Genomic DNA, 114,241 nt, shown 5'->3' on the forward strand with positions numbered 1-114,241 from the left:
TTTTGTTCAGCGGAACTATTCGGGACAATATTCGATTCGGTGTACCAGATGCTAGTCAGGAGATGGTAGAAGCAGCTGCTAAGGCTACACATATCCATGAATATATCGAAAGTCTACCAGATAAGTACGATACTCTGATTAATGATGACCAGAGCGTCTTCTCAACCGGTCAGAAGCAGTTGATTTCCATCGCTCGAACCTTAATGACGGATCCCCAGGTCTTAATCTTGGATGAGGCAACATCAAACGTGGATACTGTAACAGAGAGCAAGATTCAAAATGCTATGGAGGCAATTGTGGCAGGAAGAACGAGCTTTGTGATTGCCCATCGCTTGAAAACTATTCTCAATGCCGATCAGATTATTGTCCTTAAGGATGGTGAGGTTATCGAACAAGGAAATCATCACGAATTACTCAAGCTTGGAGGCTTTTACTCCGAACTGTACCATAATCAATTTGTCTTTGAATAAGCAAAAAAGTTGTCCTAATTTTGGGCAACTTTTTCTGATAAAAAAATTTTATCACGGACTTAAAAAATACATATTAGACAGGAGTGGGTAAGGGTGATAAGATAAGATTATCAATGGAGAACGAAAGGAAGTCAGTAATGGTAAGAACAGTTGTTGGAGTAGCGGCAAACCTATGTCCTGTAGACGCAGAAGGAAAAAACATCCACTCATCTGTATCCTGTAAATTTGCTGAAAGTATTCGTCAGGTTGGCGGACTTCCTTTGGTCATTCCGGTTGGTGATGAGACACTTGTCCATGACTATGTAGAAATGATTGATAAGCTCATCTTGACTGGAGGACAAAATGTTCATCCTCAGTTTTATGGTGAGGAAAAAACAATTGATAGCGATGACTATAATCTAGCTCGCGACGAGTTTGAGCTAGCTCTTCTACAAGAAGCCTTGCGTCAGAACAAGCCAATCTTAGCCATTTGCCGTGGCGTTCAGTTGGTAAACGTTGCCTTTGGTGGTACACTCAATCAGGAGATTGAAGGTCATTGGCAAGGTCTACCTTTTGGAACTTCACATTCTATTGAAACAGTGGAAGGAAGTGTTGTGTCCAAGTTGTTTAGTAAAGAAAGTCAAGTAAACTCAGTTCATCGTCAAAGTATTAAAGACTTGGCACCTAATTTCCGCGTAACTGCAGTAGATCCACGTGACCAAACGATTGAAGCAATCGAATCTATCGATGAACACCGTATTATTGGTTTGCAGTGGCATCCAGAATTTTTGGTCAATAAAGAGGATGGCAACTTAGAATTATTTGAGTATTTATTGAATGAATTGTAACGACTGGAAACCTAGTCGTTTTTTTGTCTTATTTCGTTCAAATTTTAATATTGTAACATTTTTTACGCAAATGTTTAAATTATGATAAAATTTGGAAAAATTCAGTATAAAAACTTGAAAAAATCTAAGGTAAGGGTTATGATAGAAGAGAAGAAATTTTGGAGGAATATTATGTCACATATTAAATTTGATTATTCAAAAGTATTAGATAAATTTGTTGCACCACATGAACTAGATTATATGCAGCCTCAAGTGACTGCAGCAGATTCTGCTCTGAGAAATGGTACAGGTCCTGGGGCAGAAATGACTGGCTGGTTGAACTTACCTGAAGAATATGACAAAGATGAATTTGCTCGTATTCAAAAGGCTGCTGCTAAAATCCAATCTGATAGTGAGGTATTGATCGTAATCGGTATTGGTGGTTCCTATTTAGGAGCTCGTGCAGCTATTGATTTCTTGAATAATTCATTTGTAAACTTGCAAAGAAAGGAAGAACGCAAGGCACCTCAGATCCTCTATGCTGGAAACTCTATCTCTTCAAGCTATTTGGCTGATTTGGTAGACTATGTATCAGACAAAGATTTCTCAGTAAACGTGATTTCTAAATCAGGTACAACAACTGAACCGGCTATTGCTTTCCGTGTCTTCAAAGAACTCTTGGTTAAGAAGTACGGTCAAGAAGAAGCTAACCAACGTATCTACGCAACTACAGACCGCGCTAAAGGTGCAGTTAAAGTTGAAGCAGATGCTAATGGCTGGGATACTTTTGTAGTGCCTGATAGTGTAGGTGGTCGTTTTACAGTATTGACAGCAGTGGGGCTCTTGCCAATCGCAGCTGCAGGAGCTGATATCAGCAAGTTAATGGAAGGAGCAAATGCTGCTCGCAAGGCTTATGCTTCTGATAAGTTGGCTGAAAATGAAGCATATCAATATGCAGTTGTACGCAATATCTTGTACCGTAAAGGTTATCTGACAGAAGTTCTAGCTAACTATGAACCATCTCTGCAATACTTCTCTGAGTGGTGGAAGCAACTGGCTGGTGAGTCAGAAGGGAAAGACCAAAAAGGGATTTATCCAACTTCAGCTAACTTCTCAACAGACTTGCACTCTCTGGGACAATTTATCCAGGAAGGTACCCGTATCCTCTTTGAAACAGTTATCCGTGTAGATAAACCTCGCAAAAATGTGCTGATTCCTGAATTGGCAGAAGACTTGGACGGTCTTGGCTACTTGCAAGGAAAAGATGTTGACTTTGTCAATAAAAAAGCTACAGATGGAGTGCTGTTAGCACACACTGATGGTGGAGTTCCAAATATGTTTGTGACACTGCCTGAGCAAGATGAGTTCACTTTGGGCTACACTATTTACTTCTTTGAGTTGGCTATTGCTCTTTCTGGCTACCTGAATGGTATCAATCCATTTGACCAGCCTGGAGTTGAAGCTTATAAGAAAAACATGTTTGCTCTTCTTGGGAAACCAGGCTTTGAAGAGCTGGGTGCTGAGTTGAATGCACGCCTTTGATTCTCATATGCTTTGAGTTCATTTAGAATATAAAAAGATCCACAAGTTCATTTCTTGTGGATTTTTAGTACAAGCCTCTTAATTAGTTTATTATTTTTTTTAAAAGTGTAAAAAAGAGTGTCTTAATTCTTTTATGAAAGCGCTGTATAATTGCCTTGTAAATAAAATTTGAGAGGTATCAAAATGAATGATTGGTTAAACATAAAAGGCAAAACAGTTCTTGTGACTGGCGCGTCATCTGGGATCGGTAAGGCAATCGTTGAAGAATTGCTGGAATTAGGTGTCAATGTAGCGAATTTCGATCTTAGCGACAACGATTTGCGTCATCCAAATCTATTATTTGTAAAAGTTGATGTAACTTCTCGCTCTGAAGTAGAAGAGGGTGTTGCCAAAATAGTTGAAAGATTTGGCAATATTGATGCAGTGGTCAATAATGCAGGGATTAATATCCCTAGATTATTAATCGATGCAGAAAATCCTAAAGGTCCTTACGAATTGGACGATGAGACGTTCGAAAAAGTAACGATGATTAATCAAAAAGGTTTGTATCTGGTTAGTCAGGCAGTGGGACGTATTTTAGTGAAAAATGGAAAAGGTGTAATTGTGAACATGGCTTCAGAAGCAGGCTTGGAAGGTTCTGAAGGACAAAGTGCCTATGCTGCCACAAAAGCAGCAGTCTATAGTTACACTCGTTCATGGGCAAAAGAGCTGGGTAAGCATGGTGTACGTGTGGTTGGAATTGCTCCAGGAATTATGGAAGCTACGGGACTTCGAACTCTTTCTTATGAGGAAGCTCTTGCTTATACCCGTGGAAAGACGGTAGAAGATATTCGAGCTGGTTATGCTTCAACTTCAACAACTCCTTTGGGACGAAGTGGTAAACTACGGGAAGTAGCTGACCTTGTAGCATTCTATATTTCAGACCGTTCTAGCTATATAACTGGAGTCACTACAAATATTGCCGGGGGGAAAACTCGCGGTTAAAAAAATGAAGGTGAGGAAGAGAGTTGACCATAGTAAATCGATGGTATAACATTTTAGAAAAAATGGTCTCACAGCCAACTTATTCCTTGGTAGATATGCGCTCAGAGCTGGATATTAGTATGCAAACCTTGCAAAAGAGTATCCAACAATTAAATGATGTTTTGGCTCCGAGTATCCAGATTATCTCACAAGATGATAAGTTAATGTTAGAGGTGTATGACTATACTGAGTTGGAAAGGATTTTATCTGGTAGTTTAAAACGGGAGAGTGACTTCAATTCTTCCAGTAAAAGAATTGCCTATTTACTAAAACGTTTAATTAAGTCAACCTCCCCTCTTCTTATTGACGACTTGGCTGAGGAGGCAGGTGTTAGTAGAAGTACCCTTAATAAGGATTTAAAACAAGTAAAATCTTTGGCAGAGAGTTACTCTATCACTATTTCAGGAAAGCCCAACCGTGGGCTGGAGGTCTTGGGGTCCGAGCTGAATTTGCGCTTGCTCTATATTCACCAAGTGGCCCCTTACTTTGAAGGAAAGACACTCACCGAGGCAACATCTTCTTTTCTGGAGACGCTACTCCAGGAGTATAAAATCCCGAAAGAAACAAAGGAACTCCTTCGAAAGACAATTTCAATTATGGTGGAGCGTATTTATGCATCTAGGGTGTTGAGTTGCCCTATTCCTTACTATAGGAATGATTTAACAGAGACACCTTTGGTTGAAAAATTAATCTATCATATTGAGATGACTTATAAGATTTCCCTCAGTCAGTTTGAAATAGACTTTTTGTGTTTTCCGTTTAATATCCGTTTTATTGACACTTTAAGCAAGCCGTCTTATCAATCTGAACAGCTTGCAAACATTTTTCAAGGGATTGTCAAGAAAGTCAAAGAAACAATGTTGGTTAACTTTGATGATGAAGAATTATTTGAAGAAATCAAGTCTCATCTAGGCCCCTTAATCAATCGACTGATTTTCCATGTGCAAGCTAATGATATATTCCATGGCGAGGTTCAAACTCAATATCCTTTTGCTTTTGAAATGGCGAAAATTGCTGGAGAAGAACTGTCTGCAATTTTTGGTTCTGAATTGGAATTATCTGAAATCGGATATCTGGCTTTGTATTTTGAAATGATTTTAAGAAAGCAAAACTCTGTTGTAAATGGTTCTCGCAAGCAGATAGCAGTAGTTTGCACAACAGGAAGAGGAACTGCTGCGATGATTATTCAGCAACTCAGACGAATCCTTGGAAATGATGTAGACATTACTCAGTATTCTGAAGAGGATTTTAATCTGGATTTGAATCAGGACTATTTCGCGATTTTTACGACAGTTCCTCTAAAATATAAAGATTCTAAATCTCCAGTCATTCAAGTTAATCATCTTTTTGATGATCAATGGCTGCGGGAAGAATGGCAGAGGGCCAATGCTTTTCATCAAAAAAATCTAGAAACAGTCAGCTTACGTTTTCTTCGGTTGAGTCCCCAAAAAACCTATCAGCAATACTTGCTAAATATGGTTGCAGAGTTAGAGAAACTTCAGATGATTGATGAAGGTTTTAGAAATCGGATAATTGATAGGGAGAAAAAACAATCAACCATTTTTGGTGGAGGAATTGCCTTCCCCCATACAATTAACCAGGGTTATGCAAAGACTATTTTAATGTTTGGAAAGCTAGAAGAGCCTTATCAAAAAGGAGATGATTGGATTGAATTTATCTTTCTAGTCGCCATTCCCTCAGAAATTGAAAGCAAAATGGAGAGTGAATTGCTGGAATTGTATGACGACATTTTTCGAATTGCAGGAGAGCCTTCTCTAAAAGAAGCTTTGAGGGCTGTAGAAACAGAGACAGAGTTTCTATCATTTTCTAAGAGCAAAGGAGTATTTTAATGAATTCGCTAATAATTTTCGCTGTATTTGTCATGGCAGCTTATATATTTCAAATGTTCCTCGGCTGGCAGCAACTCAAAGACTTCAATAAGACCTATACGATGCTCCGAAGACTGGGGCGCGTAGCGATTGGCAGGAAGTCCGGAAGAATCAAATCCGGTACGATTGTCATGTTCGCGGTTGATGAAAACGGTCGGGTTCTTAAAGCTAGCAAAATGCAAGGAGTCACAATCTTAGCACGTTTTCAAAATATGGACGATTATGTTGGAGAAGACATCCATTATTTTGACAAGTATAATCCTCTTGTGAGAAAAGAAAATAAGTTGATGCAATCAGCCATAGAAGATGCTAGAAAAGTCTATCTTTGGCATGAGGCAGGTATTGAGAAAGAGACAAGTTCATCTGATTCTTTTCTGGGATTCGGCTTTTATGCGAATTACTTACAATTATCTATTAAACAGTTATTTAAAAAAAATAAGAAAGGGAGTTCCTTATGAATCACATTACAAATTTTGCAGAGAGTTTTATGAAACTCTTCCAATTAGGTGGAGAAACCTTTATTAGCTGGATGACAAATATTGTACCGCTTGTCTTAATGCTATTGATTGCAATGAATACCCTTATCGCTTTCTTGGGAGAAGAGAAGGTCAATTCCCTGGCTAAGATTTCTGCCAAAAATCCTGTTAGCCGGTATATGATTTTACCTTTCATTTCAGCTTTTATGCTGGGAAATCCGATGGCAATCAGTATGGGACGTTTCTTACCAGAATATTATAAACCTAGTTTTGTAGCAGCTCAGATGCAGTTTTGCCATACTTCAAATGGTGTATTTCCACATATCAATCCTGGGGAATTATTTGTATGGATGGGAATTGCGACAGGAATTCAAACTTTAGGTTTAAGTCAAATGGACTTAGCCATTCGTTACATGCTTGTTGGGCTTGTCATGAACTTTGTAGGTGGTTGGGTAACCGATTTTACAACTGCTTATGTAGCAAAACAGCAAGGTGTTACCTTGAGTAAAACATTTGATTTATAGAAAGAGTGAAATTATGTCATATAAGAGTATAAAAGTTGTTAAAGGAAATGGCGGTTTCGGAGGACCTTTGGTCATTACACCTAGTGAAGCTAAGCATAAATTCATCTATATTACTGGTGGCGGAGAAAAGCCAGATATTGTAGATAAAATTGCTGATTTGACCGGTATGGAAGCTGTTAATGGGTTTAAAACTTCTATCCCAGATGAGGAAATTGCTTTAGCAATCGTGGATTGTGGCGGTACTCTTCGCTGTGGTATTTATCCTAAAAAGGGAATCCCTACAATAAATATTGTCGCTACAGGGAAAAGTGGGCCTCTAGCTCAATATATAACCGAGGAAATCTATGTGTCAGCAGTTGGCCTTAATCAAATTTCTGCTGCTAATGAAGACGAAAAAGCGACAACTGTGGTAACTGAAAAGCCAACTTACGATACTAGTAAAAAAATTACAGAGCAAAAAGCTGAAACAAGTATTGTAGCACGAATTGGGATGGGGGCTGGTAAGGTCGTTGCAACTTTCAACCAGGCTGCTCGTGAAGCCATCCAAACAATGCTCAATACAATAATTCCTTTCATGGCCTTTGTTTCCTTGCTGATTGGGGTTATTCAAGGATCTGGTGTTGGAAATTGGCTGGCAAAATTAATGGTTCCCCTAGCGGGGAACATCTGGGGACTCGTTTTAATTGGCTTTATCTGTTCCTTACCATTCCTATCTCCTTTGTTAGGTCCCGGAGCTGTTATTAGTCAGATTATTGGAACTTTAATTGGAGTCGAAATCGGAAAAGGGACTATTCCGCCCCAAATGGCTCTGCCAGCTTTATTTGCTATCAACACTCAAAACGGTTGTGATTTCATTCCTGTAGCACTCGGCCTATCTGAAGCCAAGGCTGAAACAGTTGAGGTTGGTGTCCCTTCGGTACTTTATTCACGCTTTCTCAATGGTGTTCCGCGGGTGCTAGTTGCTTGGATAGCTAGTATTGGTCTTTATCAGTAGACCTTTGATAGATGCCTGAAAACAGAGAACTATTATGTTAAACTTATCTATAAGCCTAAGTTTATGACAAATTAGAGAAAGTATGAATAGAAATCAGATGAAGAAAATTTTTGAAACTAAAGTAATTCAAGTAGGGTCTGAAGCTCAGAATATGATTCAAGATGCCAATATGCTCATTTTATTTGGAGAAGAAGCACCAGAAGATTTATCAGAGTATTGTTTTAAGATTGATAACAAAAATCTGCTAGGTTCAATACTAGAAGGTGGCAAGCTGGTGGTAGATAATCAGGAATATTCGATTAGTTCCGTAGGAAATGTAGTAGAAAAAAATTTAACTGGACTGGGACATATCACGATTTCTTTTGATGGTTCAAAAGAGGGGAGCCTTCCTGGTACACTCCATGTTGTAGCAGATCAAGCGGTAGTAATTGATAAAGATTCTACCATTCAGATTTTTGAAACTGCTTAACCATAATAAAATTTCAAATCAAGCAATTTAGAAAAATAAAAGTCTAAAAAATTGATTCAGAGCCTGGACCAAAAGTCCAGGCTTCTGGGTCTAAATTAGAAAAAATAGATGACGCAGTGGTTGATTGGCAAGTCAATCAAACTAGCCAGTCAGTGCAAGGGAATTTCCAGCAGATGCATCCACAAGGGGTGCCTGAACAGAAGGAAAAGACCAAAAAGGGATTTACCCAACTTCAGCTAATTTCTCAACAGACCTACACTCATTGGGTCAATTTATCCAAGAAGGAACTCGTATCATGTTTGAAACAGTTGTCCGTGTTGACAAACCACGTAAGAACGTGATTATCCCTACTTTGGAAGAAGATCTTGATGGACTTGGTTACCTTCAGGGAAAAGACGTTGACTTCGTTAACAAAAAAGCAACTGACGGTGTTCTTCTTGCCCACACAGATGGTGACGTACCAAACATGTACGTAACTCTTCCTGAGAAAGATGCCTTCACTCTTGGTTACACAATCTACTTCTTCGAATTGGCTATCGCCCTTTCAGGTTACTTGAATGCCATCAACCCATTTGACCAACCAGGTGTTGAAGCTTACAAACGTAACATGTTTGCCCTTCTTGGTAAACCAGGATTTGAAGAATTGAGCAAAGAACTCAACGCTCGTCTATAATAGGATATAAAAAGGGTGGTTTTACCACTCTTTTTGCTTTTTCTCGAAAAGAGAAATTGGACTCTGGCAAGACTTGTGATATAATATAGAGAGCAAAAAGGCAGACGCCTAGAGACTTTATAGGAGAAGATATGTCAAAAGATATCCGCGTACGTTACGCACCAAGTCCAACAGGACTACTACACATCGGAAATGCCCGTACAGCATTATTCAACTACCTTTACGCCCGTCATCATGGTGGGACTTTTATCATCCGTATCGAAGATACTGACCGTAAGCGCCACGTCGAAGATGGAGAACGTTCACAGCTTGAAAACCTTCGTTGGTTGGGCATGGACTGGGATGAAAGTCCAGAGACTCATGAAAACTACCGCCAATCAGAACGTTTGGAACTTTATCAAAGATACATCGACCAACTCTTGGCTGAAGGAAAAGCCTACAAATCTTATGTAACAGAAGAAGAGTTAGCAGTGGAACGTGAACGCCAAGAAGCAGCTGGGGAAACACCTCGCTATATCAACGAATACCTTGGTATGAGCCAAGAAGAAAAAGCAGCTTACGTTGCAGAACGTGAAGCAGCGGGGATTATCCCGACTGTTCGTTTGGCTGTCAATGAGTCAGGTATCTACAAGTGGCATGATATGGTCAAAGGTGATATCGAATTTGAAGGTGGCAATATTGGTGGTGACTGGGTTATCCAAAAGAAAGATGGCTACCCAACATACAACTTTGCCGTTGTCATTGATGACCACGATATGCAAATCTCTCACGTAATCCGTGGGGATGACCACATTGCTAATACACCAAAACAACTCATGGTTTATGAAGCACTTGGATGGGAAGCACCTGAATTTGGTCACATGACCTTGATTATCAACTCTGAAACTGGTAAGAAGTTATCTAAACGTGATACTAACACCCTTCAATTTATCGAAGATTACCGCAAGAAAGGCTACCTTCCAGAAGCAGTCTTTAACTTCATCGCCCTTCTTGGCTGGAACCCTGGCGGGGAAGACGAAATCTTCTCTCGTCAAGAACTCATCAACCTCTTTGATGAAAACCGTCTCAGCAAGTCTCCAGCAGCCTTCGATCAGAAGAAAATGGACTGGATGAGCAATGAGTACATTAAGAATGCGGATCTTGAGACTATCTTTGAAATGGCCAAACCATTCCTCGAAGCAGCGGGACGTTTGACAGACAAGGCTGAGAAATTGGTGGAGCTCTACAAACCACAAATGAAGTCAGTGGACGAAATTGTTCCATTGACAGACCTTTTCTTCTCAGACTTCCCAGAATTGACCGAAGCTGAGCGAGAAGTCATGGCTGGTGAAACCGTTCCGACTGTACTTGAGGCTTTCAAAGCGAAACTCGAAGCCATGTCAGACGATGAGTTTGTGGTAGAAAATATCTTCCCACAAATTAAAGCAGTTCAAAAGGAAACTGGTATCAAGGGGAAAAATCTCTTCATGCCAATCCGTATCGCCGTTTCAGGTGAAATGCATGGTCCTGAATTGCCAGATACCATCTACTTGCTTGGACGTGAAAAATCCATCCAACACATCGAAAAAATGTTGGAAGAAATTGCAAAATAGTACCTTAAAAAGAACTCATATATTGAGTTCTTTTTTTGTGTTTACTTATTTGAAAATGCAAAGATTTTATTGTATAATATGAGGTGACAGGGCAAGGGAAATAAAGTAATGCGATGGTATATTCTTTACAATGAGACTCGTATTAGCCCAGACATTACATTTAATGTTGGTGAGTCTACTTATTTTTTCTTTGCGTTTTGCTGGATGTAAGGAGAGATTCCTCATCTATGCAGTTACCATCCGCTACAAAGACCTTGTTTTCGATCACAAGAGTTTTTCTATAAGGATTTTGGTCGCTATTGGCCATTATTTAGAGAACCTATCAACTCTTTCTTCTCCAAAAATAGAAAGAAATCGACTTTGCTCTGTTACCTTGCGTTAAGCAAGGTTTTTTTGTGGAATAGTACTGAGAAATTTACGATTTCGTTTTGGAGTGGTATAATATTAACTATCCTGATGAATAGAGGAACTCGAATGAAAGAATTTAACAAATCAATAAAATTAGAGCATGTGGCTTATGATATCCGTGGTCCAGTTTTGGAAGAAGCTATGCGCATGCGCGCAAATGGAGAAAAAATTCTTCGTTTGAATACAGGGAACCCAGCTGAGTTTGGCTTTACAGCTCCAGATGAGGTTATCCACGACTTGATTATGAATGCCCGTGATAGTGAAGGCTATTCAGATTCAAAAGGTATCTTTTCAGCTCGTAAGGCCATCATGCAGTATTGCCAACTAAAGAAATTCCCCAATGTGGATATTGATGATATCTACCTTGGGAATGGGGTTAGTGAGCTAATCGTTATGTCTATGCAAGGTCTCTTGGACAATGGCGATGAGGTCTTGGTTCCTATGCCTGATTATCCACTTTGGACTGCTGCTGTCAGCTTGGCTGGGGGAAATGCCGTTCATTACATCTGTGATGAAGAAGCGGAATGGTATCCAGACCTAGATGACATTAAGTCTAAGATTAGTTCAAATACCAAGGCCATTGTTTTGATTAATCCGAATAATCCAACTGGGGCTCTTTACCCTAAAGAACTCTTACTAGATATCATCGAGATTGCTCGTCAAAATGACTTGATTATCTTTGCGGATGAAATTTACGACCGTATGGTTATGGATGGCAATGTCCACACACCAGTCGCAAGTTTGGCTCCAGACCTTTTCTGTGTCAGTATGAATGGTCTGTCTAAATCTCACCGTATTGCTGGTTTCCGTGTGGGTTGGATGGTCTTGTCTGGACCTAAACATCACGTAAAAGGCTACATTGAAGGTCTCAATATGCTTTCAAATATGCGCCTCTGTTCGAATGTACTTGCCCAGCAGGTAGTTCAAACCTCCCTTGGTGGTCATCAGTCGGTGGATGAATTGCTCTTACCAGGTGGTCGCATCTACGAGCAAAGAAACTTTATTTATAATGCGATTCAAGATATTCCTGGTTTGTCTGCTGTTAAACCAAAAGCAGGTCTTTATATCTTCCCTAAGATTGATCGTAATATGTACCGTATCGACGATGATGAACAATTTGTCCTTAATTTCTTGAAACAAGAAAAGGTGCTTTTAGTACATGGGCGTGGCTTTAACTGGAAAGATCCAGACCACTTCCGTATTGTTTATCTTCCACGTGTCGATGAGTTAGCCCAAATCCAAGAGAAGATGACTCGTTTCTTGAAGCAGTATCGTAGATAAGGCTTTCATAGTAAAAAAGCTGGAAACATTTGTCAGAGCTATTGACAAATAAGTAAGAATCAGATAGAATAGTAAAGTATGTTTAGTAACTGATCACTTTATAGCCGGCTAAACGAATACAAAATCTATGAGGAGGTATTCATCGTGAAACGTACTTATCAACCAAGTAAACTTCGTCGTGCGCGCAAACACGGATTCCGTAACCGTATGTCAACTAAAAACGGTCGTCGCGTATTGGCAGCTCGTCGTCGCAAAGGACGCAAAGTTTTGGCTGCATAACCCAAACGAATTAAACAAAGAAGTCAGTAGGAACTCGAGCCTACTGACTTTTCTGTTATCTAAAAGAGAATGTTCTAAGGTGATTGATTTAGTCTGAAAACTTTAGAAGACGTCTTGAAAAAATCACATTTAGAAAAAGCTCAAAATCAGAAGATTAATTCTCTGATTTTGAGCTTTCTTTATTCTTTCAAATGATAAGAGTAGCTAGCCACGACGACATCTTCGTGCCATCTGAGAGCATATTTTAATTTGAGGCTCATTTGATTGTGAAGGATATTTTGCCAAGGTTTGTTAGGGATAAATTGGGGTACTAGAACTGTAACCGTGTAGTTCTTTTTCTTGGCTTCTTGAGAGATTTTTCGAACATATCGAACTGTAGGTGTGATGATATCGCGATAGCTAGTAGTAATATTTTTGAGAGTGATATTTGGGAAGTAGTCAGCGAATTCTTGAAGGATTTCTTGGTCTTTTTCCTCCGTTTCCTTGGTGGAAATGTGCATAGCCAAAACCTCATCTCCAATGCTTTGAGCGTAGTTAATAGCACCAACGCTGACTCTGGTAACATTTCCTACTAAGACAAGGACGACATTGCCATCGTAGGCTTTCTTTTGAATTCCTTCATAAAGTCGAAGCTGTTTAGCCACCTTTTGGTAATGACTGTGGATGGACAAAAAGAGGAAGGTTAAGACTAGGATAATTGGGAAGAAGGGCCAGATATCTCCAAGTCTGAAGAAGAGTAGAATGAGAACGATAGCATAACAAATGATGGCTCCGAGGATATTTGCAAAGGCAGATTTTAAGAAATGAGAGCCTTTTTCTTTTTTCCAGTGGCGAATCATCCCTGTTTGAGAAAGTGCAAAAGGTACGAAAACTCCAATAGTATAAAGAGGAATCAAGCGTTCTGTATTTCCGTTAAAAATGAGCAGAAGAATCATAGCGCCAAAGGCCAAGGTTAGGATCCCGTTTGAGTATCCTAAGCGATCTCCCTTCTCCATAAAGAGATGGGGCATGTACTTGTTCTTGGCCATATTGTAAGCTAACATAGGAAAGGCCGAAAAACCAGTATTTGCAGCGACGGCTAGGATGAGAGCTGTTGAAAATTGGAAGAGATAATAAACAACTTGACCGAGAGCTGAATCCCCTAAAATTCCTTTAGCCATTTGTGAGAGGATTGTTTCTCCGTGTTGAGGAGTAATCCCCATCCAGTAGTTTAGGAAGGTAATTCCTGCAAAGAGAAATCCAAGAATCAGAGACATGATGGTCAGTGTTTGAGCTGCGTTCTTTTCTTTAGGGGTCTTGAAAAATGGAACAGCATTTGAGATGGCTTCAACCCCGGTTAATGAAGCTGAACCGCTGGTAAAGGCTCTTAAAATCAGGACAATTGAGAGACTTGGGACAGTTTGACCAATTGCAGAAGTTGCATGATAGCTGAGAGAACCTGTCAATAGTTGGAAAATACCAAACAATAAGAGGAAGACCGTACTAAAGATAAAGAGATAGACAGGGATCATCAGCGAACTAGCAGATTCCCTCAAGCCTCGCAGATTTAAAAGCATGAGCAAACATACTAGAAAAATGGAGATGTGGAGGTTGTAGGGATGGAGAGCAGGAAGTGCTGCTGTGATAGCATCAGCTCCTGCAGCCACGGATACGGCTACTGTTAGCATATAGTCAACAAGCAAGCTTCCCCCAGCAATCAAACCGAGCTCAGGAGAAAGATTTTCTCGTGTTACCATATAGGCACCCCCACCTTGAGGGTAGGCGTGAATGATTTGTCGGTAAGAAATGGTTAGACTAGCAAGTAGCAAGAGGACAAAAATGCCGATAGGGAGACTCCACCAAATAGCAAGGGGAGAAAGACTAGCCAAGACAAGGACGACCTGCTCAGGTCCATAGGCGATAGATGAAAGGGCATCGCTTGAGAGCATTGCAAGTGCCTGTGTTTTTCCAAGTAGCCCTCCTTCACCTTCAGTTAAGGACTTGAGAGGACGACCGATAAAGGTATATTTTAGTTTTGTAAACATTTTCTTTCCTTTTTTGAAAATTTTAACAAGAGCTATTATACTGCTATGAAAAAATACCGTCAAGGGAAAATGGTTGATTTCAAAATATTTTTTTCCTATAAGGATGCGACTAGTTTTTTTGGTATAATAGAAGGTAGAAAAAACGAGGAAATATAAATGATTTTTGATACTCATACACATTTAAATATAGAGGAATTTTTGGGACGTGAAGAAGAAGAGCTTGCCTTAGCAGCTGAAATGGGTGTGACTCGGATGAATATTGTTGGTTTTGACAAGCCGACGATTGAGCGTGCTTTAGAATTGGTGGACAAGTATGACCAACTCTATACGACAATTGGATGGCATCCAACAGAGGCAGGGACCTATACAGAGGATGTTGAGAATTACCTGTGGGAGAAACTAAAACATCCCAAAGTTGTTGCCTTGGGTGAGATTGGTTTGGACTATCACTGGATGACAGCCCCTAAAGAAGTGCAGGAGCAAGTTTTTCGTCGTCAGATTCAGCTATCTAAGGAACTGGATTTACCTTTTGTGGTTCACACCCGTGACGCACTAGAAGATACTTATGAGATTATCAAGAGCGAAGGAGTCGGTCCCCGTGGCGGAATCATGCATTCCTTCTCTGGTTCTCTGAAATGGGCTGAGAAGTTTGTGGAGTTAGGCATGACCATTTCATTTTCCGGGGTGGTGACCTTTAAAAAAGCGACAGACATTCAGGAAGCAGCCAAAGAGTTACCTTTGGATAAGATTTTGGTAGAGACAGATGCGCCTTATTTAGCCCCGGTACCCAAGCGTGGTCGCGAAAACAAGACAGCTTACACGCGCTATGTAGTGGATTTTATTGCAGACTTGCGTGGCATGACGACAGAAGAGTTAGCTGCTGCGACCAGTGCCAATGCCGAGCATATTTTTGGATTGGAAAAACAATCATGAAAGAGAAAATTTCCCAAGTCATCGTAGTCGAAGGACGGGATGATACAGCCAATCTTAAACGTTATTTTGATGTGGAGACCTATGAGACTCGTGGCTCGGCTATCAATGAACAGGACCTTGAACGAATCCAACGTCTACACCAACGTCATGGGGTGATTGTCTTTACAGATCCAGACTTTAATGGGGAAAGAATCCGTCGGTTGATTATGACAGCTATTCCAACAGTCCAACACGCCTTTCTCAAACGTGATGAGGCAGTGCCTAAGTCCAAGACCAAGGGGCGTTCTCTAGGAATCGAACACGCTAGCTACGAAGACTTGAAAATAGCACTGGAACAAGTGACAGAGCAATTTGAAGCAGAAAGTGACTTTGATATTAGCCGTAGTGACTTGATTCGATTGGGATTCTTGGCTGGGTCGGATAGCAGAAAACGCAGAGAATATCTAGGAGAAAGCCTTCGTATTGGTTATTCAAATGGGAAGCAACTTCTCAAGCGTTTAGAATTATTTGGCATCAGTTTAGCTGAAGTTGAAGATGCCATGAAATCTTATGAGGATTGAGAAACTCCCCAAAATGTAAGGGGAATATGATACAATAGAAGTAATCATAAACGGTTTAATCAGGCTTGGTAGCAAGCAATAGAAAAAATGACTCCACAAGATTTACCTTGAGTGGAGACAATGAGGAAAAGTTATGGGAATCTTTGATTTTTTAAAAAAGACAGAAACATCAGAAACTACTGAAGCAACAAACGAAACAGTAGAACCGAGTGGCAAAACTTGCTTGGGAGTTCTAGGGCTATTTCCGATAAAGGAGACGAATGAGTTATTGATTGTTGGGAGTCTAGAAGGTAGTATCAAGGTTGGAGATCAGTTGCAGTTTTGCAATCCCGATCAAGGTATGGACGCTCTTGGTTCTGTAGTCGTGAAAAAACTCAGTAGTCAAAATAAGGATGTGGATGTTCTCACGGATGAATCTCTAGCTCATTTGGTCATCGATATGGAACCTTCCTTGACTAATCTAAAAAAAGGAAGTGTTCTCTATAGCCAGGGTGTCGATGAGGAACAACGGCTATCAAGCTATACAGATGCTCTATATAATACGTTTGTAATTGTCCAAAAAGGTCAATTGTCCAATGAAGACTATCAAGCCGCTAGTCTTGATGATAGCATAGAAATATTACGCCTCTTTTTATGGGAGTGCCGTCAAAATCAGGAAACTGAGAGTGAAGAAAGTTATCAAGCTAACACTCGTAAGCTAGAACGCCTAGCAGAAATTGTCAAGGACAAGTTGTTAGCAGCAGATTCGATTTACGCAGTTTATTCGGAAAAAACAGGTGAACCCTATCTTTTCTCAACGACCTATGATAGAGGTGAAGAGGGCTATCTCTGTTCAGACCCGATGATTATGCTATATACACCACGTTGGTATCACCAGTTTAAGGAAACCATTGATAGCCGACCAAATTCAGTTGTGAAACTGATTGAAAATACAGCAGATAAAAAAGGAATTGAGAATTTTCTTGGGACAGCCTTTTACTTAAACGGTGCCTTGGGAGCGACCTTTAATACCAAGGAAGTCAGCATCAGTGCTTCTGTTTTGGTTCAGAAACCAGATTTTTCGAACCTGCCAGAGATACAAGTTCCTGTGATGAATCCGGATATTGTAAGATGGATGTTGCTGATGGGACAATTGGATAGCCCGACGACAGAAGATGAAGAAGTAATTTATAAGCTCTATTATAAGTTCTTTTCAGAAGCTATGCTGAAAGCAAAATTCCTAATTCCTTTAGATGCTGCTTCGGAATTTAAGGACGATAGTCAGAAAGGAAGCTCCTTTGTCTTGGAAAAAGATTCTAGTTTCAACATTCCAGTCAAAGAAGGAAAAGATGGCAGAAATTCTGTGCCGGTATTTACCGATTGGAAACGTCTGCGAATGGTCTTTGACGAAAAATGGAATGGCATGATTGAAGAAGCGGGAGGCATGATTGAAGTTTTTGACTATGCCATTAATCCAACGGAGTATTATGAAGCAGGTGCCTATGTTAGCCTAACAGCTTTTAAAGAAATGCAAAAGTTTAGTGAGGAACTAGAAGGCAAAGCTAAAGATTAGAGAGTTTCTTTACATTGGGAAACTATACAGTTTTATCTACATCCTACTTGAACCACTACCCTTTTTTCAAAGATTTTGAAAGGAAATGGAATGGCGAATAGAAGTTATATTTACTTAAAAAACGGAAATGAAGCTCGTATTCTAACAGAGGGAATTTACACGATACCCTATTTTTGGCAATTGTTTTGGGATGAAGAAGATTTAAGAACTCCTATTGCTCTCTGGAAAACAGCAGAAAAACTCGAAGAAGATGAAGAGCAAGCAGAAAAGTTTTACCAAGAGCAGAATGTAGATATCTTGCTTCCTATTGAAAAATTCCGGCAAAACGCCCTCCAAAACCGGTCTTTTTTAGAAGAAAATGTCCTACAATCCGTGCAACTATATGATGCCTTTGTTCGTTATATTCTTGCAAATGTCAAAGATGGTGATGTACTCGGATTTGATGTCTTAGATGTTGTTTTTATGGACCAAGTGTCTGTTGTTTCTGATAAACTGTTAAAAAATATAGGAGCTATTCGGGAAAATCAACCAAAAGATTTGGACTTTTCTCTAACGGATAAGAACCTAATTGGTCTTGCTATGGGCTTTCCTGACTATTATGCCTCAGAATTATTGCCAGAAGACAATATTCTAGCCTCAGTCGCCTATCAAGATGAATTGAATAAAATGAACCCTCAAGATGATAAGCAAGGGGGCGATATGACTGGAGCCGGTACAAAAGCAAACAAGTGGAGGAATGGTATAGTATATTTGCTTATACTTGCACTAGTAATTAGGTTGATTTTTTATATGATGGTTAAGAGATAGAAAAGAGAATAAATGAGAATTGCAGATTATAGCGTGACCAAGGCAGTGCTGGAGCGTCACGGTTTTACCTTTAAAAAATCTTTCGGGCAAAATTTCTTGACGGATACCAATATCCTTCAAAAAATCGTGGATACAGCTGAAATTGATGATCAGGTTAATGTTATCGAAATCGGGCCAGGGATTGGTGCCTTGACAGAATTTTTGGCTGAGCGTGCAGCTCAAGTCATGGCATTTGAGATCGACCACCGCTTGGTACCAATCCTAGCCGATACCTTGCGAGATTTTGACAATGTGACCGTAGTCAACGAGGACATTCTAAAAGTTGACTTGGCACAGCACATCCAGAATTTTAAAAATCCTGACTTACCAATCAAGGTAGTAGCCAACTTGCCTTACTATATCACGACGCCTATTCTCATGCACTTGATTGAAAGTGGCATTCCTTTTAGTGAGTTTGTGGTTATGATGCAAAAAGAAGTGGCAGATCGTATCTCTGCTAAGCCAAATACCAAGGCTTACGGCAGCTTGTCGATTGCAGTTCAGTATTACATGACCGCCAAGGTTGCTTTTATCGTACCTCGTACAGTCTTTGTGCCAGCACCAAATGTGGATTCAGCTATCCTGAAAATGGTACGTCGCCCAGAACCGGCTGTAGCAGTGGAAGACGAGAAATTCTTCTTTAAAGTTTCCAAGGCTAGTTTTACCCATCGTCGTAAGACCTTGTGGAATAATCTGACAGGTTACTTTGGCAAGACTGATGAAATCAAGGATAAATTGACTAAGGCATTGGATCAGGCAGGACTATCCCCAAGTGTACGCGGTGAAGCTCTTGGCTTAGAAGAATTCGCTAGTCTAGCAGATGCGCTTAAAGGACAAGGACTCTAGGATGCAGGGACAAATCATTAAATCTTTGGCCGGATTCTACTATGTGGAGAGTGATGGTCAGGTTTATCAAACACGCGCGCGTGGAAATTTTCGTAAAAAGGGTCATACGCCCTATGTTGGAGATTGGGTAGATTTTTCTGCGGAGGAAAATTCCGAAGGTTATATTCTCAAGATTCACGAACGAAAAAATAGTCTGGTTCGTCCACCGATTGTCAATATTGACCAAGCTGTGGTGATCATGTCGGTCAAAGAGCCTGACTTTAATAGCAACTTATTGGATCGGTTCTTGGTTCTTTTGGAGCACAAGGGCATTCATCCTATCGTCTATATTTCCAAAATGGACTTACTAGAGGATAGGAGAGAACTGGATTTCTACGAGAAAACCTATCGTGCTATTGGTTACGATTTTGTGACGAGTAAAGAAGAACTTTTACCCTTGTTGACAGGCAAGATTACGGTCTTCATGGGGCAGACGGGTGTTGGAAAGTCAACTTTGCTCAATAAAATCGCACCTGATCTCAATCTAGAAACGGGAGAAATCTCAGACAGTCTGGGTCGTGGTCGTCACACTACTCGAGCGGTTAGTTTTTACAATCTCAATGGTGGGAAAATCGCAGACACACCAGGTTTTTCATCGCTGGATTACGAAGTAACAACAGCAGAAGATCTGAATCAGGCTTTTCCAGAGATTGCTAGTGTCAGTCGTGATTGTAAATTCCGCACTTGTACCCATACCCATGAGCCATCTTGCGCTGTAAAACCAGCAGTAGAAGAGGGCATCATTGCTACCTTCCGTTTTGACAACTACCTGCAATTCCTCAGTGAGATTGAAAATCGTAGAGAAACCTATAAAAAAGTCAGCAAAAAAATTCCAAAATAAGGAGAAACCTATGTCTCAATACAAGATTGCTCCGTCAATTCTGGCAGCGGATTATGCCAACTTTGAACGTGAAATCAAACGCTTAGAAGCAACTGGGGCTGAATATGCCCACATCGATATCATGGATGGTCACTTTGTACCCCAAATCAGTTTTGGTGCAGGTGTGGTCGAGGCTCTTCGTCCCCACAGCAAGATGGTCTTTGATTGCCACTTGATGGTATCAAATCCCGAACATCATTTAGAAGACTTTGCGCGTGCAGGTGCAGACATCATCAGCATCCATGCAGAAGCAACACCTCATATCCATGGGGCCCTTCAAAAAATTCGTTCTCTTGGAGTCAAACCTTCAGTCGTCATTAATCCTGGTACACCTGTTGAGGTGATTAAGCATGTGCTACACTTAGTTGACCAAGTATTAGTCATGACAGTTAACCCTGGATTTGGTGGGCAAGCCTTTCTGCCAGAAACCATGGATAAGGTACGTGAATTGGCTGCCCTTCGTGAGGAAAAAGGATTGAATTTTGAAATTGAAGTGGATGGTGGGATTGATGATCAGACCATAGCTCAAGCCAAAGAAGCTGGTGCAACAGTCTTTGTAGCAGGGTCCTATGTCTTTAAGGGAGATGTCAATGAACGAGTGCAAGCTCTCAGAAAACAACTGGACTAAAGTTGCAGTTTTTGCAGGCGGAGACCGCGGTCACTATTGGACAGGTTTTGACTGCTTTGTCGGTGTGGATCGAGGCTCACTTTGGGTACTGGAGGAAAAACTTCCTCTTGCTTTAGCCGTTGGGGATTTTGATTCTGTGACTGTAGAAGAACGTCATTTGATTCAAAAACGTGCCCAGCATTTTGTTCAAGCTCAGCCAGAAAAAGATGATACCGATCTGGAACTAGCACTTTTAACGATTTTTGAAAAGAATTCTCAAGCTCAGGTGACCATTTTTGGTGCCCTAGGTGGTCGTATTGATCATATGTTGGCTAATGTGTTTCTGCCTAGCAATCCTAAATTGGCGCCCTATATGCGTCAGATAGAGATTGAGGATGGACAAAATTTGATTTGTTACTGTCCAGAAGGGATCAGTCAACTTGAACCACGGTCAGACTATGATTATCTTGCTTTTATGCCTGTGAGGGATAGTCAGCTGACCATTATCGGTGCCAAGTACGAATTGACAGAAGAGAACTTTTTCTTTAAGAAAGTCTATGCTTCTAACGAATATATAGATAGGGAAGTTTCGGTAACATGCCCGGATGGCTATGTGGTCGTACTGCATAGTAAGGATAGGAGATAGGATGGAGATTGTATTACTACTGTTATTAATTGCTAACCTAGTCGGCCTCTTTCTCATTTGGCAAAGGCAGGACAAGCAGGAGCAATATTTGACCAAGAGTTTAGAAGATCAGGCAGATAATCTCTCAGATCAACTGGATTATCGCTTCGAACAAGCTCGACAGGTCAGTCAGCTGGATCAAAAAAATCTTGAAGTAGCTGTCAGTGATCGCTTGCAGGAAGTGCGAATCGAGTTACACCAAGGCCTGACTCAAGTTCGGCAGGAGATGAATGAAAACCTCCTCCAAACAAGAGATAAGACAGACCAACGCCTCCAAGCCTTGCAGGAATCAAATGAACAACGCTTAGAACAAATGCGCCAAACGGTTGAGGAAAAATTAGAAAAGACCTTGCAGACACGCTTGCAGGCTTCCTTTGAGACAGTTTCCAAGCAATTGGAATCTGTCAATCGCGGCCTTGGAGAAATGCAGACGATTGCCCGTGATGTCGGCGCTCTTAATAAAGTCTTATCTGGTACAAAAACTCGAGGAATTCTAGGAGAATTACAACTGGGACAGATTATTGAAGATATCATGACACCTGCCCAGTATGAACGAGAATTTGCAACTGTTGAAAACTCTAGTGAACGAGTAGAATACGCCATCAAGTTGCCTGGCCAAGGCGACCAAGAATATGTCTATCTACCGATTGATTCTAAGTTTCCACTGGAGGATTATTACCGCCTTGAAGAAGCCTATGAAGCGGGTGATAAGGATGAGATTGAACGTTGTCGTAAATCTCTCCTAGCAAGTGTTAAACGTTTTGCCAAGGATATCAAAAGTAAATATTTGGCGCCTCCTCGAACAACCAATTTTGGTGTCTTGTTTGTTCCAACAGAAGGACTCTATTCAGAAATCGTTCGTAATCCGATTTTCTTTGATGATTTGAGACGGGAGGAGCAGATTATCGTTGCAGGGCCAAGTACCTTATCAGCCCTTCTTAACTCTCTATCAGTTGGCTTCAAAACTCTCAATATCCAAAAGAGTGCCGACCATATCAGCAAGACTCTTGCCAGTGTCAAGACCGAGTTTGGCAAGTTTGGGGGGATTTTGGTCAAGACACAAAAACATCTCCAACATGCCTCTGGCAATATTGATGATTTATTAAACCGTCGTACTACAGCTATCGAGCGAACGCTCCGTCACATTGAGTTATCAGAAGGTGAGCCTGCGCTTGATCTACTCCAGTTCCAAGAAGATGAGGAAGAATATGAAGATTAGTCACATGAAGAAAGATGAGCTGTTTGAAGGCTTTTACTTAATCAAATCAGCTGACCTAAGACAGACGCGTGCTGGGAAGAATTACCTGGCTTTCACTTTCCAAGATGACAGTGGGGAAATTGAAGGGAAACTCTGGGATGCCCAACCTCATAACGTCGAAGCTTTTACTGCAGGGAAAGTTGTTCACATGCAGGGACGTCGTGAGGTATACAATAACACCCCACAGGTTAATCAAATCACCCTTCGCTTACCACAACCTGGCGAACCAAATGACCCAGCAGATTTTAAGGTAAAATCACCAGTGGATGTTAAGGAAATCCGTGAGTATATGGCGCAGATGATTTTCAAAATTGAAAATCCTATCTGGCAACGAATCGTTCGAGCTCTCTATACCAAATATGATAAAGAATTTTATTCCTATCCAGCTGCCAAAACCAACCATCATGCCTTTGAAACAGGACTTGCTTATCATACGGCTACTATGGTTCGTTTAGCAGAGGCAATTGCTGATGTGTACCCACAGCTTAATAAGAGCTTGCTCTATGCGGGAATTATGCTCCATGACCTAGCCAAGGTTATTGAGTTGACTGGTCCAGACCAGACAGAGTATACAGTCAGAGGGAACCTTATCGGACATATTGCCTTGATTGATAGTGAAATCACCAAAACAGTAATGGAACTTGGCATTGATGATACTCGAGAAGAAGTGGTGCTTCTGCGCCATGTGATTCTCAGCCACCATGGTTTACTTGAGTATGGTAGTCCAGTTCGTCCTCGTGTGATGGAAGCTGAAATCATTCATATGATTGATAATCTAGATGCCAGCATGATGATGATGTCAACAGCGCTCGCCCTTGTTGATGAGGGTGAAATGACCAATAAAGTCTTTGCAATGGACAATCGTTCCTTCTACAAGCCAAAATTAGACTAGAAACTAAAAAAATGAGCTTTATTTAGACAATAAAGTTCGTTTTTTTTGCTTTAGTGTGATATAATGAGAAAAAGACTAATTAAAAAGAATGGTGAATAACTAATGAAATTAAGAAGAAGTGATCGGATGGTTGTTATTTCCAATTACTTGATTAACAATCCTTACAAATTAACCAGTCTCAATACCTTTGCAGAAAAGTATGAATCTGCTAAGTCTTCTATTTCAGAAGATATTGTCATCATTAAGCGTGCCTTCGAAGAAATTGAAATCGGTCATATTCAAACGGTGACAGGTGCTGGTGGTGGTGTTATTTTTACACCATCGATCTCTACCCTTGAGTCTAAAACGATTATCGAAGAGCTTCGTGATAAACTTTCAGAGAGTGACCGCATTCTTCCGGGTGGCTACATTTATTTATCTGACCTATTGAGCACTCCAGCTATTTTGAAAAACATCGGTCGCATTATTGCTAAGAGCTTTATGGATCAGAAGATTGATGCCGTTATGACTGTTGCGACCAAAGGGGTTCCGCTTGCAAATGCAGTGGCAAATGTTCTCAATGTTCCATTTGTCATTGTCCGTCGCGACTTGAAAATCACTGAGGGTTCAACTGTTAGTGTCAACTATGTTTCAGGTTCTAGTGACCGTATCGAAAAGATGTTCCTTTCAAAACGTAGCCTTAAAGCAGGAAGTCGTGTCTTGATCGTTGATGACTTCTTGAAGGGTGGAGGGACCATTAACGGGATGATTAGCCTCTTGTCTGAGTTTGATTCTGAATTGGCTGGAGTAGCCGTCTTTGCCGATAATGCGCAAGAAGATCGCGAACAACAGTTTGATTACAAATCACTCTTGAAGGTTACCAACATTGATGTGAAGAATCAAAAAATTGCTGTTGAAGTTGGAAACATCTTTGACGCAGAAAAATAAGAATGAACTTAAAATACAAAGGTTGGAACTTTCGTCCCAGCCTTTCTTTGATAATGAATATAAAGGAGTCCTATGAAAACACCATTTATTAATCGTGAAGCCCTAGAAAAAATTGTTGAAGAGTTTCCAACCCCTTTCCACCTCTACGATGAAAAAGGGATTCGCGAGAAAGCACGCGCAGTAAACAAAGCCTTTTCTTGGAATCAGGGCTTTAAAGAATATTTTGCAGTCAAGGCGACTCCGACCCCAGCTATCTTGAAAATCTTACAAGAAGAAGGATGTGGAGTGGATTGTTCTAGTTATGTAGAACTCTTGATGAGTCATAAGCTAGGATTTTCTGGTTCTGATATGATGTTCTCATCCAATAATACTCCAGATAGAGAGTATGCTTATGCCCGTGAATTAGGTGCGACGATTAATTTAGATGCTTTTGAAGATATCGAACATTTAGATCGTGCAGCAGGTATCCCAGAAATCATCTCTTGCCGTTATAATCCTGGTGGCGTATTTGAACTAGGGACAGACATTATGGATAATCCTGGCGAAGCTAAGTTCGGGATGACCAAGGAGCAGCTCTTTGAAGCCTTTGCTATCCTGAAAGAAAAGGGAGCTAAAACCTTTGGGATTCATTCCTTCCTAGCTTCCAATACAGTGACCCACCTTTATTATCCAGAATTAGCGCGTCAGCTCTTTGAGTTGGCTGTAGAAATCAAGGAAAAGTTGGATATTTCGCTGGACTTTATCAACCTTTCTGGTGGTATCGGGGTCAACTATCGCCCAGATCAAGAGCCAAATGATATTGCTTTGATTGGTGAGGGAGTTCGTCAGGTTTATGAAGAAGTTCTTACACCAGCAGGTCTTGGTCAAGTTAAGATTTTTACAGAACTAGGACGCTTTATGTTGGCACCTCATGGTATTTTAGTCACAAAAGTAACTCATAAAAAGAAAACCTACCGTACTTATCTAGGAGTCGATGCGTCAGCTGTCAATCTTATGAGACCAGCTATGTACGGTGCTTACCACCATATTACTAATATGATGCATCCTGATGGTCAGACTGAAGTGGTTGATGTTGTTGGTTCTCTTTGTGAAAACAACGACAAGTTTGCAGTAAATCGTGAGCTACCTCAAACAGAAATTGGTGATTTGTTAGTCATTCATGATACAGGTGCCCATGGCTTCTCTATGGGATACCAGTACAATGCGAAACTTCGTTCGGCAGAGATTCTCTACACAGAGGACGGTGGTGCTCGACTAATCCGTAGAGCAGAGCGACCTGAGGACTATTTTGCGACTCTTTACGGGTTTGACTTTGACAAGGATTAGAAGAATTTTTGAAAATCATGAAAGTTGAAAGTGAAAAACAGATTGTTTTCTAAAAAATAGACAAAATCTATTGTTTTTCCTTTCAAGCGTGTTATAATAAAATTATAAAACGGTTTCAAGGAAGGTGACGTTATGTCAGAAGAAACAATTGACTATGGACAAGTGACAGGAATGGTGCATTCGACAGAGAGTTTTGGGGCGGTAGATGGTCCCGGAATCCGTTTCATTGTCTTTTTGCAGGGCTGTCAGATGCGTTGCCAGTATTGCCATAACCCGGATACATGGGCTATGGAAACCAATAAATCTCGTGTACGAACAGTAGATGATGTCTTGGAAGAAGCGCTTCGCTATCGTGGTTTCTGGGGAGACAAGGGAGGTATCACAGTCAGCGGAGGAGAAGCCCTCTTGCAGATTGATTTCTTGATTGCCCTCTTTACCAAGGCGAAAGAAAAAGGCATCCACTGTACCTTGGATACTTGTGCCCTTCCGTTCCGTAATAAACCACGCTATCTTGAAAAATTTGATAAATTAATGGCTGTGACTGATTTGGTTCTTCTTGATATCAAAGAAATTAATGATGCTCAACATAGGATTGTAACCAGTCAAAGTAACAAAACCATTTTAGCTTGTGCTCAATACTTGTCAGATATTGGGAAACCTGTCTGGATTCGTCACGTTCTCGTACCTGGGTTGACAGACCGAGATGAAGATTTGATTGAGCTTGGGAAGTTCGTGAAAACTCTTAAAAACGTTGATAAGTTTGAAATCCTACCTTATCACACGATGGGTGAATTCAAGTGGCGTGAACTTGGCATTCCGTATTCGCTTGAAGGAGTTAAACCTCCGACAGCAGATCGTGTCAAGAACGCTAAGGAATTGATGGATACAGAAAGCTATCAAGATTACATGAAACGTGTACATGGATAATATAAAAAATGAGGTCGAGTTTTCTCGGCCTCTTTTCGATTATAGAAAAGACTCAGCAATTTAGCCGAGCCTTTTATTTTTTATCTCGAATGTTGTTTTCCAGAATTACGTTTTTTGTTTTTCTTCTTGTTAGAAGTTGTGATAGCTGCTGCTGATTCAGGGGTTACATCTTTACGAGCGCCTGAAGTTTTGCTTGCTTTTGGTGGGTTCTTTGCAAATTCTTCGCGTACTTTTTTGCGAAGTTTTGGACGAATCATGTAGTTGACGATGAATTGTTGAAGAATCATCATGAAACCACCGACAACCCAGTAAAGTGTGACGCTGGCTGGAGAGAAGATGGAGAACATGACGATCATCATTGGACTCATGTAAATCATTTTCTTGAGTTGTTCTCTTTGAGTCTCGTCTTCAACTCCGTGTAGAGAAAGGAGTGATTGGATGTAGTAGAGAATACCAGCGCAGGCGATGAGAATCCAACTTGGAGAACCCAGTGCGATTCCTAAGAAGCTAGCCTCAGAAACACCTTCTGTGTGTTGAGCAGCAAAGTAGATAGCAGAGAAGAAAGGCATTTGAATGAGGATAGGGAAACATCCTACACCACCAAACATACTAATACCATGCTCTTTTTGAGCAGCAAAGAGAGCTTGTTGGGCTTCTAGTTTTTCTTCTTGAGTCGTTGCTTCTTTGAGACGAGTCTGATGTGGCTCAAGGACATGCTTGAGGGCGTTCATCTTCTCAGAGTGAAGGGTAGCCTTCCATGATTGGTAGATACCAAGTGGGAGGATAATCAAGCGAACGATAATAGTTACGATGATGATACCAACACCGAAACCAAGACCTTGATCATTGGCAAAGTATTTGATAGCCTCTGCCATAGGTGCTCCGATGGTATTCCAGATAAATCCGGTTGGCTGACCTGTTGCTTTATCAACCTGGACACATCCTGTCAATACTAATAGCATAGCCACTCCCATGATTGAGAGGGCGATTCGTTTAATTGATTTCACTGTTTTTATTCCTTCTTTAAAAATTATACCTTTCTATTCTACTGTTTTTTTTGAAAATATACAATAGTTCTAGAGACCTAATTTGCGACTTTGAAGTCAGAATAGGAAGGAAAGTTACTCAATTGGACGTCGAGATAGGTCACTTTTGAGAAAGGAGTTGGTCCTTTTCGGATCTCTTGGATGAACTTAGCCATGATAGCAGAAGATTCTGCTTGGGCAAGGATTTCAACTGTTCCGTCATCGTTGTTCCAGACACGACCAGTGATTCCGCCTAGTTCGAGAGCAAGGGTATAGACGCCCCAACGAAAGCCAACGCCCTGAACGCGTCCCTGTGCAATCATTTTGACCTTTTGCATACCAAACCTCCTTGATTGTGTTATAATACTCCTATGACTATTATAACCTCTAAAGCGAATTCTGTGGTAAAAAATGCCAAGAAATTGCATCAAAAAAAATATCGAAAATCTTCTTATTTAATTGAGGGCTGGCATTTATTTGAGGAAGCTGTTCAGGCGGGAGCAACGATTGAGAAAATATTTGCTCTAGTAGAGTATGGAGATAAACTAGTAGATTATCCTCAGACTGTCTTTGTGACAGAGGAAATCTTATTTGATTTAGCAGATTCACAAACACCTCAGGGCATTGTAGCTATTGTTCAAAAGGAAGAGGAGCTGTTGCCGGATTTGACCTCAGGTAAATATCTTTTCTTAGAAGATGTGCAGGACCCTGGAAATGTAGGGACCATGATACGGACGGCAGATGCGGCAGGTTTTTCAGGAGTCATCGTTTCAAGCAAGTCGGCTGATATATACAGCCTCAAAACTCTTCGCTCCATGCAGGGAAGTCATTTTCATTTACCAATTTATCGGATGCCTGTTGATACATTTGTTGAAGAGGCGAAAAAGAGTCATTTGCCGATTCTAGCCACTACCTTATCCCAAAACTCTAAAGATTATCGTGAACTTGCTCGACTAGAGGATTTTGCCTTGGTGATGGGAAATGAAGGCCAGGGCATTAGTTCATTCATGACAGCCCAGGCAGACCAACTGGTTCACATCAACATGAAAGGGCAGGCGGAAAGTCTCAATGTTGCTATTGCGGCAGGCATACTCATGTTTTATTTGAGTTAAATCAATTTATTTTTGTTATAATCAGTAAAAAGATTTCATAAGGAGAAAAAGATATGAATCAAACAATTATTCAAGAACATTCTGGTTTGAATCAATTTTATGCAAAAGTTTATGCTTTTGTAGGGATTGGGATTGCCTTATCTGCAGTTGTTTCAGCCTTGATGTTAACAACCTTCCAAGATGTTCTCGTACAGTTAATGCTTAATGCACGCATATGGCTAATCGTAACAGGAGTCGTTGAAGTTGCTCTAGTGTTATTTGCAAGTGGTTTAGCGTTAAGGAACAGTCCAGCAGCATTTCCAATATTTCTATTATATTCTGCGGTCAACGGTTTTTCACTAAGTTTCATTGTATCGCTTTACCTTCCTGGTACAGTCCTAACAGCCTTTATCTCTAGTGCGGCCCTTTTCTTTGTCATGGCGATTGTCGGAGTCGTCATCAAAAAGGATTTGAGTGGTATCGGACGTGCTTTGATTGCAGCCTTATTTGGTCTAATATTAGCCATGGTTGTTAATATCTTCTTAAATAGTGGCCTAATGGACTATATCATCAGTATTGTGATGGTACTTGTTTTTGCAGGTTTAATCGCTTGGGATAATCAAAAAATTCGTTATGTTTATGAAGAGTCAGATGGTCAGGTCGCTACAGGCTGGGCAATTTCTTTGGCACTTAGCCTCTACCTTGACTTTATCAACCTCTTCCTTAGCTTCTTGCGTATCTTTGGAAATGACGATTAATACTTTTAGAGCTCAAATGAGCTCCTTTTTATTTTTTACTTTCATTTTTACTAGCAAAAGGGTATAATCTTTTTATTATTCAAAAGGAGGGGTACATATGAAAAAAAGTTTTATTCACCAGCAGGAAGAGATTTCATTTGTAAAAAATACCTTTACCCAGTATTTAAAAGATAAGTTAGAAGTAGTAGAAGTACAAGGGCCAATCTTAAGTAAGGTTGGAGACGGGATGCAGGATAACCTTTCAGGGATTGAACATCCGGTATCTGTTAAGGTTTTACAAATCCCAGATGAAACCTATGAGGTGGTACATTCACTTGCTAAGTGGAAACGCCATACTTTGGCACGTTTTGGTTTCGGTGAAGGAGAAGGTCTCTTTGTTCACATGAAGGCTCTTCGACCAGACGAAGATTCACTAGATGCGACTCACTCTGTTTATGTGGACCAGTGGGACTGGGAAAAGGTTATTCCTAATGGACAACGCAATCTAGCCTACCTCAAAGAAACCGTTGAAAAGATTTATAAGGCCATTCGTTTAACAGAGCTAGCAGTTGAAGCAAGATATGATATTGAGTCAATTTTGCCTAAGCAAATCACCTTTATCCATACAGAAGAGTTGGTTGAACGCTATCCAGACTTGACTCCAAAAGAACGTGAAAATGCTATCTGTAAGGAATTCGGTGCTGTCTTCTTGATTGGTATTGGCGGTGTATTGTCGGATGGAAAACCTCATGATGGACGTGCACCAGACTATGATGACTGGACAACTGAATCTGAAAATGGTTATCATGGCTTGAATGGAGATATCCTTGTCTGGAATGATAATTTGGGTGCGGCCTTTGAATTATCTTCAATGGGAATTCGTGTTGATGAAGATACCCTCCGTCGACAAGTAGCTATTACAGGAGATGAAGACCGTCTTTCTTTGGAATGGCATAGAGCTCTTCTAAACGGACTCTTCCCGTTGACAATTGGTGGAGGAATTGGTCAATCACGTATGGCTATGTTCCTACTTCGTAAGAAGCACATCGGTGAAGTTCAAACTAGTGTTTGGCCACAAGAAGTCAGAGATACTTACGACAATATTCTTTAATCAATCGAGCCGCAAGGTTCGATTTTCTTTTTTTTATCAGAATTTGGTATAATATACCTTATGAAAATCGTATCAGGAATCTACGGAGGACGTCCTTTAAAGACGTTAGACGGGAAAACAACGAGACCAACATCTGACAAGGTCCGAGGAGCTATTTTCAATATGATTGGTCCCTACTTTGAAGGAGGACGTGTACTAGATCTCTATGCTGGCAGTGGTGGTTTATCCATCGAAGCAGTTTCAAGGGGAATGTCAAGTGCTGTTCTGGTCGAGAGGGATAGACGGGCCCAGAATATTGTGGCAGAAAATATCCGGATGACCAAGGAAACCTCAAAGTTTCAATTATTGAAAATGGAGTCCAGTCGTGCGTTGGAGCAGGTGGATGGCGTTTTTGATCTCATCTTTTTGGACCCTCCCTATGCAAAGGAACAAATCGTGTCTGATATTGAAAAAATGGCAGAGCGAGATCTTTTTTCAAAAGATGTCATGGTGGTTTGTGAAACAGATAAATCAGTAGAGCTTCCGGAAGAAATAGCCTGTTTGGGCATCTGGAAAGAAAAAATATATGGGATTAGTAAGGTGACGGTTTATGTCAGATAAGATTGGTTTATTCACAGGTTCGTTTGATCCGATAACAAAGGGCCATTTGGACCTCATTGAGCGTGCAAGTGAGCTCTTTGATCAATTGTATGTAGGAATTTTTTATAATCCACACAAAAATGGATTTTTACCGATAGAAAGCCGACTAGAGACGGTTGAAAAAGCAGTGGCACATCTAGAGAATGTCCAAGTTATCGCCTCTCATGATGAATTAGTAGTTGATGTTGCTAGAAAACTGGGTGTCCATGTTCTTGTTCGTGGTTTGCGTAACGCTGCGGACCTTCAGTATGAAGCCAGTTTTGATTTTTACAATCATCAATTAGCAGGAGAGATTGAGACAGTCTATCTCCATAGCCGCCCAGAGCATGTTTACATCAGCTCTTCAGCTGTGAGAGAACTATTGAAGTTTGGTCAAGATATTAGCAAGTATGTACCAAATGCTGTCTTAGAGGAGTTAAAACATGAAGAAAAAAACTAGATGGCCCATATATTTAATCATCGGGCTTATTATCACTTTTATAGCTTTTACGGTACCACTTCCTTATTACATTGAGGTTCCAGGGACTTCAGAAGATATTCGAAAAGTCTTACAAGTCAATAATCAAGCTGACCAAGAGGAAGGTTCCTATCAATTTGTGACAGTTGGGGTTAAACATGCTAGACTGGTGGACTTGGTTTATGCTTGGCTGACGCCTTTTACGGATATTCGAAGTGCTAAAGAGATGACAGGTGGTTCTTCAGATGCAGAATTTATGCGAATCAACCAGTTTTACATGGAAACTTCGCAGAACATGGCCAAATATCAAGGACTCAAGGCAGCTGGTAAGGAAATAGAGCTCAAATATCTGGGCGTCTATGTTTTGACTGTGACAGACAATTCAACTTTTAAGGGTATTCTGAATATTGCTGATACTGTGACAGCGGTGAATGATAAGACTTTTGAAAGCTCCAAGGAGATGGTCGACTACGTCAATTCTCAAACTCTTGGAGATAAGGTTAAGGTTACTTACCAAGAGGATGGGAAAGTAAAAACAGCTGAAGGAAAAATCATTACTCTGGAAAATGGGAAAAACGGTATCGGAATCGGTTTGATTGACCGCACGGAAGTGTCAAGTGATGTGCCAATCAAGTTTTCAACTGCAGGCATTGGTGGTCCGAGTGCTGGGCTGATGTTTAGCTTGTCTATTTATACACAAATTGCAGACCCAACCCTTCGAAATGGACGGATTATTGCCGGTACAGGAAGTATCGACAGAGATGGAAATGTTGGTGATATTGGTGGAATTGACAAAAAAGTTGTTGCTGCTGCAAAAAAAGGAGCTACTGTATTCTTTGCTCCAAACAATCCAATAACTGAAGAAGCTAAAAAGGCAAATCCAAACGCCAAAAGTAATTATGACACGGCTGTAGAAGCTGCTGAAATGATTAAAACAGACATGAAGATTGTCCCAGTAAAAACACTTCAGGATGCAATTGATTACTTGAAAAACAACCCATAAAATATAGTGCAAGTCCATAGACTAGCGTAGAAAAAGAGAAGATGGTATAATAGGCAGATGATTCAATTGTTTTTTACCCTCAGTAGTCATATGTTTTTTGTCTACCTAGTTTTTCAACTGTTGAAAGATTTGGTCAAATGGGATCAAATTTTGAAGGTAACTAAGGACAATGCGAGGAAGGTACGACTTTTGGTAGTATTGTGTAGTATCGGTTTAGGATATCTGATTAGTTCCTTTTTCCTAAATCTCTACCAAGTCTGGCAAGAAGCCGTACGGACATTATTTTAAACTCGAAAGTAAAGGAAAATATTTATGGAAAAAATTGTAGTTCGAGGTGGCGATAATCGCCTAGTCGGAAGTGTTCCGATTGAAGGTGCGAAAAATGCAGTTTTGCCACTACTTGCGGCGACGATTTTAGCAAGCGAAGGAAAAACAGTTTTAAAAAATGTTCCGATCTTATCAGATGTCTTTACCATGAATCAAGTGGTTCGTGGATTAAATGCGAAAGTGGATTTTGACCAAGAAGCACATATTGTTGAAGTTGATGCGACAGATGACATTACAGAAGAGGCACCTTATAAGTATGTCAGCAAGATGCGTGCATCTATTGTAGTCTTGGGTCCAATCCTGGCTAGAGTTGGTCACGCTAAAGTTTCGATGCCAGGTGGATGTACGATTGGTAGTCGTCCTATTGACCTTCACCTTAAAGGTTTGGAAGCAATGGGAGCTAAGATCACCCAAACAGCTGGTTATATCGAAGCTAAGGCAGAACGCTTGCATGGAGCCCATATCTATATGGACTTTCCTAGTGTTGGGGCAACTCAAAACTTGATGATGGCTGCAACGCTAGCTGATGGCGTAACTGTTATTGAAAATGCTGCGCGTGAGCCTGAGATTGTAGACTTGGCTGTTCTCTTGAATAAAATGGGAGCAAAAGTTAAGGGTGCGGGAACAGAAACTGTGACAATCACTGGTGTTGAAAAGCTACACGGTGCTACACACAATGTTGTTCAGGATCGTATTGAAGCAGGTACCTTTATGGTAGCGGCTGCTATGACAGGTGGAGATGTCTTGATTAAAGATGCCATCTGGGAACACAATCGTCCCCTGATTGCTAAATTGCAAGAAATGGGTGTGGAAGTCATTGATGAAGACGAAGGCATCCGCATTCGTTCTCAACGAGATAAATTGAAAGCCGTTCATGTTAAGACGCTTCCGCATCCAGGATTTCCGACAGACATGCAGGCACAATTCACTGCACTGATGACGGTTGCTCAAGGTGAGTCAACCATGGTGGAAACAGTGTTTGAAAATCGTTTCCAACATTTAGAGGAAATGCGTCGTATGGGCTTGCATTCTGAAATTATCCGTGATACAGCTCGTATCGTCGGTGGGCAACTTCTGCAAGGAGCAGAGGTTTTGTCTACAGACCTACGTGCAAGTGCGGCTTTGATCTTAACAGGTCTAGTAGCTGAAGGGGAGACAGTTGTCGGAAAACTTGTCCATTTGGATAGAGGATATTATCGTTTCCATGAAAAATTGGCTCAGTTAGGAGCTAATATTGAACGGGTAAGTGTGGAAGCTGATGAAGATGAATAAACAAGCAGCGTATGTGCTACGTCGATTTTTATTAGTTATTATTGTTTTGCTTCTAGGAGTCTTGGCGTTGGGTATCGGCTTGATGATTGGCTATGGTATCGTAGGAAAAGGTCAAGATCCATGGGCAATTTTGACACCCGATAAATGGCATGAATTGATTGCAAAATTTACAGGGAAATAGGCTGGGGAACCGGCCTTTTTCTAGGGATAAAAGTAAGGAGGAAATATGAATAAAAAAACCAGACAGGCCCTCATAGGTCTCCTGATTTTTCTACTATTGACGGCAGGAAGTTACTACATTAAAAAAATGCAGGCTTCCAATAATACACCACAAACACAAGTGACACAAAAATCCCAGTCATCCGACACTCCTAGTCAAGAATTGGCAGAGAGTGTACTGACTGACTCGGTCAAAAAACAAATCAAGGGTACAATTGAGTGGAATGGAGCAGGAGCTTTTGTAGTTAATGGAAACAAAACCAATCTAGATGCTAAGGTATCAAGTAAACCTTATGCTGATAATAAAACTAAAACTGTAGGAGGAGAGACAGTTCCTACAGTAGCCAATGCTCTCATGTCAAAAGCAACTCGACAGTATAAGGATCGCGAAGAGACGGGTAATGGTTCGACCTCTTGGACTCCAGCAGGCTGGCATCAGGTCAAGAACCTAAAAGGAAGTTATAATCACGCTGTAGATAGAGGACATTTATTAGGCTATGCCTTGATTGGTGGTCTAGATGGCTTTGATGCATCTACTAGTAATCCTAAAAACATCGCTGTACAAACAGCCTGGGCCAACCAAGCTCGCGCAGAAGATTCAACAGGACAAAACTACTATGAAGGTTTAGTTCGAAAAGCGCTAGATAAGAATAAACGAGTGCGTTACCGCGTTACGCTACTGTATGCGACAGAAGAGGACCTAGTACCTTCTGCCTCTCAAATTGAAGCAAAATCCTCTGACGGAGAATTGGAGTTTAATGTAGTAATTCCTAATGTTCAAAAGGGAATTCGGTTAGATTACCGAACAGGAGAAGTTACGGTTACAAAAGACTAATAAATAGATAATCCCTTATCGTTTTGATAGGGGATTTACTATAGAAATCGAAAATTAATGTGTAGAAATTGAAAAATATGGTATAATAGTCTCAATTATACTTTTTAGGAGAAGGAAAATGGAAGACCCGAGCAGTCAGGATTTGTTACTGCAGTTTGTATTATTAGTTGTTTTGACCTTTTTAAATGCTTTTTTCTCTGCGACAGAGATGGCTATGGTTTCTCTTAGCCGTTCACGTGTTGAACAAAAGGCAGAAGAGGGGGATAAACGTTATATCCGTTTGCTAAAGGTACTTGAAAACCCCAATCACTTTTTATCAACCATTCAAGTTGGTATTACCTTAATTACGATCTTATCAGGGGCTAAACTAGCAGATTCTCTCGGAGAATTGATAGCTTCTTGGATGGAGAATAGCGAGACTGCGTATGCAGTAGCTTCTTTCTTATCACTTGCTTTTTTGACCTATGTTTCAATCGTTTTTGGTGAACTTTATCCTAAACGCATTGCTCTAAATCTTAAGGATGCCTTGGCAATCCGAACAGTGCCATTTATTATTGCTCTCGGTAAGATTGTAAGTCCCTTTGTTTGGATGTTGTCAGCATCGACTAATCTCTTGAGTCGTTTGACGCCAATGACATTTGACGATGCAGATGAAAAAATGACTCGTGATGAGATTGAGTATATGCTCACCAATAGTGAAGAAACCTTGGATGCAGATGAAATTGAAATGTTGCAAGGAATTTTCTCGCTGGACGAGCTTATGGCGCGTGAAGTCATGGTTCCTCGAACTGACGCTTTCATGGTAGATATTCAAGATGACACTCAGACGATTATCGAAAGCATCTTAAAACAAAACTTTTCTCGAATTCCTGTTTATGACAATGACAAGGATAACGTGATTGGTTTGATTCACACCAAGAGTCTGCTAAAAGCTGGGTTTACCGATGGTTTTGATAATATTGTATTGAGAAAGATATTACAGGAACCTCTATTTGTACCAGAAACTATTTTTGTGGATGCTTTATTAAAAGAATTGAGAAATTCACAAAGACAAATGGCTATTCTTCTCGATGAATATGGAGGAATGGCAGGTTTGGTTACTCTTGAGGACTTGCTCGAAGAGATTGTCGGTGAAATTGATGATGAGACTGACCGAGCTGAAGTTTATGTTTATACCATTTCTGAGAACACTTATATTGTCCAAGGAACAATGACCCTAAATGACTTCAATGACTATTTCGATGTCGAACTTGAAAGTGATGACGTAGATACCATTGCGGGTTATTATTTGACCGGTGTGGGAACCATTCCAACCTCAGAGAAACTTAGTTATGAGGTGGAAAGTGGCAACAAGCATATCATACTGACAAATGACAAAGTGAAAAACGGACGCGTAACCAAGGTTAAGGTTCAAATTCAGGAAGTCGAAGTAGAAGAAGAAACTGAATAAAACAAAAGCTTTATCAGCTAAATACTGATAAAGCTTTTTAATTGTTAAAAAGAAAAGACTCCGCTCGGAGTCTTCGTTAATATAGAGGCGGTAGACGGATTTGAACCGACGATCAAGCTTTTGCAGAGCCGTGCCTTACCACTTGGCTATACCGCCTTAACTTTTATTATTATACCTTGAAAATTGTTTCTCGTCAATAGTTTTCTTTTCTGAAAACATAAGATTCAAATGTTTAAAAAAACATGCGACAAAATATTCTGAAAATTCGTTTACTTTTTAAAAAAACTGTGGTATAATCTTCAATATCCACAATTTAAAACGAGGAGTTTAAAAATATGAAAAAAAGTCGGATTCTTGCGGTAGCGGGTGTTGCGCTACTTGCTACAGGTGTTCTTGCAGCTTGCGGTTCTTCAAAATCATCAAATGCTGAAGCACCAAAGGCTTATGGCTATACTTATACTGCTGACCCAGAAACATTGGACTACCTAATTTCTGGTAAACAAAGTACAAAAGTTGCTACTTCAAATGGTATCGATGGTCTCTTTACAAATGACCAATATGGAAATCTAACTCCTGCAGTCGCTGAAGACTGGTCAGTATCTCAAGATGGATTGACATATACATACAAGATTCGTAAAGGTGTAAAATGGTTCACATCTGATGGTGAAGAATATGCAGAAGTAACTGCAAATGACTTTGTTACAGGTTTAAAACACGCAGCTGACAATAAATCAGCCGCTCTTTACCTAGCACAAAATTCTGTTAAAGGATTGGCTGACTATATATCAGGGAACAATACAGACTTTTCTGCAGTAGGTATTAAAGCTGTTGATGATTACACTCTTCAATATACATTGAACAAACCTGAACCATACTGGAACTCTAAATTATCTTATGGAATCTTCTGGCCTTTGAATGCAGAGTTTGAAAAATCAAAAGGTAAAGACTTTGGTAAAGCGACAGATCCAACATCATTGCTTTACAATGGTCCATTCTTGCTTAAGGGATTGACAGCTAAGTCTTCTATCGAATTTGCAAAGAATGATCAGTATTGGGATAAAGACAATGTTCACATCGATACTGTAACACTTTCTTACTATGATGGTTCAGACCAAGAGTCACTTGAGCGTAACTTTACAAATGGTGCATATAGTTATGCACGTCTCTTCCCTACTAGCTCAAACTATTCTAAAGTAGCAGAAACATATAAAGATAATATCTACTATACCCCACAGGGAGCTGGTATTGCTGGTTTAGGTGTTAACATTGACCGTCAAAGTTATAAATATACATCAAAAACAACTGACGAGGAAAAGACTTCTACTAAGAAAGCTCTTCTTAACAAAGACTTCCGTCAAGCTTTGAACTTTGCTTTTGACCGTACTGCTTATTCAGCTCAGCTAAATGGTAAGGATGGAGCCGCCCTTGCTGTTCGTAACCTCTTTGTCAAACCTGACTTTGTTTCTGCTGGAGATAAGACATTTGGTGACTTGGTTACTGAGAAAGTTGTTTCTTATGGTGATGAATGGAAAGACGTAAACTTTGCGGATGCTCAAGATGGTCTTTACAATGCTGATAAGGCTAAAGCAGAACTAGCTAAAGCTAAAAAAGTCCTTGAAGCAGATGGTGTAAAATTCCCAATCCACTTGGATATTCCAGTTGACCAAACATCTAAAAACTATATCGCTCGTATCCAATCATTTAAACAATCTGTTGAGACGGCTTTGGGTACAGATAATGTAGTTATCGATATTCAACAAATCACTACAGATGAATTACAAAATGCCACATACTACGCAGCTAGTGCGGCAGCAGAAGATTGGGACCTTTCAGGTGCTGTTGGATGGAATCCAGACTATGATGATCCATCAACATACCTTGATATCTTGAAAACAACTAACAGTGAAACAACTAAGTCCTACATGGGCTATGATAATCCATCAAACCCAGCGGTTGCTCAAGTTGGTTTGAATGATTATGACAAATTAGTTGATGATGCAGCTAGTGAAACAACCGATCTTAATAAACGTTATGAGAAATATGCAGCAGCTCAAGCTTGGTTGACAGATAGCTCACTCTTCCTTCCAGCTATGTCTTCTTCAGGAGCAGCACCAATCATTTCTCGCGTAGTACCATTCTCAGCATCTTATACTCAATCTGGTGATAAAGGTTCAGATGTTTACTTCAAATATCTTAAATTGCAAGCGAACACTGTAACTGCTAAAGAGTACAAAGAAGCTCGTGAAAAATGGCTCAAAGAAAAAGCTGAATCAAACGAGAAAGCTCAAAAAGAATTAGCGAGCCACGTGAAATAAATAATGCTCATTAGAACTTTCTCTCCAAAAGGAGAAGGTTCTTTTGGGATTTTAAAGGAAATAATATGAAAAAATATGTTTTTATGCGTATCTTGCGGTCGTTAGTTTCTATCTTTTTAGTAACGACCTTGATTTACACAATCATCTATACGATGGTTCCACGGAAGTTGATCTTCAAACAAGATACTAACTACAATAAAATTGCAACTACAGCTGATAAACGCGATAACTATGAAAATACCGTTTATGAGCGTATGGGGTATATCGAATATTACGATACAAAAGAGTTGCAGGAAAAAGCTAGTAGCATTGACCCTTCTGTTACAGTAGATGCAAATGATACAAATAAAGCTATCTATGAAAAATACATCCAACAACTTGGGAACGGTTGGACTTTAGGTGAGTTTACAGAGAGCGGTCAATTCTATGCTACTCGTGAAATCCCTATTTTCGAGCGTGTGTTCAAATTCTATGCAAACTTGCTTGATATTGACCATACAAACAAGATTCAAGACCCAGAAAATCCTAACTTAGAGCGTTATTTGCGTTTTGAAAACGATCCAGCTATCGGATGGTCTTTAGTAGGTTCAGGGACTAAACATAAATACCTCTTGTACTTCAACAGTCAGTTCCCATTTGTTCATCAGAACTTTGTGAACTTGAACCTAGGAGATTCTTACCCAACTTATGCGAATACTCCTGTACTTCAAGTTATCACACAAGGGCAAGGACAAACGAAGACTTCTGAAGTTCAATTCCCAACTGGGAAGAAAACTTCATCAGTCAATATCTACACAAGAACTTATAAATCACCAAGTCAGGCGGATGCACGTGAAGTAGCGAACTACGGTAAAGGTGATCCATATACAGCTACTGAAAGCAACTATCAGTATCCATCTATGATTACCAGTTCTGCTATTGCTGGTTTGATTGGCCTTGCAATTTCGTACGCGATTGCGGTTCCACTTGGTTCTGCAATGGCTCGTTACAAGAATACTTGGATTGATAGTTTCTCTACAGGAGCTTTAACATTCTTACTTGCTCTTCCAACTATCGCTCTTGTCTATATCATTCGTTTGATTGGTTCTTCAATTGGACTCCCTGATTCATTCCCTATCTTGGGTGCTGGAGACTGGCGTTCATATGTACTACCTGCAGTTATTCTTGGTTTACTTGGTGCTCCTGGTTTGGCTATCTGGATTCGTCGTTACATGATTGACTTACAATCACAAGACTTTGTTCGTTTTGCACGTGCAAAAGGTCTTTCTGAGAAAGAAATTTCTAATAAACACATCTTTAAAAATGCCATGGTACCACTTGTTTCAGGTATTCCTGGTTCTATTATCGGTGTTATTGGTGGAGCTACTCTTACTGAAACAGTCTTCGCCTTCCCAGGTATGGGTAAAATGTTGATTGACTCTGTAAAAGCGTCAAATAATAACATGGTTGTTGGTCTAGTTTTCATCTTTACTTGCGTCTCAATCTTCTCTTACTTAATTGGGGATATTTGGATGACAATTATTGACCCACGTATTAAGTTGACAGAGAAAGGAGGCAAATAATGTCTACAATTAGTAATGATAAATTTCAGTTTGTAAAACGCGATGACTTTGCCTCTGAAGCAATTGATGCTCCTGCCTACTCATATTGGGGTTCTGTTTTTAGACAATTTTTGAAAAAGAAATCAACCATCATCATGCTTGGTATTTTGATTTCAATCGTTTTGATGAGTTTCATCTACCCAATGTTTTCTGATTTCGACTTCAATGATGTAAGTAAGGTAAATGATTTTAGCGCTCGCTACATTAAACCAAATGCGGAACATTGGTTCGGTACAGATAGTAATGGTAAGTCTCTTTTTGATGGTGTCTGGTTTGGAGCCCGTAACTCTATCTTGATTTCCGTTATTGCGACCTTTATCAATATTGTAATTGGTGTTATTGTCGGCGGTATCTGGGGTATTTCAAAATCAGTTGACCGCGTCATGATGGAAGTTTATAACGTTATTTCCAACATCCCACACTTATTGATTGTTATTGTTTTGACTTACTCTATTGGTGCAGGTTTCTGGAACTTGATTTTTGCCATGAGTGTAACGACTTGGATTGGGATTGCCTACTCAATTCGTATCCAAATCATGCGTTACCGTGACTTAGAGTACAACCTTGCTTCACGCACACTCGGAACTCCAACATACAAAATTGTCATTAAAAATATCATGCCACAATTGGTATCTGTTATTGTTACGACTACATCACAAATGCTTCCAGCATTTATCTCCTATGAAGCCTTTCTGTCATTCTTTGGACTTGGATTGCCTATTACAGTACCAAGTTTAGGTCGATTGATTTCAGATTATTCACAGAACGTAACAACAAATGCATACCTCTTCTGGATTCCATTGACAACTTTGGTCTTGGTATCCTTGTCACTTTTCGTAGTTGGTCAAAACCTAGCGGATGCTAGTGATCCACGTACACATAGATAGGAGTAGACATGACAAAAGAAAAAAATGTAATTTTGACTGCTCAAGATATTGTCGTGGAATTTGATGTTCGTGACAAAATTTTGACAGCTATTCGTGGAGTATCTCTGGAGTTGATTGAGGGCGAAGTGCTTGCACTCGTTGGAGAATCTGGTTCAGGGAAATCTGTTTTAACAAAAACTTTTACAGGAATGTTGGAAGATAATGGTCGTATTGCGAACGGTAGTATTCTTTACCGTGACCAAGATTTGACTGAATTTTCTTCTCATAAAGATTGGGAGCAAATTCGTGGTGCGAAGATTGCAACGATCTTCCAGGACCCGATGACCAGTCTTGACCCAATCAAAACAATCGGAAGTCAAATCACAGAAGTTATTGTGAAACACCAAGGGAAAACGGCTCAAGAAGCAAAAGACTTGGCGATTGACTATATGAATAAGGTTGGTATCCCTGACGCTGAGAGACGTTTTAATGAATATCCATTCCAGTATTCTGGTGGGATGCGTCAACGTATTGTTATTGCGATTGCCCTTGCCTGTCGTCCAGATGTTTTGATTTGTGATGAACCAACAACAGCCCTTGATGTGACCATCCAAGCTCAGATTATTGACTTGTTGAAAACACTTCAACAAGAATACCACTTTACAACTATCTTTATCACACACGACCTTGGTGTTGTAGCAAGTATTGCTGATAAAGTTGCAGTTATGTATGCTGGTGAAATCGTTGAGTATGGTACAGTTGAAGAAATCTTCTACGATCCACGTCACCCATACACATGGAGCCTCTTATCAAGTTTGCCACAGCTGGCTGACGATAAAGGAGAATTGTATTCAATTCCGGGAACACCTCCATCACTGTATACTGAATTGAAGGGAGATGCTTTTGCTCTTCGTTCAGATTATGCGATGAAGATTGATTTCGAAGAAAAAGCTCCTCAGTTTGCAGTATCTGATACTCACTGGGCTAAAACATGGTTGCTTGATGAACAAGCTCCAAAAGTTGCAAAACCAGCAGTAATTGCAGATTTACACGATAAGATTCGTGAAAAGATGGGCTTTGCTCATCTTGAGGACTAGGAGGAAGGAAATGTCTGAAAAATTAGTAGAAGTTAAAGACTTAGAGATTTCCTTCGGTGAAGGAAGCAAAAAGTTTGTAGCCGTTAAAAATGCAAACTTCTTTATCAACAAAGGTGAAACATTCTCTCTCGTTGGAGAATCTGGTAGTGGTAAGACAACAATTGGTCGTGCCATTATCGGCCTTAATGATACCAGCAAAGGGGATATCATCTTTGATGGACAAAAAATCAATGGTAAAAAATCACGTGAACAAGCAGCGGAATTAATCCGTCGCATTCAAATGATTTTCCAAGACCCAGCCGCAAGTTTGAATGAACGTGCAACAGTTGACTATATCATCTCTGAAGGTCTTTACAACCACCATTTATTTAAAGACGAAGAAGAAAGAAAAGAAAAAGTTCAAAACATCATTCGTGAAGTGGGACTTTTGGCTGAACACTTGACTCGTTATCCACATGAGTTTTCAGGTGGACAACGTCAACGTATCGGGATTGCTCGTGCCTTGGTTATGCAACCTGACTTCGTGATCGCGGATGAGCCAATTTCAGCCTTGGACGTTTCAGTGCGTGCCCAAGTTTTGAACTTGCTCAAGAAATTCCAAAAGGAATTGGGCTTGACTTATCTCTTTATCGCTCACGATTTGTCAGTAGTTCGTTTCATCTCTGATCGTATCGCGGTAATTTATAAGGGTGTCATTGTTGAAGTGGCTGAAACTGAAGAATTGTTTAACAATCCAGTTCATCCATACACACAAGCACTGCTTTCAGCTGTACCAATCCCAGATCCAATCTTGGAACGTAAAAAAGTTTTGAAAGTCTATGATCCAGATCAACATGACTACGAAACTGATAAACCTTCAATGGTAGAAATTCGTCCAGGTCATTTTGTTTGGGCTAACCAAGCAGAATTGGAACGCTATAAAAAAGAAATGAAATAATCACTAAAGTTTTATAATCTAGCTAGAAGGATTCTAGTAAGATTATGAAACTTTTTTATTTTACAGATAAAAGCTTGATTATCTATAAAAAATTGATATACTGAATACAATGAAAACAGAATAGTAATAGTCGGAGTAATCAAGGGAGAATCGCATGGATCAACAACCAAATTTTTTTACCAACATGGCAAGAGTGATTGGAACATGTCTTTGGGTGAAAGGTATGGAAGTATTGACTGAAAAGAAGGAGTCCGAGCCAAAAGCTTTAGAGTTTAGTCGATTTCTTTTAGCATTAAAACTAGAATCATCCTTACCTTGGATTCTGGGACTTTCTAAGAAAGAAGACAGAAAATGAAATTTATTTTGGATATTTTGTTTTATATCTTAGTGAAGCCACTGATTGCAATTGTAGAATTCATTTGGTATCTTATTTGCTTGATTTTTTATGATTTCCTTATGAATGTATTGTATTCGATTTTTAATTGGTTTTTTAGTTTGTTTTAGAAACTAAAAATCGGGAGTAGTTACTTATAGATACTCCTATATAATTTTATTGTCATAAAAAAGGATGGGAATATTCCCTCCTTTTTTGTTTATATCAATAAGATTAACGTGAAAATTTATAAAGTTGATGCAAATAATAGATTTGTAGAGAGTCTAGGAAATAGACTAGATTTAGTTTAATCCATTTATGATGGTATAGGTAACTTTTCAAAGGTGATCACATCACCCTTTTGAGTCGCAAGTTGGATACGGTTGTCTTTGATGCGGATAACTTGTATTTCCTTGCCATTTACCTTGACAATGCTAGCTTCAATATTTGGGTAGTCTACGACTAAGTCTCCACCCGCATTAGAAAGGAAAGATAGTGTTTCAAGATTTCTTTCTTTCCATTTCATGCTGACTTCAAAGTTACCACGAGCTACGAGACCTGAGACTTGTCCGTCTTTCCAGGCATCTGGAAGGGCTGGTAATGGGGCAATGTAGCCTGTGTGAGACTGAAGGAGCATTTCTGCCATACCGCTGGTTGCCCCAAAGTTCCCATCAATTTGGAAAGGCGCATGCGTATCCCAGAGGTTTTCTAGGGTTGAAGATTTGAGCTGTTCTGCCAACAATCGATGGGCACGATTTCCATCTAGAAGACGGGCCCAGAGGTTGATTTTATTAGCCTTAGACCAACCGGTACCACCATCTCCACGATGGTTTAAGGTTGCACGTGCAGCTTCTAGATATTCATGCTGATCCTTGCCAAATAGAGTACCTGGGAAGAGTCCAACTAGATGAGAAACGTGACGGTGATGATTTTCAATGCCTTCGTTGGTGAATTGCGGACTGTCTTCCTCGTACCATTCCTTGATACGTCCCTCTTGGTTGATGTGAAGTGGTTTGAGCTTGTCAAATTTAGCCTTCACTTCTGTCACCAAATCTTGGTCGACCTTCAGATGATTAGCTGCTTCCATATAGTCGTGGAATAACTGCCAAACTAGAGATTGGTCGAAGGTATTTCCGATCGTGATAGTACCATGCTCTGGCGAGTAAGATGGAGAAGAAACCCAACGGTCACTGGCCTTGTCGTAGTGCAAGAAGGAATTCCAAAACTTGGCAGTTTCCTTGAGCATTGGATAAATCTTTTCTTTGAGATAAGTTTCATCCTTGGTGAATTTGTAGTAGTCATAGACGTTCTGCATCATCCAAGCATTGGCAGCAGGAGACCAACCCCAATAGTAGTTCCAACCAGGAGTAGTCCAGCCAAATGGTGTCGCCTGGGTATGAACCAGCCAACCGTTTTCTTGACCTTCTTTGGACTCGATACCTGCATATTCTTTAGCAGCGATACGGCCATAGTAACGCATATCATCGATATAATTGATCATTGGCTTAGCCGTTTCTGCAAGATTGTTCATGTAGGCAGGCCAGTAGTTCATTTGTAGGTTGACATTGAGGTGGTAGTCAGAATTCCAAGGTGGATTATCTACTGCATTCCAGACTCCTTGCAAGTTAGCAGGAAGGGCATCTGTCCGGTCACGAGAAGAGCTGATGAGGAGGTAACGGCCGTATTGGAAGAAGAGCTCTTCTAGTTGTTGTCCTTTTGTAGGATCATAGGTTTGGAGAGCTTCTTTTGTCGTTTGGCTAGACTTGTTACCGCCAAGATTCAGTTGGACACGATTGAAGAGACTTTGATAGTCCTTGATGTGGTTATTTTTCAGAGTTTCATAATCTTTTGCCTTGGCAGCTTCTACGATAGACTTAACAGTATTTTCTACGTCAATATCCTTGCGGTAATTGGTTTTTGGATTTTGAGCATAATTAGTCTTGGCACTGAGTAAAAGGGTCGCATAGCTGGCTCCAGTGACAGTCAAATAGCCATCTTGGGCAGTGACTTGTCCATCTGTCTTGATTCCAAGATAAGAGGCAAATTGAAGGCCATTGTCTTTGACAGTCCCCTTGAGCAAGATACCATTTGAATCGGTCGTGACTGCCCCTTGTTTATACTTCGAATATTCCCAAGAGTAGTCACCATTCGCAAGTAAATCCTCTGTCAAGCTATTCCAAAGGGTAAAATCGAGGGTCTTATCCCCTTTTTTACTCAAGTGAGTCACAGTAACATCATCAGGATAGCTAGAGAAGGTTTCGCGTTTAAAGTTTGTTCCGTCCTGGCTATAAGAAGTGGTCGTGATAGCTTCGGTAATATCTAAGTCACGGTGATAGTCGGTAACGTTCTCCAAACCTTTCTTTTGATTGTTAAAGACCATAAAGATATCACCGAAAGATAAGTAGCGTCCGTATTGGGCATTGTTAGGTCCTACTAGATTTTCTTCGGCTAACTGTTTCGCTTTTTGGCGGTTTCCTTGTTCTAAGGCTTTACGAATTTCTGCCAAAACCTTATAGCGGTCCTGATAGTTCCCCCCATTGTAATCGGTGCTATCCGGTTGCGGTCCACCAGACCAGAGAGTTTTTTCATTGTATTGGATTCTTTCTTCACCGATGAGCCCAAAAACTTTTGCCCCCATTTCTCCATTTCCGACTGGCAGGGCTTGTTTTTCCCAGCCGTCATAAGAAGGGGCAGTTGGTTGGTCGTAATGAAGTTGATAGTTATTTTTATTTTCCATAGTTTTTTTATTATTGAAGCAAGTAGTATAGTGAATTCTATGCTTTTACTATAGCAGACACATTAACTTATTGCAAGGTTTTAAAGGCCTCATTTGTTTATTTTAAGGACAGTGTATATTCTAGATTTTATAATGGATAGTAAGCAAGCCTTTTTTATAGGTAAAGTGAATTAAAATGTTGCATAGTTGCTTTCTGAAAGCGCAAATCAAACTAGTCAGCAGTGGGACTTTATGGTATAATATAGTAGACTTTAAAAGAAACAGGAGAAATATTATGGATCTTATTTTAGCGATTGTCTTGATTGTTTTAGCTTTTCTAGGAGGTGCTCTAGGAGGCATGTACTTGGTGCGTAAACAAATTGAAAAAGAGTTTGCGGACAACCCACGTTTGAATGCAGAAGCCGTTCGTACTCTCTTGAGTGCTAATGGTCAAAAACCAAGCGAAGCTAAGGTACAACAAGTTTACCACCAAATCATTCGCCAACAAAAAGCAGCCCTCGCTAACAATAAAAAGAAATAAATAGGAAAAGTCTGGGATGAAAGTTCCAGACTTCTCACTATGTTTGACTGATATTTAGAGACAAGACTTTTTCCTTGCATTCTATTGATATTTGATTATGATTAAGTTGGAGACAACTGATGACGAATCAGTCGGTCGGAAATTTCAGTAAGAAATGTAATGATAATGAACTATCAATCAGAATAATAAGACTAGAAAGAAGACTATATGGATAATCGACCAATCGGTTTTTTGGACTCTGGTGTTGGAGGCTTAACTGTTGTGCGTGAGCTCATGCGTCAGCTTCCTCATGAAGAAATCGTCTATATTGGAGATTCGGCACGGGCGCCATATGGCCCTCGTCCTGCTGAGCAAATTCGTGAATATACTTGGCAGTTGGTCAACTTTCTTTTGACCAAGGATGTCAAGATGATTGTCATTGCTTGTAATACAGCAACAGCAGTCGTCTGGGAAGAAATTAAAGCCCAGTTAGATATTCCTGTTCTTGGAGTGATTTTACCTGGCGCTTCAGCGGCTATCAAAGCAAGTCAGGGTGGGAAAATCGGAGTGATTGGAACACCGATGACAGTACAATCAGATATCTATCGTCAAAAGATCCATGACTTGGATCCAGATTTACAAGTTGAAAGTTTGGCTTGTCCCAAATTTGCTCCTTTGGTCGAGTCAGGTGCTCTATCGACCAGTGTGACTAAGAAAGTCGTATACGAAACCCTACGTCCCTTGGTCGGAAAAGTGGATAGCTTGATTTTAGGTTGTACTCATTATCCGCTTCTTAGACCCATTATCCAAAATGTAATGGGGCCTAAGGTCCAACTAATCGATAGTGGAGCGGAGTGTGTACGCGATATCTCAGTCTTGCTCAACTATTTTGAGATTAACCGTAGTCGAGATGCGGCGCCACTTCAACACCGTTTTTACACAACTGCAAATAGTCAGAGTTTTGCTCAAATCGGAGCAGAATGGCTGGAAAAAAATATTCATGTGGAGCATGTAACATTATGACAAACAAAATTTATGAATACAAGGATGACCAGGACTGGTATGTTGGCTCCTACAGTGTTTTTGGTGGTATCCGTACTTTGACGGATGATGAGTTAGATTTTCCTTTGTTTGATTTAGCCAAAATCTTTCGAGATGAGGAAAGAGGATTTCCGCTTTCAGTTACCGTTTTACGTTATGCTTCAGCCTATCGCCTATTCTCTTTTGTGGTAGATATCCTCAATCAAGAAGCAAATCGAAACTTAGAAGTTATTCAACGCCAAGGAGCTTTGCTCTTAGTGGAAAACGGAAAGCTCTTGCATGTGGAATTGCCTAAAGAAGGAGTGAATGTTCAGGACTTTTTCGAGACAAATAAGGTCAGAGAAACCTTGCTCATAGCGACTCGTAACGAAGGGAAGACCAAGGAATTTCGAGCTATCTTTGACAAACTAGGTTATGACGTAGAAAATCTCAATAATTATCCAGACCTACCTGAAGTTGCTGAAACGGGTATGACCTTCGAAGAAAATGCCCGCCTCAAAGCAGAAACTATTTCCCAATTAACAGGTAAGATGGTTTTAGCTGATGACTCTGGGCTCAAAGTCGATGTGCTTGGTGGTCTACCAGGCGTTTGGTCGGCTCGCTTCGCAGGAGTCGGAGCAACCGATCAGGAAAACAACGCCAAACTCTTGCACGAATTAGCCATGGTCTTTGATCTCAAGGACCGCTCAGCGCAATTTCACACAACCTTGGTCGTGGCTAGTCCAGGTAAGGAAAGCTTGGTTGTCGAAGCTGACTGGCCAGGTTACATTAACTTTGAACCTAAGGGTGAAAATGGTTTTGGCTATGATCCGCTCTTCTTAGTAGGAGAAACTGGTAAATCATCAGCCGAATTAACCCTTGAAGAAAAAAATAGTCAATCCCACCGTGCATTAGCCGTTAAGAAACTTTTGGAGGTATTTCCATCATGGCAAAGCAAACCATCATTGTAATGAGTGACTCCCACGGAGATAGCTTGATTGTAGAAGAAATACGTGACCGCTATCTTGGAAAAGTCGATGCTATTTTTCACGATGGTGACTCGGAACTTCGCCCAGATTCACCACTCTGGGAAGGAATCCAGGTAGTCAGAGGAAACATGGATTTTTATTCAGACTATCCAGAACGCTTGGTGACTCAACTGGGTCCTACTAAGATTATCCAGACTCATGGACATTTGTTTGATATTAACTTCAACTTCCAAAAGCTTGATTTCTGGGCTCAAGAGGAAGACGCAGATATCTGTCTTTATGGGCACTTGCATGTTCCAAGTGCTTGGATGGAAGGGAAGACTCTCTTTCTAAATCCTGGTTCAATCAGTCAACCACGTGGAACTATCAGAGAATGTCTCTACGCTCGTGTGGAGATTGATGATAGCTACTTTAAAGTAGACTTTTTGACACGTGACCATGAGGTTTATCCAGGCTTGTCCAAGGAGTTTGCTCGATGATTGCCAAAGAATTTGAACAGTTTTTACTGGAGCAAGAGGAAACCTTTTTAACTCCTGCTGAAAATTTGGCTGTGCTCATTGATACTCACAATGCAGATCATGCAATTCTCCTCCTTAGCCAGATGACCTATACCAGAGTACCAGTCGTGACTGATGAGAAAAAATTCGTCGGAACTATTGGTCTTAGAGATATTCTTGCTTACCAGATGGAGCAGGGATTGAGCCAGGAAGCCATGGCAGATACGGATATCGTACACATGACCAAGAAGGATGTTGCAGTGGTAGCTCCAGATTATACATTGACAGATGTTTTACATAAGTTAGTGGATGAATCTTTCCTACCAGTTGTTGATAAGGATGGAATTTTCCAAGGGATTATTACACGGAAATCAATCCTTAAGGCTGTCAATGCCCTTCTGCATGATTTTAGTAAGGAATATGAGATTCGAAGCAAATGAGAGAATGGATTTCAGTATTTTTAGAAGAAAAGCAAAATCTATCTAGTAATTCTAAGCAGTCTTATAAGTATGATTTGGAGCAGTTTTTGGATTTTGTTGGAAAACAAATTTCAGAGACAAGTTTAAAAATCTACCAAGCTCAATTATCAAATTTTAAAATGAGTGCCCAAAAGCGGAAGGTTTCTGCTTGCAATCAATTTCTTTACTTTTTATATCAGAAAGGAATGATTGGCACCTTTTACCGTTTGGAATTACTCAAACAGGCTGAGAAAAAACAAGGGAAGTCGGAACTTTTAGACATCAGTTCTTTCTGGCAAGAAAGTGCTTATCCAGAAGGACGCTTGCTAGCCTTGCTAATAGTAGAGTTGGGCCTCTTGCCTAGTGAAATTCTAGCCTTAAAAACAGGGGATGTGAACCTGGATTTTCAAGTTTTGAGAGTCAATAAAGCTTCTCAACAAAGAATCCTGAGCCTTCCCCAAAATTTGCTTGCAGAGTTAGAGCCCTTGATGGGGCAGACCTATCTCTTTGAAAAAGCTGGGAAACCGTACTCCCGTCAATGGGCCTTTCGTCAGTTGGAAGCTTTTTTAAAGGAAAAAGGTTTTTCAGATTTATCTGCCCAAGGATTGAGAGAACAGTTTATATTAAGACAAATCGAAGAAAAGGTTGACTTGTACGAAATCGCTAAAAAATTAGGATTAAAGACAGTCATGACCTTAGAAAAATATAGATAATGGATATTAAATTAAAAGATTTTGAAGGACCTTTGGACTTGCTCCTACACTTGGTTTCAAAGTATCAGATGGATATCTATGATGTGCCAATCACAGAGGTTATCGAGCAATATCTAGCCTATATTTCGACATTACAAGCCATGCGTTTAGAAGTGGCAGGCGAATACATGGTGATGGCTAGCCAACTGATGCTGATTAAGAGTCGCAAGCTCTTGCCAAAGGTTGCAGAAGTGACGGATTTAGAGGATGACCTAGAGCAGGATCTCCTTTCTCAGATTGAGGAATACCGTAAATTTAAACTTTTGGGAGAGCAGTTGGAAGTGAAGCACCAGGAACGAGCTCAATATTACTCAAAAGCACCTACAGAGTTAATCTACGAGGATGCAGAACTTGTGCATGATAAGACGACGATTGATCTTTTCTTAGCCTTTTCAACCTTACTAACCAAGAAAAAGGAAGAATTCTCGAAAAGTCACACAACAATCTTACGAGATGAGTATAAGATTGAAGATATGATGGTCATCGTTCGAGAAGCCTTGGTTGAAGGTCAGCAATTATGCTTGCAGGATTTGTTTAAAGAAACCAAGGATTTACAAGAGGTCATTACACTCTTTTTAGCAACTTTGGAGTTGATTAAAACTCAAGAAATTCTCTTGATTCAAAAAGAGAGTTTTGGAGATATTTATCTCATGAAAAAGAATGAAGAAAATCAAGTAGAGCAGAGTCAAGCTTGATAGAGAGGAAATATGAGTACTTTAGCAGAAATAGAAGCACTCCTGTTTGTAGCGGGGGAGGATGGGATTAGAGTCCGTCAGCTGGCTGAGGTCCTATCGCTTCCACCGACGGGGATTCAGCAAAGCTTAGAAAAGTTAGCCCACAAGTATGAAAAAGACCAGGATTCTAGTTTAGCACTGATTGAGACCGGTGGTGCCTACAGATTGGTGACCAAGCCACAATTTGCAGCGATTTTAAAAGAATACTCTAAGGCGCCAATCAACCAAAGTCTATCTCGTGCCGCACTTGAAACCTTGTCCATCATTGCTTACAAGCAACCCATCACACGGATCGAGATTGATGCTATTCGGGGGGTTAATTCAAGTGGAGCGCTGGCTAAGTTACAGGCCTTTGAGTTAATACGAGAAGACGGGAAAAAGGAAGTTCTCGGACGCCCTAATCTTTATGTAACGACGGATTATTTCCTGGATTACATGGGGATTAATCACTTGGAAGAGTTGCCCGTGATTGATGAGCTTGATATTCAAGCACAAGAAAGCCAATTATTTGGTGAAAGGATAGAAGAAGATGAGAATCAATAAATATATTGCCCACGCAGGAGTGGCCAGTAGGAGAAAAGCAGAAGAGTTGATCAAGCAAGGCTTGGTGACGGTTAACGGCCAAGTTGTGCGTGAACTAGCAACGACCATCAAGTCAGGCGACAAGGTCGAAGTTGAAGGTCAACCAATCTATAACGAAGAAAAAGTCTACTATCTGCTTAACAAACCGCGCGGTGTGATTTCTAGCGTGACAGATGACAAAGGTCGCAAGACAGTTGTCGATCTTTTTCCCAATGTGAAGGAGCGCATCTATCCTGTGGGGCGCTTGGACTGGGATACGTCTGGAGTCTTGATTTTGACCAACGATGGTGACTTTACAGACGAGATGATTCACCCTCGTAATGAGATTGATAAGGTCTACGTGGCGCGTGTAAAAGGAATTGCCAATAAAGAAAATCTCCGTCCCTTGACTCGTGGAGTTGAGATTGATGGCAAAAAGACCAAGCCAGCTGTTTATGAAATTCTCAAAGTAGACCCAGTAAAAAACCGCTCAGTTGTTCAGTTGACCATCCATGAAGGGCGCAATCACCAGGTTAAAAAAATGTTTGAAGCTGTTGGCCTTCAAGTGGATAAACTCTCTCGAACTCGTTTTGGACATCTAGACTTAACGGGTCTTCGTCCAGGAGAATCACGTCGTCTTAATAAAAAAGAAATCAGTCAATTACACACCATGGCTGTAACCAATAATAAATAATGAAAAAAATTTTAATTGCGCCAGTGCGCTTTTACCAACGATTTATCTCGCCTGCTTTCCCGCCATCTTGCCGCTTTGAACCGACTTGTTCGAACTACATGATTCAAGCTATCGAAAAGCATGGTGCCAAGGGAGTTCTGATGGGCTTAGCACGGATTTTACGGTGCCATCCTTGGTCCGAAGAGGGTAAAGATCCAGTGCCGGATGTTTTCTCATTAAAAAGAAATTCAAAATAAAAGAATCACATTTGTGATTCTTTTTTGTTGCAGGAAATAAGTTAGATGGTAAAATGTTGATTTCTACTACCTTTCTCCTATAAAAAGTGGTAAAATGGTTGAAAGAAAGAAGGGACTAAAATGACAACATTATTTTCTAAAATCAAAGAAGTAACAGAACTTTCTGCTATCTCAGGTCATGAAGCACCTGTACGTGCTTATCTTCGTGAAAAATTAACACCTCATGTGGATAAAGTCGTGACTGATGGATTGGGGGGTATTTTTGGGGTTAAACACTCAGAAGCAGCCAATGCACCTCGTGTTTTAGTGGCGTCTCACATGGATGAAGTTGGTTTCATGGTTAGTGAAATCAAAGCAGACGGGACCTTCCGAGTAGTCAGCATTGGTGGTTGGAACCCTATGGTTGTTAGTAGCCAGCGTTTCAAACTCTTTACACGCGAAGGACGTGAAATCCCAGTAATTTCAGGTTCAGTTCCTCCACATTTGACTCGTGGCACAGGTGGACCAACTATGCCAGCTATTTCAGATATCGTTTTTGACGGTGGTTTTGCGGATAAGGCAGAAGCTGAAAGTTTCGGTATCCGTCCAGGAGATACAATTGTTCCAGATAGTAGTGCTATCCTAACTGCTAATGAAAAAAATATCATCTCAAAAGCTTGGGATAACCGTTATGGTGTTCTCATGGTTAGTGAGTTGGCTGAAAACTTGTCAGGTCAAAAACTAGGAAATGAACTTTACCTTGGGGCTAACGTCCAAGAAGAAGTTGGACTTCGTGGTGCCCACGCATCTACAACAAAATTTGATCCAGAAGTATTCCTTGCTGTAGACTGTTCACCAGCAGGTGATGTCTATGGTGGCCAAGGCAAGATTGGTGACGGAACCTTGATTCGTTTCTACGACCCAGGTCACTTGCTTCTCCCAGGCATGAAGGACTTCCTTTTGACAACTGCTGAAGAAGCTGGTATCAAATACCAATACTATTGTGGAAAAGGTGGTACAGATGCAGGAGCAGCTCATCTGAAAAATGCTGGTGTTCCATCTACAACAATTGGTGTCTGCGCTCGTTATATCCACTCTCACCAAACCCTTTATGCAATGGATGACTTCCTTGAAGCTCAGTCCTTCCTACAAGCCTTGGTTAAAAAATTAGATCGCTCTACTGTAGATTTGATCAAAAATTATTAAACTGAAAAGATGGAAGTGATGGGTATGGAAGAACCAAACCTAGAAACCTTGATACGGGACCTTTACAATCATGCCCGTCAAAACTTGAGTGAAGATTTAGTGGCTGCACTCCTAGAAACTGCTAAGCAGTTGCCCAGCACTAATGAGCGATTGCTAGCAGTCCGACTTTCAGGGTTAGTCACACTTGAACTACTCAAGAATCCTAGAACACCTGCGCCAGAGTTAGTCAATCTGGCCCGCTATATCAAAAAGGAAGAAGCTAGGTACAAGGGTGCAGCTGCCTCTTCCTTTATGATTGGAGAGTTATTTAAAATGCTTTGATTCGAAAGAATCAAAGTATTTTTTATCTTAGATTTGTTCAGCCAAAACCTTTTCAGCAAGGTTCATAGCGTGGTCTGACACACGAGTATAGTGTGAAATAATGTCGATAAAGTTGACACCTGCTTGGGTAGAACATTCGCCGTTATTAAGACGTTTGATGTGGGTCTTACGAAGAACACGTTCCATCTTGTTAATAGCTTCATGACGTTCGATAAGAGACTCGGCCATCTCGAGGTCGTTATTCTCTACACTTTCGAGAGCATCTTTAACGAACTCACTTGTTTGACGGTAAATATCTTCCAACTCTTCTAAGGCAGAGCTAGAGAAGTGAACATTCTTACGTTGTAAGTAGTCGTTGAGATTAATTAATGCTTCTGCGTGGTCTCCGATACGTTCCAAGTCACGAGAAGAGTCAAGGATATTTGTTAAGACTTCACTCTCTTTTTGACTCAATGCTTCACTAGAAAGAGTAATGAGGTAGCGCGTTAATTTCTCATCGATTGTATTGATAGCTTCTTCAGTCTTGTGTCCTTTTTCAGCTACTTTTTCGTTAGAATTGATGATGTAGTCGTAAGAAAGGTCAAATGCTTTAACAGCATAGTTTCCAAGGTGGAGAAGTTCTTTCTTGGCATTTCCTAGGGCGATAGAAGGAGCTTGTTGGATTAGTTGTTCATCCAGATAAAGAGGTTCGTATTTAACAACTTCATCTTCACCAGGGATTAGCTTGGTAACAAAGTAGGCTAGGGCACCGATGAATGGGAATTGTACAATGGTATTACTTACGTTGAAGGCACCATGTGAGAAAGCGATAGTCATCTCTGGTGAGAGGTGAAGTAAAGCTTGGAAGTACTCAATCATCGAAGTGAATGGGCCCAACAAGATTAAGCAGAGGATAGTTCCCAAAACGTTAAAGGTAACATGTGATGCTGCAACTCGTTTAGCAGAAACGTTTGCTCCGGCTGCTGCGATAATAACTGTTAAGGTTGTACCGATATTGTCCCCAAATAGGATTGGTAGAGAACCTTTGAGGTCGAGGAAACCACCTGCATAGAGACCTTGTAGAATCCCGATAGTTGCAGAAGATGCCTGAATCAGTACGGTAATGACAGCACCAGCCACAACTCCCAAGATAGGATTTTGACCCAAGGTAACCATGTATTCCTTGAACTGAGGTAAGTCTTTAAGTGGACTCATACCAGCACTAATGAGGTTGAGGGCATAGAAGATACCACCAACACCAAAAAGAATACGTCCAATATTGTTTACAGTACGATTTTTTGTAAAGAATAAGAACATAGTTCCAAGGAAAATCAAGGGTAGGGCATACTCACCAAGTTTGAAACCGATGATAAATGACGTTACGGTCGTACCAATATTGGCTCCCATGATAATTCCGATAGCCTGTCTTAGAGTTAAGAGACTAGCGCTGACCAGTCCAACTGTAATAACCGTTACACCGGTACTCGACTGAATCAGGGCAGTAACGACAATCCCCACTAGGACCCCTAAGAAAGGATTACTTGTGTACTTATCAATGTAATAACGAAGGCGATCTCCAGCAGCTTGTTGCAAACCGTCTCCCATGGTCTTGATACTATACAAAAATAGTCCCAGACCACCTAAAAAGTGAAAAATAATTTCCTGCCAATTAATGGACATTTCCTTTTTCCTCCGAAGAATAATCACGGAATTTCTCCCATTCTATTTTAAAGGATTAATAGCAATCTAACAAGTAGTAAATAGTAAATTTTAATAAAAATGTAATGAATCTTTTATTAAAAAGTATCATTTAGTTGGGATATTATTATTCCAACTAGTAAGCATTTAATGATTTTTTGGATGAAAATTTAAAATTAGTGAGAGTTCCGATTATCTAACAATCACTAGTTTTATACTCTTATTTTTAAAGTAATAGACTAATCGAGAAAGAGAAAAGTTTAAGGTTTTTCTATCTCTTTTATTGATTTTGTGATATAATTAACACGTAAAAAAAAAGAAGGAGTCATATCTAATGGCAAAATTGACTGTTAAAGACGTTGACTTGAAAGGGAAAAAAGTTCTCGTTCGTGTTGACTTCAATGTTCCTGTAAAAGATGGCGTGATCACTAACGATAACCGTATCACTGCAGCTCTTCCAACTATCAAGTATATCCTTGAACAAGGTGGACGTGCAATCCTCTTCTCTCACCTTGGACGTGTAAAAGAAGAAGCAGATAAAGAAGGTAAATCACTTGCTCCTGTAGCTGCTGACTTGGCTGCTAAATTGGGTCAAGAAGTTAAATTTATTCCAGGTGTTACTCGTGGTGCTGAATTGGAAGCAGCTGTTAACGCTCTTGAAGATGGACAAGTTCTCTTGGTTGAAAACACTCGTTACGAAGATGTTGATGGCAAGAAAGAATCTAAAAATGATCCTGAACTTGGTAAATACTGGGCATCACTTGGAGATGGTATCTTCGTAAATGATGCATTTGGTACAGCTCACCGTGCACACGCATCTAACGTTGGTATCTCTGCAAACGTTGAGAAAGCTGTTGCTGGATTCCTTCTTGAAAACGAAATTGCTTACATCCAAGAAGCAGTTGAAGCTCCAGAACGTCCATTCGTAGCGATCCTTGGTGGTTCAAAAGTTTCAGACAAGATCGGTGTGATCGAAAACTTGCTTGAAAAAGCTGATAAAGTTCTTATCGGTGGTGGGATGACTTACACATTCTACAAAGCACAAGGTATCGAAATCGGTAACTCACTTGTAGAAGAAGACAAATTGGATGTCGCTAAAGCTCTTCTTGAAAAAGCAAACGGCAAATTGATCTTGCCAGTTGACTCAAAAGAAGCAAACGCATTTGCTGACTACACTGAAGTGAAAGATACTGAAGGTGAAGCAGTAGACCCAGGTTTCCTTGGTTTGGATATCGGTCCTAAATCTATCGCTAAATTCGACGAAGCTTTGACTGGTGCGAAAACAGTTGTATGGAACGGACCTATGGGTGTATTTGAAAACCCTGACTTCCAAGCTGGTACAATCGGTGTGATGGACGCTATCGTGAAACAACCAGGTGTTAAATCAATCATCGGTGGTGGTGACTCAGCTGCCGCAGCGATCAACCTTGGACGTGCAGACAAGTTCTCATGGATCTCTACTGGTGGTGGAGCATCAATGGAACTTCTTGAAGGTAAAGTTCTTCCAGGACTTGCAGCCTTGACTGAAAAATAAGAACATAGAAAAAGGAGGACTTAAATTCTCCTTTTTTTGCGCTCTTTTAAAGTTTGGGAGTACCGATGGATAATTGGACAGAATCCAAAAAAAACAGTAAAATAGAGGAATACCAATCTAAATGAAATTTGAGTGATAATCGTGGAAAAAAGAGAGAATCTTACTAAAACAGCTATTTGCGGTATTATCAATGTCACCCCAGATTCTTTTTCTGATGGGGGCCAATTTTATGCTATTGAAGAAGCCTTAAAGCAGGCTCGAAAATTGATAGCTGAAGGTGCCACTATTTTAGATATCGGTGGGGAATCTACTCGACCTGGAAGTAGCTATGTTGAGATTGAAGAGGAAATCCAACGTGTGGTTCCAGTCATTCAGGCTATCCGTCAAGAAAGTGATGTTCTGATTTCGATCGACACTTGGAAGAGTCAGGTTGCAGAAGCGGCTCTAAAGGCTGGAGCCCATATAGTCAATGACATTACAGGTCTTATGGGGGATGAGAAGATGGCAGAAGTGGTTGCCAAAGCAGGAGCTCAGGTGGTCATCATGTTTAATCCAGTCATGGTACGTCCTCAGCACCCTAGTTCACTTATCTTCCCTCATTTTGGATTTGGAGAGCCTTTTACAAAAGAAGACTTGGCTGAATTTGAACAACTGCCAGTAGAAGAATTGATGACAGCTTTCTTTGGCCGTGCACTTGCAAGAGCGAAGGAAGCTGGTATTGCAAAAGAAAACATCATGCTGGATCCAGGGATTGGCTTTGGCTTGACCAAAAAGGAAAATCTCATCCTTCTACGTGACCTTGATAAATTGCACGAGATGGGCTATCCTATCTTTCTAGGAGTCTCTCGCAAGCGCTTTGTCATCAATATTCTGGAAGAAAATGGCTTTGAAGTCAATCCAGATACAGAAGTAGGTTTCCGAAATCGTGATATTGCTTCGGCTCATGTAACCAGTATTGCTGCCAGACAAGGTGTGGAAGTGGTGCGTGTACATGATGTAGCCAGTCACAAGATGGCAGTCGAAATTGCGTCTGCTGTCCGCCTAGCAGATGATGCGGAAAATTTAGATTTGAAACAATATAAGTAAGATGAATAAAAACGAAACGAATCAGTGGATAGCAAACTATCGGACAGATCAACCGCATTTCGGCTTGGAGAGGATGGTGGAATTGTTAGCCTTACGTGGCAATCCCCATCTTAAGCTCAAGGTTATCCACATCGGTGGAACCAATGGTAAGGGATCTACCATAGCTTTTTTGAAAAATATGTTGGAAAAGATGGGACTAAGAGTTGGTGTCTTTAGCTCTCCCTATCTGATTCATTATACGGATCAGATAGCCATTAATGGGGAGTCAATCCCAGAAGCTAAACTAGAAGTCTTAATGTCGGAATATCGCTCACTACTTGAAGGGGAGTACGCTCCTGCCTTACAAGGAACGACAGAATTCGAGATTATCACTACTATAGCCTATGATTACTTTGCCTCAGAGCAAGTTGATGTGGCTATTATGGAAGTTGGTATGGGTGGACTTTTGGATAGTACCAATGTATGTCAGCCTATTCTAACAGGTATCACAACCATTGGACTGGATCATGTAGCTTTACTTGGTGATACTTTGGAAGCCATCGCAGAGCAGAAAGCAGGCATTATCAAGCCAGGAGTTCCTCTTGTAACGGGGAACATTGTCCCAGAAGCCTTGGCGGTTATTGACCAAATTGCGGAAGCAAAACAGGCTCCTAGCCTGTTCTATGGGGATGCCTATCAGGTTAGCCATCATGAAAGTATTGTCACTGGAGAGGTATTTAACTATACAAGTTCTGTTAGACAAGGTCGCTTTCAAACAGGTCTGCTTGGTTTGCACCAGATTGAGAATGCTGGAATGGCACTAACTTTGTTGGATGCCTATTGTCAAGAGACTGGGCGAGAATTGCCAGAAAATGATTTAGTGGCTCAAGCTTTAGAGGAAACAAGCTGGCCTGGACGTTTAGAAGTTGTTTCTAGAAAACCCTTGATGATTTTAGATGGGGCCCACAACCCCCATGCCATCAAGGCTTTATTGGAAACTTTGGAAGAACGATTTGCTGACTATCACAAGGAAATCCTCTTTACTTGTATTAAAACCAAGGCTTTAGAGGATATGTTAGATTTATTAGAGAACTTACCAGATACTAATCTTACACTAACACATTTTGATGATGGTCGAGCAACGGATGAAGAAGTGCTAAAGAAAGTAGCTTATTCTAGAAATCTTAGCTACCAGAGTTGGCAGGCATTTCTAGACCAAAATATGATAGATGACGAAGAGAAAAAAACAGTTAGGATAGTCACGGGCTCCTTGTATTTCTTGAGCCAGGTGAGAGCCTATCTAATGGAGAGGAAAAACTAGAGAATGGATACACAAAAGATTGAGACAGCTGTAAAAATGATTATCGAAGCGGTCGGCGAAGATGTCAACCGCGAAGGCTTACAGGAAACTCCTGCTCGGGTAGCTCGCATGTATCAAGAGATTTTTTCAGGACTTGGTCAAACTGCAGAGGAACACTTGTCAAAATCTTTTGAGATTATTGATGATAATATGGTAGTGGAAAAGGATATCTTTTTCCATACCATGTGTGAACATCACTTTTTGCCATTTTATGGAAAAGCTCATATCGCCTACATCCCGGATGGTCGTGTGGCAGGTTTATCTAAGCTGGCACGTACAGTTGAAGTTTATGCAAAGAAACCACAAATTCAAGAACGTTTGAATATTGAAGTGGCTGACGCCTTGATGGACTATCTTGGTGCTAAGGGGGCTTTCGTTGTGATTGAGGCGGAACATATGTGTATGAGTATGCGTGGTGTTCGAAAACCAGGAACTGCAACCTTGACTACAGTAGCTCGTGGAGTGTTTGAAACAGATAAGGATCTTCGAGACCAAGCGTATCGCCTCATGGGGCTATGAAAATCGCTTCAAACGAATTTTTCTAGAAAGGACTAGTTATGGATCAATTGCACATTAAGGATCTGGAAGTTTTCGCCTTTCATGGACTCTTCCCTAGTGAGAAGGAATTAGGGCAAAAGTTTGTCATTTCAGCTAGCTTATCCTATGATATGACAAAGGCTGCGACGGAGTTAGACTTGGAGTCTTCTATCCATTATGGGGAACTTTGTCAGCAATGGACGACTTGGTTCCAGGAAACCACTGAAGACCTGATTGAAACAGTAGCCTACAAACTAGTAGAGCGCACTTTTGAGACCTACCCTATCGTTCAAGAAATTGAGCTAGAACTTAAAAAACCATGGGCACCTGTCCATTTACCACTAGATACCTGTTCAGTAACCATCCATCGTCGTAAACAACGAGCTTTTATCGCTCTAGGAAGTAATATGGGTGATAAGACAGCTAATCTTGAGCAAGCGATTGATAAAATGCGAGCTCATGGCATCCATGTTCTCAAGGAGTCTAGCGTAATTACGACTGAACCTTGGGGCGGGGTAGAGCAAGCTAGCTTTGCCAATCAAGTCATTGAAGTGGAAACCTGGTTGCCAGCTCCAATCTTGTTAGAAACCTTGTTGGCGATTGAGTCAGAAATGGGACGAGTTAGAGAGGTACATTGGGGACCACGCTTGATTGACTTGGATTTGCTATTTGTAGAGGACCAAGTGATCTATACTGACGCCCTCATCTTGCCACATCCCTATATTCCCGAGCGTCTCTTTGTCCTAGAATCCCTTCAAGAAATAGCTCCGCATTTTATTCATCCAGTGCTAGGACAACCGATTCGTCACTTGTATCGTCAATTGGAGAAAGAAAATGCCTAAGTTTTCCGAAACTTATAGTAAATGGAGAAGTCTAGGGGAGGGAGCGCTAGCTATTATCCTTGGTCTTCTCCTGATTTGTTTTGGGCAGATAGTACCGAGATTGGGTTACCAGCTATTGATGGGTTACTTTTTCTTGTCAGCAGTTTGGCATTTATTGACACGATGGTTTCAGGAAAAGTCCCGTAGAGAAAATATTTTTGTAACATTAGCCAAGCTCTTTGTTGCTGTCATCCTATTTGATTCTGTCATTCTGCAGGGAATAGCCCTCTATTTCTTAGTCATTGCTATTGGAAGTTATCAATTGTGTACTGGTCTGATTAGCCTGATTACTTGGTTGATTTATCGGAAGAATCATATTCGCCCAAGGGTCAATTACTTATTCGATGCTTTGTGGATGATGGGATTTGGTCTCTACAGTGTCTCCCCTTTCCATGATGCGACAAATTTTGAGTTACTCTTACTTGGTTTTTACTTGATCATGTTGGGAGCGAGCAGTGTCAGGGATGGTTTCTTTTTTGAAAAAGTGAGAAGCAATCCCAAGCTGAAGCGCAGAATGAGAATGACACTGCCTATATTTGTGACAGCTTTGATTCCCATTAACACCTTACGAAAGTGGAATGAAACCTTAGCGACCCATCAAACGGAAGAAAGTCAAGTACATTCAGAGAGAAAAAATGAAAAATCAGTTGATCTAGAAATTTTTATCCATGCCTCAGAATCGTCCTTCTTCTTGGCAATGGGTCATGTAGATATCTGTTATCAAGGTCAGGTTATTTCTTATGGTTCTTATGACCCGCACTCAGAACGTTTGTTTGGTACGATTGGTGATGGGGTTCTCTTTAAGGCAAATCGAGAAAAGTATATCGAACTCTGTAAGAGAGAAAGTCAAAAAACTCTCTTTGTCTATGGCTTGAGCTTGTCTGAACAACAGAAAAAGGCAATCGAAGAGCGATTGAAAGAAATAGAGAATCTTTTAATCCCTTGGGAACCAAGTTCGCAGTTGATGAAAAGAAGAGAAGGAGAAATCAAACATACTTACTCTTATCAATTGAAACATGAAGCAGATGCCAGTCTCTATAAGTTTAAATCGTCTAAATACAAAACCTATTTTGTCCTTAGTACCAACTGTGTTCTGCTAGCAGATTCTATCGTTGGAGAGGCTGGAACGGATATCCTAAGCCCACAAGGTTTTATCGTTCCTGGAACCTATCAGGACTATCTAGATTTAGAATTTAAGAAACCAAGTGGGATCGTGGTCAGTCGATCCGTTTATTAACAAAATAAAACTCTAGTCAAGAGACTAGAGTTTTTAAAATAGGTCATTTTCTTCAGGGAGGAGAATGGTTTCCTTTCCATCTATATCCATTACAAGTACTTTGGGTGGATACAAAGGATCAAAACGATGATTGAAATCAAAGTCAATCGTTGTAGGCAGATGTTTACTAGAAAAGCGGAAGGTGATAGAGCCTTCGTTATTTAATAGTCGAAATTCCAATTCATCTTCTAATTCAAAAACATGCTTTAAAAAATGATCGATAATATACCAGATTGAGTCGATAACATCATCTGGGAGATTAGTTACTACACCAAAACTGGCACAACGTCGATGCGAATCCGTGAAAGCCATCGATGCCTCCTACTTCATTTTTTAATAATCATACTGCAAACATCTCTAAAAATCAAGAAAAGTAAACTGATTTCAGAAAATATGATTTACAGTAAAATTTTTTCAAAGAAAGTTTATATATCCCTTGAAAATGCTTACAATAAATGGTAAACTAGAGGTAGTGTAAACATGAAAACAAAATTTTCAACATTAGAAAGGAAACGGTATGAACACAGATGATACAGTAACAATTTATGACGTTGCCCGAGAAGCAGGAGTTTCAATGGCAACTGTCAGTCGTGTAGTTAATGGCAACAAAAATGTCAAAGAGAACACTCGTAAGAAAGTTCTAGAGGTTATTGATCGCCTTGACTATCGTCCCAATGCAGTTGCTCGTGGTTTGGCAAGCAAACGTACAACAACCGTTGGTGTTGTCATTCCAGATATCACAAACACTTATTTTGCGGCTCTAGCAAAAGGAATTGATGACATTGCAGAGATGTACAAGTACAACATCGTTCTCGCTAATAGCGATGAAGATGATGAAAAAGAAGTAGCCGTAGTAAACACACTTTTTTCAAAACAAGTTGATGGTGTTATCTTTATGGGCTACCATTTGACAGAGAAGATTCGTTCAGAGTTTTCACGCTCACGTACTCCTGTCGTTCTTGCGGGAACAGTGGATGTTGAACACCAACTTCCAAGTGTTAACATTGACTATAAGAATGCTACTGCAGATGCTGTTCGTCATTTGTTGAAACGTAATAAAAAGATTGCCTTTGTGAGCGGTCCCTTGGTAGATGATATCAATGGTAAAGTTCGCTTGGTTGGATACAAGGAAGCTTTGAAAGAAGCAGGAGTCAACTACAGTGAAGGTCTTGTATTTGAGTCTAAATATCGCTATGATGATGGCTATGCCTTGGCGGAACGCTTAGTTTCTTCAAAAGCAACTGCAGCGATTGTGACGGGTGATGAATTGGCAGCTGGTCTCTTGAACGGTTTAGCTGACCATGGAGTTTCAGTACCAGAAGACTTTGAAATCATTACAAGTGATGATTCTCAAATCGCACGCTATACTCGACCAAATCTGACAACTATCGCACAACCCTTGTATGACCTTGGTGCGATTAGTATGCGTATGTTGACGAAGATTATGCATAAAGAAGAGTTGGAGGAACGTGAAGTCATTCTACCTCATGGTTTGACAGAGCGTAAATCAACACGTAAAGACTAAAAACAAATCCCAAGAAATCACTGATTTCATGGGATTTTTCTTATCCTTCCATATATGCTCGGAGTTCATCGCCCTTTAGTCCTGCATTAATTGCAATAAGGAGTTTAAGACGTGCTTTTTGAGCATTTAATTCTTTTACAAAATAAACACCATCTTTTTGAAGGCAAATACCCCCGCCTTCATAGGCATAAACAGGTTCTGCAATCCCATTGAAACAACGAGAAACAAGAGCAATAGGAAGACCAGTTTGGCAGAGAGATTTCAGTTTTTGGGCAGTTTCTTTAGGAACATTCCCAGCTCCAAAAGCCTGGATAATCAGTCCATCTAGCTGATCGACAGGAAGTAGATCGAGAAGCTCCTCAGTCATACCTGCATAAACAGGTACGATAGGAACCAATCCCTGAATGTGATCAAGGTCAAAACGAACACGAGGTTCTGCAGTCTTGAAGTAAAGAATTTCATGCTTCATAATGAGTCCAAGTGGACCGTGAGTCGGTGTTTGAAAGGTACTAACATTTGTAGTATGCGTTTTAGTGACATACTTCGCAGCGTGAATTTCATCATTCATAACGACTAGAACACCCTTATCTGCAGCCTTGTCATCACTAGCCACACGTAAGGCGCTAAGATAATTATAGACGCCATCACTTCCTAGTTCATTGGAAGATCTCATAGCCCCTGTCAAAACGATAGGTATATGAGGGATCTCCATGGTGTCTAGAAAATAGGCTGTCTCTTCTAGAGTATCTGTCCCATGTGTGATGACAATCCCATCGTATGCAGCTGCCTCTTGTTTTATCTTTTTGTAAAGAGCTAACATATGCTTGGGTTTGATATGTGGACTTGGTAGATTGAAAAAATCCAATGAATGGACTTCAACGCCTTCGAGTGGATTAGAGATATGATTCATAGGGTTGTCAGCACTAGTTCTTACAGCTCCAGCTTCATCTGCCTGCATGGAAATAGTACCACCAGTATGTAAAACAAGGATTTTCTTAGTCATGATTCACTCACTTTTTCTGAAATGTGGTATAATCATTGTATCATAAAAGAAAGGAATGAGATAGGATGGAAGTCAAAGCAGTTTTTTTTGATATCGATGGAACGCTTGTAAATGACCGTAAGAGTGTTTTGAAGTCCACTAAAGAAGCTATCAAGATTGTGAAAGAGCAAGGAGTGCTTGTTGGAGTAGCAACAGGGCGAGGACCTTTTTTTGTTAAGGATTTGATGGACGACTTAAACCTGGATTTTGCAGTGACCTACAATGGCCAATATATCTTTAACAAAGACCGTGTTCTTTTTGCTAGCCCTATTGATAAGAGAAGTCTCAGACAAATCATCTCTTATGCTAAGGAAAATCGAAAAGAGATTGCCATGGGAACGAGACAAGATGTTGTCGGTTCTCGAATAATGTCCTTTGGGCTCAGTCCTCTGTCACAGTTAGTTAGTCGTTTTGTACCAAAATTCTTGACTCGTACTGTTAGTCATTCCTTTAATCGTATGATCAGCAAGGCCCTTCCACAGAAGGAAGAGGATTTGCTGGACCTGATCAACCAACCGGTCTACCAGGTGCTCATGTTGATGACTCCTGAGGAGACAGATCATGCTGCGGAACAATTAAACCATCTCAAGTTTACCAGAAGTAATCCTTTTGCGGCGGATATTATCAATCAAGGAAATTCCAAGTTGGAAGGGATTCGCCGTGTCGGAAAAGAGTATGGCTTTGATCTCAATCAAGTCATGGCCTTTGGTGACTCAGATAATGACTTAGAAATGTTGGCTGGAGTTGGGATGTCTGTTGCCATGGGAAATGGTAGCAGTAGTGTGAAAGAAGTTGCCAAGCATATCACTGCCAGCAACCAAGATGACGGCATTCATAAGGCTTTAGAATATTTTGGAGTCTTGGCTTCTGAAAAAGTCTTTGTTAGTCGCGACTATCATTTCAATAAAGTCAAAACCTTCCATCACATGATGGATGAGCGAACTCAAGAAGAACCTATCGCTTGGGATTTAGAAGGTGCAACTCACCGTGCTGGCTTTAAGATTGAAGAGTTAGTTGAGTTTGTCCGCGCTGCAAGCAATTCTGAAGAGGAATTCCAACAAGCCGTACAAGATTTGCATCAGGCACTCGATAAAGCAGCTGAAAAAGTAAGTAAATCAACACCAGCTGAGAAAAGCCTCGTTGGTCAGGTTGATGCTTTGATTGATACACTTTACTTTACCTATGGAAGTTTTGTTCTGATGGGGGTAGACCCAGAGCGAATCTTTGAAATTGTCCATCAAGCGAATATGGGTAAAATCTTCCCAGATGGTAAAGCTCATTTTGATCCAGTAACCCACAAAATCTTGAAACCAGATAACTGGAAAGAAAAATATGCTCCAGAACCTGCGATCAAAAAGGAGATAGAGCGCCAAATTAAGGCTTATGAACGCCATAAGGAAAGAGAAAATAGAATGAGTTAGAAGCTTCAAGATGAAAAATTAAAATACCTATTGGATTTATTCAATAGGTATTTTTGTTCATATTAGATTTTGCAGCTAGTTTACACGACTTTTTTCTTTAGATGTTACATCTTTTACAGCTTCGACACCTTCACTTGCTTTTTCTTTAGCAGTTGATACACCATTACTGAAACCAGATTTAACTTTTCCAAATTGTTCGGATGCAAATTCACCTGTTGACTCTGCTACGTCAGTTACTCTATCTTGAAGACTCACTGAATCTGCTTCAAATTGTTCTTTTGTTTTGATATCAACAACGTTCACATTTACTTCAACAACTTCAAGATTTGTCATTTGTGAAACCTCAGAAGTGACAACTTTTTTAATTTTGTTGTATAGTTCAGGAACGTTAATTTTGTATTCTACAACAACATTCAAATCGACAGCAACTTGTGTCTTACCAACTTCAACATTAACTCCACGAGTAACATTATCTGTGTTAATAATTTTTTCAGTTAAATTAGAGAAAAATCCTCCATCAACGTCCAAAAGACCAGGTACTTTTTCTAGTGCTAGACCAATAATTTTTTGGATAACCTTATTTTCATAAGTAAGGCTTCCTTTTACTTCATGAGTAGTAGCAGTAGATTCATTTTTTTCTGTAGAAACGTTTTTTTCCAAGTTTGACATATGCAACTCCTTATTATTTATTTATATAGTTTTTTTGGATATATAATCCAATTACAATTCCTAAAGCTCCGAAAATCAAAACAAATAGTGTTTTGAAGAAACCAAAGGAAATAATTAAACAAGCTAGAATAATACCTATTAAGCCTGATAAAATTGGATACTGATACTTTTTAAGTAATTCCATCTTTTCACTTCCTTAATCTACACGACTTGTAGTTTTCTTGTGTTGAGTTGGAGGTTGATAGTTTTTAACCAAAACTTCAAGTTTTACCTCACGTTCAAGACCAAAAAACTGCCTTAATCCTTGAGTTATTTCATTTTGAATTGACTGGCACTTAGTAGAGATGTTGTCTGAAGTAATTATTCTACCTTCCACGTAAACAAAACATTTATTTCTTCTGATATTTACACGGATAGTTGGATTTTTAATCAACTCATATTCATCAACAACACATCTAACGAACCCTTCAATAGCTGAATTTTTTAGTTTAAGCTTATCATCTTTAGTACCTAATTGAATATCCAGATATTGCTTAGGATAAAATAGTATAACTAGGATTGATGATAAAACTAATACTGATAGGATTAATGTCCCCCAAAAAATGTATTTTGAAATGAATGCAGCAAAACTCCATTCTCTCCAACTAAACAATTGAATGCCTAAGTCACTTGCTTGTTGGTAATCAATCAAGATGGGGAGGAAGACTGTCAAGATAAGAATACAGAAAATAAGTAAAAGTATTTTCTTTGTTTTTGACATATACAATCCTTTCGAATTAAGCTGATAGATTATTGTAATAGTTTAGGCAGGTGTATAACAATCTATCATCTTCAAGATAGAAGAATACGGAATTAGTGACTTTGAAAAGTGCTACTATGATAGATGAGGTTAGCTAATTTAGTTAACGAAGGGCTCATCTCCCCGAGGGATTGTTAATAGAGAACTAGGAAAATGGAGTAAGTAGTTTCAAAACAAAATGTATGATACCCTTAGACGTAAAAATGCCAAGTTGTCTATAACAAGTGGCAAAAAAATGGGTCTCCTTTTCTAAACTGCGAATACATTCTCAGTTGTTTTTAGTATAGCATTTTTTGAAAGCGCCGTCAATTTTGAACATCCTCTCCTTTACTTTACAGATTAGTTTAGGATTTTTTGACGAATATAGTCCTCGCTGTATAAAAGGCTATCACTAATAAAAAGCGAGGCCGGGATTTTCCCGACCTCTTTTGTTCTCATTATAAAGTTTTATCCTTGTCTCGAACAACGAGAAGGTCAACACTTGTATGGCGTAGGATATATTCTGATGAAGATCCGACAAGCAAACGTTCGAAGGCGTTAAGCCCAGTTGCTCCAACCAAAATCAAATCAACATGTTCTTGTTCAGGGATTGTTTTGGCTAAAAGAGTTTTAGGATTTCCCATTTCGATGACAACTTTTATGTCTGTAAGGCCAGCGTCTCTAGCACGCTTTTCATATTCTGCCATCAAGTCTTGGGCTTCCACTTGTAACTCTTCATAAACTTCAGCATCAAATGTTGAAATGCTTTGAAGAGCACGAGTGTCAATGACATGGGCAATGGTTAATTTAGCTTGGTTACGCACAGCTGACTGAACTCCCTTAACAAAAGCCAAATCAGCTTCTTTAGAGCCGTCGACTGCTACCATGATGTTTTCGTAACGTTGTGTCATAGCAAAAACCTCCTCATTTCTTATCACCCTCATTGTAATCCTTTTCACTAAAAAAGTAAAGTAAAAAATGATAGGAAGGAAAACGCTTTTGACTTTGCTTTTAAGAGTGCTATAATTAAATGTGAGAAAACAAGAGGGATTGATATGACAAAAATTGCGGTACTTTCAGATATTCATGGCAACACAGGAGCATTGGAAGCAGTTCTCACAGATGCGGAAAAGGCAGGAGTTGAGGAATATTGGCTTTTGGGAGATATTCTTATGCCAGGAACGGGACGAAAAAGTATACTCAGACGATTGGAGGAATTGCCGATTACGGTTCGGGTTCTGGGGAATTGGGAAGAAAGTTTATGGCGGGCTGCTCACCGAAAATTGGATACAAGTAGGCCCAGTCATCGCTACCTCTTACGGCAATGTCAGTATATCATGGAAGAAATTAGTCTAGATGAGATTGAAGAACTTCAGGATTTTCCTATGCACACCCATCGCCAGTTTGGAAATCTAAAGGTGGGGATTAGTCATCATTTACCGGATAAAAATTGGGGAAGAGAACTGATTCATCTTGGAAAGCAGGAAGATTTTGATCGTTTGGTGACTAATCCTGACTCCGATATTGCCATCTATGGTCATATCCACCAACAATTTTTACGTTATGGAAGTGGTGGACAACTCATTTTGAATCCAGGTTCGATTGGGCAGCCTTTCTTTTTATCAGCAAGTCTGCGTGAGGATTTACGAGCCCAATATATGATTTTGGAATTTGATGATAAAGGATTGAAGGATGTAGATTTTCGTCGCGTTGATTATGATGTCGAAGCAGAGTTGCAGTTGGCTCGAGAGTTGCAATTGCCCTACTATCAGGTCTATTATGAAAGTTTAGTCAATGGAATCCATCATACCCACAATCAGGACTTGTTGCATGAAATCGCTCAAAATCAAGGGCATGATGCAGAATTGGATGACTGGCTCAGTCGTAACTCTTGACATTACAACTAGAGGAGCTATAATAATATAAGAGAAGAATGAGCTTAGTTAACGAGAAAGGAGAACTGCATGCAAATTTCAAGTCGCTTTACCATTGCAACCCATATGCTAGTTATCATTGCCCTTGAAGGCAAGGAAAATAAAGTTACTAGTGATTTTCTAGCTAGCAGTGTGGGGGTTAATCCTGTTATTATTCGTAAAACCTTGTCTCAACTGAAAAAAGCAGAATTGATTTCTGTTGCGCGTGGAACTGGAGGAGCAGAAATTATCAAAAATCTTGAAGATATTAGTCTCTTGGATATCTATCAAGCAGTTGAATGTCTCGGGAAGACGGGTCAACTCTTTAGCTTTCATGATAATCCGAATCCAAATTGTCCAGTTGGAGCCAATATTCATGTGGTTTTAGATGAGAAATTGCTAAAAATCCAGCAAGCTATGGAAAAAGAATTGAGCCTAACTAGTCTCGCTCAACTTGTAACTGATACAGAAGCGAGAATTAAAAAATAAATTTTAAACTAAAGAACACCTGAATTGCTGTACTGAAAAGCCTAGTTGTTTAGGTGTTTTTTCGTTGTTAAATAGGCGAGGTGTTAGCTGAAGTAGCTTAAAAATTTAGCAAAGAATATGGTCTGAATATCAGGAGAAAAACCAAAAATCGTGTTATAATAAATGAATAGAATCGTAAGAAAGAGTGGATATTTATTTGATAATTCCTACTTATAATTGGCAATTTTCTCCGCAAGTTGAGGATGCGGATTTTACAAAGATTGCCAAGAGTGTAGGCTTGAGTTCTGAAGTCGCTTGTTTGTTGTTTCAACGTGGAATCAAGGACGAAAGCAGCCTGAAGAAATTTTTAGAACCTTCTTTGGAAGATTTACATGATCCTTATCTATTACATGATATGGATAAGGCAGTTGATCGTATTCGCCAGGCTGTCGAGCAAGGAGAATTGATTCTAGTCTATGGTGACTACGATGCAGATGGGATGACTTCGGCTTCGATTGTCAAGGAGAGTTTGGAACAATTAGGAGCAGAGTGTCTGGTCTATCTCCCAAATCGCTTTACAGACGGTTATGGTCCAAATGCCAGTGTTTACAAATATTTCATCGAGCAACAGGGTGTGTCTTTGATTGTGACAGTGGATAATGGAGTTGCTGGGCATGAAGCCATTGACTTGGCTCAGTCTATGGGAGTGGATGTCATTGTGACAGACCACCACTCCATGCCAGAGGTTTTACCAGGTGCTTATGCAATCGTCCATCCTGAACATCCAGAAGCAGATTATCCTTTTAAACAATTAGCAGGCTGTGGAGTTGCTTTTAAACTAGCTTGTGCCCTCTTGGAGGAAGTGCAGGTTGAGTTGCTTGACTTGGTTGCCATTGGAACCATTGCGGATATAGTAAGCCTGACGGATGAAAATCGTATCATGGTTCAGTACGGTCTAGAAGTTTTGCGCAATACTCAACGAATTGGTCTCCAAGAACTATTTGAAATTGCAGGAATTGCTACTAGTGATATTACAGAAGAAACAGTTGGTTTTCAGTTGGCACCTCGGTTAAATGCCTTGGGGCGCTTGGATGATCCCAATCCAGCGATTGATTTACTGACTGGCTTTGATGATGAAGAGGTGCATGAAATTGCCCTCATGATTCAAGAAAAAAATGAAGAACGCAAGGAAATCGTTCAAGCCATCTATGATGAAGCTAAAAACATGGTAGATCCTAGTAAAAGTGTTCAGGTTTTGTCAAAGGAAGGCTGGAACCCAGGGGTTCTTGGAATTGTAGCTGGACGCTTACTGGAAGAACTAGGTCAAACAGTTATTGTTCTGAATATTGAAGATGGTCGTGCCAAGGGAAGCGCACGGAGTATTGAAGCAGTCGATATCTTTGAAGCTTTGGATCCGCATCGCGCTCTCTTTATCGCCTTTGGTGGCCATGCAGGTGCCGCAGGTATGACGCTCGAGGCTGAACAGTTAGATGCCTTGTCAGAAATTTTAGAAACCTATGTAAAAGACAAAGGGATAGATGCTAAGGGAAAGAGTAAATTATATCTAGATGAAGAACTAGATTTGGAAAGCCTGAGTTTAGATACGGTTAAAAGCTTTGAGAAGTTAGCTCCTTTTGGAATGGACAATCAAAAACCTGTCTTCTACATTCGAGATTTTCAAGTTGAAAATGCTCGTTCTATGGGAGCAGGAGATAGTCACCTGAAGTTAAAAATTTCCAAAGGAACTGCGAACTTTGAAGTGGTTGCCTTTGGTCAAGGGTCGAAAGCGACAGAATTTGCGCAGACCAAACAGCTGGAGTTAGCAGTCACTCTTTCCGTTAACCAATGGAATGGGCAAACAACTCTACAGTTGATGATGGTAGATGCTCGTGTAGACGGTGTTCAGCTCTTTAATATTCGTGGGAAGAATGCTGTTCTACCAGACGGAGTGCCAGTGCTTGATTTTGCTGGAGAATTGCCAGATATTTCATCGAGTCCAGCAGTCGTTGTCAAGAATATCCCAGAAGACATCAGGATTCTTAAGGACATTTTCCAGCAACATGATTTCTCAGCTGTTTACTTTAAAAATGATATCGAGAAGCCCTACTATTTGACAGGGTATGGCACAAGAGAGCAATTTGCAAAGCTCTATAAGACGATATACCAGTTTCCAGAATTCGATATCCGTTATAAATTAAAAGACCTATCAGCTTATCTTAAAATTGAACAGATTTTACTCGTCAAGATGATTCAAATTTTTGAAGAGCTTGGTTTTGTCACCATTGAAAATGGTGTGATGAGGGTTAATAAAGATGCAGCTAAACGGGATATTGCTGAAAGTCAGATTTATCAAAATCTCAAGCAAACTGTTAAAGACCAAGAAATGTTGGCACTAGGTACAGTGCAGGAAATCTATGATTTCTTGATGGGAAAATAGAAGGAAAAAGGCTGAGGTGACCTATCTCAGCTTTTTTTGTTGTCTCATATAATTTTAAATGTTGTGTTCTTTAGAACGCCATGTAGTAAAAGTATACATATTTGTAACATGACTACAACATAACTCTAAAAGAATTGACATGTAAATCAGGTATGATTCTCTTATCAACATAAAAATTAAAAATGATCAATAAAATTTAGGAGAAAATTATTATGAAAAAAACAGTTGCTAAACTGACTCTTGGTTTAACATCTACAGCTATTTTGGCGACAGTTGGTGCTCAAACTGTTAGCGCAGATTCTTACGTTGTTCAAGACGGCGATTCATTTTTTGGTATTGCTGCTGCAAGTGGTATGGATCCTTATGTGTTGGCGGCAAATAATGGAAAAAGCATTTTTGACACCATCCACCCAGGTGATGTACTAGAAGTCAGCGGCCTAACTCAAGCTAGCTATTCATACACTGCTCCATCTTATGAAGCAACTAGCACTGTGAATGGGGTAGCAGCTAATGATGTTGTCGTAAATACTCCAACAAACTACGGGAACTCATATCCTGTTGGTCAGTGTACATGGGGCGTGAAAGAATTGGCGCCTTGGGCTAGCAACTGGTGGGGGAATGCCAATACTTGGGCAATCTACGCAAGTGCTCAAGGTTATAAGACGGGTAGCGTTCCAGTAGTAGGAGCAATCGCCGTTTGGGACGGTGGTGAATATGGTCACGTTGCTTATGTGACAGATGTTCAAAGCGAGACTTCTATTCAAGTATTTGAATGCAACTATGATGGTAGTGGAACTCAACCAATCGGAAACTATCGTGGCTGGTTTAATCCGACAGCATCAAGAGGTACTGTAAGATACATTTATCCAAACTAAAAATACTTAAAAAGATTTAGAATTTCTAAATCTTTTTTTATTGTCTGAGAATTACCCTTTTGCTATCTTTTGGCTTAGTAGATATTTGCTATACAATATTACAGGTTCTAAGGTGGACAGAGATTTTGAAAATAAAGAAAGATGCAAAACAATCCGATTAATTATTAGTATGCATGTTCTATATTTGAAATTCTGTCTTCATTTTGAAAATTAGTAAAAAAATGGTATAATAAGAGGAAAAGATTCGGATAAAAGTAAATTGAACTTTTAAAAAAGAGAGTTATATAGACTCTATAAACACGTTATAGTAATACTTCGGAGGGGAAATGACCAATATTAAATTAACAACTTTGGGCGGTGTTCGTGAAAATGGTAAAAACATGTACATCGCAGAAATTAACGATTCAATCTTTGTTTTGGACGCAGGTTTAAAATACCCTGAAAATGAGCAATTGGGTGTCGATGTCGTTATTCCAAACATGGAATATCTGTTTGAAAATAGCGATCGTATTGCCGGTGTATTTTTAACACACGGACATGCGGATGCGATCGGAGCTCTTCCTTATCTCTTGTCAGAAGTAAAAGTTCCTGTCTTTGGTTCAGAATTGACCATCGAACTTGCTAAGCTTTTTGTAAAGGGAAATGATAGCGTTAAGAAATTTGATGATTTCCATGTTATCGATGAAAACACCGAAATTGACTTTGGTGGTACTGAAGTTTCCTTCTTCCGCACAACTCACTCTATCCCAGAAAGTTTGGGTGTTGTTTTGAAAACATCTGAAGGCAACATCGTCTATACAGGTGACTTTAAATTTGACCAAACAGCAAGTGAATCATACGCAACCGATTTCGGACGTCTAGCTGAAATTGGTCGTGAAGGAGTTTTGGCTCTTCTAAGTGATTCAGCAAATGCTGACAGCAATATCCAAGTAGCCAGCGAAAGTGAAGTTGGAGATGAAATTACACAAACTATTTCCGACTGGGATGGACGTATCATCGTTGCTGCAGTTGCAAGTAACCTTTCTCGTATTCAGCAAGTGTTTGATGCGGCTGCGGATACAGGTCGCCGTGTTGTTTTGACTGGTTTTGACGTTGAAAATATCGTTCGTACAGCTATCCGTTTGAAAAAATTGTCTTTAGCAAATGAGAATCTCTTGATTAAACCAAAAGATATGTCTCGTTTTGAGGACCATGAATTAATCATCCTTGAAACTGGACGCATGGGTGAACCGATTAACGGACTCCGTAAAATGTCAATCGGTCGTCACCGCTATGTTGAAATCAAAGATGGTGACTTGGTCTATATCGTTACGACTCCATCAATTGCTAAGGAAGCTGTGATGGCACGTGTAGAAAACATGGTTTACCAAGCAGGTGGTGTCGTTAAACCGATTACTCAAAGCTTGCGTGTATCAGGACATGGGAATGCGCGTGATCTTCAATTGATGATTAATCTCTTGCAACCTCAGTATCTTTTCCCAATCCAGGGAGAATACCGTGAGTTGGATGCTCATGCCAAGGCTGCTATGGCGGTTGGTATGCTACCAGAGCGTATCTTTATCCCTAAAAAAGGGACAACCATGTCTTATGAGCATGGAGACTTCGTTCCATCCGGTGCTGTTACTGCAGGTGATGTCTTGATTGATGGTAATGCCATTGGGGATGTTGGGAACGTTGTTCTTCGTGACCGCAAGGTCTTGTCAGAAGATGGTATCTTTATCGTAGCTATCACTGTTAACCGTCGTGAGAAGAAAATCATTGCAAAAGCGCGAGTACATACGCGTGGATTCGTCTATCTTAAAAAGAGTCGTGATATCTTACGTGAAAGTACAGAGTTGGTGAACCAAACAGTTGAAGATTACCTCCAAGGTGAGGACTTTGACTGGGCTGATCTTAAAGGGAAGGTCCGTGATAATTTGGCAAAATTCCTTTTTGACCAAACCAAGCGTCGTCCAGCCATCCTACCAGTAGTCATGGAAGCAAAATAAGGATTAAATAACAGTAGAGAAAGTCGAGTTTCGGCTTTTTCTTATCTCAAACGAATAAGGAGCAAGTTATGGCAGTAATGAAGATTGAGTATTACTCAGAAGTTTTAGATATGGAGTGGGGAGTAAATGTTCTCTATCCTGATGCATCTCGGGTGACAGAGCCAAACAGTAAAGATATCCCAGTTCTCTACCTACTTCACGGGATGTCTGGAAACCACAATAGTTGGCTCAAGCGGACCAATGTAGAACGCTTGCTACGAGGGACCAATCTGATTGTTGTCATGCCAAATACAAGTAATGGCTGGTACACAGATACTCAGTATGGCTATAATTACTATACAGCTCTAGCAGAAGAATTGCCTAAGGTGCTCAAACGCTTCTTCCCTAATATGACAAGTAAGCGAGAAAAAACCTTCATTGCTGGTTTATCAATGGGAGGCTACGGTTCCTTAAAATTGGCACTGTCAACTGACCGTTTCTCGCATGCCGCTAGCTTTTCTGGGGCACTTAGTTTCGAGGAGTTTTCTCCTGAGAGTCAAGATTTAGGGACGCGTGCCTACTGGAGAGGTGTTTTTGGTAAAGTTAATGATTGGGTTAATAGCCCTTACTCACTTGAAACACTCGCTAAAAAGTCTGATAAGAAAACCAAGCTTTGGGTATGGTGTGGCGAACAGGATTATCTCTACTCTGCCAATAATCTAGCAGTTAAAAATCTTAAGAAACTTGGTTTCGATGTGACCTATAGCCATAGTGCAGGAACCCATGAGTGGTATTATTGGGAAAAACAATTGGAACGTTTTTTAACTACCTTGCCAATCGATTTTGTTTTGGAAGAACGCTTGTCTTGATTTTAGCTTTCTTTTAGTTTGTTTCAGTAAAATAAAGAATCTATCTTTAGAATGGGAATCCATAACTTAAAGATGGGTTCTTATTTTTTTAGAAAGGTGGGAAATCATGAGCTGGATTATTCGTGTTATATATCGATTTTTACTCGGAATTTTGCGTATGTTTTGGCGCCTTATATGGACACTTATACTCTTAATTCTCATCACTTTTGGGATTCTCTGGTATGCGACAGGGGATTTATCAGGTGCCTTAAACCAAGTCAGTAAACTTGCTCAAGTCGGTCAAGGAGGTTGGCAACAATGGCAAGAAACTGGTAAATTGCAAGGCTTATCTCAGACAGATCATCACCAAGATTCAGGAGCAAAATGGCCAAAGGCAGAAGCAACGATTTATATCGATCCTCAAATGGATGCGACTTTCCAAAGGGCCTATCTTGAAGCTATTGCTAACTGGAATCAGACTGGAGCATTTCATTTTGAAATTGTAACCGAACCGGATCAGGCCAACATTTTTGCGACTGAAATGAATGATGGTTCGACAGCCGTTGCTGGTGAGGCGGAGAGTCAGACAAATCTCCTAACCAAACAATTCACTTCAGTGACCGTTCGCCTGAATCATTATTATTTATCTAATCAAAACTATGGCTATACCCACGATCGTATCTTGCATACAGCAGAGCATGAACTAGGCCATGCTATTGGTTTGGAACACACCAATGAAGTTTCGGTTATGCAACCAGCGGGGTCCTATTATGGTATCCAGTCTCAAGATGTTCAAGCAGTTCAGGAACTTTACGGATCTGGAGAATAAGTCTTTTCAAGCTCAAATAGGACTTCTTGATGTCAGCAATGATAAGGGGTTTTTGCTATAATGGAACTATGAATAACTTGATCAAATCAAAACTGGAGCTCTTGCCGACTAGTCCAGGTTGTTACATCCACAAAGACAAGAATGGCACCATCATCTATGTGGGGAAGGCTAAAAATCTGCGTAATCGTGTACGGTCCTATTTCCGTGGAAGTCATGATACCAAGACAGAAGCCTTAGTATCTGAAATCGTAGATTTTGAGTTTATTGTTACGGAGTCCAATATTGAGGCTCTTCTACTTGAAATCAACCTGATTAAGGAAAACAAGCCTAAATACAATATTATGCTCAAGGACGATAAGTCCTATCCTTTCATCAAAATCACAAATGAGCGTTATCCTCGATTGATTATTACCCGTCAGGTCAAGAAAGACGGAGGACTCTATTTTGGTCCCTATCCGGATGTGGGCGCGGCCAATGAAATCAAACGGCTATTGGATCGGATTTTTCCTTTTCGTAAATGTACCAATCCACCATCGAAGGTATGTTTTTATTACCATATAGGTCAGTGTATGGCACATACTGTCTGCCATAAAGATGAGGCCTATTTCAAAGCTATGGCCCAAGAAGTTTCTGATTTTCTTAAGGGACAGGATGATAAAATCATCGATGACCTCAAGGAAAAGATGAATGCGGCGGCTCAGAGCATGGAATTTGAGCGTGCGGCTGAATACCGTGATTTGATTCAGGCCATTGGAACCCTTCGAACCAAGCAACGTGTTATGGCCAAGGATCTCCAAAACCGGGATGTCTTCGGTTACTATGTGGATAAGGGTTGGATGTGCGTTCAGGTATTCTTTGTCCGCCAAGGTAAGCTCATTGAGCGTGATGTCAACCTTTTTCCATACTACAATGATCCAGATGAAGATTTCTTAACCTATGTTGGGCAGTTTTATCAAGAAAAATCACACTTGGTTCCTAATGAGATTCTGATTCCTCAGGATATTGATGAAGAAGCAGTTAAGGCTTTGGTGGATACCAAGGTTCTTAAACCCCAGCGCGGGGAGAAAAAGCAACTGGTCAATCTCGCCATCAAAAATGCTCGTGTCAGTCTAGAGCAGAAATTTAATCTGTTGGAGAAATCGGTTGAAAAGACCCAAGGGGCTATTGAAAACTTAGGACGATTGCTCAAGATTCCAACCCCAGTCCGTATCGAGTCCTTTGACAATTCCAATATCATGGGGACTAGTCCAGTCTCTGCTATGGTTGTTTTTGTCAATGGAAAACCTAGCAAGAAGGATTATCGTAAGTATAAAATCAAGACTGTGGTCGGACCAGATGACTATGCTAGTATGCGTGAGGTCATCCGCAGACGCTATGGGCGCGTCCAGCGTGATGGTTTGACACCGCCAGATTTGATTGTCATTGATGGTGGTCAAGGTCAGGTTAATATTGCCAAGCAGGTTATTCAAGAAGAGTTAGGGTTAGATATTCCAATCGCAGGTCTGCAAAAGAATGATAAGCACCAAACCCATGAATTGCTCTTTGGAGATCCTCTTGAAGTGGTAGAGTTGTCTCGGAATTCTCAGGAATTTTTTCTCTTGCAACGCATTCAGGATGAGGTTCACCGTTTTGCAATCACCTTCCACCGTCAACTCCGTTCTAAAAATTCCTTCTCCTCTCAATTGGATGGGATTGAAGGCTTAGGTCCTAAACGCAAGCAGAATTTGATGAAATATTTCAAATCTCTGACAAAAATCAAGGAAGCCAGCGTGGATGAGATTGTCGCCGTTGGTATACCAAGAGCTGTGGCAGAAGCAGTTCATCATCACCTGAATCCAGAAGTAGACTCAGCGTTAGCTCAAGTAGCTGAGAAGCCAGTTGAATATGAGGAATAAACTAGCAGAGGAATGTTTTAGCTTTAGTGGATGCAAGCTAGTCGGATTTGTGGTAAAATAGATAAGATATGACAAAAGAATTTCATCATGTAACGGTCATGCTCCATGAGACCATTGATATGCTAGATGTGAAACCTGATGGTATTTACGTTGATGCGACCTTGGGAGGAGCAGGACACAGCGAGTATTTATTAAGTAAGTTAAGCGAGAAAGGGCATCTTTATGCCTTTGACCAGGACCAGAATGCCATTGATAATGCGCAAAAACGTCTGGCTCCCTATATCGAAAAGGGCATGGTCACCTTCATCAAGGATAATTTCCGTCATTTGAAGGACCGCTTACATAACTTAGGTGTGACTGAAATTGATGGAATTTGTTATGACTTAGGTGTGTCAAGCCCGCAGTTAGATCAACGTGAACGTGGTTTTTCTTATAAAAAAGATGCCCCGTTAGATATGCGGATGAATCAAGAAGCTAGCTTGACTGCTTATGAGGTGGTCAATCAATATGACTACCATGATTTGGTACGAATCTTTTTCAAATATGGAGAAGACAAATTTTCCAAACAGATTGCTCGAAAAATTGAACAGGCGCGTGAGCTTAAACCGATCGAGACAACGACTGAGTTGGCAGAGATTATCAAATCTGCCAAACCGGCTAAGGAGCTCAAGAAAAAAGGTCACCCAGCCAAACAAATTTTCCAAGCTATCCGTATCGAAGTCAATGATGAGTTAGGTGCTGCAGATGAATCAATCCAGCAGGCGATTGAACTTCTAGCTCTAGACGGAAGAATTTCAGTCATCACCTTCCATTCGCTTGAAGACCGTTTGACTAAACAGTTATTTAAGGAAGCTTCCACAGTTGAAGTGCCTAAAGGTTTGCCTTTTATTCCAGACGATCTCAAGCCAAAGATGGAATTAGTATCTCGTAAACCAATCTTGCCAAGCAAGGAAGAGTTGGAAGCCAATAATCGTTCCCACTCAGCCAAGCTTCGAGTGGCAAGAAAAATTCACAAGTAAGAGGAAACAATGGCAGAAACAAGAGGAACAACGAGCCAATTGCTACAAGCTCGTATTAAACAATTTTCACGTGTTGAAAAGGCCTTTTACCTTTCAATTGCCATCACAGCTCTTGTCTTAGCAATTAGTGTAGTCTATATGCAGACAAAACTTTTTCAGGTCCAGAGTGATTTGACAAGAGTCAATGCACAAATTGAAGAAAAAAAGACAGAGCTAGATGATGCCAAACAAGAAGTTAATGAATTAATCCGATCAGAACGTTTGACCGGAATTGCAAATTCTCAAGAGTTGCAATTGAATAATGAAAATATCCGATCGGCGGAGTAGTAAATGAAAAACTGGAAAGAAAGAATCATACGCTTTGCCATTAAAAATCGTAAATCTCCAGCAGAAAACCGCAGATTAGTGGGAAAGAATTTGAGCCTTTTGGCCGTCTTTCTCTTTGCTGTTTTTTTGGTTAACTTTGCGGTGATTATTGGTACAGGCTCAAAATTTGGTGTAAACCTAGTTAAAGAAGCAAGTAAGGTCCATCAAACGACTCGGACAGTTCCAGCAAAACGTGGAACAATTTATGATCGTAATGGAACACCGATTGCAGAAGATGCAACATCTTATAACGTCTATGCGATTATCGATAAAGAATACAAATCTGCAAATGGGAAAATTCTCTATGTAGAAGAATCTCAGTATAGCAAGGTTGCAGAAGTCTTTCATAAATATCTAGATATGGATGAGTCCTATGTTAAGGAACAACTTTCTCAACCAAATCTCAAACAAGTTTCCTTTGGTGTGAAGGGGAATGGTATTACCTATGCCAATATGATGTCCATTAAGAAGGACTTGGAGGCAGCTAAGGTCCAAGGGATAGATTTTACAACTAGCCCAAATCGAAGCTATCCAAATGGGAAATTTGCATCATCATTTATCGGTCTAGCACAGCTCCATGAAAATGAAGATGGCTCAAAGAGCCTCATCGGAACGTCTGGTGTTGAAAGTTCCTTGAATAGCTTGTTAGCAGGTACAGATGGAATCATTACCTACGAAAAAGATCGCTTGGGTAATATTGTTCCAGGGACAGAACAGGTTACGCGACAAACAGTAAATGGAAAAGATGTCTACACGACCTTATCCAGTCCATTGCAGTCCTTTATGGAAAGTCAAATGGATGCCTTCCAAGGAAAACTAAAAGGCAAGTATATGACTGCGACCTTGGTTAGTGCCAAGACAGGAGAAATTCTGGCCACGACTCAAAGACCGACCTTTGATGCTGATACCAAAGAAGGGATTACAGAGGACTTTGTCTGGCGTGATATCCTTTACCAAAGTAACTATGAACCAGGTTCAACCATGAAGGTCATGACCTTAGCAGCAGCTATAGATAACAACACCTTCCCTGGTGGAGAATACTTTAATAGTAGCGAATTAAAAATAGCAGATGCAACTATTAAGGACTGGGATGTGAATGATGGCTTATCAGCTGGAAGTATAATGACATACTCACAAGGTTTTGATCACTCGAGTAATGTCGGTATGACCTTGCTCCAGCAAAAAATGGGGGATGCCACTTGGTTAGACTATCTCAGTCGTTTCAAATTTGGTGTTCCTACTCGTTTTGGGATGAGTGATGAATATGCCGGACAATTGCCTGAAGACAATATCGTTAGTATTGCCATGAGTTCTTTTGGTCAAGGGATTTCTGTTACTCAGACCCAGATGCTTCGTGCCTTTACAGCAATCGCTAATGATGGGGTCATGCTAGAGCCGAAGTTTATTAGTGCCCTCTATGATCCAAATGATCAGACTGTTCGTAAATCGCAGAGGGAGGTTGTAGGGAATCCTGTTTCTAAAGAAGCGGCTAGTCTGACTCGAGAAAATATGATTTTGGTTGGTACAGATCCTGTTTATGGTACAATGTACAATAAACTTACCGGTAAACCAATCGTTACTGTTCCTGGTCAGACTGTTTCTGTCAAATCTGGAACAGCTCAAATTGCCGATGAGCAAAACGGAGGATATTTAGTTGGGAAAACCAATTATATCTTTTCTGTAGTAACCATGCATCCTTCTGAAAATCCTGATTTTATTCTTTACGTAACAGTTCAACAGCCAGAACACTTTTCTAACCCTTGGTTTGGAGAATTTGCTAATCCTATTCTTGAACGAGCTTCTGCCATGAAGGAATCTCTCAATCTTCAATCTACAGCTAAGAACTTGGATCAGGTAACATCAACAACTAACTATGCAATGCCTGCGACTAAGGATTATAGTGCTGGAGATTTGGCTGAAGAGCTACGACGTAACCTTGTTCAACCAATTGTTATCGGTTCCGGAACAAAAATTAAAGAAAGTTCAGTATCAGAAGGAACCAATCTAGATGCTAATGAAAAAGTTCTACTACTCTCTGACAAGGTAGAGGAGATGCCTGACTTGTATGGTTGGTCTAAGAAGAATGTTGAAACCTTTGCAAAATGGCTCAATCTCGAGGTAGAATATGAAGGCTCTGGACAAACTGTTACGAAACAAAGTGTTCGTGCCAATACAGCTTTAAAAAACATACAGAAAATAAAAATAACATTAGGAGATTAGAATGTTAGTTTCTATCTTTGCTGGAGTCGTTGCTTTTGTTCTTACAGTAGTAGGAATTCCAGTCTTTATCCGTTTTTATCATAAGGCACATATTACCGGTCAGCAGATGCATGAGGACGTGAAACAACATCAGGCTAAGGCCGGAACCCCAACAATGGGGGGGATCGTCTTTCTTATAACGGGTGTCTTAGTTAGTTTAGTTCTTGCTCTTGCGACGAATCAGTTAACCAATAATGCTGGGATGATTCTTTTTATCCTAGTCTTATATGGATTGGTTGGTTTCTTTGATGATTTTCTCAAGGTTTTTCGTAAAATCAATGAAGGACTTAATCCTAAACAAAAGTTCCTGCTTCAATTAATAGGAGGAGTTATTTTCTATCTCTTTTATGAAAGAGGAGGGGATGTTTTAAATGTATTTGGGTATCCATTGCACCTAGGCGTTCTTTACATTTTCTTTGCTCTCTTCTGGTTAGTTGGTTTTTCGAATGCTGTTAACTTGACTGACGGAATTGATGGCTTGGCAAGTATCTCAGTAGTGATTAGCCTATCTGCCTATGGAGTCATTGCTTATGTACAAAACCAATTGGATATTCTCCTAGTGATTCTTGCTATGATTGGTGGTCTTCTTGGTTTCTTTGTCTTTAACCATAAACCTGCCAAGGTGTTCATGGGTGATGTGGGAAGTCTTGCTCTTGGAGGGATGTTGGCTGCTATTTCCATGGCGCTACACCAAGAATGGACCTTGCTCTTGATTGGGATAGTATATGTTTTTGAAACAACATCCGTTATGATGCAAGTTAGCTACTTTAAGTTGAGCGGAGGGAAACGTATCTTCCGTATGACACCGGTCCACCACCATTTTGAATTGGGTGGCCTTTCAGGTAAAGGTCAGCCTTGGAGTGAGTGGAAGGTCGATTTCTTCTTCTGGGGAGTCGGTTTACTCGCTAGTCTTCTAACGTTAGCTATTATGTACTTGTTCTAAAAATAGAATGATAAATCATAGAAAAAGAGAAGGATTTTTCCCTTCTCTTTTTCTATTTTTGAATCCTTTTCTCAAAAAAAGTAAAATTATGGTAAAATGGAAAAAAGAAAGATGAGATTATGAGTTATTTTAAAAAATATACATTTGACAAATCGAAATTTAAGTTAGGGATGCGAACGTTTAAAACAGGAATCGCTGTTTTTTTGGTCCTCATGATTTTTGGCTTTTTTGGTTGGAAGGGACTTCAAATCGGAGCTCTAACAGCAGTGTTTAGTTTGAGAGAAGACTTTGATAAGAGTGTCCATTTTGGGACATCTCGTATTTTAGGGAATAGTATCGGTGGTTTTTATGCTCTGATTTTCTTCCTCCTAAATAATTTTTTCCATGGCGCCTTCTGGGTAACTCTCCTGGTTGTTCCGATTTGTACCATGTTAACCATTATGACAAATGTCGCCATGAATAATAAGTCGGGAGTCATCGGTGGAGTTGCAGCTATGCTGATTATTACCCTATCAATTCCGAGCGGAGAGACTGTTTTGTACGTTTTTGCTCGAGTTTTTGAGACTTTTATGGGTGTTTTTGTAGCAATTCTAGTAAATTATGATATTGATCGCTTGCGGAGTTTCATACAGAAAAAATAAAATAATGTCACAAGATATAACATTAACAATTGACGATTGATTTTTTTTAGACTATAATAGACAGAAAGAAGAGGAAGTGCACATGAAGGAAAAAGAATTTCGTCGCAATATGGCAGTTTTCCCCATTGGTAGTGTTATGAAGCTGACCGATCTCTCGGCGCGTCAAATTCGTTATTATGAAGATCAGGAGTTGATAAAACCTGATCGCAACGAAGGAAATCGCCGGATGTATTCTTTAAATGATATGGACCGGTTGCTTGAGATTAAGGATTATATCTCTGAAGGTCTGAACATTGCTGCTATCAAGAAAAAATATGCCGAACGTGAGGCGAAAGCTAAAAAACCAGTCAGTCAAACTGAGGTGCGTCGGGCACTTCGGAATGAGGTTCTTCAACAAAGTCGCTTTGCTTCTCAACAATCACCTTTTGGTCGCGGTTAGGCAACCGCTAGTCGTCATATATAAGGAGAAAAACCATGCCAATCACAGCTGCAGATATTCGTCGTGAAGTTAAGGAAAAAAATGTAACCTTTATCCGTCTTATGTTTTCAGATATTTTGGGAACAATGAAAAACGTCGAAATTCCTGCTACAGATGAACAACTAGACAAGGTCTTGTCAAACAAGGCTATGTTTGATGGATCTTCTATTGAAGGGTTTGTTCGTATTAATGAATCAGATATGTACTTGTACCCTGACCTAGACACATGGACTGTCTTCCCTTGGGGAGATGAGAACGGTAGTGTCGCAGGATTGATCTGTGATGTCTATACAACAGAAGGAGAGCCATTTGCTGGAGATCCTCGAAGCAACCTTAAACGAGCTCTTCATCACATGGAAAAAGTAGGATTCAAATCTTTCAACCTTGGTCCAGAACCAGAATTCTTCCTATTTAAGCTTGATGAGAATGGAGACCCAACTCTCGAGGTGAATGACAAGGGTGGTTACTTTGATTTGGCGCCTACAGACCTTGCCGATAATACCCGTCGTGAGATTGTAAATGTCTTGACTAAAATGGGATTTGAAGTAGAAGCCAGTCACCACGAAGTTGCCGTAGGTCAACATGAGATTGACTTTAAGTATGATGAAGTTCTTCGTGCTTGTGATAAGATTCAAATCTTTAAACTTGTTGTAAAAACAATTGCGCGTAAACATGGTTTGTATGCAACCTTTATGGCTAAACCTAAATTTGGTATCGCTGGTTCAGGGATGCACTGCAATATGTCCTTGTTTGATGCGGAAGGAAACAATGCCTTCTTTGATCCAAATGATCCAAAAGGAATGCAGTTATCAGAAACTGCTTATCACTTCCTTGGTGGTTTGATCAAGCACGCCTACAACTATACAGCTATTATGAACCCAACAGTTAACTCATACAAACGTTTGGTTCCAGGATATGAAGCGCCTGTTTACATCGCTTGGGCTGGTCGTAACCGTTCTCCGTTGGTGCGCGTTCCTGCTACTCGTGGAATGGGAACTCGTTTGGAGTTGCGCTCAGTAGACCCAATGGCAAACCCATATATCGCTTTGGCTGTTCTTTTGGAAGTTGGTTTGAACGGTATTGAAAACAAAATCGAAGCACCAGCTCCAATCGAAGAAAATATCTACATTATGACTGCAGAAGAACGTAAAGAGGCTGGCATTACTGACCTTCCATCAACTCTTCATAACGCATTGAAAGCTATGACAGAAGACGAAGTGGTTAAAGCAGCTCTAGGTGAACACATCTACACTAGTTTCCTTGAAGCCAAACGTATCGAGTGGGCAAGCTACGCAACCTTTGTCTCACAATGGGAAATTGACAACTATCTAGATCTTTACTAATGATAAATCAGAAAGATTGTCCGTGAGGATAATCTTTTTTTCTTGCATTTTATATCGAGGTGTGATATATTTTATATAACGAAATGCGATATATCGAACTACATAGGAGGTCTGATTAAATGGAATTAACAGATAAGATTAGGCGTGTCTACCTTCCCATGACTGAAACGGGTTTTTATATTCTATTCTGTCTGCAAAAGGAGAACCATGGTTATGGTATTACACAAAAGGTCAAAGAGATGACAGATTCACAAGTATCAATTAGTCCTGGAACTATGTATGGAACCCTGTCAAAGATGGAAAAGGATGGTTTGGTCTCCTTTGTCCGAGAAGAGGAAAAACGTAAAATCTATCAGATAACAGACTTGGGTCGAAAAGTTGTAGAGATTGAGTTGAAACGTATTGAACGGCTCTACAGAAATAGTCGGGAGGAGCTTTGATGGAAAAGAAAGTTGTTTATAGAATTGCTACCATTGCGGATTATGATAGAGAGGCTCTCTATCTCGGAGAAATGCATGCTCAGGGCTGGAAACTTAAGGAAGTAAGTTATTCTAACTTAGTAGTTGCGGTTAAGTATACTTTTGAAAAGTGCCAACCGGGGCAGGTGGTTTATCAGTTGGACTTTTATCCTATGAAAAAGTCAGAGAGAGCTTCCTATTTACAACTGTTTAAAGATTGTGGCTGGGAGCACATTACAAACTTTAATAGTTTTTCCTATTTTAGAAAACCTTATTCTGGAGTTGAGTCGGATGCCGAGTTTGAAATTTATAATGACGCGGCCGGGAAGTTAGCAATGGTCAAGAAGATTTTAACAATGCGGATGCTTCCTGTTTTGCTTCTCTTTTCAGTGCTACTACCGGTTTTCTCAAAGTTACTCAGTGGAAGAAGTTATTTCAGTTGGGGAATGTTTTTGATTGTTATCATAGACTGTACTTTATTGATAGTTTTCGCGATTCAGATTTCTTATATTTTTTGGAGATTGTTTCAAAAGTGGAAAGAATTATCTGATAAATAAAATGATTTTGGAGGTTAGACAATGAATAGCAAAGTACAATTTCGAATGTTTACCATTTTTGATTTGGATAGGGTAGAAGATTATTTGCATAAGATGCATTTGAAAGGTTGGAAATTTAAATCGAATCGTTTAGGCTTTTTCTATTTTGAACAATGCCAACCTGATGATGTGATTTACCGTGTGTGGAATACTAGCTATCTTAGAAAAAATGAGCTAGATTTACAAGGTATTAAGGATAGAGGATGGGAATTTGTGGAAAATTGTTCTTATTCTGTTTTTCGAAAAGCAACTTGTGATGTAGATTTAAATGATCGATTTTTCATGGACAATAGTCTTAGATGGGATGGTGTGAAATCTGGACTTCGTACATCTACAGTTTCTATCTCTGGTGGTCTAGTTGTTTGTATGAGCCTGTTTCGCGAAAGTCTCTCTCAGTCTTTTTTCGTTATTTTTGCCCTATATGCTCTCATGATTTCTTATCTAATCTATAGTTTTTATAGACTTAGACGGAAATATCTGGTTGATTGACAATAGTTTCTAGGTCCTCAGACTGATTTTTAGCACTCTTGATAAAAGAGTGCTAATTTTTTGAGTTTTTGTCTTGACATTCTTTTCTAAGGGTGTATAATAGAATCATAAGTTAGCACTTGAATGTCTCGAGTGCTAAAAAGATCTATCAGAGAGGAGTGACGAGATGGTTACGGAACGTCAGCAGAATATTTTAAATCTGATTATTGACATCTTTACCAAAACGCACGAACCTGTTGGATCCAAAGCCTTGCAAGAGTCTATCAACTCTAGTAGCGCTACCATTCGAAATGATATGGCAGCTCTAGAAAAGCAAGGTTTGCTTGAAAAGGCTCATACTTCCAGTGGTCGGATGCCGAGTGTGGCTGGATTTCAATACTATGTCAAACACTCCTTGTCCTTCGACCGTTTAGCTGAGAATCAAGTTTATGAGATTGTAAAAGCTTTTGATCAGGAGTTCTTCAAACTTGAGGATATCCTTCAAGAGGCAACGAAAATCTTGTCAGACTTGAGTGGTTGTACGGTTGTAGCACTGGATGTCGAACCAAGTAGGCAGAAGCTGACAGCTTTTGATATTGTTGTCCTCGGACAACATACAGCTCTGGCAGTTTTTACGCTTGATGAGTCTAGAACAGTTACCAGTCAGTTTTTGATTCCGAGAAATTTCTTGCAGGAGGATTTAAATCGCCTCAAGATCATGATTCAAGAACGTTTCCTGGATCAGACTGTTTTAGATATTCACTACAAGATTCGGACAGAGATTCCGCAAGTTATCCAACGTTACTTTACAACAACGGATAACGTCATGGACCTCGTCGAACATATCTTCAAAGAAATGTTCAATGAAAACATCGTGGTTTCTGGGAAAGTCAATCTTTTGAATTTCGCTAATTTAGCGGCCTATCAATTCTTTGATCATCCACAAAAAGTAGCATTGGAAATTCGAGAGAATTTGATTGGAGACCAGATGCAAAGTGTCCGAGTTGCGGATAGCAAAGAATCTTGTCTTGCTGACTTAGCAGTAATCAGCAGTAAGTTTCTGATTCCTTATCGTGGATTTGGAATCCTTGCGATAATAGGTCCGGTCAATCTGGATTACCAACAATTGGTTAATCAACTCAACGTTGTCAATCGAGTTCTAACCATGAAGTTGACGGATTTTTACCGCTATCTTAGCAGCAATCACTATGAAGTGAATTAAGATTGAAATCATTAAAGGAGGCGAAAATGGCCCAAGATATAAAAAATGAAGAAGTAAAAGAAGAGGAAGTTGTGGAAACAACGGAAGAAACAACTCCTGAAAAGTCTGAATTGGACTTGGCGAATGAACGTGCCGAAGAATTTGAAAACAAATACCTTCGAGCTCATGCAGAAATGCAAAATATTCAACGCCGTGCCAATGAAGAACGCCAACTCTTGCAACGCTATCGTAGCCAAGATTTGGCAAAAGCAATTTTGCCGTCACTTGACAACCTAGAACGTGCTCTTGCTGTCGAAGGATTGACGGATGATGTGAAGAAGGGCTTGGAAATGGTCCAAGAAAGTTTGGTACATGCTCTGAAAGAAGAAGGAATTGAAGAAATTCCAGCAGATGGAGAATTTGACCATAACTACCACATGGCCATCCAAACCTTGCCTGCAGATGACGAACATCCAGCAGACACCATTGCACAAGTCTTCCAAAAAGGCTATAAACTCCATGACCGCATCCTGCGCCCAGCCATGGTAGTGGTTTATAACTAGGCAATTCTGACGGTAGCTAAAGCAACTCGTCAGAAAACGGCAATCGCTATGGCGTTTGCCTAGCCTCCTTACTAACTCGTCGTCGAAATAATATCGATTTCGACTCCTCGTGTCGTAATATAATAGGAAACTTGTCCGTAACGACACTAAACTATGAAAGAAAGATAAACAATGGTTCAGCTTTACCAATAGTGAGCGAAGCGAACCAAAGGCGATACTCTTCGCCGTGGCGGTATCTTCGCAAACTTTGAGACCTTAGGCTCAAAGTTTAGTCAAAGAGATTGACGAAGTCAAGCTCTGACGGCGTCGCCACTTAAGAAGAGTATCAAAAAGAAAAAAGAATATAAAATTTAAGGAGAAAAACACATGTCTAAAATTATCGGTATTGACTTAGGTACAACAAACTCAGCAGTAGCAGTTCTTGAAGGGACTGAAAGCAAAATCATCGCAAACCCAGAAGGAAACCGCACAACTCCATCTGTAGTTTCATTCAAAAATGGTGAAATCATCGTTGGTGACGCAGCAAAACGTCAAGCAGTAACAAACCCAGATACAGTGATCTCTATCAAATCTAAGATGGGTACTTCTGAAAAAGTTTCTGCAAACGGTAAAGAATACACACCACAAGAAATCTCAGCTATGATTCTTCAATACTTGAAAGGTTACGCTGAAGACTACCTTGGTGAAAAAGTAACCAAAGCAGTTATCACAGTTCCTGCATACTTCAACGATGCGCAACGTCAAGCAACAAAAGATGCTGGTAAAATTGCTGGTCTTGAAGTAGAACGTATCGTCAACGAACCAACAGCAGCAGCTCTTGCTTACGGTTTGGATAAGACTGATAAAGAAGAAAAAATCTTGGTATTCGACCTCGGTGGTGGTACATTCGACGTATCTATCCTTGAATTGGGCGACGGTGTCTTCGATGTATTGGCAACTGCAGGGGATAACAAACTCGGTGGTGACGACTTTGACCAAAAAATCATCGACCACTTGGTAGCAGAATTCAAGAAAGAAAACGGTATCGACTTGTCAACAGACAAGATGGCTCTTCAACGTTTGAAAGACGCAGCTGAAAAAGCGAAGAAAGACCTTTCTGGTGTAACTTCAACACAAATCAGCTTGCCATTCATCACTGCTGGTGAAGCTGGACCTCTTCACTTGGAAATGACCTTGACTCGTGCCAAATTTGACGATTTGACTCGTGACCTTGTAGAACGTACAAAAGTTCCAGTTCGTCAAGCTCTTTCAGATGCAGGTTTGAGCTTGTCAGATATCGACGAAGTCATCCTTGTTGGTGGTTCAACTCGTATCCCTGCCGTTGTAGAAGCTGTTAAAGCTGAAACTGGTAAAGAGCCAAACAAATCAGTGAACCCTGACGAAGTAGTTGCCATGGGTGCTGCTATCCAAGGTGGTGTGATCACTGGTGACGTCAAAGACGTTGTCCTTCTTGACGTAACTCCATTGTCACTTGGTATCGAAACAATGGGTGGAGTTTTCACAAAACTCATCGACCGTAACACAACTATTCCAACATCTAAATCACAAGTCTTCTCAACTGCAGCGGATAACCAACCAGCCGTTGATATCCATGTTCTTCAAGGTGAACGTCCAATGGCAGCAGATAACAAGACTCTTGGACGTTTCCAATTGACAGATATCCCAGCTGCACCTCGTGGTATCCCACAAATCGAAGTAACATTTGACATCGACAAGAACGGTATCGTATCTGTTAAAGCGAAAGACCTTGGAACTCAAAAAGAACAAACAATCGTTATCCAATCAAACTCAGGTTTGACAGACGAAGAAATCGACCGCATGATGAAAGATGCAGAAGCAAACGCTGAAGCAGATAAGAAACGTAAAGAAGAAGTAGACCTTCGTAACGAAGTAGACCAAGCTATCTTTGCGACTGAAAAGACAATCAAGGAAACTGAAGGAAAAGGCTTCGATGCAGAACGTGATGCTGCACAAGCTGCCCTTGATGACCTTAAGAAAGCCCAAGAAGACAACAACTTGGACGAAATGAAAGCAAAACTTGAAGCATTGAACGAAAAAGCACAAGGACTTGCCGTTAAACTCTACGAACAAGCCGCAGCAGCGCAACAAGCCCAAGCAGGAGCAGAAGGAGCACAAGCAACAGGAAACGCAGGCGATGACGTCGTAGACGGAGAGTTTACGGAAAAGTAAAACAATCCAGTGGATTGTTTTAGCGGAACCTCCTGAAATAAAGAAAGGTTCCGAGATTTGAGGATTCCTTTAATCCGAAACTCAATTCAGCATTACTAGTTTGATTTTTAAAACTTAAATTAGCAAGTGATAAGAAGAAATCCAGAGGTTGCAACCCAGCCTCTGTTTTTCGGTAAAATGGGACGATACTAATATTTTAGTTCGTTTCGCAATACTAGAAAGAAAGGAACAAAGGTGTTCGCAACTGAACACGGGTTCCAGAAATTCTTACTCAAAATAAAAGAAAGGAACAAAGAGCGTTCGGGGAATTGAACTCGAGCGGAAAGCTTGGAAATTAGATAAACCACCTAAGAAATCAGGATTTCTTGTCGGTTTCCTAAATTTCAGTCGCTTTCCGTTCGCTCTTAGTATCTTGTATGAACAATACTGAATTTTATGACCGTTTGGGCGTTTCAAAGAATGCATCTCAGGATGAAATCAAGAAAGCCTATCGGAAATTATCTAAAAAATATCACCCAGATATCAACAAGGAGCCTGGTGCTGAGGAAAAGTACAAGGAAGTTCAAGAAGCTTATGAGACTTTGAGTGACGAACAAAAACGTGCTGCTTACGACCAATATGGTGCTGCTGGTGCCAATGGTGGCTTTGGTGGTGCAGGCGGTTTCGGTGGCTTCGATGGTGCAGGAGGCTTTGGTGGCTTTGAAGATATCTTCTCAAGTTTTTTCGGCGGAGGCGGTTCTTCTCGCAATCCAAACGCACCTCGTCAAGGAGATGACCTCCAATATCGCGTCAATTTGACTTTTGAAGAAGCCATCTTTGGTACTGAAAAAGAAGTCAAATACAATCGTGAAGCAAGCTGTCGTACTTGTAACGGATCTGGTGCTAAGCCTGGAACAAGTCCAGTTACTTGTGGACGCTGTCACGGTTCTGGTGTTATCAACGTCGATACTCAAACACCGCTTGGTATGATGCGTCGCCAAGTAACTTGTGATGTCTGTCATGGTCGTGGAAAAGAAATCAAAGATCCATGTACAACTTGTCATGGAACAGGTCATGAAAAACAAGCCCACAGTGTCCATGTAAAAATTCCAGCAGGTGTCGAAACTGGTCAACAAATTCGTCTAGCTGGTCAAGGGGAGGCTGGATTTAACGGCGGACCATACGGTGACTTGTATGTTGTTGTTAATGTTGAGCCGAGCGACAAATTTGAACGTGAAGGAACAACTATTTTCTACAAATTAAACCTCAATATCGTCCAAGCAACTCTTGGTGATACAGTCGATATTCCAACCGTTCACGGTGATGTTGAATTGGTGATTCCAGAGGGAACTCAAACCGGTAAACGATTCCGCCTACGTGGTAAGGGAGCTCCGAGCCTACGTGGTGGTGCTGTTGGTGACCAATACGTCACTGTTAATGTCGTGACTCCGACTGGCTTGAACGAACGACAAAAAGCAGCCTTGAAAGAATTTGCAGCTGCAGGTGACTTGAAAGTCAATCCAAAGAAAAAAGGTTTCTTTGACCATATAAAAGATGCCTTTGAAGGAGAATAAAGCAAAAAGAGCCGATTGGCTCTTTTTGTGTTGTCTTGAAAAATTTAGCTTCAGAAAATCATTTTCCAGTTAGTCTACTATTTATACTTTTGAGTGAGCAAGCCAGCTTCATCCATTTTCTGGATGAGTTGCTTGAGTTCCGCTTCTTTACCAGGTTTCACGGTGACAGTATCAATATGCTTAATCGCCGAATTATCCTGAATATCTACCAAGGTCAAAGCTTTTTCATAGAATGCGACACCCTTTTTTAGGCTCTCCTGATCCTTCCAATATAGAATTGAGTAATTAGGATTTGGTTTCTTTCCGATTTCCTGTAAATAATTCCTACTTTCCTTCTCTAAAAATTGCAATAAACCGTGATTGAACAAGTTATCCCCTACTTTATAGTAAGAAATATCTCCTGTCTGTAGGACATAGACTTTGAGTCGGTTTTTAGTGAGGTTTGGACTTTCTTTCAGGACAGGGTGGCTATTGATAACCTCATCTGAGAAAGTCACATAAAAATCTAAGCCTCCTCCCTCGTATTGATAGCTGCCATTTGATTCTACTTTTTCAGGAGGCATGTCAAGGGAGATAAAGATTTGTTTTAAAGCTTCATTCCCCTCTCGGATGTCACTTGATGAAGCCTTGAAAAGATTGGCTACTAGTAGAAATGCTAGGGTTGCAAGAAGACAGATGCAACCACAAATAATCAAGATGACTTTTAAAAACAGTTTCAATTTTAGTCCCTCCCTTTTCTGTTAGGAGCTGGTAATTCAAGATGGATTTAAGGGGATATAAGGAAAGTTGGATGCTTTCTTTTTTAGTTTTCTTCAGTTTCTCGTAGTTCTTTTATCACAGCAAGTCTTGCTTGGATGTCTTTCTCTAAGACTTTAAATTTGTAAGTGAGGTCTTCTTGGTATTCCTTGATGACTTCTTTTTGTTGATCGATAATTTGTAAGCTATTTTGGATAACATCTAAATCACCTTTGATTGCTTCAACGCGATCAGTTGTATCTAAAACTTCTTCAGTGATAACTTCACGATTTTTAACGAGGAGGTATGATCCAACTGCAGAGCCTGCAAAAAGTAGTAAATTTGATAGTTTCATAGGAACTCCTTAAGCGTTTTTGATGGTTTCAGCGACTTGGGCAAGTTTGTCAAAGTCAGGTTCATGGGCGACAAAGTCAATTTTGAGGTCATCCTCGGCACCATAGCGAGGGACGAGGTGGACATGGGTATGAAAGACTGTTTGTCCAGCGACTTCTTCGCAGTTGGCGATGATATTCATGCCTTCAGCTTTGGTAGCCTTCATAACCTTTTGAGCAATGACTGGAATCTTTGCAAAGAGTTGGCTAGCGCTCGTCGCATCCATTTCTAAAAGGTTGCGATAGTGTTCTTTAGGTACGACCAAGGTATGACCAGGTGTTACTTGAGAAATATCAAGAAAGGCAAGGACTTGTTCATCTTCATAAACCTTTGATGCCGGGATTTCTCCAGCTAAAATCTTACAAAAAATACAATCTGACATAAAAACCACCTCTAGTGTATTGAATTTTGATATAATATAGCTACATTATACCAGATTCGGAGAAAATATGTTAGAAATTAAAAATCTGACAGGAGGCTATGTTCATGTCCCTGTCTTGAAAGATGTGTCCTTTACAGTTGAGAGCGGACAGTTGGTAGGTTTGATAGGTTTAAATGGTGCGGGGAAATCAACGACTATCAACGAGATTATTGGTCTTTTGACGCCATATAGTGGGGAGATTAAGATTGACGGATTGACTCTAGGAGAGAATGCTACGAGCTATCGTAAGAAGATTGGTTATATCCCTGAAACTCCTAGCTTGTATGAAGAACTAACGCTCAGAGAACATATTGAGACGGTTGCTATGGCCTACGGTATTGAACAAACTATCGCTTTCGAACGTGTAGAACCGCTTTTAAAAATGTTTCGTTTGGACCAGAAATTGGATTGGTTCCCGGTTCATTTTTCCAAAGGTATGAAGCAAAAGGTTATGATTATCTGTGCCTTTGTCGTAGATCCAAGTCTCTTTATCGTAGACGAGCCTTTCCTTGGCCTCGACCCCTTGGCGATTTCAGACTTGATTCAACTTCTAGAAGTGGAAAAGAAAAAAGGCAAGTCCATTCTCATGAGTACCCACGTCCTTGATTCAGCTGAAAAGATGTGTGACTCTTTTGTCATTCTCCACAAAGGTCAAGTTAGGGCTAAAGGAAATCTTGATCAACTCCGAGAAGCCTTTGCCATGCCAGATGCAAGCCTTAATGATATCTATTTGGCTCTGACCAAAGAGGAGGAGCTATGAAAGACTTGTTTTTAATACGAAAGCAGGAATTTCGCAAGGAATGTTTGGGCTACCTTCGTTATGTGCTCAATGATCATTTTGTTTTGTTTTTATTGGTGTTACTAGGATTTTTGGCTTACCAGTACAATCAACTATTGCAACATTTTCCTGCAAATCATTTTCCAATCCTAATTTTGCTTGGGATTATATCTGTTTTACTCTTGTTTTGGGGTGGTATTGCGACTTATCTAGAAGCACCGGACAAACTCTTTCTCTTGGTCGCTGAAGAAAAAGTAAAAGAACATATCAAAAAGCAAAGTCTGATTTCTTTCATCTTTTGGATCAGTGTACAGACTCTCTTTTTGCTCTTATTTGCTCCTTTATTTCTAGCCATGGGTCTTAGTTTACCGATTTTTGGAGTCTATCTCCTTGTTCTAGGGATTATAAAATACGTGATTTTTCGTCAAAAATCCAGCAAATTTTTCCTTGAAAACGGACTTAACTGGGATTACGTTATTGCTCAAGAGAGCAAACGCAAGCAGTTCTTACTTCGTTTCTTTGCCCTCTTTACCCAGGTCAAGGGGATTTCAAACAGTGTTAAGAGACGGACTTATCTAGACTTTATCCTCAAAGGAGTTCAGAAAGTGCCGGGGAAAATCTGGCAGAATCTTTATCTTCGCTCCTATTTGAGAAATGGGGATTTATTCGCCCTTAGTCTACGACTCATAATCCTATCCTTATCAGCTCTCGCGTTTGTTGAACAATCCTGGATTGCACTAGCGATTGTAATTTTATTCAATTATCTTTTATTGTTTCAGCTTCTAGCTCTCTATCATGCCTTTGATTATCAATATCTGACGCAGCTATTTCCAGTAGGAAAGGGGCAAAAAGAGAGAGGTTTGAAGGAAATCTTGAGAGCAATTGGCATGTTTGCCCTAGCCTTGGAAAGTCTCTTAGGATTGCTTGTTTTCAAGGACAAAATTCTAGTTTTAGTCCTTGTGGGAGCAGGCCTTGTATTGCAATATCTTTATTTGCCATATCAACTGAGAAGATTGGTTGACGAATAGCATAAAAATTAGTAGAATAATAAGGAAACTTTATTCGGAGGAAAAAAATGGACTTGGGTGATATTGAGCTAACGCTAACCCCGATATCTGGGAAGAGTGGAAAAGCTTATATGGGGAGTTATCCTGATGGAAAACGTGTTTTTATAAAAATGAATACTTCTCCAATCCTGCCTGGTTTAGCTAGAGAGCAAATTGCGCCGCAATTACTCTGGAGTCGTCGTTTGCCAGACGGTCGTGATATGTCTGCTCAGGAATGGTTGACAGGGAAAATTTTGACGCCAAGCGATATGAACCGTAAACAAATTATCGATATTTTGACACGTTTACACCGTTCACGTCCCTTAATGACCCAGTTGACACGCTTGGGGTATGCATTAGAAACACCTTCGGATTTACTTCAGTCATGGATAAATAAGGCCCCTGATGCGTTAAAAAATAACCAGTATCTACGTCTGGTCCTGAGTGATATGCGTGAGAATCTTCCTGGGTTTAGGGAAGATTATGCAACCATAGTCCATGGGGATGTTCGTCACAGCAATTGGTTTGAGACAGAGAGTGGTTTGATTTACTTGGTAGACTGGGATTCCGTCCGCTTGACGGATCGTATGTTTGATGTGGCCTACCTACTCTGTCACTATATTCCAGAGTTTCAATGGCAAGAGTGGCTGACTAATTATGGATACAAGTACAATCAAACGGTTTTGAATAAGTTATATTGGTATGCTCAACTGTCCTTTTTGAGTCTGATTACCAAATACTATGAAAATCAAGATTTGGATAATGTAAATCGGGAGATCTATGCTTTGCGTACCTTCCGAGATAAGTATGGAAAGAAAAAATGAGAGTTAGAAATCGAAAAGGTGCAACTGAACTGTTAGAGGCCAATCCACAGTACGTTGTCTTAAACCCGGCAGAAGCTAAAGGCAAGTGGCGAGATTTATTTGGCAATGATAATCCAATCCATGTAGAGGTTGGTAGTGGGAAAGGGGCTTTTGTATCAGGGATGGCCAAACAAAACCCTGACATCAACTATATCGGAATTGATATCCAGAAATCTGTTTTAAGCTATGCTTTGGACAAGGTGCTAGAAGTTGGAGTTCCCAACATCAAACTCTTATGGGTTGATGGTTCAGAGTTGACCAATTATTTTGAAGATGGTGAGATTGATCGTTTGTACCTGAATTTTTCAGATCCTTGGCCTAAAAAACGACATGAAAAGCGTCGTTTGACATACAAGAGCTTCTTGGACACTTTCAAACGCATCTTGCCTGAACATGGTGAAATTCACTTCAAGACGGATAATCGTGGCTTGTTTGAGTATAGTTTAGTGAGTTTTTCACAATATGGCATGAAGCTCAATGGCGTATGGCTTGATTTGCATGCTAGTGATTTTGAAGGAAATGTCATGACGGAATACGAGCAAAAGTTCTCAAGCAAGGGTCAAGTCATTTACCGAGTTGAAGCGGAATTTTAAGAAAAAGCTTGAATCCAAGCTATTTGGGTGCTTATGCTTTACATTAGTACATAAAAGTGCTATACTAATAGCAAGGATATAAGAAAGAGAGGCGGGGAGATATCTTCGCCTCTTGCTTATGAGGAGGTGGACGCAATCGAAACGATCGTTGAATTAGTCAGAGAAGTCGTAGAACCTGTTATTGAAGCTCCTTTTGAACTCGTAGATATCGAGTATGGAAAGATTGGCAGTGACATGATTCTTAGTATTTTTGTAGACAAGCCTGAAGGAATCACCTTGAATGATACAGCAGACTTGACTGAAATTATCAGTCCTGTTCTAGATACTATCAAGCCGGATCCCTTCCCAGAACAATATTTCCTAGAAATTACCAGTCCAGGATTGGAGCGTCCTTTGAAAACCAAGGAAGCAGTCACTGGAGCGGTCGGGAAATACATCCATGTCGGGCTCTACCAAGCCATCGATAAGCAAAAGGTTTTTGAAGGAACCTTATTGTCCTTTGAAGAGGATGAGTTGACAATGGAATATATGGATAAAACGCGCAAGAAAACAGTCCAAATTCCATATAACTTGGTATCAAAAGCACGTTTAGCAGTAAAATTATAGAAAAGAAAGGATAGCTTTTGAGAATTCAAAAGTAAAAAGAACATGAGTAAAGAAATGCTAGAGGCCTTCCGCATTTTGGAAGAAGACAAGGGAATCAAGAAAGAAGATATCATCGACGCAGTAGTAGAATCACTTCGTTCTGCTTATCGTAGACGCTATGGTCAATCAGATAGCGTAGCTATCGACTTCAACGAAAAAACAGGTGACTTTACAGTCTACACAGTTCGCGAAGTTGTTGATGAAGTATTTGATAGCCGTTTGGAAATCAGCTTGAAAGATGCTCTTGCCATTAATTCAGCCTATGAGCTTGGTGACAAAATCAAATTTGAAGAAGCACCAGGAGAGTTTGGTCGTGTAGCGGCTCAGTCTGCGAAACAAACCATCATGGAAAAAATGCGCAAGCAAACACGTGCCATTACCTACAATACATACAAAGAACATGAACAAGAAATCATGTCAGGTACAGTAGAACGTTTTGACAATCGTTTTATTTATGTCAACCTTGGAAGCATCGAAGCCCAATTGTCAAAACAAGACCAAATTCCTGGAGAAGTTTTTGCTTCTCATGATCGTATCGAAGTCTATGTTTACAAAGTTGAAGACAACCCTCGTGGAGTTAACGTCTTTGTTAGCCGTAGCCATCCAGAAATGATTAAACGTTTGATGGAACAAGAAATTCCAGAAGTCTACGATGGTACTGTTGAGATTATGAGTGTAGCTCGTGAAGCGGGTGACCGTACCAAGGTTGCAGTTCGTAGTCACAATCCAAACGTGGATGCTATCGGAACAATCGTAGGACGCGGTGGTGCTAACATCAAGAAAATCACAAGCAAATTCCATCCAGCTCGTTACGATGCTAAGAGCGACCGCATGGTACCTGTAGAAGAAAACATCGATGTAATCGAGTGGGTAGCAGATCCAGCTGAGTTTATTTACAATGCTATTGCTCCTGCAGAAGTTGACCAAGTTATCTTTGATGAAAATGATAGCAAGCGTGCCTTGGTCGTCGTGCCAGATAACAAACTATCTCTTGCAATCGGTCGTCGTGGGCAAAACGTTCGCTTGGCAGCTCACTTGACTGGATACCGTATCGATATCAAGTCTGCAAGTGAATTTGAAGCTATGGAAGAAGCAGGTCAAGTTGATTACGCTGATACAGACGAATTGACTGAAGAATAAAAGCTGTAAGAGGAGGGAAAGATGAAAACAAGAAAAATCCCTTTGCGCAAGTCTGTTGTTTCCAACGAAGTAATTGATAAGCGAGATTTACTCCGTATTGTCAAGAACAAAGAAGGCGAAGTCTTTATCGATCCGACAGGCAAGGCTAATGGCCGTGGCGCTTATATCAAGCTAGACAATGCAGAAGCCCTAGAGGCTAAAAAGAAAAAAGTCTTTAACCGTAGCTTTAATATGGAAGTTGAAGAAAGCTTTTATGACGAGTTGATCGCCTATGTTGATCACAAAGTAAAAAGAAGAGAGTTAGGACTTGAATAAGCAAAGAGTAAGTAATCTCTTGGGATTGGCTCAACGAGCAGGGAAAATTATCTCGGGTGAAGAAATGGTTGTCAAAGCCATTCAGGAACAGAAAGCTAAGCTGGTATTTCTAGCGCATGATGCTGCTCCCAACCTGACCAAGAAGATTCAAGATAAAAGTCACTATTATCAAGTAAAAGTTGTAACCGTGTTTTCAACACTGGAATTAAGCATAGCAGTTGGAAAATCAAGAAAGGTTTTGGCTGTGACAGATGCTGGATTTACAAAGAAAATGAGGTCTCTTATGGAATAGAAGAGGAGGACATGATTTGTCTAAGAAAAGATTGTACGAAATCGCAAAAGAACTTGGAAAAGAAAGTAAAGAAGTTGTAGCGCGTGCAAAAGAGTTGGGCTTGGAGGTGAAGAGCCACTCGTCAAGCGTTGAAGCTGATGCTGCTGAAAAAATCGTTGCTAGCTTTAAGCCTGCTGCTCCTAAAGCAGAAGCAAAACCTGTAGTACCAAAAGCAAGTGAAGCGAAGGTAGAAAAGAATTCTGAAACACCAGTAGCTCCTAAGGAAGAAAAAGTAGTAGCTGCTAGACCACAAAGCCGAAACTTCAAGGCAGAGCGTGAAGCTCGTGCAAAAGAGCAAGCAGAGCGACGTAAGCAAAACAAGGGCAACAACCGCGACCAACAACAAAACGGTAATCGCCAAAAGAATGACAATCGAAATGGTGGAAAACCAGGTCAAGGAAACCGCGACAACCGTCGTTTTAATGATCAAGGTAAAAAACAACAAGGTCAGCAAAACCGTGGCAATGATCGTCGCCAACAAGCGGAAAATCGTCCGAACCAAGCTGGTCCACGTATTGATTTCAAGGCTCGTGCAGCAGCCCTGAAAGCAGAGCAAAATGCTGAATACGCACGCTCAAGCGAGGAACGCTTCAAACAGTCACAAGCAGCTAAAGAAGCTTTGGTTCAAGCTAATAAACGCAAAGAACCAGAGGAAATCTTTGAAGAAGCTGCTAAGCTAGCTGAACAAACTCAGCAAGTGGTTGAAGTAGCTCCTGTAGTCAAAGAGCCTGTAGTGGATACACGTCGTAAAAAACAAGCCCGACCAGACAAAGATCGTGATGATTACGATCGTGAAGAAGATGGTCCTAGAAAACAACAAAAGAATCGAAGTAGTCAGAATCAAGTGAGAAATCAAAGAAATAGTAACTGGAATAACAATAAGAAAAATAAAAAAGGTAACAAACAAAACAACCGTAACCAGGCTCCAAAACCTGTTACAGAGCGTAAATTCCATGAATTGCCAACAGAATTTGAATATACAGATGGTATGACTGTTGCGGAAATCGCAAAACGTATCAAACGTGAACCAGCTGAGATTGTTAAGAAACTATTTATGATGGGCGTAATGGCCACTCAAAACCAATCTCTGGATGGAGAAACAATTGAACTCCTTATGGTTGATTACGGAATTGAAGCTAAACAAAAGGTTGAAGTGGATAATGCTGATATCGAACGCTTCTTCGTGGAAGATGGATACCTCAATGAAGATGAGTTGGTTGAACGTCCACCAGTTGTAACCATCATGGGACACGTTGACCATGGTAAAACAACACTTTTGGATACTCTACGTAATTCACGTGTTGCTACAGGAGAAGCTGGTGGTATCACGCAGCATATCGGTGCCTACCAGATCGAAGAAAATGGTAAGAAGATTACCTTCCTCGATACACCAGGACACGCGGCCTTTACTTCTATGCGTGCACGTGGTGCCTCTGTTACTGATATTACCATCTTGGTCGTAGCGGCAGATGACGGGGTTATGCCTCAAACTATCGAAGCTATCAACCACTCAAAAGCGGCTAATGTTCCAATCATCGTTGCCATTAACAAGATTGATAAACCAGGTGCCAATCCAGAACGTGTAATCGGTGAATTGGCTGAACACGGTGTTATGTCAACTGCTTGGGGTGGAGATTCTGAGTTTGTAGAAATCTCAGCCAAATTCAACCAAAATATCGATGAACTCTTGGAAACTGTCCTTCTTGTGGCTGAAATCCAAGAACTTAAAGCAGATCCGACAGTTCGTGCCATCGGTACTGTTATCGAAGCGCGCTTGGATAAAGGAAAAGGTGCGGTTGCAACCCTCCTTGTACAACAAGGTACTTTGAACGTTCAAGACCCAATCGTTGTCGGAAATACCTTCGGTCGTGTACGTGCCATGACCAATGACCTTGGACGTCGTGTGAAGGTGGCTGGACCATCTACTCCGGTTTCTATCACAGGTTTGAACGAAACGCCAATGGCAGGTGACCACTTTGCCGTATACGAAGATGAAAAATCTGCTCGTGCAGCTGGTGAAGAACGTGCTAAACGTGCTCTTATGAAGCAACGTCAAGCTACTCAACGTGTCAGCCTAGAAAATCTATTTGACACTCTTAAAGCTGGTGAACTTAAATCTGTTAACGTCATCATCAAAGCTGACGTACAAGGTTCTGTTGAAGCTCTTGATGCTTCCCTTCAAAAGATTGATGTGGAAGGTGTAAAAGTTACCATCGTTCACTCAGCAGTTGGTGCGATCAATGAATCTGACGTCACCCTTGCCGAAGCTTCAAATGCCTTTATCATTGGTTTCAACGTACGCCCTACACCACAAGCTCGTCAACAAGCAGAAGCAGACGATGTAGAAATCCGTCTCCACAGCATTATCTACAAGGTTATCGAAGAGATGGAAGAAGCTATGAAAGGGATGCTTGATCCAGAATTCGAAGAAAAAGTTATCGGTGAAGCAATCATCCGTGAAACCTTCAAAGTATCTAAAGTCGGAACAATCGGTGGATTTATGGTTACTAGCGGTAAAGTTACTCGTGACTCTAAAGTCCGTGTTATTCGTGACGGAGTCGTTATCTACGATGGTGAACTTGCAAGCTTGAAACACTATAAAGATGATGTCAAAGAAGTTACAAACGGCCGTGAAGGTGGTCTCATGATTGATGGCTACAATGATATCAAGACAGATGATGTGATTGAGGCCTATGTCATGGAAGAAATCAAACGTTAAGATTTTTGCTCCTTTCTTAGGTGGTGAGGGACGCAAGCAAACCCATGATTTCATTGCTTATTTTTGAGCCTGAGGTCTCAAAAATCCCCTGTGATGGTACTGATAAATCAGTTCCATCACTTTCACCACAGCGAAAGAAGCGGATGAGTTCAAACTGAACTTCGTTTCAATTTGAACTGAAAATCAGTAAGTTTAAAAATAGCTAGGTCTGCTGGCCTAGCTTTTGGTTCAATAGAGAGGAAGGAATAGCATGGGAAATCATTTCCGTACGGACCGTGTGGGCATGGAAATCAAGCGTGAAGTCAATGAGATTTTACAAAAGAAAGTCCGTGATCCACGTGTCCAAGGAGTGACCATCACAGATGTTCAGATGCTAGGTGACTTATCTGTAGCTAAGGTCTACTATACTATTTTGAGTAACCTTGCCTCAGATAATCAAAAAGCTCAAATCGGACTTGAAAAAGCAACCGGAACCATCAAACGTGAACTTGGTCGTAATTTGAAATTGTATAAAATTCCAGACTTAACTTTCGTTAAAGACGAATCCATCGAGTATGGAAACAAGATTGACGAAATGTTACGCAATCTGGATAAGAACTAAGAAAGAGGGGGAACCCTCTTTTTTGTTTTATAAACGAGGACTCTGCTTTACTAAAAGCTTATCAAGAAAAAATGAGTTCAGAAAATTTCTTTTCTAGAATAAATGTGATATGATATAGTTCAAAATTGATAGAAGAAGAGAAAAAAACAAGATGTCTAAACAAGATGTAGCTTTGCAAGTATTGCAACAAGTCGTGAAACTCCCTGTTGTCAAAGTTGATCGGTCAAAATTTTTAGTAGATAAATTTTCCAAACTATTGGATCCAAAGGATATTCCTAGATTATTAGAAGAGGGCCCAACAGCCTTATTGTCTCAAGATGCTTTAGATAAAGTTGCCGATACTTGTATCAAGGATAATGTCTTATTGGCAAGTGGTACTTCTGTAATTGCAGGTATACCAGGTGGTCTAGCTTTGGCAATCACCATCCCAACAGATGTTGCTCAGTTTTATGCTTTTTCCTTAAAACTAGCGCAAGAATTGGGATATATTTATGGCTATGATGATCTTTGGGCTTCTCGAAATGAATTGAGTGAAGAAGCCAAAAATACACTCTTGCTCTATCTTGGAGTTATGCTTGGAGTCAATAGCGCTGGAGCCCTCCTTCGATCTGGTGGAGTTTCAGTTGCTAAACACGTCATGAAGACAGTTCCCCAGAAGGCTTTAGCTAAGACTTTGTGGTATCCCATTTTAGAAAAAGTTTTGAAAATTTTTGGGGTAAATCTGACAAAGGGAGGTTTTGCTAAAGGGCTAGGCAAATGTATCCCGATTCTAGGAGGTATCGTTTCAGGTGGTTTAACCTATACAACTATGAAACCGATGGGTAAAAGTTTGCAAAGAGAATTATCCAAACTAGTCAATTACAATGAAATTCAATATCAAAAGGACGTAGAGATAATTCGAAAAGAAGCAGAAATTATCGAAGCAGAGTAATGTGAAGAAACTAGCAGGCTTGTACTGCTAGTTTTTTTATCTAAATCCTTGTGGTATAATAAGAAAAGAAAAACTAGCGAGAGAATATGATGGAGGTTGTGATGGATAATATTATTGATGTATCTATTCCTGTTGCGGAAGTGGTGGACAAGCATCCAGAGGTTTTAGATATTTTAGTTGAGCTTGGTTTTAAACCTCTTGCAAATCCTTTGATGCGCAATACTGTAGGTCGAAAGGTTTCTCTCAAACAAGGTTCTAAGCTCGAAGGAACTCCTATGGACAAGATTGTACGAACCCTTGAAGCAAATGGTTACGAAGTGATTGGATTAGACTAATGACAGATGAACGAATTCATGTCCTTCGGGATATTTTATTAGAATTGCATCATGGAGCATCTCCTGAATCCGTTCAGGAACGCTTTGATGCAACCTTCACAGGTGTATCTGCTATTGAGATTTCCCTTATGGAGCACGAGTTGATGAACTCTGACTCAGGCGTAACCTTTGAAGATGTCATGGAACTCTGTGATGTGCATGCCAATCTTTTTAAAAATGCTGTTAAGGGTGTCGAAGTTGAAGATACAGAGCATCCAGGTCATCCCGTGCGTGTCTTTAAAGATGAAAATCTAGCTCTCCGTGCTGCCTTGATTCGGGTCCGTAGATTGCTCTCGACTTATGAATCTGTGGACGACGAGGAAATGCTGGCGGAGATGCGTAAGGGTTTGGTGCGTCAGATGGGGCTTGTTGGTCAATTTGATATTCACTACCAGCGCAAGGAAGAGCTCTTCTTTCCTGTCATGGAACGTTATGGCCATGATTCACCTCCCAAAGTTATGTGGGGAGTGGATGATCAGATTAGGGAGCTCTTTCAAACAGCTTTAGTGGCAGCTAAGTCGCTCCCAGAAGTGCCAATTTCCGCTGTAAAGGAAGCTTTTGAAGCTTTTGCAACAGAGTTTGAAAGTATGATTTTTAAGGAAGAATCAATCCTTCTCATGATTCTGCTCGAATCCTTTACCCAGGATGACTGGATTCAGATTGCTGAGGAAAGTGATGCTTATGGCTATGCTATTATCCGTCCGTCTGAGAAATGGGTTCCTGAACGTCAAAGTTTTGTTGAGGAAAAAAGTGTAGAAGAACCAATTCAGCCAGAAACTGTAGATGGACAAGTTCAGCAAGTGATTAATACGCCAGAAGGGCAGTTTACTATTACCTTTACACCTAAGGAAAAGGAAGCAGTGCTAGACCGTAATAGCCAACAGGCTTTTGGCAACGGTTATCTCTCGGTTGAACAAGCCAATCTTATCCTTAATCACCTGCCTATGGAGATTACCTTTGTTAATAAGGATGATATCTTCCAGTATTATAACGATAATACACCAGCAGATGAGATGATTTTCAAGCGGACACCATCCCAAGTCGGGCGAAATGTTGAGCTTTGTCACCCACCCAAGTACCTTGACAAGGTAAAGGCCATTATGAAAGGTCTTCGTGAAGGGGTCAAGGACAAGTATGAGATGTGGTTTAAGTCCGAATCACGTGGAAAGTTTGTCCATGTCACCTACGCAGCTGTCCACGATCAAGCAGGAGAGTTTCAAGGAGTCTTGGAATATGTTCAGGACATCCAACCCTACCGTGAGATTGATACAGACTTTTTCCGTGGATTAGAATAAGGAGAAAAAATGAGTTACGAGCAAGAATTTATGAAGGAATTTGAAGCCTGGGTTAATACCCAGATTATGATCAACGATATGGCTCTTAAGGAAAGCCAAAAGGTTTATGAAGAAGATAAAGATGAGCGCGCTAAAGATGCCATGATTCGCTACGAGAGTCGCTTGGATGCCTACCAGTTCTTACTAGGTAAATTTGAAAACTTCAAGACAGGCAAGGGATTCCATGATTTACCGGAAGGTTTGTTTGGCGAGAGAAATTATTAATGTTTAGAAATTAGAAAGGGGAGTGGGGCTCCCTTTTTCATTGTTCCTTGAGCCTTTTTGTGTTACAATGTTAGCATGAAAACGAAAAATATTATTAAAACAGGTTTAGTCGTGGCAGGGCTTGGAGCACTTGCCTTTGGAGCTAAGAAAGTAGCCGATGATCACAAACTCATGAAGACACAGGAAGAGTTAACTGCTATTGTGCGTGACTATTTCTCAGAAATGGGTGAGATTGGGACTCTCTATGTCCAAGTCTACGAAAGTAGCCTAGAACGTCTTGTTGGTGGTGTCATTTTTGAAGATGGTCGTCACTATACCTTTGTCTATGAAGATGAAGATCTCATCTACGAGGAGGAAGTCTTATGATTTCTCCTAAAAATATAGAAGAATTAGCAAATCTAGTAGAGCAGGATGGCAAGAAGGTCTTCCTTTTTGTTGCGGATTGGTGTGGCGATTGCCGTTATATCTATCCTGCCTTGCCAGAGATTGAAGAGGCAAATCCAGAGTTCATTTTTATACGGGTAGACCGAGATGAGTACATGGAACTTGCTAAACTTTGGGATGTTTACGGAATTCCTAGTCTTGTTGTATTAGATAAGGACAAGGAAATTGGACGTTTTGTCAATCGTGACCGTAAAACCAAGGGGCAAATCAATGACTTTTTAGCAGGTTTGAAATAGGAGAAAAGAATGATTTTTACATATAATAAAGAACATGTCGGCGATGTCCTTATGGTCATCGTGAAAAACAGTGGAGATGCCAAACTAGATGTTGAGCGTAAAGGCAATGTGGCGCGTGTTTTCCTAAAGGAAACTGCTGAAACTGTTGCATGGAATATTTTTGAAGTTTCTAGCTTATTTGAGATTGAGAATCGTGGCCAAGTATTTCTAACAGACGACCAAGTGGCTCGTTTGAATCAAGAATTGCAGGCTCAAGGATTTACTGAAGAAATCATCAATGACAAGGAACCAAAATTTGTCGTTGGAGAAATTGTAGCGATGGTCGCGCATCCAGATAGTGATCACTTGAATATCTGCCAAGTTGCTGTTGGAAATGATAAAACAGTACAAATCGTTGCGGGTGCTCCTAATGCGCGTGTCGGCTTGAAAACCATTGTAGCTCTTCCAGGAGCGATGATGCCAAAAGGCAATCTCATTTTTCCAGGGGAACTTCGTGGAGAAAAGAGTTTTGGTATGATGTGTAGTCCTCGTGAACTTGCCTTACCAAATGCTCCGCAAAAGCGTGGTGTTATTGAATTGTCAGAAGACCAAGTTGTTGGAACTCCATTCGATCCGGCTAAACACTGGACAGTTTAATTGGTAACGAGTATCTATTAAACTAGATAGGAGAAAGTAAGATGGCAAAAAATGTAGTGATTACAGGTGCAACATCAGGTATTGGTGAAGCAATCGCGCGTGCCTATCTAGAAAAAGGTGAAAATATTGTTCTCACAGGACGTCGAACAGAAAGACTTGAAGCTCTCAAAGCAGAGTTTGCAGAAGCCTTTCCGAATCAAAATGTTTGGACCTTTCCGCTAGATGTGACCGATATGAATATGGTCAAGACTGTTTGTTCAGATATTCTAGAAACTATAGGTCAGATAGATATCCTAGTTAATAACGCTGGACTTGCTTTAGGCTTAGCTCTCTATCAGGACTATGAAGAGTTGGATATGCTGACCATGCTGGATACCAATGTCAAGGGCTTGATGGCTGTTACTCGTTGTCTCTTGCATTCCATGGTAGCTGCCAATCAAGGTCATATCATTAATATGGGTTCGACCGCAGGTATTTACGCCTATGCGGGTGCAGCAGTCTATTCAGCAACCAAGGCTGCAGTCAAAACTTTTTCGGATGGCTTACGTATCGATACTATTGCTACAGATATCAAGGTGACCACTATTCAACCTGGAATTGTAGAGACGGATTTTTCTAAGGTACGTTTTCATGGAGATGAAGCACGGGCTGCGACTGTTTACCAGGGGCTTGAAGCCTTACAGGCACAAGATATCGCTGATGCAGTGGTTTATGTGACCAGTCAACCTCGTCGTGTGCAAATCACAGATATGACCATCATGGCCAATCAACAAGCTACTGGATTTACGATTCACAGAGATTAATATTATTTTTAAAAAAGTTACAAATGTTGTAACTTTTTTTGATTTCCTTCGAATAGATAAGTAGGAGGATGAAAAATGTATAATAAAGTTATTCTTATTGGAAGAATTGTGGCAACGCCAGAATTGCACAAAACCAACAATGACAAGTCTGTAGCTCGTGCGACCATTGCCATTAACCGTCGTTTTAAGGATCAAAACGGGGAACGTGAAGCGGACTTCATCAATATTGTGGTCTGGGGCAAGCTTGCTGAAACCTTAGCTAGCTACGCGACTAAAGGCAGTCTCATTTCTGTAGATGGGGAGCTCCGTACCCGTAAGTTTGAGAAGAATGGTCAGATCAACTATGTGACCGAAGTTCTCGCTACAGGATTTCAACTTTTGGAAAGTCGCGCCCAACGTGCTATGCGTGAAAATAATGCTGGTCAAGACTTGGCAGATTTAGTTTTGGAAGAGGAGGAACTTCCCTTCTAGTAATAATAAAGAAAGCTGGTTCGTCAATAGACCAGCTTTTTGGTTTATAATAGTCAAATAATTCGGGAATTATTTCCTTGAAATAAAATAGTTAAATGCATTTGTACAATAAAATCAAGCACTTTTTTTGAAAAAATAGTAAAATAAAGTAAAGTATATTCAAAATTTTCAGAAAAAGGAACGAAGCTTGAAGGGAAACAAAGAGAGAAAAGAACAGTTGAAATGGTTGATAAAACGGATATTACTGCTGATTCCAGTTGCCTGTCTTCTCTTGTGGGTCTATACAGTTTGTCAAACGACTAGTATGAATGAAAAGACTAAGATTGGTGTTACCTATATGACCATGAATAATGAGTTCTATAAAAGTATTCATTCGGAAATTAGTCGAATTGCTGACGAGAGGGGAGCTCTGGTTTATGTCCGAGATCCAGAATTGGACGAAGAAAGACAGTGCCAACAAATCGATGATTTTTGCGCTCAAAAAGTCAATGTGATTGTGATTAATCCGGTCAAGGGGGATAGTCAACTGATTTTAAGGGCTCTTGAAAAAGCTAGAAAACAAGGGATTAAGATTATTGCAGTAGATACTCAGTTGAAGAATTTTAAACCTGATGCTAGTATTGTATCCGATAACTACCAAGCAGGAGTATTGATTGCGAAAGAGCTGATGAAACGCTCTTCTAGTGCTCGGATACTCCTCTTGGAGCATAAAGGAACAATTTCAGCAGATACACGGATTCAGGGATTTAAGGATACTATCGAAGGACACGAATCTTATCAGATTGTCTCGGAACTAGAAACTAAGGGACAGACAGAAATTGCGATGCCAACTGTACGCAACTTCTTGCAACTAGAATTTAAAATCGATACCTTGGTTGCCTTAAATGACCGTTCAGCTATAGGAGCTTTAGCTGCTATTAAGGAGAAAGGAATTAGCTACCCCATTGCGATTTATGGAATTGATGGTTCACCAGATATGAAATCTTTATTGCATTCAACAGATGATGTTGTGGGAACAGTTGCTCAGTCTCCTTTGCAGATGGGAGATCGCGTGATGGAAGTCATCCAGGATATTGTTGATGGGAAGAGCTACTCTGAAGAGGTAACCATTCCAGTTCAAATGATGACAAAGGAAAACATCGATCGATTCGATGTGAATGGGTGGCAGTGATGAGAAAATTTAGAGGTGTGCGATACAGTTTGACCCTCCTGATGATCGTGAATTTTATTGCAGTCATGCTCAATAGTATTATCTATCTTCAAGCAACCAACTATATCATCGTCCAACGACAAGCTTCTTTGTTAGTAGAACACTTAGATCGCGTTCCTTTTGCGCCTTCTCTGACCTTTTGGTTGTCTGCGCTCTTATTTGCTGGGATTGCCTTGATATCGATGGCTCGTTATCGTCCTCAAACGAGCCGATGGTCTATCTTTGATAAACGAAATATTCTAGAGATTCTCCTGATGTTGCTCTTGATGTGGGTTCAAAATATAGCTTATAATGGGATTATTCTCTTGGTTTTTGCGGATATTTTCTATGGTTCTAAAGAGTTGAATACTAAACGAGACCGCAAGTATTGGTTTGCGTTTATACTAGTGAGTTTCCTGATGCTTCTTGTGACCAACTCAGACGTCTTTTCACTTTTCTTTCCGATTCCGTCCTTGGATACGTATATTCAGTTTTATCCGTCCTCGCTCCGAATTTTGGCCTTTTTTCTGAAGAATTCTCTCTATGCCTCAAATTTGGTGTTCTTCATTATTTCGCTTTTGTTTTATATTATGAATGTCCTTGCGGAGAACCACGAAGTGGAAGAGGAATTGGCCATGGTATCCAAAGTTAATACCGAGTTGAACAACTATATGGCCTTATCTGAGAAAATTGCAGAGGATCGGGAGCGTAAGCGGATTGCTCGTGAGATTCACGATACCTTGGGGCATGCGTTAACAGGAATCTCAGCTGGCTTAGATGCAGTTGGAGTCTTGATTGATATCGATCCCAATCGGGCAAAAGAACAGGTGAAAAATGTGTCAGAAGTCGTCCGCGAAGGGATTCAAGATGTGAGAGGCTCTCTCAATCGCCTTCGGCCAGGAGCTCTTGAGGGACGAACTCTCAAAGATGCGTTAGAAAAGATGATTCATGAGTATCAGAATCTTTCAAATTTACAGGTTGATTTAATCTATGAATGGGTTGATGTCGATATGGACGTCATGATTGAAGATACGATTTTTCGTGTGATTCAAGAGTCTATGACCAATGCGGTTCGTCACGGCCATGCTAGTCTAATGGAACTTCATTTTTTTGAGGACGAAGAAGATTACATAATAGAGTTGCAGGACAATGGAGTTGGGTTTGAAACCTTGACCTATGGATATGGGCTCAAGCAGATGATGGAGCGTATTTCTATCCTAGGAGGACAACTTCAATTTGAAAGTCGCGATGGATTTTTCACACGAGTCAGTTTACCGAAATAAAAAGAAGGGAGATAAGAGATGGTGATAAAAGTAATGGTGGCAGATGACCAGTCTTTGATTCGAGAATCTCTGAAAATTATTTTGTCAGCTCACTCCGATATCGAAGTGGTAGCAACAGTAGAAGATGGGAATCATGTCTTGTCGAGCATTCCACAAACTCATCCTGATCTAATTTTGATGGATATTCGGATGCCAGGTATGGATGGAGTTTTGGCTACAAAAGAAGTAAAAGAGCATTATCCGGATATCAAAATTATTATTTTAACGACCTTTGATGATGATGAATTTATCTATAGTGCGCTCAAATATGGTGCTTCAGGATATCTCTTAAAAGGGACATCGACAGACGAGCTCTATGAAGCTATTAAGGTGGTGTATCAGGGTGGAGCTATGATTAACCCTAATATCGCTAGCAAAGTCTTTCAAATTTTCTCACAGATGGCTAAATCCAACTTTTCTATTACTGTGGATGAAGATAATGTCAAAGATTTAAGCACTACGGAATGGCGAATTATTCAAGAAATTGGTTATGGCGAGTCTAACAAAGAAATTGCCGCCAAACTTTTCTTGTCAGAAGGAACCGTGCGCAATTACTTATCAACGATTTTGGCAAAATTAAACCTACGGGATCGAACACAATTAGCGATTTGGTCAGTCCAAACAGGAGTGACCAGACGCGATTTTTCAAAAGGAAATACGGAATGAAATTAAAGCGAAAGCATCTTTATTTTGGGGTTGGACTCCTTATTATGCTCTGTGTAAGTGCGGGGGTTTATTGGTGGAAACAGCAACCAACCGTACTTCATATAGGAGTTTATGCAGGTTCTAGTTGGGATGTACCAACCAGTCAACGTTCGCATGCTTTAGATCGAGCAATTGAAAAATTTGAAAAGTCCCATCCCAATGTCCGTGTGGAATATGAAAATGGAATTCCACAGTCTGAATATTCAAACTGGCTCTCAGAAAAAATTGTTTCAGGAAAGACACCGGATGTCTTTATGGTCTCTGAACAAGATATTTCTTTATTGGCAGCGCGTGGCGTTTTAGAAAATTTGAATGGTTATATGAGTCAAAAAGATCAGGCTACTTTTTATACCGCTGCATTTGAATCCTGTGTCTATCAGGAACAACCCTATGCCTTACCTTACGAAAGCAATCCTATTTTGATGTGTGTCAATAAAGATTTACTGGATAAAGAAGGCATTGAGGTTCCCAAAGAAGGTTGGAGTCTTGAAGAATTTTATGAGATTTGTAAAAAACTAACCAAAGATACCAATGGAGATGGTCAATTGGATCAGTTTGGGAGTACAGAATATACCTGGAAAGAAGCTTTGACAGCAAATGGAGGCAGTCTCTTTCAAGGAGGGACGCTCAAGCTCACAGCTCCAGAAGTCAAAGAATCTTTGACTTTTCTGCAAAAATTGGAAGAGTTAAATAAAAATTATAAGGTGAGTTCCAAAGATTTTGACCAAGGGAAAGTAGCGTTTTACCCCATGACTTTGGCTCAATATAGGACTTATAAACCTTATCCCTATCATGTTTCCAAATATTCAAACTTCACCTGGACCTGTATTCCTATGCCTGCTAAGTCAAAAACCACTAAGGCGACCTTGGTTACGACGACTTCTTTTGCCATGTCTGCTCGGACTCCTCATTCAAAGTTGGCTTGGGAGTTGATGCAAGTGTTGACAGAGGATCCAGAAATCCAACAAACTCTTTTTGCTGAATCTCAAGGGATTTCTGTCATGCCTGATGTAGTCAAGAGTCGTTCTAGTAAAGACCTTCTGCAAGTGGATGATTTTGGGGCAGATTCCTTAACCAATCAGACCTTGAACCGAATCATGGAACAAGCTGTAGAAAGTAGTCCCAAGAATGTCTCGAAAGAAGTGTTAGA

Annotated in this window: 120 protein-coding genes, 1 tRNA gene and 2 pseudogenes (2 of these 123 cut by a window edge); 108 read left to right on the forward strand and 15 right to left on the reverse strand. The window is 40.3% G+C overall.

Going from position 1 to position 114,241, the window contains the following annotated elements; genetic code table 11:
* The 13 genes and pseudogenes from GOM46_RS01160 to rpmH all read left to right on the forward strand — a co-directional run.
* On the forward strand, positions 1-470 hold the end of the coding sequence (locus GOM46_RS01160) for an ABC transporter ATP-binding protein (RefSeq protein WP_235083718.1). 1,297 nt of this gene lie to the left of the window's left edge; the window shows 470 of its 1,767 coding nt (coding positions 1,298-1,767); the start codon falls outside the window, past its left edge; its stop codon occupies positions 468-470.
* Between the two features lie 137 nt (positions 471-607).
* The gene (locus GOM46_RS01165; RefSeq protein WP_070889112.1) at positions 608-1,297 is read left to right on the forward strand and encodes a gamma-glutamyl-gamma-aminobutyrate hydrolase family protein; all 690 of its coding nucleotides are present in this window, start codon (positions 608-610) and stop codon (positions 1,295-1,297) included.
* 171 nt (positions 1,298-1,468) lie between these two features.
* The gene (locus GOM46_RS01170) at positions 1,469-2,818 is read left to right on the forward strand and encodes a glucose-6-phosphate isomerase (protein ID WP_000018239.1); all 1,350 of its coding nucleotides are present in this window, start codon (positions 1,469-1,471) and stop codon (positions 2,816-2,818) included.
* A 183-nt stretch (positions 2,819-3,001) separates the two neighbouring features.
* Positions 3,002-3,802, forward strand: a complete 801-nt coding sequence (locus tag GOM46_RS01175; protein WP_001000837.1) for an SDR family oxidoreductase — start codon at positions 3,002-3,004, stop codon at positions 3,800-3,802.
* Between the two features lie 62 nt (positions 3,803-3,864).
* On the forward strand, positions 3,865-5,691 hold the full coding sequence (locus GOM46_RS01180) for a BglG family transcription antiterminator (protein ID WP_080981318.1): 1,827 nt from the start codon (positions 3,865-3,867) through the stop codon (positions 5,689-5,691).
* On the forward strand, positions 5,691-6,188 hold the full coding sequence (locus GOM46_RS01185) for a transcriptional regulator GutM (protein ID WP_001086645.1): 498 nt from the start codon (positions 5,691-5,693) through the stop codon (positions 6,186-6,188). The genes GOM46_RS01180 and GOM46_RS01185 overlap by 1 nt, the downstream gene beginning before the upstream one ends.
* Entirely contained in the window at positions 6,185-6,730 is a 546-nt protein-coding gene (locus GOM46_RS01190; RefSeq protein WP_001015684.1) for a PTS glucitol/sorbitol transporter subunit IIC, read from the forward strand. Before GOM46_RS01185 ends, GOM46_RS01190 begins: the two co-directional genes overlap by 4 nt.
* A gap of 13 nt (positions 6,731-6,743) precedes the next feature.
* Positions 6,744-7,724, forward strand: coding sequence for a PTS glucitol/sorbitol transporter subunit IIB (locus tag GOM46_RS01195; protein ID WP_000120696.1), 981 nt, complete (start codon positions 6,744-6,746; stop codon positions 7,722-7,724).
* A 97-nt stretch (positions 7,725-7,821) separates the two neighbouring features.
* Positions 7,822-8,193 carry a PTS glucitol/sorbitol transporter subunit IIA gene (locus tag GOM46_RS01200; RefSeq protein ID WP_033585537.1) on the forward strand — a complete coding sequence of 124 codons (372 nt, stop codon included), beginning with the start codon at positions 7,822-7,824 and terminating at the stop codon, positions 8,191-8,193.
* A gap of 196 nt (positions 8,194-8,389) precedes the next feature.
* Positions 8,390-8,866, forward strand: a pseudogene (gene pgi, locus GOM46_RS01205) (glucose-6-phosphate isomerase); the annotation flags it as partial.
* 131 nt (positions 8,867-8,997) lie between these two features.
* Positions 8,998-10,458, forward strand: coding sequence for a glutamate--tRNA ligase (gene gltX, locus GOM46_RS01210; RefSeq protein ID WP_235083719.1), 1,461 nt, complete (start codon positions 8,998-9,000; stop codon positions 10,456-10,458).
* A gap of 474 nt (positions 10,459-10,932) precedes the next feature.
* Positions 10,933-12,147 (forward strand): pyridoxal phosphate-dependent aminotransferase, encoded by a 1,215-nt coding sequence (locus tag GOM46_RS01215; RefSeq protein ID WP_235083720.1) that lies wholly within the window; start codon positions 10,933-10,935, stop codon positions 12,145-12,147.
* A gap of 144 nt (positions 12,148-12,291) precedes the next feature.
* Positions 12,292-12,426 (forward strand): 50S ribosomal protein L34, encoded by a 135-nt coding sequence (gene rpmH / locus GOM46_RS01220; protein ID WP_000831905.1) that lies wholly within the window; start codon positions 12,292-12,294, stop codon positions 12,424-12,426.
* A 179-nt stretch (positions 12,427-12,605) separates the two neighbouring features.
* Here rpmH and GOM46_RS01225 read toward each other — a convergent pair whose 3' ends face one another.
* Positions 12,606-14,450, reverse strand: a complete 1,845-nt coding sequence (locus GOM46_RS01225; protein ID WP_235083721.1) for an APC family permease — start codon at positions 14,448-14,450, stop codon at positions 12,606-12,608.
* Between the two features lie 156 nt (positions 14,451-14,606).
* Between GOM46_RS01225 and GOM46_RS01230 the strand changes: the two genes are divergently transcribed.
* The 13 genes from GOM46_RS01230 (at position 14,607) to pflA (ending at position 26,728) form a co-directional block, all read left to right on the forward strand.
* Positions 14,607-15,383, forward strand: a complete 777-nt coding sequence (locus tag GOM46_RS01230) for a TatD family hydrolase (RefSeq protein ID WP_235083722.1) — start codon at positions 14,607-14,609, stop codon at positions 15,381-15,383.
* On the forward strand, positions 15,380-15,943 hold the full coding sequence (gene rnmV / locus GOM46_RS01235) for a ribonuclease M5 (protein WP_235083723.1): 564 nt from the start codon (positions 15,380-15,382) through the stop codon (positions 15,941-15,943). The genes GOM46_RS01230 and rnmV overlap by 4 nt, the downstream gene beginning before the upstream one ends.
* A 133-nt stretch (positions 15,944-16,076) precedes the next feature.
* Positions 16,077-17,495 carry an SseB family protein gene (locus GOM46_RS01240; RefSeq protein WP_235083724.1) on the forward strand — a complete coding sequence of 473 codons (1,419 nt, stop codon included), beginning with the start codon at positions 16,077-16,079 and terminating at the stop codon, positions 17,493-17,495.
* A 90-nt stretch (positions 17,496-17,585) separates the two neighbouring features.
* Positions 17,586-18,302, forward strand: a complete 717-nt coding sequence (locus tag GOM46_RS01245; RefSeq protein ID WP_235084135.1) for a dimethyladenosine transferase — start codon at positions 17,586-17,588, stop codon at positions 18,300-18,302.
* Between the two features lie 12 nt (positions 18,303-18,314).
* On the forward strand, positions 18,315-19,187 hold the full coding sequence (rsmA, locus tag GOM46_RS01250) for a 16S rRNA (adenine(1518)-N(6)/adenine(1519)-N(6))-dimethyltransferase RsmA (RefSeq protein WP_235083725.1): 873 nt from the start codon (positions 18,315-18,317) through the stop codon (positions 19,185-19,187).
* Position 19,188: 1 nt separating this feature from the next.
* A complete protein-coding gene (gene rsgA / locus GOM46_RS01255; protein ID WP_235083726.1) occupies positions 19,189-20,067 on the forward strand; it encodes a ribosome small subunit-dependent GTPase A in 879 nt (292 codons plus the stop codon).
* A gap of 10 nt (positions 20,068-20,077) precedes the next feature.
* Positions 20,078-20,734: a ribulose-phosphate 3-epimerase gene (rpe, locus tag GOM46_RS01260; protein WP_235083727.1), complete on the forward strand. Its 657-nt coding sequence runs from the start codon at positions 20,078-20,080 to the stop codon at positions 20,732-20,734.
* The gene (locus GOM46_RS01265) at positions 20,697-21,359 is read left to right on the forward strand and encodes a thiamine diphosphokinase (RefSeq protein ID WP_235083728.1); all 663 of its coding nucleotides are present in this window, start codon (positions 20,697-20,699) and stop codon (positions 21,357-21,359) included. Before rpe ends, GOM46_RS01265 begins: the two co-directional genes overlap by 38 nt.
* A gap of 1 nt (position 21,360) precedes the next feature.
* Entirely contained in the window at positions 21,361-22,617 is a 1,257-nt protein-coding gene (gene rmuC / locus GOM46_RS01270; protein ID WP_235083729.1) for a DNA recombination protein RmuC, read from the forward strand.
* The gene (locus GOM46_RS01275) at positions 22,607-23,548 is read left to right on the forward strand and encodes a 3'-5' exoribonuclease YhaM family protein (RefSeq protein ID WP_045614706.1); all 942 of its coding nucleotides are present in this window, start codon (positions 22,607-22,609) and stop codon (positions 23,546-23,548) included. The genes rmuC and GOM46_RS01275 overlap by 11 nt, the downstream gene beginning before the upstream one ends.
* Before the next feature lie 102 nt (positions 23,549-23,650).
* Positions 23,651-24,475: a pur operon repressor gene (purR, locus tag GOM46_RS01280; protein ID WP_235083730.1), complete on the forward strand. Its 825-nt coding sequence runs from the start codon at positions 23,651-23,653 to the stop codon at positions 24,473-24,475.
* A 72-nt stretch (positions 24,476-24,547) separates the two neighbouring features.
* Entirely contained in the window at positions 24,548-25,801 is a 1,254-nt protein-coding gene (locus GOM46_RS01285) for a diaminopimelate decarboxylase (RefSeq protein WP_235083731.1), read from the forward strand.
* Positions 25,802-25,933: 132 nt separating this feature from the next.
* Positions 25,934-26,728, forward strand: a complete 795-nt coding sequence (pflA, locus tag GOM46_RS01290; RefSeq protein WP_006150223.1) for a pyruvate formate-lyase-activating protein — start codon at positions 25,934-25,936, stop codon at positions 26,726-26,728.
* 80 nt (positions 26,729-26,808) lie between these two features.
* Here the strand turns inward: pflA and yidC are convergent, their stop codons facing one another.
* Positions 26,809-27,735 (reverse strand): membrane protein insertase YidC, encoded by a 927-nt coding sequence (yidC, locus tag GOM46_RS01295; RefSeq protein ID WP_235083732.1) that lies wholly within the window; start codon positions 27,733-27,735, stop codon positions 26,809-26,811.
* Positions 27,736-27,812: 77 nt separating this feature from the next.
* Positions 27,813-28,091 carry an acylphosphatase gene (locus tag GOM46_RS01300; RefSeq protein WP_001174501.1) on the reverse strand — a complete coding sequence of 93 codons (279 nt, stop codon included), beginning with the start codon at positions 28,089-28,091 and terminating at the stop codon, positions 27,813-27,815.
* A 33-nt stretch (positions 28,092-28,124) separates the two neighbouring features.
* Here GOM46_RS01300 and GOM46_RS01305 point away from each other — a divergent pair, with 33 nt between their 5' ends.
* The 11 genes from GOM46_RS01305 (at position 28,125) to GOM46_RS01355 (ending at position 36,894) form a co-directional block, all read left to right on the forward strand.
* Positions 28,125-28,865 carry a TrmH family RNA methyltransferase gene (locus tag GOM46_RS01305; protein ID WP_025169994.1) on the forward strand — a complete coding sequence of 247 codons (741 nt, stop codon included), beginning with the start codon at positions 28,125-28,127 and terminating at the stop codon, positions 28,863-28,865.
* Between the two features lie 53 nt (positions 28,866-28,918).
* The gene (locus GOM46_RS01310; protein ID WP_235083733.1) at positions 28,919-29,602 is read left to right on the forward strand and encodes a Bax inhibitor-1 family protein; all 684 of its coding nucleotides are present in this window, start codon (positions 28,919-28,921) and stop codon (positions 29,600-29,602) included.
* 97 nt (positions 29,603-29,699) lie between these two features.
* Complete coding sequence (asnA, locus tag GOM46_RS01315; RefSeq protein ID WP_006150123.1) at positions 29,700-30,692, forward strand: aspartate--ammonia ligase; 993 nt, start codon at positions 29,700-29,702, stop codon at positions 30,690-30,692.
* A 60-nt stretch (positions 30,693-30,752) separates the two neighbouring features.
* On the forward strand, positions 30,753-31,292 hold the full coding sequence (gene rsmD, locus GOM46_RS01320; RefSeq protein ID WP_006150185.1) for a 16S rRNA (guanine(966)-N(2))-methyltransferase RsmD: 540 nt from the start codon (positions 30,753-30,755) through the stop codon (positions 31,290-31,292).
* On the forward strand, positions 31,282-31,770 hold the full coding sequence (gene coaD, locus GOM46_RS01325) for a pantetheine-phosphate adenylyltransferase (RefSeq protein WP_235083734.1): 489 nt from the start codon (positions 31,282-31,284) through the stop codon (positions 31,768-31,770). The genes rsmD and coaD overlap by 11 nt, the downstream gene beginning before the upstream one ends.
* Positions 31,754-32,791: a SepM family pheromone-processing serine protease gene (locus tag GOM46_RS01330; protein WP_235083735.1), complete on the forward strand. Its 1,038-nt coding sequence runs from the start codon at positions 31,754-31,756 to the stop codon at positions 32,789-32,791. Before coaD ends, GOM46_RS01330 begins: the two co-directional genes overlap by 17 nt.
* A 57-nt stretch (positions 32,792-32,848) precedes the next feature.
* Positions 32,849-33,079 carry a DUF1146 family protein gene (locus GOM46_RS01335; protein ID WP_033685906.1) on the forward strand — a complete coding sequence of 77 codons (231 nt, stop codon included), beginning with the start codon at positions 32,849-32,851 and terminating at the stop codon, positions 33,077-33,079.
* A 24-nt stretch (positions 33,080-33,103) separates the two neighbouring features.
* Positions 33,104-34,390: a UDP-N-acetylglucosamine 1-carboxyvinyltransferase gene (gene murA, locus GOM46_RS01340; RefSeq protein WP_235083736.1), complete on the forward strand. Its 1,287-nt coding sequence runs from the start codon at positions 33,104-33,106 to the stop codon at positions 34,388-34,390.
* Positions 34,383-34,571 (forward strand): DNA-directed RNA polymerase subunit beta, encoded by a 189-nt coding sequence (locus GOM46_RS01345; protein ID WP_006150292.1) that lies wholly within the window; start codon positions 34,383-34,385, stop codon positions 34,569-34,571. Before murA ends, GOM46_RS01345 begins: the two co-directional genes overlap by 8 nt.
* 45 nt (positions 34,572-34,616) lie before the next feature.
* Positions 34,617-35,444: a DNA/RNA non-specific endonuclease gene (locus tag GOM46_RS01350; protein WP_006150172.1), complete on the forward strand. Its 828-nt coding sequence runs from the start codon at positions 34,617-34,619 to the stop codon at positions 35,442-35,444.
* Positions 35,445-35,562: 118 nt separating this feature from the next.
* Positions 35,563-36,894, forward strand: a complete 1,332-nt coding sequence (locus tag GOM46_RS01355) for a hemolysin family protein (protein ID WP_006150075.1) — start codon at positions 35,563-35,565, stop codon at positions 36,892-36,894.
* Positions 36,895-36,979: 85 nt separating this feature from the next.
* On the opposite strand, the gene GOM46_RS01360 is transcribed toward GOM46_RS01355, so the two are convergent.
* Positions 36,980-37,050, reverse strand: a tRNA-Cys gene (locus GOM46_RS01360).
* Between the two features lie 179 nt (positions 37,051-37,229).
* Between GOM46_RS01360 and GOM46_RS01365 the strand changes: the two genes are divergently transcribed.
* The 6 genes from GOM46_RS01365 to GOM46_RS01390 all read left to right on the forward strand — a co-directional run bounded on the left by GOM46_RS01365 (position 37,230) and on the right by GOM46_RS01390 (position 44,065).
* Complete coding sequence (locus GOM46_RS01365; RefSeq protein WP_006150231.1) at positions 37,230-39,209, forward strand: peptide ABC transporter substrate-binding protein; 1,980 nt, start codon at positions 37,230-37,232, stop codon at positions 39,207-39,209.
* A 65-nt stretch (positions 39,210-39,274) separates the two neighbouring features.
* Positions 39,275-40,771 carry an ABC transporter permease gene (locus GOM46_RS01370; protein WP_178895474.1) on the forward strand — a complete coding sequence of 499 codons (1,497 nt, stop codon included), beginning with the start codon at positions 39,275-39,277 and terminating at the stop codon, positions 40,769-40,771.
* Entirely contained in the window at positions 40,771-41,697 is a 927-nt protein-coding gene (gene oppC, locus GOM46_RS01375) for an oligopeptide ABC transporter permease OppC (protein ID WP_006150281.1), read from the forward strand. The genes GOM46_RS01370 and oppC overlap by 1 nt, the downstream gene beginning before the upstream one ends.
* 8 nt (positions 41,698-41,705) lie before the next feature.
* Positions 41,706-42,773, forward strand: coding sequence for an ABC transporter ATP-binding protein (locus GOM46_RS01380; RefSeq protein WP_006150205.1), 1,068 nt, complete (start codon positions 41,706-41,708; stop codon positions 42,771-42,773).
* Positions 42,774-42,783: 10 nt separating this feature from the next.
* Positions 42,784-43,710, forward strand: a complete 927-nt coding sequence (locus GOM46_RS01385; RefSeq protein ID WP_006150242.1) for an ATP-binding cassette domain-containing protein — start codon at positions 42,784-42,786, stop codon at positions 43,708-43,710.
* Between the two features lie 154 nt (positions 43,711-43,864).
* On the forward strand, positions 43,865-44,065 hold the full coding sequence (locus GOM46_RS01390; protein WP_006150329.1) for a hypothetical protein: 201 nt from the start codon (positions 43,865-43,867) through the stop codon (positions 44,063-44,065).
* Positions 44,066-44,411: 346 nt separating this feature from the next.
* On the opposite strand, the pseudogene GOM46_RS01395 reads toward GOM46_RS01390, so the two are convergent.
* Positions 44,412-46,811 (reverse strand): annotated as a pseudogene (locus GOM46_RS01395) (glycosyl hydrolase family 95 catalytic domain-containing protein); the annotation flags it as partial.
* A gap of 283 nt (positions 46,812-47,094) precedes the next feature.
* Here GOM46_RS01395 and GOM46_RS01400 point away from each other — a divergent pair.
* The 12 genes from GOM46_RS01400 (at position 47,095) to GOM46_RS01455 (ending at position 54,766) form a co-directional block, all read left to right on the forward strand.
* Entirely contained in the window at positions 47,095-47,340 is a 246-nt protein-coding gene (locus tag GOM46_RS01400) for a YneF family protein (protein WP_004251708.1), read from the forward strand.
* 207 nt (positions 47,341-47,547) lie between these two features.
* On the forward strand, positions 47,548-48,342 hold the full coding sequence (gene racE / locus GOM46_RS01405; protein WP_235083738.1) for a glutamate racemase: 795 nt from the start codon (positions 47,548-47,550) through the stop codon (positions 48,340-48,342).
* On the forward strand, positions 48,339-49,310 hold the full coding sequence (locus GOM46_RS01410) for a nucleoside-triphosphate diphosphatase (protein WP_235083739.1): 972 nt from the start codon (positions 48,339-48,341) through the stop codon (positions 49,308-49,310). Before racE ends, GOM46_RS01410 begins: the two co-directional genes overlap by 4 nt.
* Positions 49,286-49,807, forward strand: coding sequence for a metallophosphoesterase (locus GOM46_RS01415; RefSeq protein ID WP_045614638.1), 522 nt, complete (start codon positions 49,286-49,288; stop codon positions 49,805-49,807). Before GOM46_RS01410 ends, GOM46_RS01415 begins: the two co-directional genes overlap by 25 nt.
* On the forward strand, positions 49,804-50,265 hold the full coding sequence (gene cbpB, locus GOM46_RS01420) for a cyclic-di-AMP-binding protein CbpB (RefSeq protein ID WP_049530037.1): 462 nt from the start codon (positions 49,804-49,806) through the stop codon (positions 50,263-50,265). The genes GOM46_RS01415 and cbpB overlap by 4 nt, the downstream gene beginning before the upstream one ends.
* Positions 50,262-50,996 carry a site-specific tyrosine recombinase XerD gene (xerD, locus tag GOM46_RS01425; RefSeq protein WP_235083740.1) on the forward strand — a complete coding sequence of 245 codons (735 nt, stop codon included), beginning with the start codon at positions 50,262-50,264 and terminating at the stop codon, positions 50,994-50,996. Before cbpB ends, xerD begins: the two co-directional genes overlap by 4 nt.
* Positions 50,996-51,730: a segregation/condensation protein A gene (locus tag GOM46_RS01430; RefSeq protein ID WP_016466838.1), complete on the forward strand. Its 735-nt coding sequence runs from the start codon at positions 50,996-50,998 to the stop codon at positions 51,728-51,730. Before xerD ends, GOM46_RS01430 begins: the two co-directional genes overlap by 1 nt.
* A gap of 12 nt (positions 51,731-51,742) precedes the next feature.
* Positions 51,743-52,312, forward strand: a complete 570-nt coding sequence (gene scpB / locus GOM46_RS01435) for an SMC-Scp complex subunit ScpB (RefSeq protein WP_016466837.1) — start codon at positions 51,743-51,745, stop codon at positions 52,310-52,312.
* Positions 52,299-53,024 carry a pseudouridine synthase gene (locus tag GOM46_RS01440; protein WP_235083741.1) on the forward strand — a complete coding sequence of 242 codons (726 nt, stop codon included), beginning with the start codon at positions 52,299-52,301 and terminating at the stop codon, positions 53,022-53,024. Before scpB ends, GOM46_RS01440 begins: the two co-directional genes overlap by 14 nt.
* Entirely contained in the window at positions 53,024-53,260 is a 237-nt protein-coding gene (gene yidD / locus GOM46_RS01445; protein WP_016466835.1) for a membrane protein insertion efficiency factor YidD, read from the forward strand. Before GOM46_RS01440 ends, yidD begins: the two co-directional genes overlap by 1 nt.
* A 120-nt stretch (positions 53,261-53,380) precedes the next feature.
* A complete protein-coding gene (pepA, locus tag GOM46_RS01450) occupies positions 53,381-54,445 on the forward strand; it encodes a glutamyl aminopeptidase (RefSeq protein WP_235083742.1) in 1,065 nt (354 codons plus the stop codon).
* Between the two features lie 24 nt (positions 54,446-54,469).
* Entirely contained in the window at positions 54,470-54,766 is a 297-nt protein-coding gene (locus tag GOM46_RS01455) for a bacteriocin immunity protein (RefSeq protein WP_223338283.1), read from the forward strand.
* Positions 54,767-54,793: 27 nt separating this feature from the next.
* On the opposite strand, the gene GOM46_RS01460 is transcribed toward GOM46_RS01455, so the two are convergent.
* On the reverse strand, positions 54,794-56,425 hold the full coding sequence (locus GOM46_RS01460) for a Na/Pi cotransporter family protein (protein ID WP_235083743.1): 1,632 nt from the start codon (positions 56,423-56,425) through the stop codon (positions 54,794-54,796).
* A gap of 352 nt (positions 56,426-56,777) precedes the next feature.
* Between GOM46_RS01460 and GOM46_RS01465 the strand changes: the two genes are divergently transcribed.
* The 6 genes from GOM46_RS01465 (at position 56,778) to GOM46_RS01490 (ending at position 63,057) form a co-directional block, all read left to right on the forward strand.
* Positions 56,778-57,977, forward strand: a complete 1,200-nt coding sequence (locus GOM46_RS01465; protein ID WP_001096773.1) for a phosphoglycerate kinase — start codon at positions 56,778-56,780, stop codon at positions 57,975-57,977.
* 141 nt (positions 57,978-58,118) lie between these two features.
* Positions 58,119-59,063: a dihydropteroate synthase gene (gene folP, locus GOM46_RS01470; RefSeq protein ID WP_235083744.1), complete on the forward strand. Its 945-nt coding sequence runs from the start codon at positions 58,119-58,121 to the stop codon at positions 59,061-59,063.
* A gap of 1 nt (position 59,064) precedes the next feature.
* Entirely contained in the window at positions 59,065-60,363 is a 1,299-nt protein-coding gene (locus GOM46_RS01475; protein WP_235083745.1) for a bifunctional folylpolyglutamate synthase/dihydrofolate synthase, read from the forward strand.
* Between the two features lie 3 nt (positions 60,364-60,366).
* Positions 60,367-60,921, forward strand: coding sequence for a GTP cyclohydrolase I FolE (gene folE, locus GOM46_RS01480; protein ID WP_045614600.1), 555 nt, complete (start codon positions 60,367-60,369; stop codon positions 60,919-60,921).
* A gap of 38 nt (positions 60,922-60,959) precedes the next feature.
* Positions 60,960-61,781: a 2-amino-4-hydroxy-6-hydroxymethyldihydropteridine diphosphokinase gene (gene folK, locus GOM46_RS01485; protein ID WP_235083746.1), complete on the forward strand. Its 822-nt coding sequence runs from the start codon at positions 60,960-60,962 to the stop codon at positions 61,779-61,781.
* Positions 61,774-63,057, forward strand: coding sequence for a DUF308 domain-containing protein (locus GOM46_RS01490; RefSeq protein ID WP_235083747.1), 1,284 nt, complete (start codon positions 61,774-61,776; stop codon positions 63,055-63,057). The genes folK and GOM46_RS01490 overlap by 8 nt, the downstream gene beginning before the upstream one ends.
* Before the next feature lie 33 nt (positions 63,058-63,090).
* Here the strand turns inward: GOM46_RS01490 and GOM46_RS01495 are convergent, their stop codons facing one another.
* Positions 63,091-63,408, reverse strand: coding sequence for a DUF960 domain-containing protein (locus GOM46_RS01495; RefSeq protein WP_006150179.1), 318 nt, complete (start codon positions 63,406-63,408; stop codon positions 63,091-63,093).
* Between the two features lie 205 nt (positions 63,409-63,613).
* On the opposite strand from GOM46_RS01495, the gene ccpA reads away from it, so the two are divergent.
* A complete protein-coding gene (gene ccpA / locus GOM46_RS01500) occupies positions 63,614-64,621 on the forward strand; it encodes a catabolite control protein A (RefSeq protein WP_235083748.1) in 1,008 nt (335 codons plus the stop codon).
* A 40-nt stretch (positions 64,622-64,661) separates the two neighbouring features.
* On the opposite strand, the gene GOM46_RS01505 is transcribed toward ccpA, so the two are convergent.
* On the reverse strand, positions 64,662-65,624 hold the full coding sequence (locus GOM46_RS01505) for an asparaginase (RefSeq protein WP_235083749.1): 963 nt from the start codon (positions 65,622-65,624) through the stop codon (positions 64,662-64,664).
* Positions 65,625-65,689: 65 nt separating this feature from the next.
* Between GOM46_RS01505 and GOM46_RS01510 the strand changes: the two genes are divergently transcribed.
* A complete protein-coding gene (locus tag GOM46_RS01510) occupies positions 65,690-67,084 on the forward strand; it encodes a Cof-type HAD-IIB family hydrolase (protein ID WP_235083750.1) in 1,395 nt (464 codons plus the stop codon).
* Positions 67,085-67,159: 75 nt separating this feature from the next.
* Here the strand turns inward: GOM46_RS01510 and GOM46_RS01515 are convergent, their stop codons facing one another.
* The 4 genes from GOM46_RS01515 to GOM46_RS01530 all read right to left on the reverse strand — a co-directional run bounded on the left by GOM46_RS01515 (position 67,160) and on the right by GOM46_RS01530 (position 69,442).
* Positions 67,160-67,753, reverse strand: coding sequence for an Asp23/Gls24 family envelope stress response protein (locus GOM46_RS01515; protein ID WP_006150062.1), 594 nt, complete (start codon positions 67,751-67,753; stop codon positions 67,160-67,162).
* 13 nt (positions 67,754-67,766) lie between these two features.
* Positions 67,767-67,937 carry a DUF2273 domain-containing protein gene (locus GOM46_RS01520; RefSeq protein WP_006144923.1) on the reverse strand — a complete coding sequence of 57 codons (171 nt, stop codon included), beginning with the start codon at positions 67,935-67,937 and terminating at the stop codon, positions 67,767-67,769.
* Between the two features lie 12 nt (positions 67,938-67,949).
* Positions 67,950-68,513, reverse strand: coding sequence for an alkaline shock response membrane anchor protein AmaP (amaP, locus tag GOM46_RS01525; RefSeq protein ID WP_006144924.1), 564 nt, complete (start codon positions 68,511-68,513; stop codon positions 67,950-67,952).
* Positions 68,514-68,989: 476 nt separating this feature from the next.
* The gene (locus tag GOM46_RS01530; protein ID WP_016466819.1) at positions 68,990-69,442 is read right to left on the reverse strand and encodes a universal stress protein; all 453 of its coding nucleotides are present in this window, start codon (positions 69,440-69,442) and stop codon (positions 68,990-68,992) included.
* Between the two features lie 144 nt (positions 69,443-69,586).
* Between GOM46_RS01530 and GOM46_RS01535 the strand changes: the two genes are divergently transcribed.
* The 22 genes from GOM46_RS01535 (at position 69,587) to dnaJ (ending at position 93,841) form a co-directional block, all read left to right on the forward strand.
* Positions 69,587-70,426: a metallophosphoesterase family protein gene (locus GOM46_RS01535; RefSeq protein ID WP_235083751.1), complete on the forward strand. Its 840-nt coding sequence runs from the start codon at positions 69,587-69,589 to the stop codon at positions 70,424-70,426.
* A 69-nt stretch (positions 70,427-70,495) separates the two neighbouring features.
* The gene (locus GOM46_RS01540; protein ID WP_006144928.1) at positions 70,496-70,933 is read left to right on the forward strand and encodes an Rrf2 family transcriptional regulator; all 438 of its coding nucleotides are present in this window, start codon (positions 70,496-70,498) and stop codon (positions 70,931-70,933) included.
* A gap of 196 nt (positions 70,934-71,129) precedes the next feature.
* Positions 71,130-73,349 carry a single-stranded-DNA-specific exonuclease RecJ gene (gene recJ / locus GOM46_RS01545; protein WP_235084136.1) on the forward strand — a complete coding sequence of 740 codons (2,220 nt, stop codon included), beginning with the start codon at positions 71,130-71,132 and terminating at the stop codon, positions 73,347-73,349.
* A gap of 212 nt (positions 73,350-73,561) precedes the next feature.
* Positions 73,562-74,224 carry a COG3942 and LysM peptidoglycan-binding domain-containing protein gene (locus tag GOM46_RS01550; RefSeq protein ID WP_235083752.1) on the forward strand — a complete coding sequence of 221 codons (663 nt, stop codon included), beginning with the start codon at positions 73,562-73,564 and terminating at the stop codon, positions 74,222-74,224.
* 326 nt (positions 74,225-74,550) lie between these two features.
* Positions 74,551-76,212: a ribonuclease J gene (locus tag GOM46_RS01555; RefSeq protein ID WP_006150309.1), complete on the forward strand. Its 1,662-nt coding sequence runs from the start codon at positions 74,551-74,553 to the stop codon at positions 76,210-76,212.
* Positions 76,213-76,280: 68 nt separating this feature from the next.
* Positions 76,281-77,060, forward strand: coding sequence for an alpha/beta hydrolase (locus tag GOM46_RS01560; protein ID WP_235083753.1), 780 nt, complete (start codon positions 76,281-76,283; stop codon positions 77,058-77,060).
* A 106-nt stretch (positions 77,061-77,166) separates the two neighbouring features.
* Positions 77,167-77,868: a M57 family metalloprotease gene (locus GOM46_RS01565; protein WP_235083754.1), complete on the forward strand. Its 702-nt coding sequence runs from the start codon at positions 77,167-77,169 to the stop codon at positions 77,866-77,868.
* A 68-nt stretch (positions 77,869-77,936) separates the two neighbouring features.
* Positions 77,937-79,763, forward strand: a complete 1,827-nt coding sequence (gene uvrC, locus GOM46_RS01570) for an excinuclease ABC subunit UvrC (RefSeq protein WP_235083755.1) — start codon at positions 77,937-77,939, stop codon at positions 79,761-79,763.
* Between the two features lie 68 nt (positions 79,764-79,831).
* Positions 79,832-80,782 (forward strand): 16S rRNA (cytosine(1402)-N(4))-methyltransferase RsmH, encoded by a 951-nt coding sequence (rsmH, locus tag GOM46_RS01575; RefSeq protein ID WP_235083756.1) that lies wholly within the window; start codon positions 79,832-79,834, stop codon positions 80,780-80,782.
* A gap of 9 nt (positions 80,783-80,791) precedes the next feature.
* Complete coding sequence (gene ftsL, locus GOM46_RS01580; RefSeq protein WP_235083757.1) at positions 80,792-81,109, forward strand: cell division protein FtsL; 318 nt, start codon at positions 80,792-80,794, stop codon at positions 81,107-81,109.
* 3 nt (positions 81,110-81,112) lie between these two features.
* Complete coding sequence (pbp2X, locus tag GOM46_RS01585; RefSeq protein ID WP_235083758.1) at positions 81,113-83,368, forward strand: penicillin-binding protein PBP2X; 2,256 nt, start codon at positions 81,113-81,115, stop codon at positions 83,366-83,368.
* A gap of 1 nt (position 83,369) precedes the next feature.
* The gene (mraY, locus tag GOM46_RS01590; protein ID WP_235083760.1) at positions 83,370-84,350 is read left to right on the forward strand and encodes a phospho-N-acetylmuramoyl-pentapeptide-transferase; all 981 of its coding nucleotides are present in this window, start codon (positions 83,370-83,372) and stop codon (positions 84,348-84,350) included.
* Positions 84,351-84,469: 119 nt separating this feature from the next.
* Complete coding sequence (locus GOM46_RS01595; RefSeq protein ID WP_235083761.1) at positions 84,470-84,991, forward strand: FUSC family protein; 522 nt, start codon at positions 84,470-84,472, stop codon at positions 84,989-84,991.
* An 82-nt stretch (positions 84,992-85,073) separates the two neighbouring features.
* Positions 85,074-85,430 (forward strand): transcriptional repressor GlnR, encoded by a 357-nt coding sequence (gene glnR, locus GOM46_RS01600; RefSeq protein WP_000659542.1) that lies wholly within the window; start codon positions 85,074-85,076, stop codon positions 85,428-85,430.
* A 35-nt stretch (positions 85,431-85,465) separates the two neighbouring features.
* The gene (gene glnA, locus GOM46_RS01605; protein WP_235083763.1) at positions 85,466-86,812 is read left to right on the forward strand and encodes a type I glutamate--ammonia ligase; all 1,347 of its coding nucleotides are present in this window, start codon (positions 85,466-85,468) and stop codon (positions 86,810-86,812) included.
* Between the two features lie 119 nt (positions 86,813-86,931).
* A complete protein-coding gene (locus tag GOM46_RS01610; RefSeq protein WP_235083764.1) occupies positions 86,932-87,252 on the forward strand; it encodes a PadR family transcriptional regulator in 321 nt (106 codons plus the stop codon).
* A complete protein-coding gene (locus tag GOM46_RS01615) occupies positions 87,252-87,827 on the forward strand; it encodes a DUF2812 domain-containing protein (protein WP_235083765.1) in 576 nt (191 codons plus the stop codon). Before GOM46_RS01610 ends, GOM46_RS01615 begins: the two co-directional genes overlap by 1 nt.
* 21 nt (positions 87,828-87,848) lie before the next feature.
* Complete coding sequence (locus GOM46_RS01620; RefSeq protein ID WP_235083766.1) at positions 87,849-88,355, forward strand: DUF2812 domain-containing protein; 507 nt, start codon at positions 87,849-87,851, stop codon at positions 88,353-88,355.
* 166 nt (positions 88,356-88,521) lie between these two features.
* Positions 88,522-89,556 (forward strand): heat-inducible transcriptional repressor HrcA, encoded by a 1,035-nt coding sequence (gene hrcA / locus GOM46_RS01625; protein ID WP_235083767.1) that lies wholly within the window; start codon positions 88,522-88,524, stop codon positions 89,554-89,556.
* Positions 89,557-89,582: 26 nt separating this feature from the next.
* Positions 89,583-90,098 (forward strand): nucleotide exchange factor GrpE, encoded by a 516-nt coding sequence (gene grpE / locus GOM46_RS01630; protein ID WP_235083768.1) that lies wholly within the window; start codon positions 89,583-89,585, stop codon positions 90,096-90,098.
* Between the two features lie 366 nt (positions 90,099-90,464).
* Positions 90,465-92,288, forward strand: a complete 1,824-nt coding sequence (dnaK, locus tag GOM46_RS01635; protein WP_235083769.1) for a molecular chaperone DnaK — start codon at positions 90,465-90,467, stop codon at positions 92,286-92,288.
* Positions 92,289-92,704: 416 nt separating this feature from the next.
* Complete coding sequence (dnaJ, locus tag GOM46_RS01640) at positions 92,705-93,841, forward strand: molecular chaperone DnaJ (RefSeq protein ID WP_016466796.1); 1,137 nt, start codon at positions 92,705-92,707, stop codon at positions 93,839-93,841.
* Positions 93,842-93,918: 77 nt separating this feature from the next.
* On the opposite strand, the gene GOM46_RS01645 is transcribed toward dnaJ, so the two are convergent.
* From GOM46_RS01645 to GOM46_RS01655, 3 genes are all read right to left on the reverse strand, one after another.
* Positions 93,919-94,560, reverse strand: coding sequence for a hypothetical protein (locus tag GOM46_RS01645; RefSeq protein WP_235083771.1), 642 nt, complete (start codon positions 94,558-94,560; stop codon positions 93,919-93,921).
* Between the two features lie 83 nt (positions 94,561-94,643).
* Positions 94,644-94,931, reverse strand: a complete 288-nt coding sequence (locus GOM46_RS01650; RefSeq protein WP_235083773.1) for a hypothetical protein — start codon at positions 94,929-94,931, stop codon at positions 94,644-94,646.
* 9 nt (positions 94,932-94,940) lie between these two features.
* Positions 94,941-95,351 (reverse strand): HIT family protein, encoded by a 411-nt coding sequence (locus GOM46_RS01655; RefSeq protein WP_235083774.1) that lies wholly within the window; start codon positions 95,349-95,351, stop codon positions 94,941-94,943.
* 67 nt (positions 95,352-95,418) lie between these two features.
* Here GOM46_RS01655 and GOM46_RS01660 point away from each other — a divergent pair, with 67 nt between their 5' ends.
* The 23 genes from GOM46_RS01660 to GOM46_RS01770 form a co-directional block, all read left to right on the forward strand.
* Positions 95,419-96,150 (forward strand): ABC transporter ATP-binding protein, encoded by a 732-nt coding sequence (locus GOM46_RS01660; RefSeq protein WP_235083775.1) that lies wholly within the window; start codon positions 95,419-95,421, stop codon positions 96,148-96,150.
* Positions 96,147-97,196 (forward strand): ABC transporter permease, encoded by a 1,050-nt coding sequence (locus GOM46_RS01665; protein WP_235083776.1) that lies wholly within the window; start codon positions 96,147-96,149, stop codon positions 97,194-97,196. The genes GOM46_RS01660 and GOM46_RS01665 overlap by 4 nt, the downstream gene beginning before the upstream one ends.
* A gap of 47 nt (positions 97,197-97,243) precedes the next feature.
* On the forward strand, positions 97,244-98,038 hold the full coding sequence (gene ccrZ, locus GOM46_RS01670; protein ID WP_235083777.1) for a cell cycle regulator CcrZ: 795 nt from the start codon (positions 97,244-97,246) through the stop codon (positions 98,036-98,038).
* Complete coding sequence (trmB, locus tag GOM46_RS01675; protein WP_235083779.1) at positions 98,035-98,670, forward strand: tRNA (guanosine(46)-N7)-methyltransferase TrmB; 636 nt, start codon at positions 98,035-98,037, stop codon at positions 98,668-98,670. Before ccrZ ends, trmB begins: the two co-directional genes overlap by 4 nt.
* Positions 98,671-98,796: 126 nt before the next feature.
* Positions 98,797-99,276 (forward strand): ribosome maturation factor RimP, encoded by a 480-nt coding sequence (gene rimP, locus GOM46_RS01680; RefSeq protein WP_235083780.1) that lies wholly within the window; start codon positions 98,797-98,799, stop codon positions 99,274-99,276.
* Positions 99,277-99,318: 42 nt separating this feature from the next.
* Positions 99,319-100,455: a transcription termination factor NusA gene (nusA, locus tag GOM46_RS01685; protein WP_006150238.1), complete on the forward strand. Its 1,137-nt coding sequence runs from the start codon at positions 99,319-99,321 to the stop codon at positions 100,453-100,455.
* Between the two features lie 21 nt (positions 100,456-100,476).
* Entirely contained in the window at positions 100,477-100,770 is a 294-nt protein-coding gene (gene rnpM, locus GOM46_RS01690) for an RNase P modulator RnpM (RefSeq protein ID WP_006144965.1), read from the forward strand.
* A complete protein-coding gene (locus GOM46_RS01695) occupies positions 100,763-101,062 on the forward strand; it encodes a YlxQ-related RNA-binding protein (protein WP_006150377.1) in 300 nt (99 codons plus the stop codon). Before rnpM ends, GOM46_RS01695 begins: the two co-directional genes overlap by 8 nt.
* A 16-nt stretch (positions 101,063-101,078) precedes the next feature.
* Positions 101,079-103,820, forward strand: coding sequence for a translation initiation factor IF-2 (gene infB, locus GOM46_RS01700; RefSeq protein WP_006150215.1), 2,742 nt, complete (start codon positions 101,079-101,081; stop codon positions 103,818-103,820).
* A 250-nt stretch (positions 103,821-104,070) separates the two neighbouring features.
* The gene (gene rbfA, locus GOM46_RS01705; RefSeq protein ID WP_006150303.1) at positions 104,071-104,421 is read left to right on the forward strand and encodes a 30S ribosome-binding factor RbfA; all 351 of its coding nucleotides are present in this window, start codon (positions 104,071-104,073) and stop codon (positions 104,419-104,421) included.
* Positions 104,422-104,572: 151 nt separating this feature from the next.
* Complete coding sequence (locus GOM46_RS01710) at positions 104,573-105,352, forward strand: hypothetical protein (protein ID WP_006150117.1); 780 nt, start codon at positions 104,573-104,575, stop codon at positions 105,350-105,352.
* A 101-nt stretch (positions 105,353-105,453) separates the two neighbouring features.
* Positions 105,454-105,687 carry a DUF1858 domain-containing protein gene (locus GOM46_RS01715; RefSeq protein ID WP_000368732.1) on the forward strand — a complete coding sequence of 78 codons (234 nt, stop codon included), beginning with the start codon at positions 105,454-105,456 and terminating at the stop codon, positions 105,685-105,687.
* Entirely contained in the window at positions 105,687-107,021 is a 1,335-nt protein-coding gene (locus GOM46_RS01720; protein ID WP_235083781.1) for a DUF438 domain-containing protein, read from the forward strand. Before GOM46_RS01715 ends, GOM46_RS01720 begins: the two co-directional genes overlap by 1 nt.
* Positions 107,022-107,030: 9 nt before the next feature.
* On the forward strand, positions 107,031-107,285 hold the full coding sequence (locus tag GOM46_RS01725; RefSeq protein WP_235083782.1) for a DUF1912 family protein: 255 nt from the start codon (positions 107,031-107,033) through the stop codon (positions 107,283-107,285).
* A gap of 75 nt (positions 107,286-107,360) precedes the next feature.
* Entirely contained in the window at positions 107,361-107,651 is a 291-nt protein-coding gene (locus GOM46_RS01730) for a DUF4651 domain-containing protein (protein WP_024053819.1), read from the forward strand.
* Positions 107,648-107,965 carry a thioredoxin family protein gene (locus GOM46_RS01735; RefSeq protein WP_235083783.1) on the forward strand — a complete coding sequence of 106 codons (318 nt, stop codon included), beginning with the start codon at positions 107,648-107,650 and terminating at the stop codon, positions 107,963-107,965. The genes GOM46_RS01730 and GOM46_RS01735 overlap by 4 nt, the downstream gene beginning before the upstream one ends.
* Positions 107,966-107,974: 9 nt before the next feature.
* Positions 107,975-108,601 (forward strand): YtpR family tRNA-binding protein, encoded by a 627-nt coding sequence (ytpR, locus tag GOM46_RS01740; RefSeq protein WP_235083785.1) that lies wholly within the window; start codon positions 107,975-107,977, stop codon positions 108,599-108,601.
* A 41-nt stretch (positions 108,602-108,642) separates the two neighbouring features.
* On the forward strand, positions 108,643-109,404 hold the full coding sequence (locus GOM46_RS01745) for an SDR family NAD(P)-dependent oxidoreductase (protein WP_235083786.1): 762 nt from the start codon (positions 108,643-108,645) through the stop codon (positions 109,402-109,404).
* 75 nt (positions 109,405-109,479) lie between these two features.
* The gene (locus GOM46_RS01750; protein WP_235083787.1) at positions 109,480-109,875 is read left to right on the forward strand and encodes a single-stranded DNA-binding protein; all 396 of its coding nucleotides are present in this window, start codon (positions 109,480-109,482) and stop codon (positions 109,873-109,875) included.
* A 187-nt stretch (positions 109,876-110,062) separates the two neighbouring features.
* On the forward strand, positions 110,063-111,046 hold the full coding sequence (locus GOM46_RS01755) for a substrate-binding domain-containing protein (protein WP_235083788.1): 984 nt from the start codon (positions 110,063-110,065) through the stop codon (positions 111,044-111,046).
* The gene (locus GOM46_RS01760) at positions 111,046-112,347 is read left to right on the forward strand and encodes a sensor histidine kinase (protein ID WP_235083789.1); all 1,302 of its coding nucleotides are present in this window, start codon (positions 111,046-111,048) and stop codon (positions 112,345-112,347) included. The genes GOM46_RS01755 and GOM46_RS01760 overlap by 1 nt, the downstream gene beginning before the upstream one ends.
* Positions 112,348-112,368: 21 nt before the next feature.
* Complete coding sequence (locus GOM46_RS01765) at positions 112,369-113,052, forward strand: response regulator transcription factor (RefSeq protein ID WP_025173290.1); 684 nt, start codon at positions 112,369-112,371, stop codon at positions 113,050-113,052.
* Positions 113,049-114,241: the 5' portion of an ABC transporter substrate-binding protein gene (locus GOM46_RS01770; RefSeq protein WP_235083791.1), read on the forward strand. 106 nt of this gene lie beyond the right edge of the window; only the first 1,193 of its 1,299 coding nucleotides appear in the window; the start codon lies at positions 113,049-113,051; its stop codon lies beyond the right edge, outside the window. The genes GOM46_RS01765 and GOM46_RS01770 overlap by 4 nt, the downstream gene beginning before the upstream one ends.

The organism is Streptococcus infantis (genome assembly GCF_021497965.1).
Classification (GTDB): Bacteria; Bacillota; Bacilli; order Lactobacillales; family Streptococcaceae; genus Streptococcus; species Streptococcus infantis_B.

Excerpts from the sequence above, each read along its gene's own strand:
- GOM46_RS01165 (WP_070889112.1), top strand. The coding sequence starts at position 608 with ATGGTAAGAACAGTTGTTGGAGTAGCGGCAAACCTATGTCCTGTAGAC.
- GOM46_RS01170 (WP_000018239.1), top strand. The coding sequence starts at position 1,469 with ATGTCACATATTAAATTTGATTATTCAAAAGTATTAGATAAATTTGTT.
- GOM46_RS01175 (WP_001000837.1), top strand. The coding sequence starts at position 3,002 with ATGAATGATTGGTTAAACATAAAAGGCAAAACAGTTCTTGTGACTGGC.
- GOM46_RS01180 (WP_080981318.1), top strand. The coding sequence starts at position 3,865 with ATGGTCTCACAGCCAACTTATTCCTTGGTAGATATGCGCTCAGAGCTG.
- GOM46_RS01185 (WP_001086645.1), top strand. The coding sequence starts at position 5,691 with ATGAATTCGCTAATAATTTTCGCTGTATTTGTCATGGCAGCTTATATA.
- GOM46_RS01190 (WP_001015684.1), top strand. The coding sequence starts at position 6,185 with ATGAATCACATTACAAATTTTGCAGAGAGTTTTATGAAACTCTTCCAA.
- GOM46_RS01195 (WP_000120696.1), top strand. The coding sequence starts at position 6,744 with ATGTCATATAAGAGTATAAAAGTTGTTAAAGGAAATGGCGGTTTCGGA.
- GOM46_RS01200 (WP_033585537.1), top strand. The coding sequence starts at position 7,822 with ATGAAGAAAATTTTTGAAACTAAAGTAATTCAAGTAGGGTCTGAAGCT.
- gltX (WP_235083719.1), top strand. The coding sequence starts at position 8,998 with ATGTCAAAAGATATCCGCGTACGTTACGCACCAAGTCCAACAGGACTA.
- GOM46_RS01215 (WP_235083720.1), top strand. The coding sequence starts at position 10,933 with ATGAAAGAATTTAACAAATCAATAAAATTAGAGCATGTGGCTTATGAT.
- GOM46_RS01225 (WP_235083721.1), bottom strand. The coding sequence starts at position 14,450 with ATGTTTACAAAACTAAAATATACCTTTATCGGTCGTCCTCTCAAGTCC.
- GOM46_RS01230 (WP_235083722.1), top strand. The coding sequence starts at position 14,607 with ATGATTTTTGATACTCATACACATTTAAATATAGAGGAATTTTTGGGA.
- rnmV (WP_235083723.1), top strand. The coding sequence starts at position 15,380 with ATGAAAGAGAAAATTTCCCAAGTCATCGTAGTCGAAGGACGGGATGAT.
- GOM46_RS01240 (WP_235083724.1), top strand. The coding sequence starts at position 16,077 with ATGGGAATCTTTGATTTTTTAAAAAAGACAGAAACATCAGAAACTACT.
- GOM46_RS01245 (WP_235084135.1), top strand. The coding sequence starts at position 17,586 with ATGGCGAATAGAAGTTATATTTACTTAAAAAACGGAAATGAAGCTCGT.
- rsmA (WP_235083725.1), top strand. The coding sequence starts at position 18,315 with ATGAGAATTGCAGATTATAGCGTGACCAAGGCAGTGCTGGAGCGTCAC.
- rsgA (WP_235083726.1), top strand. The coding sequence starts at position 19,189 with ATGCAGGGACAAATCATTAAATCTTTGGCCGGATTCTACTATGTGGAG.
- rpe (WP_235083727.1), top strand. The coding sequence starts at position 20,078 with ATGTCTCAATACAAGATTGCTCCGTCAATTCTGGCAGCGGATTATGCC.
- GOM46_RS01265 (WP_235083728.1), top strand. The coding sequence starts at position 20,697 with ATGAACGAGTGCAAGCTCTCAGAAAACAACTGGACTAAAGTTGCAGTT.
- rmuC (WP_235083729.1), top strand. The coding sequence starts at position 21,361 with ATGGAGATTGTATTACTACTGTTATTAATTGCTAACCTAGTCGGCCTC.
- GOM46_RS01275 (WP_045614706.1), top strand. The coding sequence starts at position 22,607 with ATGAAGATTAGTCACATGAAGAAAGATGAGCTGTTTGAAGGCTTTTAC.
- purR (WP_235083730.1), top strand. The coding sequence starts at position 23,651 with ATGAAATTAAGAAGAAGTGATCGGATGGTTGTTATTTCCAATTACTTG.
- GOM46_RS01285 (WP_235083731.1), top strand. The coding sequence starts at position 24,548 with ATGAAAACACCATTTATTAATCGTGAAGCCCTAGAAAAAATTGTTGAA.
- pflA (WP_006150223.1), top strand. The coding sequence starts at position 25,934 with ATGTCAGAAGAAACAATTGACTATGGACAAGTGACAGGAATGGTGCAT.
- GOM46_RS01300 (WP_001174501.1), bottom strand. The coding sequence starts at position 28,091 with ATGCAAAAGGTCAAAATGATTGCACAGGGACGCGTTCAGGGCGTTGGC.
- GOM46_RS01305 (WP_025169994.1), top strand. The coding sequence starts at position 28,125 with ATGACTATTATAACCTCTAAAGCGAATTCTGTGGTAAAAAATGCCAAG.
- GOM46_RS01310 (WP_235083733.1), top strand. The coding sequence starts at position 28,919 with ATGAATCAAACAATTATTCAAGAACATTCTGGTTTGAATCAATTTTAT.
- asnA (WP_006150123.1), top strand. The coding sequence starts at position 29,700 with ATGAAAAAAAGTTTTATTCACCAGCAGGAAGAGATTTCATTTGTAAAA.
- rsmD (WP_006150185.1), top strand. The coding sequence starts at position 30,753 with ATGAAAATCGTATCAGGAATCTACGGAGGACGTCCTTTAAAGACGTTA.
- coaD (WP_235083734.1), top strand. The coding sequence starts at position 31,282 with ATGTCAGATAAGATTGGTTTATTCACAGGTTCGTTTGATCCGATAACA.
- GOM46_RS01330 (WP_235083735.1), top strand. The coding sequence starts at position 31,754 with ATGAAGAAAAAAACTAGATGGCCCATATATTTAATCATCGGGCTTATT.
- GOM46_RS01335 (WP_033685906.1), top strand. The coding sequence starts at position 32,849 with ATGATTCAATTGTTTTTTACCCTCAGTAGTCATATGTTTTTTGTCTAC.
- murA (WP_235083736.1), top strand. The coding sequence starts at position 33,104 with ATGGAAAAAATTGTAGTTCGAGGTGGCGATAATCGCCTAGTCGGAAGT.
- GOM46_RS01345 (WP_006150292.1), top strand. The coding sequence starts at position 34,383 with ATGAATAAACAAGCAGCGTATGTGCTACGTCGATTTTTATTAGTTATT.
- GOM46_RS01350 (WP_006150172.1), top strand. The coding sequence starts at position 34,617 with ATGAATAAAAAAACCAGACAGGCCCTCATAGGTCTCCTGATTTTTCTA.
- GOM46_RS01355 (WP_006150075.1), top strand. The coding sequence starts at position 35,563 with ATGGAAGACCCGAGCAGTCAGGATTTGTTACTGCAGTTTGTATTATTA.
- GOM46_RS01365 (WP_006150231.1), top strand. The coding sequence starts at position 37,230 with ATGAAAAAAAGTCGGATTCTTGCGGTAGCGGGTGTTGCGCTACTTGCT.
- GOM46_RS01370 (WP_178895474.1), top strand. The coding sequence starts at position 39,275 with ATGAAAAAATATGTTTTTATGCGTATCTTGCGGTCGTTAGTTTCTATC.
- oppC (WP_006150281.1), top strand. The coding sequence starts at position 40,771 with ATGTCTACAATTAGTAATGATAAATTTCAGTTTGTAAAACGCGATGAC.
- GOM46_RS01380 (WP_006150205.1), top strand. The coding sequence starts at position 41,706 with ATGACAAAAGAAAAAAATGTAATTTTGACTGCTCAAGATATTGTCGTG.
- GOM46_RS01385 (WP_006150242.1), top strand. The coding sequence starts at position 42,784 with ATGTCTGAAAAATTAGTAGAAGTTAAAGACTTAGAGATTTCCTTCGGT.
- GOM46_RS01390 (WP_006150329.1), top strand. The coding sequence starts at position 43,865 with ATGGATCAACAACCAAATTTTTTTACCAACATGGCAAGAGTGATTGGA.
- GOM46_RS01400 (WP_004251708.1), top strand. The coding sequence starts at position 47,095 with ATGGATCTTATTTTAGCGATTGTCTTGATTGTTTTAGCTTTTCTAGGA.
- racE (WP_235083738.1), top strand. The coding sequence starts at position 47,548 with ATGGATAATCGACCAATCGGTTTTTTGGACTCTGGTGTTGGAGGCTTA.
- GOM46_RS01410 (WP_235083739.1), top strand. The coding sequence starts at position 48,339 with ATGACAAACAAAATTTATGAATACAAGGATGACCAGGACTGGTATGTT.
- GOM46_RS01415 (WP_045614638.1), top strand. The coding sequence starts at position 49,286 with ATGGCAAAGCAAACCATCATTGTAATGAGTGACTCCCACGGAGATAGC.
- cbpB (WP_049530037.1), top strand. The coding sequence starts at position 49,804 with ATGATTGCCAAAGAATTTGAACAGTTTTTACTGGAGCAAGAGGAAACC.
- xerD (WP_235083740.1), top strand. The coding sequence starts at position 50,262 with ATGAGAGAATGGATTTCAGTATTTTTAGAAGAAAAGCAAAATCTATCT.
- GOM46_RS01430 (WP_016466838.1), top strand. The coding sequence starts at position 50,996 with ATGGATATTAAATTAAAAGATTTTGAAGGACCTTTGGACTTGCTCCTA.
- scpB (WP_016466837.1), top strand. The coding sequence starts at position 51,743 with ATGAGTACTTTAGCAGAAATAGAAGCACTCCTGTTTGTAGCGGGGGAG.
- GOM46_RS01440 (WP_235083741.1), top strand. The coding sequence starts at position 52,299 with ATGAGAATCAATAAATATATTGCCCACGCAGGAGTGGCCAGTAGGAGA.
- yidD (WP_016466835.1), top strand. The coding sequence starts at position 53,024 with ATGAAAAAAATTTTAATTGCGCCAGTGCGCTTTTACCAACGATTTATC.
- pepA (WP_235083742.1), top strand. The coding sequence starts at position 53,381 with ATGACAACATTATTTTCTAAAATCAAAGAAGTAACAGAACTTTCTGCT.
- GOM46_RS01455 (WP_223338283.1), top strand. The coding sequence starts at position 54,470 with ATGGAAGAACCAAACCTAGAAACCTTGATACGGGACCTTTACAATCAT.
- GOM46_RS01460 (WP_235083743.1), bottom strand. The coding sequence starts at position 56,425 with ATGTCCATTAATTGGCAGGAAATTATTTTTCACTTTTTAGGTGGTCTG.
- GOM46_RS01465 (WP_001096773.1), top strand. The coding sequence starts at position 56,778 with ATGGCAAAATTGACTGTTAAAGACGTTGACTTGAAAGGGAAAAAAGTT.
- GOM46_RS01475 (WP_235083745.1), top strand. The coding sequence starts at position 59,065 with ATGAATAAAAACGAAACGAATCAGTGGATAGCAAACTATCGGACAGAT.
- folE (WP_045614600.1), top strand. The coding sequence starts at position 60,367 with ATGGATACACAAAAGATTGAGACAGCTGTAAAAATGATTATCGAAGCG.
- folK (WP_235083746.1), top strand. The coding sequence starts at position 60,960 with ATGGATCAATTGCACATTAAGGATCTGGAAGTTTTCGCCTTTCATGGA.
- GOM46_RS01490 (WP_235083747.1), top strand. The coding sequence starts at position 61,774 with ATGCCTAAGTTTTCCGAAACTTATAGTAAATGGAGAAGTCTAGGGGAG.
- GOM46_RS01495 (WP_006150179.1), bottom strand. The coding sequence starts at position 63,408 with ATGGCTTTCACGGATTCGCATCGACGTTGTGCCAGTTTTGGTGTAGTA.
- ccpA (WP_235083748.1), top strand. The coding sequence starts at position 63,614 with ATGAACACAGATGATACAGTAACAATTTATGACGTTGCCCGAGAAGCA.
- GOM46_RS01505 (WP_235083749.1), bottom strand. The coding sequence starts at position 65,624 with ATGACTAAGAAAATCCTTGTTTTACATACTGGTGGTACTATTTCCATG.
- GOM46_RS01510 (WP_235083750.1), top strand. The coding sequence starts at position 65,690 with ATGGAAGTCAAAGCAGTTTTTTTTGATATCGATGGAACGCTTGTAAAT.
- GOM46_RS01515 (WP_006150062.1), bottom strand. The coding sequence starts at position 67,753 with ATGTCAAACTTGGAAAAAAACGTTTCTACAGAAAAAAATGAATCTACT.
- GOM46_RS01520 (WP_006144923.1), bottom strand. The coding sequence starts at position 67,937 with ATGGAATTACTTAAAAAGTATCAGTATCCAATTTTATCAGGCTTAATA.
- amaP (WP_006144924.1), bottom strand. The coding sequence starts at position 68,513 with ATGTCAAAAACAAAGAAAATACTTTTACTTATTTTCTGTATTCTTATC.
- GOM46_RS01530 (WP_016466819.1), bottom strand. The coding sequence starts at position 69,442 with ATGACACAACGTTACGAAAACATCATGGTAGCAGTCGACGGCTCTAAA.
- GOM46_RS01535 (WP_235083751.1), top strand. The coding sequence starts at position 69,587 with ATGACAAAAATTGCGGTACTTTCAGATATTCATGGCAACACAGGAGCA.
- GOM46_RS01540 (WP_006144928.1), top strand. The coding sequence starts at position 70,496 with ATGCAAATTTCAAGTCGCTTTACCATTGCAACCCATATGCTAGTTATC.
- GOM46_RS01550 (WP_235083752.1), top strand. The coding sequence starts at position 73,562 with ATGAAAAAAACAGTTGCTAAACTGACTCTTGGTTTAACATCTACAGCT.
- GOM46_RS01555 (WP_006150309.1), top strand. The coding sequence starts at position 74,551 with ATGACCAATATTAAATTAACAACTTTGGGCGGTGTTCGTGAAAATGGT.
- GOM46_RS01560 (WP_235083753.1), top strand. The coding sequence starts at position 76,281 with ATGGCAGTAATGAAGATTGAGTATTACTCAGAAGTTTTAGATATGGAG.
- GOM46_RS01565 (WP_235083754.1), top strand. The coding sequence starts at position 77,167 with ATGAGCTGGATTATTCGTGTTATATATCGATTTTTACTCGGAATTTTG.
- uvrC (WP_235083755.1), top strand. The coding sequence starts at position 77,937 with ATGAATAACTTGATCAAATCAAAACTGGAGCTCTTGCCGACTAGTCCA.
- rsmH (WP_235083756.1), top strand. The coding sequence starts at position 79,832 with ATGACAAAAGAATTTCATCATGTAACGGTCATGCTCCATGAGACCATT.
- ftsL (WP_235083757.1), top strand. The coding sequence starts at position 80,792 with ATGGCAGAAACAAGAGGAACAACGAGCCAATTGCTACAAGCTCGTATT.
- pbp2X (WP_235083758.1), top strand. The coding sequence starts at position 81,113 with ATGAAAAACTGGAAAGAAAGAATCATACGCTTTGCCATTAAAAATCGT.
- mraY (WP_235083760.1), top strand. The coding sequence starts at position 83,370 with ATGTTAGTTTCTATCTTTGCTGGAGTCGTTGCTTTTGTTCTTACAGTA.
- GOM46_RS01595 (WP_235083761.1), top strand. The coding sequence starts at position 84,470 with ATGAGTTATTTTAAAAAATATACATTTGACAAATCGAAATTTAAGTTA.
- glnR (WP_000659542.1), top strand. The coding sequence starts at position 85,074 with ATGAAGGAAAAAGAATTTCGTCGCAATATGGCAGTTTTCCCCATTGGT.
- glnA (WP_235083763.1), top strand. The coding sequence starts at position 85,466 with ATGCCAATCACAGCTGCAGATATTCGTCGTGAAGTTAAGGAAAAAAAT.
- GOM46_RS01610 (WP_235083764.1), top strand. The coding sequence starts at position 86,932 with ATGGAATTAACAGATAAGATTAGGCGTGTCTACCTTCCCATGACTGAA.
- GOM46_RS01615 (WP_235083765.1), top strand. The coding sequence starts at position 87,252 with ATGGAAAAGAAAGTTGTTTATAGAATTGCTACCATTGCGGATTATGAT.
- GOM46_RS01620 (WP_235083766.1), top strand. The coding sequence starts at position 87,849 with ATGAATAGCAAAGTACAATTTCGAATGTTTACCATTTTTGATTTGGAT.
- hrcA (WP_235083767.1), top strand. The coding sequence starts at position 88,522 with ATGGTTACGGAACGTCAGCAGAATATTTTAAATCTGATTATTGACATC.
- grpE (WP_235083768.1), top strand. The coding sequence starts at position 89,583 with ATGGCCCAAGATATAAAAAATGAAGAAGTAAAAGAAGAGGAAGTTGTG.
- dnaK (WP_235083769.1), top strand. The coding sequence starts at position 90,465 with ATGTCTAAAATTATCGGTATTGACTTAGGTACAACAAACTCAGCAGTA.
- dnaJ (WP_016466796.1), top strand. The coding sequence starts at position 92,705 with ATGAACAATACTGAATTTTATGACCGTTTGGGCGTTTCAAAGAATGCA.
- GOM46_RS01650 (WP_235083773.1), bottom strand. The coding sequence starts at position 94,931 with ATGAAACTATCAAATTTACTACTTTTTGCAGGCTCTGCAGTTGGATCA.
- GOM46_RS01655 (WP_235083774.1), bottom strand. The coding sequence starts at position 95,351 with ATGTCAGATTGTATTTTTTGTAAGATTTTAGCTGGAGAAATCCCGGCA.
- GOM46_RS01660 (WP_235083775.1), top strand. The coding sequence starts at position 95,419 with ATGTTAGAAATTAAAAATCTGACAGGAGGCTATGTTCATGTCCCTGTC.
- GOM46_RS01665 (WP_235083776.1), top strand. The coding sequence starts at position 96,147 with ATGAAAGACTTGTTTTTAATACGAAAGCAGGAATTTCGCAAGGAATGT.
- ccrZ (WP_235083777.1), top strand. The coding sequence starts at position 97,244 with ATGGACTTGGGTGATATTGAGCTAACGCTAACCCCGATATCTGGGAAG.
- trmB (WP_235083779.1), top strand. The coding sequence starts at position 98,035 with ATGAGAGTTAGAAATCGAAAAGGTGCAACTGAACTGTTAGAGGCCAAT.
- nusA (WP_006150238.1), top strand. The coding sequence starts at position 99,319 with ATGAGTAAAGAAATGCTAGAGGCCTTCCGCATTTTGGAAGAAGACAAG.
- rnpM (WP_006144965.1), top strand. The coding sequence starts at position 100,477 with ATGAAAACAAGAAAAATCCCTTTGCGCAAGTCTGTTGTTTCCAACGAA.
- rbfA (WP_006150303.1), top strand. The coding sequence starts at position 104,071 with ATGGGAAATCATTTCCGTACGGACCGTGTGGGCATGGAAATCAAGCGT.
- GOM46_RS01710 (WP_006150117.1), top strand. The coding sequence starts at position 104,573 with ATGTCTAAACAAGATGTAGCTTTGCAAGTATTGCAACAAGTCGTGAAA.
- GOM46_RS01715 (WP_000368732.1), top strand. The coding sequence starts at position 105,454 with ATGGATAATATTATTGATGTATCTATTCCTGTTGCGGAAGTGGTGGAC.
- GOM46_RS01720 (WP_235083781.1), top strand. The coding sequence starts at position 105,687 with ATGACAGATGAACGAATTCATGTCCTTCGGGATATTTTATTAGAATTG.
- GOM46_RS01725 (WP_235083782.1), top strand. The coding sequence starts at position 107,031 with ATGAGTTACGAGCAAGAATTTATGAAGGAATTTGAAGCCTGGGTTAAT.
- GOM46_RS01730 (WP_024053819.1), top strand. The coding sequence starts at position 107,361 with ATGAAAACGAAAAATATTATTAAAACAGGTTTAGTCGTGGCAGGGCTT.
- GOM46_RS01735 (WP_235083783.1), top strand. The coding sequence starts at position 107,648 with ATGATTTCTCCTAAAAATATAGAAGAATTAGCAAATCTAGTAGAGCAG.
- ytpR (WP_235083785.1), top strand. The coding sequence starts at position 107,975 with ATGATTTTTACATATAATAAAGAACATGTCGGCGATGTCCTTATGGTC.
- GOM46_RS01745 (WP_235083786.1), top strand. The coding sequence starts at position 108,643 with ATGGCAAAAAATGTAGTGATTACAGGTGCAACATCAGGTATTGGTGAA.
- GOM46_RS01750 (WP_235083787.1), top strand. The coding sequence starts at position 109,480 with ATGTATAATAAAGTTATTCTTATTGGAAGAATTGTGGCAACGCCAGAA.
- GOM46_RS01760 (WP_235083789.1), top strand. The coding sequence starts at position 111,046 with ATGAGAAAATTTAGAGGTGTGCGATACAGTTTGACCCTCCTGATGATC.